The following is a 115,343-nucleotide window of genomic DNA, read 5'->3' as shown; positions in this document are numbered from 1 at the left end:
GCACCTCATCAAACGTCACACCCTGAGAGGAGAGGATCTGCATCATCAGGTTATGTGGCCCGTCGAAATCTGCCTGCGGGAAACTGTCAGTGCCCAGTCCGTCCTGATTAGTGATCATCACCAGCTTAAATCCGGCTTTCTGCAAATTAAGCAGAACCGGAATAACATCCGCCTCAAAAGCCAGTTTGTCGAAACGGTCGACCTGATAATCACTTGGCGGCTCGGAAATGATCGTGCCGTCACGATCGATAAAGAGGGTCTTCTGGCTCATTCTTGCTCCGCTTTAAGGGCGTCAATGACGCGCTGGCTCTCTTCCCGCGTGCCCACGGTGATGCGTAAACAGCCGCTCAGGGAAGGTTGTTTGTTTTGGTCTCGTAAGATAATGCCCTGATCCCACAAAGATTTAAATACAGCGCTGGACGCGGTAAATCGCGCCAGGATGTAATTGGTTTCAGAGTCGAACACCTGCTCAACGCAGGGGATATCTTTCAGGGCGTTCACCAGATATTGACGCTCCACGAGGATTTGCGCCACGCGTTCGCGCATGGCATTGATGCCTTGAGGCGTCAGTGCCTGTGCAGCAATATCTGCCACCGGTGTGGAAAGAGGATACGGCGCAATAACCTTCATCAGCAGGTCGATTACCTCTTTATTAGCAAGCGTAAAGCCGCAGCGTAAACCCGCCAGCGCGAAGGCTTTTGACAGGGTGCGTAACACGACCAGATGCGGATACTCTTCCAGCCAGCCACTCAGCGTGGCCTGCGGGCAAAATTCGATATAGGCTTCATCGGCGACAACCAACGCTTTGCCGCGGGTCATTTCCAGCAGGGTACGGACATCCTGAGGGTTGATGATCTGCCCGGTCGGGTTATTAGGGCTGCAAACAAAAACGACTTTCACGCCGTCGAGATTGTCGGCAATTGCAGGCAAATCAAGCTGCCAGTCGTCGAGTGACAGAACGTTGCGGCACGCTACGCCAAAGGTTTCCGCGCTGACGCTGTACATGCCGTAAGTCGGTTGGCAATACAGCACAGCGTCTTTGCCCGGCTCGCAGAACGCGCGGATCAGCAGTTCAATCCCTTCGTCAGCACCACGACTCACCAGCACCTGCTCAGGTTTTACGCCAGCGTACTGGGCATAATTTTCGATAACCGCTTTTGGCTGGCACTCTGGGTAGCGGTTCAGCGTCTGCTGTGAAAGGTCGAACGTTACCGCCGTTGGGAATTCATTGGCGTTGAGCCATACATCGCCGTTACCGCCCAGGCGGCGAGCAGATTGATAAGGTGTCAGTCTGCGAACGTTGTCACGGGCTAATTCTTCAATGCTCATGCTTGCTCCTTCAGGGCTGCAACACGCAGCGTCACGGCGTTTTTGTGGGCAGTGAGGCGTTCGGCTGCCGCCAGCGTTTCAATGGTAGAGGCAAGCGCCGCAAACCCTTCTCGGGACAGCTCTTGCACGGTCATACGCTTCTGGAAATCAGCCAGCCCAAGGCTTGAACAGGTAGATGTGTAGCCGTAAGTCGGCAGCACATGGTTAGTGCCCGAGGCGTAATCCCCTGCGGACTCGGGCGACCAGTCGCCGAGAAACACAGAGCCGGCGCTGGTGATGCTGTCTACCAGGTCGCGAGCGTTGCGGGTCTGAATAATGAGGTGTTCCGGACCGTACTGGTTAGAAATGGCAATACATTGCTCCAGATCTTTCGCCACGATCAGGCGGCTGGCCGACAATGCCTGGCGCGCCGTTTCGGCACGGGGCAGGTCAGCAAGCTGGCGTTCAACGGCCTCGCCGACGCGCGTGGCCATAGAGGCATCCGGCGTCAGCAAAATCACCTGAGAATCGGGGCCGTGTTCCGCCTGTGACAGCAAGTCGGAGGCGACGAAATCAGGCGTTGCGCCACTGTCTGCAATCACTAACACTTCCGACGGACCCGCTGGCATATCGATGGCTGCGCCGTCTAAACGCTGGCTGACCTGGCGTTTCGCTTCAGTCACGAACGCGTTACCCGGTCCAAAAATCTTACCGACTTTCGGCACTGACTCTGTGCCAAACGCCAGGGCGGAGATAGCCTGTGCACCACCGACTTTAAACACGTCTTTCACGCCGCACAGTTTGGCCGCATAAAGAATCTCATCAGCAATTGGCGGCGGCGAGCAGAGCACCACTTTTTGACAACCCGCGATCCGCGCAGGCGTAGCCAGCATCAGCACGGTGGAAAACAGCGGCGCTGAGCCGCCCGGGATATACAGCCCGACCGAGGCAATCGGGCGCGTGACCTGCTGGCAACGCACGCCGGGCAGCGTTTCGATATCGACGGTCTGCAGTTTTTGCGCGGTGTGGAAGGTGTCAATATTTTTCACCGCCACCGCCATGGCCTGCTTAATCTCATCGCCGAGGCGTTCACAGGCCGCGTCGATTTCCTGTTCGGTGACCTTAAGCGCACCGACCTCGGTTTTATCAAATTTTGCGCTGTATTCGCGCAGCGCGTCGTCGCCGCGTGCTTTAACGCTATCCATAATCTCTGCGACGGTGCGAGTAATACTTTCTGAGGCAGAAATGGCCGGGCGCATCAGCAGATCGCGCTGCTGCTCGTCATTACAGCTGTTCCAGTCGATGATTGTGTTAAAGCTCATGGCGGTCACTCCATCATCTTCTCAATTGGCAGCACCAGAATGGAGCTTGCACCCAGTGCTTTCAGCTTTTCCATGGTTTCCCAGAACAGCGTTTCGCTGCTCACCATGTGCATCGCTACGCGCTGCTGATCGCCCGCCAGCGGCAGAATGGTTGGGCGTTCCGCACCTGGCAGCAGGGCAATCACTTCGTCCAGGCGCTCGGTCGGTGCATGCATCATGATGTATTTGGATTCGCGTGCCTGAATCACGCCCTGAATACGGGTCAGCAGGCGGTCAATCAGCTGTTGCTTGGCTTCCGGCATCTCGCCATCGCGCTGAATAAGACAGGCTTTTGAGCGGAACATCACTTCGACTTCACGCAGACCGTTAGCTTCGAGCGTCGCGCCGGTAGACACTAAATCGCAAATGGCGTCGGCCAGTCCCGCACGCGGGGCGACTTCAACAGAACCGTTCAACAGACAGGATTTAAACTGCACGCCTTTCTGATCGAGATAGCGTTTCAGCAGGTGAGGATACGAGGTCGCAATACGTTTACCGTTCAGTCCAGCAGGGCCGTCCCAGGCTTCATCGGCAGGCGTCGCCAGCGACAGGCGGCAACCGCCGAAATCCAGACGACGCAGAGTGAAATAACGTGGGTCTTCGCCCTGCGCGCGACGGGTTAGCAACTCTTCTTCCAGCACGTTTTCACCGATAATACCGAGGTCAACGACGCCGTCCATCACCAGGCCCGGGATGTCGTCATCACGTACGCGCAGGATATCAATCGGCATATTTTCAGCCAGAGCGATGAGACGCTGAGTGTGCAGGTTGATTTTAATCCCGCAACGCGCCAGCAATTCGCGTGAATCGTCGCTCAGGCGGCCTGATTTTTGAATAGCTATGCGTAAACGTGTGTTGTCTAACATTCTGTTGTCCTCGTTATCTTGTTTTAATCTGTCTGAATACGATCCAAAAAAAAGCCCCCGGAAGATGATCTTCCGGGGGCTCTCTCTTGCGTTCTCGCACCACTGGAAGATCTGAACGTCTTCCAGCACACATCGCCTGAAAGACTAGTCAGGATGATGGTGATGATGGTGGTTTTTAAATGGAACGCGTGTCATATAAATTCTCTTTGAATGCTTATGCATCTGATGTCATTTAACGTAAACCACATTCACTGTTCAACGCAAGGGCTTTTTTTAATCATTAATTCATTTCATATTGATGCTATGAATTGTCAGTTCCGCAGCGCTGGCGTAGCCTTAAGTCAGACGCGTGAATGCGAGGAGAAAACGTATGAAAAAGATCGCCATTGTCGGTTTAGGATGGCTGGGCATGCCGTTAGCGATGTCGTTAACGGCAAGAGGCTGGCAAGTGACCGGCAGTAAAACGACGCTGGATGGCGTCGAAGCGGCCCGGATGTCGGGAATCGACAGCGTCGAGCTTCGCCTTGAGCCGGAACTGGTTTGTGACGCCGACGATCTGGATACGCTGATGAATGTCGATGCTCTGGTAATCACGCTTCCGGCTCGTCGCAGCGGTGATGGGGAAGGGTTCTACCTCCAGGCGATGCAGGAAATTGTCGACAGCGCGCTGGCGCATCATATCCCGCGCATTATTTTCACCAGCTCGACGTCGGTCTATGGCGATGTCGAAGGTACCGTCAAGGAAAACACCGAACGTCAACCGGTCACGGCCAGCGGTCGCGTGCTGAAAGAGCTGGAAGACTGGTTGCATAATTTACCGGGTACGCAGGTGGATATTTTACGTCTCGCGGGCCTGGTTGGTCCGGAACGTCATCCGGGACGTTTTTTTGCCGGTAAAACGGCTCCAAACGGCCAGCACGGCGTCAATCTTGTCCATCTTGAAGACGTTATCGGCGCAATTACCTTGCTTTTACAGGCTCCGAAAGGCGGACACATCTATAATATATGTGCGCCATCTCATCCGGCGCGAAGTACGTTTTATCCCGTGATGGCCCGTCAGCTTGGGCTTGAGCCGCCGCAATTTCGCGACGCATCTGGGGAAGGGCAAGGCAAATTGATTGATGGCAATCGTATTTGTCGTGAACTGGGATTTGAATATCAATATCCCGATCCGCTGGTGATGCCAATGGAATAACGCCGCCAGCGGATTCGCTCGCACACCGCAAGGGGGCGAACATGAAACCGCTGCTGGATGTTCTGATTATCCTCGATGCGCTTGAAAAAGAGGGAAGCTTTGCCGCCGCGTCGGCAAAGCTCTTCAAAACGCCCTCGGCCCTCAGTTATACCGTCCATAAACTCGAAAGCGATCTCAATATCCAATTGCTCGATCGCACGGGTCACCGCGCCCGCTTCACGCGAACCGGACAAATGTTGCTAGAGAAAGGGCGCGAAGTCCTTCACACCGTACGGGAGCTCGAAAAGCAGGCCGTGAAGCTGCACCAGGGCTGGGAAAATGAGCTGGTGATTGGGGTTGATGACACCTTTCCCTTCTCGTTACTCACGCCGTTAATTGAGGCTTTTTATCAGCGTCATAGCGTTACCCGACTTAAATTTATCAACGGCGTGCTGGGCGGTTCCTGGGAAGCGTTAACCCAGGGGCGGGCGGATATTATCGTCGGCGCGCTGCATGAGCCGCCGCAGTCGAGCGAATTTGGTTTTGCGCGCCTGGGCGTCCTTGAGCAAGTTTTCGTTGTGGCAACGCATCATCCGCTAGCCGGGGAACCTGAGCCCATCTCGCGTCGGGTGATCAAAGGCTGCAGGGCGATTGTTGTCGGGGACAGTTCGTTACCCGAATGCGCTGTTTCGTCGCAACTGCTCGACGATCAGGAGGCGATAACCGTATTTGATTTTAAAACCAAGCTGGAACTGCAAATTAGCGGGCTGGGTTGCGGATATTTGCCGCGTTATCTGGCGCAGCGGTTTATTGAAACCGGCGCGCTGGTTGAGAAACAAGTCATGGCGCAAAATCACAGCGAATCGGTCTGGGTAGGCTGGAATGAGCAAACCGCAGGCCTCGCCAGCGCGTGGTGGCGGGATGAGATTTTAGCAAATAGTGCTATCGCTGCCGTTTACACTTCGCCCGAGGGCGGGATATCAAGTGCTTAGTGAAAAGAAAAGTCCAATCAGCATATGAATCTATTGCCTTTTATCCCAAAGATGGGGCAAAATGCGCCGCTGCAAAAAATTAGAATAATCGACGATATAAAAGGCGTCGGTTATTTTTTTTTGCATGTATCAAAACGCCATTTAAAACCAAGAGGCCGGGCTTCGTACCGGATAGATACTTACAAAAACCGACAGTTGTTGTCGCTGAGGAATTCAGAAAATGGGGCAATCATTTGCTTACGCGCTGGCTCTCACCGTAATGGGGAATAACCATGTCGCTTAACGCTACTCCACAAACCTCTCGCGTGGAATTACGTAAGACACTTACGTTGATTCCGGTTGTCATGATGGGCCTTGCCTATATGCAGCCGATGACGCTGTTCGATACGTTTGGTATCGTCTCAGGCCTCACAGACGGTCACGTTGCAACGGCATATGCCTTTGCGCTGGTCGCTATTCTCTTTACGGCGTTGAGCTACGGTAAACTGGTTCGCCGTTTCCCGTCCGCTGGCTCTGCGTACACCTATGCTCAGAAATCCATTAGCCCGGCTGTTGGCTTTATGGTGGGCTGGTCATCTCTGCTGGACTATCTGTTCATGCCGATGATCAACATTCTGCTGGCAAAAATTTACTTCGAAGCGCTGGTGCCTTCTGTGCCATCGTGGCTCTTTGTTGTCGCGCTGGTGGCCTTTATGACCATCTCAAACCTGCGCAGCATTAAGACCGTCGCCAACTTCAATACGCTGATCGTTATCCTGCAGATGGGTATCGTGGCGGTTATCGTCGGTCTGATTGTCTACGGTGTCGCGCACGGTGAAGGTGCCGGTACGCTGACCAGCACCCGTCCATTCTGGTCTGAAGGTGCGCACGTTGTGCCGATGATTACCGGTGCAACCATTCTGTGCTTCTCGTTCCTGGGCTTTGACGGGATCTCTTCTCTGTCTGAAGAGACCAAAGACGCTGAGCGCGTGATTCCTCGTGCAATCCTTTTGACCGCGCTTTTGGGTGGCATGGTCTTCATCGGCGCGTCTTACTTCCTGCAGCTGTACTTCCCGGATATCTCTCGCTTTAAAGATCCGGATGCATCACAGCCAGAAATTATGCTCTACGTTGCCGGTAAAACCTTCCAGTGGGGCGTGCTGATCTTCTCAAGCGTCACCGTGCTGGCATCCGGTATGGCTGCTCACGCAGGCGTTTCGCGTCTGATGTACGTGATGGGTCGCGACGGTGTGTTCCCAACGCGCTTCTTCGGTTATATTCATCCGAAATGGCGTACCCCAGCGTGGAACGTGCTGCTGGTCGGTGCGATCGCGTTGTTGGCGATTAAATTCGACCTGGTAACAGCAACGGCGCTGATTAACTTCGGTGCGCTGGTGGCGTTCACCTTTGTTAACCTCTCCGTAATCTCGCAGTTCTGGATCCGTGAGAAGCGCAACAAAACGCTGAAAGACCACTTTAACTACCTGGTCTTGCCGCTGTGTGGCGCAATGACCGTTGGCGCGCTGTGGATTAACCTCGAAGAAAGCTCAATGATTCTGGGTCTCATCTGGGGTGGTATCGGTCTGGTTTACCTGGCGTGCGTGACGAAAAGCTTCCGCAACCCGGTGCCACAGTACGAAGATATCGCGCAGTAATGAGCATTTGCTGAAAAAAAACCGGAGATAATGTCTCCGGTTTTTTTATGCCTGAAAGCCGTTCAGTTTGCCAATATCCCTCAAGCAGATGGGCACCCTTAAACGATTTCTTGCGCGTACTGATACAGCGCTTTCAACAGATTCTGTTTCTCCGCATCGCCTTCATACTGCGTAAAGAGCATTTCCAGTTCTTGCGCATAACGTTGTAAATACTCCGGCGTAAAGACGTTGCGGCGATGCTGTAACCAGCGCTCTTGCTCACTCTCGTCCAGCGTACCGGGGAAGTTGCGCGCCCGGTAGTTAAACATCAGCTTCTCAATACGCTTATCCGCGAACGTGATGTCCAGGGCTGGTAAATTGCGCGGATCGGTTTGCAGGACGATATTCATCGCGGCTCTGTCAGCATCGCTGAAAAAGCCGTTGTAGAGCTGCGCATCAACATTATCAGACGGAACAAACGGTTCAGCTTCGGCAAAAATCGCCACCACTTTATCGCGAACCTGTGGGTTATCGCGCAGGACTTTGAGATTATCCAGACACTGCTGGCGGTTAATCCCCAGCCGCTCTGCATCTTCCGGACGCAACGTATTCGCCTGTGCCAGCACGGGACATTTATTGATATGCACCAGCTTAACCGGAACCGCCGCGTCAACACCCAGCTCACTTTTAGGGGTGTATAAACGCTCGCGAAGGGCATCGCTGTCCAGCTCAAGCAGCGGCGTAATGTCACCGGCCAGATCGACCATAATCACCGCGTTACGGTTATCAGGATGCCACGCCAGCGGAGCGACCCAGCTCGTATTCCCGCGCCAGGCACCGAACATACCGGAAATATGCACAAGTGGCTTCATCTGCGGGACGTCAATGAGCGTCATCAGTTTCTGTTTATTACGGTGACTCAGCAGATACTCAAACAGTTTGGGTTGCGCACTTTTGACGCGCTTTGCCATCTCGATGGTGGCGTAAACGTCCGCCATGGCGTCATGCGCATTGCTGTGTTCGATCCCGTTGGCGCGGGTCAAATGTTCTAAACGGAAGCTTGGTAGCCCGTCTTCATTTTCTGGCCAGTTGATTCCTTCCGGGCGCAGCGCATAACACGCGCGCATCACGTCCAGTAAATCCCAGCGTGAATTACGGTTTTGCCAGCTCCAGGCATAGGGATCGTAGAAATTGCGATACAGGACGTTGCGCGTGACTTCATCATCGAAGCGAATATTGTTATAGCCCACCACACAGGTATTCGGCACGGTAAACAGTGCGTGAATGCGGCGGGCAAATTCCGCTTCATTTACGCCTTTCTCACGTGCTTCCTGCGGGGTAATTCCTGTGACCATCACGGCACCAGGCTGCGGCAGGTAATCATCGGCAGGTTTGCAGTAAAAAACCTCCGGTTCACCAATGATTGTGAAATCAGCGTCAGTGCGGATCGCCGCGAACTGCGAAGGTCGGTCCAGCGATGGGCTGGTACCAAAGGTTTCGTAATCGTGGAAGAGAAAAGTGGGAAGCGCGGCGGAATCTGACACCAGTAATACCATCCTGTTAAAAAGTTGCTTCGCTATGGTAAACCATCAGGGTCATCAGACAGAACAAAAAGCACGTTTATCTCGAAGATTTGCGAGCATGCTTCCACTCCAAACATTGCTGTCCGTCACATTTTTTTGCAATTTAATCAGGTAACGGCATGAGATTTTCCGTAAAAAGGGCAACGATTTTTAATGACTGAGGATATATCGTTGAAACGCCGTCTGTTTATTGCTCTTTCTTTACTCGCTTCGAGTGTTACCTCTGCCCTGGCGGCCAATCCGTTGGATTTTTCACCGCAGCCGCCTGCTATACAGGCTGGCTCATGGGTGCTGATGGACTATACCACGGGTCAAATTTTAACGGCGGGCAACGAACATCAACAGCGTAATCCGGCCAGCCTCACCAAGTTAATGACCGGATATGTTGTCGATCGTGCTATCGACAGCCATCGCATTACGCCTGACGATATGGTTACCGTCGGCCGCGATGCGTGGGCGAAGGGCAATCCGGTATTTGACGGCTCATCATTGATGTTCCTGAAAGCAGGTGAGCGCGTTTCGGTTCGCGACCTGAGCCGAGGGTTAATTGTTGATTCGGGTAATGATGCCTGCGTGGCGTTGGCGGACTATGTAGCGGGTGGACAGCCACAATTCGTCAATATGATGAACGAATATGTTCAAAAACTGGGTTTGCGTGACACCCATTTTGAAACGGTACACGGCCTGGATGCACCAGGGCAACACAGCTCCGCCTATGATCTGGCGGTGCTTTCGCGGGCGATTATCCACGGCGAGCCGGATTTTTATCATATGTACAGTGAAAAGAGTCTGACCTGGAATGGCGTCACGCAGCAAAACCGTAATGGGTTGCTATGGGATAAGAACCTCAAGGTCGACGGACTCAAAACCGGGCACACATCTGGTGCCGGATTTAACCTGATTGCCTCGGCTGTCGATGGTCAGCGCCGGTTGATTGCGGTGATTATGGGTGGGGAGAGTCCGAAAGGGCGTGAGGATCAGGCGCGCAAACTGCTGCATTGGGGCCAGCAAAACTTCGATACCGTGCAAATCTTGCACAATGGCAAAAAAGTGGGCACTGAGCGCATCTGGTACGGCGATAAAGAACACATCTCCCTTGGTACGAACCAGGATTTCTGGCTGGCTCTACCAAAAGCGGAAGTCGCCAACATTAAAGCCAAATACGTACTCGATAAAAAAGAGCTTGAAGCCCCCATTGCTGCGCATCAGCGCGTAGGGGAAATTGAGCTTTACGATCGCGATAAAATTGTGGCGCACTGGCCATTAGTCACGCTGGAAAGCGTCGGTAAGGGTGGGGTGTTTTCACGTCTGAGTGATTATCTGCACCATAAAGCCTGACGGATAATTAACACGGTAACGAGCAGACTGGCACTCCTGCGAGTCTGCTCGCATAATCAACACGTCATATTTGCTGGACATAAAGAATCTGCTTTATAGTGTATAAATACACAGTAATAAACGGAGGCAGTATGGACTACAGCATCAAGCAGCAACAGAAGCGTAAGATTGCCGGTTTTCATATGGTAGGGCCGTGGGAGCAAACCGTTAAGCAAGGTTTTGAGCAACTCATGATGTGGGTGGATGGACATCATATTCAGCCGCTTGAATGGGTCGCTGTCTATTATGATAATCCAGACGAAGTCCCGGCGGAGAAGCTGCGTTGCGATACGGCTGTCACCGTTCCTGATGATTTTGCCATCCCGGCAAACAGCGAAGGCGTTATCCTTACCGAAGTAGCTGCAGGTGATTATGCGATTGCCATAGCACGCGTTGAAAACCATGATTTCGCCACACCCTGGCATAGCTTCTTTAACAGCCTGCTCGAAGACAATCATTATCAAATCGCCCCTAAACCCTGCTTTGAACGCTATCTCAATGATGGCAATGCCGATGGTTACTGGGATATCGAGATGTATGTTCCCGTTCAAAACAAAGCCGGGTAATAATGCTAATTCCTAAGCTTTGTAGGGTTTTTCTGCCGGGCGTGATACGTCTGGCAGAAAACACAGTACAATTGTGATTTGCCGTGTATCTGGAGAGCGGGTGTGCGCCCCGACAAATCATTAACGCCTTTTGAAATCCGACTGTATCGGAATTACCGCGCCGTGCATGGTTGCCGCATCGCGCTGGCTTTCATCCTCACCTTTTTACTGGTGCGTTTGCTGGATATCCCTGAGGGAACCTGGCCTTTGATCACGCTGGTGGTCATCATGGGGCCGATATCTTTTTGGGGAAATGTGGTCCCACGCGCCTTTGAGCGAATCGGCGGCACGATTTTTGGCTCCGCATTAGGGTTGATTGCATTAAAGCTTGAGCTGATTTCGTTGCCCGTGATGTTGCTCTGGTGTGCGGGGGCGATGTTTCTTTGCGGCTGGCTGGCGCTGGGCAAAAAACCGTATCAGGCTCTGCTGATTGGAATTACGCTCGCTGTCGTTGTCGGTGCACCGGCTGGAGACATGGCAACGGCCCTGTGGCGAGGAGGGGATGTGATTCTCGGCTCGCTGTTAGCGATGCTCTTTACAGGGATTTGGCCTCAACGCGCATTTCTACACTGGCGCATTCAGATGGCCAACTATGTGACCGCGTTCAATCGTGTCTATCAGGCGGGTTTTTCACCCAACCTTGTGGAACGTCCACGGCTCGAAAAGCATCTGCAAAAAATCCTCAATGATGTCGTCAAAATGCGTGGGCTCATTGTTCCTGCCAGTAAAGAGACGCACATCCAGAAAGCCATTTTTGAAGCGATTCAAACCGTCAGTCGCAATCTGGTATGCATGCTGGAACTGCAAATAAACGCGCACTGGGCGTCTCGTGCCAGTCACTTTGTCCTTCTGAATGCGAACACGCTGAAAGAGACTCAGCAGATGACCCAGCAAACGCTGCTCACCATCGCTCACGCACTTTACGAGGGGAATCCGCAGCCTATTCTTGCTAACAGCGAGCGGTTGAACGAAATCGTTGCTGAGCTCAAGCAGTTGATCAATGAGCATCAGGGTGACAATGTGTCAGAAACGCCCATCCACGGCTATGTGTGGTTGAGCATGGAGATGGCGAGACAATTAGAGTTGCTGTCGCATCTCATCTGCCGGGCGTTGCGCAAATAAAAAGCAGGCGTCTGCGGATGTGACGCCTGCTGCTACGATTCAGCAGCATTTGAGGTTATGATAGGGCAAACGATATACTCATTGTCATTCGCAACGGCTGTCAGTAAGGTTAACGGTACAGTGGTTGCTTAAACGAATCCGAATCTCACATTATCAGGGGTATCAAAATGGAAACTACCAAGCCTTCGTTCCAGGATGTTCTGGAATTCGTCCGCCTGTTCCGTCGCAAAAACAAACTGCAGCGTGAAATTCAGGACGTTGAGAAGAAGATCCGTGACAACCAGAAACGTGTTCTGCTGCTTGATAACCTGAGCGACTACATCAAGCCGGGTATGAGCGTAGAAGCCATTCAGGGCATCATCGCCAGCATGAAGACCGATTATGAAGATCGCGTTGACGACTACATCATCAAAAATGCTGAGCTGTCCAAAGAGCGCCGCGACATCTCTAAAAAGCTGAAAGTCATCGGCGAAATCAAAAGCAGCGAAGCGAAAAGCGAGTAATAGCTGCTAAGAAAGACTACGCCTCTCTGCGAAAGCAGGGAGGCTTTTTTTTGAGTGATTGCCTGACGCTAAAAAGCAAAAAGCCCGCTCGAAAGCAGGCTTTTTTAAATTTGGCTCCTCTGACTGGACTCGAACCAGTGACATACGGATTAACAGTCCGCCGTTCTACCGACTGAACTACAGAGGAATCGGTTAGGAGGCTTATCTTAGCGGCGAAAAAAGTTTTGTCAAACCTGATCTTACGTTGTTTTGCTTAACTGGTGAATCTGTCGACAGTTTGTCACTTTTGCCCACAGTTTTTTGTTGAAAATACTTTGCAGGATTAGCATTTCTCAATCATCATTTGAAATGTAGTTTCAACTTTCTCTCTTTAAGGTCCATTTTGAACGTCACTGCCGCTCTACGTCAGGCCGTCATGCGTACGCCCTGGTATGCCAAACGCAAAAGTTACCGTGTTCTGTTCTGGCGTGAAATCACCCCTCTTGCTGTGCCTATCTTTCTGGAAAATACCTGCGTTCTGTTGATGGGCGTGTTGAGCACATTCCTGGTGAGCTGGCTGGGCAAAGAGGCGATGGCAGGCGTGGGTCTGGCCGACAGCTTCAATATGGTCGTCATCTCTTTCTTCGCGGCGATTGATCTGGGGACAACCGTCGTGGTCGCGTTTAGCCTGGGCAAGCTTGATCCCAAACGCGCGCGCGAAGCGGCGCGGCAGTCGCTGATGATCATGACGATTTTTTCTATCATTCTCGCGGCAGTGATCCACTATTTTGGCAAAGAGATTATCGACATTGTCGCCGGGGAGGCGACAAGCGACGTTAAAGCTCTGGCGCTCACTTATCTCGAAATGACGGTGTTGAGTTATCCGGCAGCAGCCATCGCGCTTATCGGCAGCGGTGCGCTGCGCGGTGCGGGTAATACCAAGATCCCGCTGCTCATTAACGGCGGGATGAATATCCTGAACATTATCATCAGCAGCATTCTTATCTACGGGGCTTTCTCGTGGGAAGGACTTGGGTTTGTTGGGGCCGGTTTAGGGTTGACGATCTCCCGTTACATCGGTGCTATCGCGATTATTGTGGTGCTGATGGTGGGCTTTAATCCCGCGCTGCGCATTTCGCTGAAAAGCTATTTCCGCCCGTTCAATTTCGCCATTATCTGGGAAGTCATGGGGATCGGTGTTCCGGCGAGTATCGAATCGGTGCTGTTTAACGGCGGGAAACTGCTCACTCAAATGTTTGTTGCCGGGATGGGGACTGACGTCATCGCCGGTAACTTTATTGCTTTCTCAATTGCCTCGCTGATTAACTTGCCGGGCAATGCGTTGGGGTCCGCTTCCACGATTATTACGGGTAAACGACTGGGCAAGGGACAAATTGCGCAGGCGGAGCGCCAGCTGCGCCATGTGTTTTGGCTCTCAACGATTGGCCTGTCGCTCATCGCGTGGGGGACGGCGCCGTTTGCCGGGCTTTTGGCCTCGTTTTATACCCGGGAAGACGATGTCAAAGAGGTGGTGAAAATTCTCATTTGGCTGAACGCGGCGTTTATGCCGATCTGGGCCGCCTCCTGGGTGCTACCTGCCGGGTTAAAAGGCGCGCGCGACGCACGCTTTGCGATGTGGGTCTCGATGCTGGGAATGTGGGGATGCCGCGTAGTGGCGGGCTATACGCTGGGAATTATGCTCGGCATGGGCGTTGTCGGCGTCTGGCTGGGGATGTTCCTTGATTGGGCGGTTCGTGGGGTTCTGTTCTACTGGCGGATGGTGAGCGGGCGATGGCTATGGAAATACCCGCGAAAAAAGGCGGAATCTGAGCATAAAAAACTGCCAGAAAGTCTTTCAAATGCGCAAAGTGGAGAATAAATCGGCAAACGAACTTTTTTGCGCATTCAGTCTTTGACAATGAAGGGGCACGTCGATAATATGCGCCCCGTTCACACGATTCCTCTGTAGTTCAGTCGGTAGAACGGCGGACTGTTAATCCGTATGTCACTGGTTCGAGTCCAGTCAGAGGAGCCAAATTAGAAAAGCCTGCTTAAGGAAACTTAAGCAGGCTTTTTGCTTTTCTGCGCAAGGCAAATGTGAAACGTTTTGACCGGAAAGAGGGGGCGACGCCCCCATCATGCCTATCGGCTCACGCGAATCGGTGCCGTCGCTTCAAACAGCCACGGGCGCGCGTCGCTCTCAACCAGAGGCGACAGAATGTCTCTCACCTGCTGGTGATAACTGTCCAGCCACTGTTTCTCCTGCTCGCTCAGCAAGTTCAGCTCAACCTGACTCAAATCTATGGGGATCAGCGTGAGCGAAGCAAATTTGCAGAAACCGGGCATGCTTTCCACAATTTCAACCTGGTTTTCAATGCGAATACCATGGCTGTCCGCCTGATAATAGCCCGGCTCAATGGTGATGATGCTGCCAGCCAGCAGCGGCCACGGATTCACTTTTTTCGCAATACGCTGCGGGTTTTCGTGGATCAATAACTGATGTCCCACGCCATGCCCGGTACCGTGATCGTAATCAAGCCCCAACTCCCACAGCGGACGACGCGCAAACGCGTCCAACTGATGCCCCTGCGTCCCCGACGGGAACTGCAGCGTAATGAGCGACAAAAAGCCTTTAAGCACGGCGGTGTAATGCAGACGCTGCTGTGCATCGAGCTTGCTGTAGGCCAGCGTGCGCGTCGCATCGGTGGTGCCGTTGTGATATTGCCCGCCTGAATCATTCAGATAAAAATGCGTGCTGACGATCGGTTTGTTGGTCGCGTCGCTTGAGTGGTAATGGCACATTGCCGCGTTGCTGGCAGACGCCGAAATTGTGGCAAAACTCTGCTCGATAAAATAGGGCTGCTGCTGACGGAAGGCCAGCTGTTGTGCCTGCGCTTCCAGCTCTGTCAGCGGATGACCCGCGGCTTCACGCTGCGGGACCTCGCGGGACAACCAGGCGAGGAAATTAACCCAGGCTGCGCCATCGAACTGATGACATTCGCGATAGCCTGCCAGTTCAACCGCGTTTTTTTGCGCCTTCATCATGGTGATTGGATCAGCTTGCCAGAGAATTTCACCCTGCGGCTCAATGGCAAAGCGCAATGCGACAGGTGCGGAATCAGCATCCACCCAGACGCGTTTGCCTTCGGAAATCTGCTGGCAGCGACGGACAAAATCGTCCTGGGCTGAAACCACGACCGATTCCAGTGCAGATGCGGGGAGATCGCGAATCTTTTCGCCATCAACAAACCATTCGACTGTGCCTTCGCGGCTCAGCAGGGCGAACGAGAGCGGCACCGGGCTGGTCGGAATATCAGAACCGCGCACGTTCAGCAGCCAGGCAATATTGTCCGGCAGGGTGATCGCCACGTAATCGGCCTCTTTTGCCGCCAGCAGTTGAGCAATGCGCTGGCGTTTCGCCACGCTGCTTTCACCGCTAATGTCTTCCGGCATCTCGCGAATCAGACCCGCGGGCGCAGCAGGGCGGTCAGTCCAGATCGTGTCGAAAGGTGACTCCGTTAGCGGAACGAATTCGCACTGCGTAGCGCAAAGTTGCTGATATTCCGTTTGGGTCATGAGCATTGGGTCAAACGCGATGCGGGTGCCGGCGTCAAGGTTTTCCGCCAGCCACTCGGCCAGCGGTTCGTTATGCAGATGGTGAATTTCAATATCATCCAGATTGACCTGAACGCGAGCCTGGACCTGATAGCGACCGTCCACAAAAAGCAGCGCGCGATCGTGTAGCACCAACGCCTGCCCGGCGGAGCCATCAAACCCGGTAAGCCAGGCCAGTTTTTCATCGGATGATGCGCAGTATTCGCTTTGCCACGCATCGGCGCGAGGCACAATCATGCCCGCGAATTGATTGTCATGAAGCCAGTGGCGAAGCGCCGACAGCGGTGATGTAGTGTTCATCGTTTTCCTTATTATTAGCGGAACGGCGGCTCGTTGAAGGTTCGCAACTTACGGGAATGCAGCTTGTCACCCTCCGCACGCAGTAAATCGATCGCGCGAATACCAATTTGCAAATGCTCGGAAATCGCCCCTTCGTAGAAGCGGTTGGCCTGTCCTGGTAGCTTGATCTCGCCGTGCAGCGGTTTATCGGAAACGCACAGCAGCGTGCCGTAAGGCACACGGAAGCGATAGCCCTGGGCGGCGATGGTGGCGCTTTCCATATCGATTGCCACCGCGCGGCTCAGATTAAAGCGCAGCGCCGATGCCGAATAACGTAACTCCCAGTTGCGGTCGTCAGTGGTGACGACGGTACCGGTGCGTAGACGCTGTTTAACCTCTTCACCTGGCATACCGCTGACTTCTTTGGTTGCGTCGTACAACGCGCGCTGCACTTCTGCGATGCTTGGGATCGGAATATCGGGCGGCAGAACCGCATCAAGAACGTGATCGTCACGCAGGTAAGCGTGAGCCAGCACGTAATCGCCAATCAGCTGGCTTTCGCGCAGACCGCCGCAGTGGCCAATCATCAGCCACACGTCCGGGCGCAGGACCGCGAGGTGGTCACAGATGGTTTTAGCATTCGACGGGCCGACGCCAATGTTGATGAGCGTAATGCCCTGGCCATCGGCGGTAATCAAATGCCAGGCGGGCATCTGGTGTTTTTTCCAGGCCAGGTCGGAGACGGCCATTTCCGGCGTTTCAGTTTCGGCGGTGATCCAGATCCCCCCCGCGCACGAGAGCGCCACGTAAGGGCTATCGGGATCGAGGATCTGGCTGCAACCCCAGCGCACGAACTCATCCACGTAGCGGGTGTAGTTGGTGAACAGCACGAACGGCTGGAAATGTTCGGCTGGCGTCCCGGTGTAGTGACGCAGACGCGCCAGCGAGAAGTCGACGCGGCGGGCATCGAAATGCGACAGCGGCGAAAATTCAGCAGGATGATAAATCCCATCGGCGGTTTCATCGCCAATCTGCGACAGCTCGGTGGTGGGGAAATGGCGGGTTAAGCCTGCGCTCATGGAGCGATCCAGCGTCAGTGCGGAGCCATCAATCACGTAGGGATAGGGAATTTCGTGCAATGACGGTTCAACGGCGATGTGCGCGCCATAATCCTGATACAGCAGCGTCAACTGTTCTTCAAGGTAAGGGCGAAACAGCGCGGGGCGGGTGATGGTGGTGGAGTAACAGCCTGAGTGGGTAAAACGGGCGTAGGCACGGGTTTTAGGCGTTGTGGTGGTGCCCCCGTCCCAGGTCACAGAAAGAGAGGGATAAACAAAAAGGCCATCTAATCGGGCCTTTTCATCAGGCAGTTTTCCGTTTTCAAGATACTCGCTAATGGCGCTGCGCAGGGCGCTGACAGATTGCTCATACAGCGCGTCCAGTTTTTCCAGTGCCTGAGCCGGTGTCAGGCTGGAGCCCTTATTATTCATGTCTGTCTCCTTGTTCCACATAAGTGCGACGTCACTCGATAGTATGTCACACGTATGTGAAAAAAAAGTCAGGACATCAGGCGCGTGCGTCTTTCATGAACAGCGCCGTCGCGGCGGAAATCAGGCAGCCCGCCAACAGATAAATCGCCACGCTATGCCAGTTGCCGCCCGAGAAGGTCACTAACGCGGCGGCGATAAACGGTGTAAATCCGCCACCGACGACGCTGGCCACCTGATAGCCGACGCCCGCACCACTGTAGCGATAGCGGGCACCAAACATTTCCGTGAACATGGGCTGCTGGACGCACACCACCATGTCATGGGCGATATTCGCCAGCATGATGGCGAAAAACACAATCCAGAACAGCGACTGCGCTTCCAGCGCCATAAAGAACGGCCAGGCGCTGAGCGTTCCGATCAGTGCACCGGTAATGTAGACGCGCCGACGACCAAAGCGATCGGCAAGCCACGCAAAGCACGGAATGGTCAGACAGCTAATGGCCCCGACCAGCAGGCCAATATTCAGAAAAAGTTCACGCGGCAAACCGAGGTTTTGCGTCGAATAATTCAGCGCGAACGCGGTGACGATATACATCGTTAACAGCTCGCACAGACGCAGCCCGATGATCTTCAGGAATGCGCCGGGATGCTGAAACAGCGCTTCCATCACCGGCAGACGTTTTTTGACGACCGGTTTTTCGCGCTGCTGTTTTTCGAATTCCGCCGACTCTTCCATGCCGTTGCGCACCCACAGCGCGCCCAGCACCAGTACGATGCTAAACAGGAACGGAATACGCCAGCCCCAGCTCAGGAACTGCTCATCAGTGGTGAGCTGGCTGATTAATGACACCAGCCCGGTTGAGAGCAGCAAGCCCACGCCGTAACCGACCTGCACGCCGCTGCTGTAGAACGCTTTTTTGTGTTTTGGCGCGCTTTCAACGGACAGCAGCGCGGCGCCGCCCCATTCTCCGCCAACGGCAAAGCCCTGGATTGCTCGCAGCGTCACCAGCAGGACGGGCGCCCACCAGCCTATCGTGGCGAAAGAGGGCAAAATACCAATCAATGCAGTGGCTATGCCCATCATCCAGACGGTGAGCATCAGCATTCTTTTACGGCCCAGTTTGTCGCCAAAATGCCCGAAGATAATGCCGCCCAGCGGCCGGAACAGGAATCCCACGCCAAAGGTCGCGAACGCGGCGAGCGTCCCCATGGCGGGGCTAATCTGCGGGAAAAACTCGCGATTAAAGACCAGTGCGGCGGTAATGCCGTAGAGCAAAAAATCATACCAGTCGACGACGGCTCCGGCGAAGCTACCAAAAGCCGCGCGACGGGCGCGGGTGAGCGATGGTGTCTCCTCGCCTGGGCGATCGGAGATGAGGGTGGAATCCATGTTAAGTCCTGTCTGTACCGATTTTTTTATTATTAGTATGGGAAAAGATTACTCACATTCGCGTCACCAATCATAGGCAACGCTTATGAGACTACCCCGACAGGGGCCGGGAGAAAATGATTTTATCGTCTCATTGCCGAAAAAATGAGACGAAATCGTAATGAATTCGCGTTGGTTTCCGGTTCGCAGGCAAAGGATGGTTTACAGTATTGAATATCGTCGTGCGATATTGCTGAGGGATTAACGATGCGACAACTTCGAATTGCTTTTGTATTCATGGCTGTGTTTATGACGTTTTCACTGCGCGCTGAGCCTGGGGTGTACGGCGAACAGCGTATCAGCCGCTGGTGGAACGAATGGACCACCGATGTTTCGCAGACGTGGAGCGAACCGCAGCACTACGATCTGTATGTCCCCTTTTTGAGCTGGCATGCGCGTTTTATGTATGACAAAGAAAAAACCGACAATTACAACGAAATGCCGTCGGGCGGGGGTTTTGGTATTTCTCGCTACGATGAAGAGGGCGACTGGAGTTCGCTTTACGCCATGATGTTTAAGGACTCGCATAACGAATGGCAGCCCATCATCGGCTATGGCTGGGAAAATGGCTGGTATCTGGATAATGCGCGGGATTTCCGGCTGGGACTGGGCGTGACCGCAGGGATCACGGCACGCAAAGATTTTGCTAACTATGTGCCGTTACCCATCGTTTTACCGCTATTTTCTGCCGGCTATAAGAACCTGAACGTCCAGTTCACTTATATTCCGGGCACCTACAATAACGGCAACGTATTATTTGCCTGGCTGCGCTACGGCTTTTAACCCCGGGCATCTAAATCGTAATCACTTTTTTGATCAATGAGTGCGATAGCGCCAGCATTGAGATCAGCACCGAGGCGATGAACGTCAGCGCCATCAGGATGAATTTCGTCGACAGTGACGTCACGGGAATAAGCGCAGTGAGAAGGTGAAAAACCGAATAGTGAAGAATATACACCCCGGTCATTGTCTTGCTGATGGTGGCTAAAATAGCCTCTTTAAACTCAACGTTGCGGCGAAAGCGCACGCCGTTGGCGGCGATAACCAGCGCTACAATCAGAAAATAGATTTGCGAGCCCGTCAGAATAAACGCATTGCGGTCGGCCTTGAACAGGGCAAAAAAGAAATGCTGCTCGTAAAACCAGGTGAACAGATAAATTAGCGGGATTGCCCCGAGCGCTATTTTGACCACCCTGTCTTTGCTGATCCAGGCGGCAATCAGCGGGTCAAAAAACAGCTGACCGGTCAGGTAAAACAGCAGCCAGGTCCACAAACGATATTGCGGCGCGAGCGAAAGCAGGTGTTTTTCGGGATATAACGCTGCCAGCAAATCGTAGCCGTAGGCAAAAAGCAGCAGCGAAAATATTCCCCAGCAAAACAGTCTGCGGCGCTGGCTTAACCATTCGATAACCGGATGGAAGGTGTAAATCACAATAAAGGTAAAGACAAACCACGGCTGGATTAAATAGCCGCGCTGATAAGGTTCCCACAGATAATAAACCGTCATCCAGAACAGAAAGACGATCACGATGCTTTGGATTTTACCGACTTGCCAGCGCGCACCGTGCCGCGATTGTGCGTCGAGATAGCCCGCTATTACAAAAAACAGCGGTGTGGCGATGGTCGAGATAAACGTCAGAAACCCCAGAATCCAGTGGTAATCGTAGTCGTAACGGTCCCAGGTGTTATAGAGGGTAAAAAACGTCACCGCCGTCATGCATCCCAGCGTTTTAAGAATATTCAGTCCGGTTGAATTCATGGTGCTTCTGTCCCTGGCGGTCGATGGAAACAGGCATAAATAACCGGAAGCACCAGAAGCGTCAAGATGGTCGCGAATCCCAGGCCAAACATAATCACCACCGCCATGCTCTGGAAGAACACATCACGCAGGAGCGGAGCCAGTCCTAACACGGTGGTAAATGCGGTCAGCAGAATAGGGCGCAAACGCGACGTAGCGGCATAGACAATCGCCTCGTGCTGCGGTTTTTGCTGCTTCTGCTGTTCAATTTCTTCGACCAACACAATGCCGTTACGGATAAGCATGCCGCTGAGGCTCAATAACCCGATCAACGCCATAAAACCGAACGGAATGCCGGTCAGCAAAAAGCCTGGCGTCACGCCGATGAGCGCCAGCGGCACCGTCAGCCAGATGGCAACGGCGTTTTTCACCGAGCTAAACATCAGGATGGTGATGATAAACATCACCAGATACCCAATCGGCAGCGTTGAGAAGACCCCTTGCTGCGCCTCGCTGGAACTTTCTGCGTCACCACCCCATTCGATGCTGTAGCCGTGCGGCAGCGCCAGGGCATCTATCTGCGGTTTAACCCGCGCCAAAATATCGCCCGAGGTTTGCTGGCTAAGCGGCGACGGGTCGGTCTGAACCGTCAGCACGCGGCTGCGGTCGCGGCGCAGGATCAACGGATCTTCCCACTCCAGCGTAAAGCCGCTCACCACGTTACTTATCGGAATGTACTGCTGACGGTTTTGACTCCACACCAGCACGTTATTGAGATGATTAGCATCCTGACGTTCGTTTTCTGGCGGACGGACGACGACGGGCAGCAGATCCGAGCCTTCGCGGTATAACCCTACCCGACTCCCGGAGAAATTCATCTCCAGCGCATTATCAATATCTTGCTTATCGACGCCCAGTTCCCGACCCAATGCTGGCGAATACTGCGGACGAATCACTTTGCTGCGGTTCTGCCAGTCGTTTCGCACGCTGTCGGTGGCCGGATCGCGACTGAGAATATCGTCAACCTGACTGGCGATCTGCCGCAGCCTGTCCGGCTCGGGTCCCTTGATTCGCACCTCAATGGCGCTGTCACCGGACGGGCCGAACATCACGCGTTTGGTGCTGGCGTTAACCTGGGGATAGTGGCGGGCAAAGTAGTCATCGACGTGGCGGGTAAGCGCCGGAATATTACGCTGGTCGTCCATGCGCACCATAATTTGCGCGTAATTGCTGTACTGGCGCTGGCCGCTGTAGGTCAAAATAAAGCGCATGCTTCCCTGGCCGATAGTCGACACCGTCGTCACCACGCCATCCTGGCCGTTAATCGCTTTTTCGATGTCGCCGGTCATTTTCTCAGTCTGGCTGATATCCGTTCCGTAAGGTAACCACAGGTCGACGAAGAAAATAGGCGTGTTCGATGAGGGGAAGAAGTTTTGCCGCACCGAGCCAAAACCCCAGACCGCCGCGACCAGCAGTGCAACCATCAACGTCAGCGTCACCGCTTTGCGCTCCAGCAGGGCGTTCAGCATCTGCTGATAAATTTGGTAAAACCGCGCGTTATAAGGATCGGTTTGCGCGGGCGTTTCCACTGTTTTTTGCCCTTTGAACAGCCACCATTTGATCATCACCGGCGTAATCGTCAGCGCCGAGAACCAGCTCAGCATCAGCGAAATCAGTAAAACCTGGAACAGCGATTTGCAGTATTCCCCGGTCGAATCCTGAGAAAGCCCGATGGGCGCAAACGCCAGAATAGCGATCACCGTTGCGCCTAAGAGCGGTAGCGCCGAGCGGCGAATCACGTAATTGACGGCGGTCATCAGGGTTGAGCCCTGCTGTCGGGCGATCAACACCCCTTCGACAATCACAATCGCATTATCGACCAGCATGCTCAGGGCGATAATCAGCGCCCCCAGAGAAATGCGCTGCAGCTCGATCCCCCAGAGATACATAATGAGCAGCGTGCCTAACACGTTAAGCGCGAGGGAAAGCGCGATAATAATCCCACTGCGGACGCCCATAAAAATCAGCAGAACGCCGATAACAATCGCCAGCGCCATCAGGAAGTTGATGATAAATCCGTTAACCGAATGCCCCACTTCCGCAGCCTGATCGTAAAACAGATCGATATTGATGCCCGCCGGTTTTTCTGCCGACATTTGCTGCAGCTTGGCCTCTAACGCACGCCCCACATCAATCACATTGACGCCGGGAATAAATGACACGCCCATGGTCACGGCCTGCTGGCCATTGGCGTGATAGATACTGGAAGGCGACTCCGTCAGCCCGCGTGATAGCGTCGCAATATCACGCAGACGCGTCGCGGCCCCCGTACCGTATGGGGTGATAATCAAATCGCCCAGCTCATCGATGTTTTCAAATTCGCCGGTCGGATGCAGGCGAATTGACTCGCTGCCAGAGGCGATCTCACCGGCGTTAGACACCACGTTCACCCGGCTGAGGATCGCGGAAAGCTGCGTAAGCGTAATGCCGCGCGCGGCCATTTTGGGTAGCGAGATATCGACATTGATCTGCTGCGGTATCGCGCCCCCTATGGCGACTTTGCCAACGCCGGGGATCAATACTAGCTCGCGCCGCAGCTGCTCGGCATAGCGGGCCAGCTCTGCGTTAGTAAATTCATCGCCGGAAAGGGCAAAGAAGAAACCAAACACATCGCCAAAATCATCATTCACAAACGGCGTCACGACGCCTGGCGGAAACTGGCGCGAAGCGTCACCCACGCGACGGCGCAGCTCATCCCAGATTTGCGGCAGTTCGCTGGAGTGATAGCGCGACGCGATATTGACGGTTATTTGCGATAAGCCATTTGATGAAATCGAACTCACGTTATCGAGCGAGGGAAGCTGCTGTAACGCGTTTTCCAGGGGCAGGGTGACCTCTTCTTCGACTTGCTGAGCGGAGGCACCGGGATAGTGAGTAATGACCACCGCCGTTTTAATGGTGAAAGCAGGGTCTTCAAGACGACCAATGTTCAGCAGCGCAAAAATACCGCCGACGCCCAGCAGCAGAATAGTCAGCCAGACGCGAATGGGATTGTCGATAAACTGGCGGGAGATATCCATTACAGACCTCGCTCACGCGTCCAGATGCGAACGGGCTGTTTAGCGTGCAATTCCCCCACACCCGCAGCCACCACGCGCTCTCCCGCTTTGAGGCCTTCGGTAACAATGACGCCCTGGGCGGTGACTTGCCCAACGCTCACTTTGCGATCCTCCAACTGGAGTTTGTCGCCGTCGCCTTGCACAACCCAGACATGTGGCTCATTACGCGGGCTGTTATCCGGGTTAAACACCGCTTCGACTGGGACGACCAGGGCATTTTGCCCCGCGCCTGCCGGGAGATTGGCCAGATTGATGGTGACTGTTCCGCTGACGCCGCCCACGACCGGGAAATCATCCGGGCGCGGCAGGGTTAAAATAACCTGCCAGGTCAGCGTATTGCTGTCGCTACTGCCGGTGTGTTCTTTGTAGACTGCGCTGAATTCGCGATCCGGCATCGAGTTAATCTTCACCACGGGGCGGTAGTTGGCATTACGAATATCCAGGGTTTTGAACAGGTTTTCTGGAATGCTAAACACCACATCCAGCAAATCGGTACGCGTCAGCGTCAGAATCGGCTGACCGGCGCTGACAACCTGATGATTACGGACGTGAACGCTGGCCGCAACGCCACCAAACGGGGCTACCAGCGTCATCTGATTCAACTCTTCTTGCGCGATTTTCAGCGCCGCATTGGCGGAGTCGCGGGTGGCGCGCTGAACGTCCATTTCCGCTTTCGAAATGGCCTGACGGCCAGCCAGCGTCTGGAAGCGATCGAATTGCCGCTGCGCAAGCGTGGCGGAAGTCTGGTGATCTTTGACGCGCTGCAGGACTTCTCGCGTATTGAGTTGGGCCAACGGCTGACCCTGTTTTACGCTGGTTCCCTGACGGATATCGAGCGTTTCAATCTGGCCGCCGCGCTTGAATGAGAGGTCGGTAGCGTCGCCAGACTCAATTCGCGCCGGGAAGACGCGCTGCTGCGCCTGACCTGCTGCCGTTACCACGGCGACTTTCACCATGCGTGGCTGGGGCGCCGTTTCCTGAGTTTTGGGATCGCAGGCCGTTGTCAGTAATATAAGGACGGGTAGAAGAGAAATGTAACGATTCACGATATTCCCCTAATAAATATAAAATTTCTTTATTCCGTACATTTAGCAATGACGTTTCTATTCTGCGAGCGCGGACACCACCAGATAAGTCAATAGACCCACGGCGGAACTGGTGACGATGGCAAGGACAATAAAGAAAAACAGGCGAATCAAACTATATCCAAACATTTCTTCTCCCTTATCTTTATACGTAAGCGAGTTAATGATGACAATTTGAAGTCTGCGTGGAGGGCTGAGTTAGCCGTAATGCCTGCTAATGATAATAGTCGCAGAAATAATAAAAGGTTAAACATATCTTAATGTTGGGAGTAACGCGGATATGCGCAGCGAGAGGGATGAATCAAGGTATATTTTATTAAACTAATATTTTTCAGATGGTTATGAGTAACTTTATCATATTCAATCTGCTGTGCTACGGTTAATACCATCCCCTTCAGCGTTTAGTGTTTGGTTGTAGAGCTAATTTCCTGCGTTTCATTATGTGTAATGTCATTTATGACTACTCGTATGGGTTATAAAAGGATGCTCGCTATGTACAGAAATATTCTGGTTCCTGTCGATGTCTACGAAATCGGGCTGGCGGATAAAGCCGTGGCTCACGCTCAATTCCTCGCGCAAAGTGCTTCAGCAGATATCCATCTTCTTCACGTTATTCCAAAGTTCTCGCCAGAATTGACGCGCGGGTTTATTTCGGATGCGCGAAAAATGGATGACTATATGATTAATAATTCAAAAGAAAAGCTTGCGGCGTTCGCCAAAAAAATCAATTTTCCTGAGGATCGCATTCATCTTCATGTCCGCGGCGGGAATGTCCGCGACGAAGTCACCCAGTTAGCCGACGATCTCGCGGCGGACGTGATCATTATCGGTTCACGCAATCCCAATATTCAGACGCATTTATTGGGGTCAGACGCGGCGAACATTGTTCGTTACGCGCACGTTCCGGTTTTTGTCGTGCGGTAACGGCGTCAATGGAAAAGCGTGCTTTTGAGTTCAGGACGTGAGGACGGATCGATGAAGACAGAAAAACCGGAACAACCCTTTTACCGACTTTCCGTGGAAGAGACGCTGGCAACGACAGCCAGTACCGCGGAGGGGATCTGCCGTGCAGAGTCCACGGCAAGGCTTCAGCAGTATGGCGAAAACGCGCTGCCGCAAAAGCCGGGCAAACCTGCATGGTTGCGATTTTTAGCCCATTTCAACGATGTGCTGATCTACGTATTACTCGCGGCGGCGGTATTGACGGCGGTGATGGGACACTGGGTGGATACGCTGGTCATCCTGGGCGTGGCAGTGATCAACTCGCTGATTGGCTATATTCAGGAAAGTAACGCTGAAAAATCGCTGCAAAGTATCCGCAATATGCTCTCCAGCGAAGCCGTGGTGGTGCGTCAGGGCAATCATGAAACCATCCCGACAACGGCGCTGGTGCCTGGCGACATCGTTGTGATCCGCGCAGGCGATCGCATACCGGCTGACCTCAGAATTATTGAAGCGCACAATCTCCGGGTGGAAGAGGCGATTCTCACCGGCGAGTCAACGGTCGTTGAAAAAATAACGGACCGGCTTGAAGGTGAACTCCCGCTGGGGGACCGTACTAACCTGTTGTTTTCGGGGACCACGGTCAGTTCCGGCGGCGGGCAGGGCGTTGTTATTGCCACGGGGGGTGATACTGAATTAGGCCATATCAACCAGATGATGTCGGATATTGAGCAACAGCGAACGCCGCTGCTGATACAGATGGATAAGCTCGGGAAAGCCATTTTCATTATCATTCTGGTCATGATGGCTGCGCTGTTTGTCTTTAGCGTCCTGTTCAGGGATATGCCCGTTTCCGAGCTCATGCTTTCGCTCATTAGCCTTGCGGTGGCCTCGGTTCCGGAAGGGTTGCCGGCAATCATTTCGATTATTCTGTCGCTTGGCGTGCAAACGATGGCCCGGCAGAAGGCCATTATTCGCAAATTGCCAACCGTCGAAACGCTGGGCGCGATGACCGTGATCTGCTCGGATAAAACCGGCACGCTGACGATGAACGAGATGACGGTCAAAGCGGTGATCACCGCCGACACGATTTATCGTGTTGAGGGTGATAGCTACGAACCGATCGGGAACGTCCATCCCATCAATGATCCCACGCCCGTTACCGTCGCCCCCGGCTCGCTGCTGGAGCGCTATCTGCGCACGATTGACCTGTGTAACGACAGTCAGCTGATGAAAGACGATCAGGGCTTCTGGAAGATTACTGGCGGGCCAACGGAGGGGGCATTAAAAGTCCTTGCGGCGAAAATCCCGTTACCTTCGGTTGAGACGCAGCTGCGCAGCAAGATCCCGTTTGATTCACAGTACAAATATATGTCGACCCTTCACCGCATTGGGGATGAAGAGTTGATTTTGATTACCGGTGCCCCGGATGTGCTGTTCAGGCTGTGTCAGCACCAGCAGACTGAAGCGGGCCTTGAGCCGCTCGACCAATCTTACTGGGAAGCGAAAATCGAAGAGTATGCGCGCGAAGGGCTGCGCATGGTCGCGGCAGCCTGGAAGCCCGCGAGTCTTGAGCAAACGGAGCTGACGCATGATGATTTGCAGCATGGCGTGATTTTGCTTGGGGTTGCCGGAATGATGGACCCACCGCGTCCTGAGGCCATTACGGCGATCGGCGACTGTCTGCAGGCGGGTATTCGCGTCAAAATGATTACTGGCGATCACCCGCAAACGGCGATGAGCATTGGCAAAATGCTGGGTATCGGCAATACCGACAATGCCATTACCGGGCGCGAGCTTGAAGTGATGGACGATCGCCAGTTGAGCGACGCCGCGCAGAAATTTGATATTTTTGCGCGTACCAGCCCGGAGGATAAATTCCGCCTGGTACAGGCGCTGCAAAGCAAGAAAGAGGTGGTCGGGATGACCGGCGATGGCGTGAATGATGCGCCCGCCCTGAAACAGGCTGACGTCGGGATTGCCATGGGCATCAAAGGGACGGAGGTGACCAAAGAAGCGGCGGACATGGTTCTGACCGATGATAATTTTGCCACCATCGCCAGCGCGGTAAGGGAAGGGCGTCGGGTTTACGATAACCTGAAAAAAACCATTCTCTTTATCATGCCCACCAACCTGGCGCAGGGGCTGTTAATTATTATTGCCCTGCTGGCAGGCAACCTGATTCCGCTGACGCCAGTGCTGATCCTGTGGATGAACATGGCGACCTCCGCCACGCTCTCCTTTGGGCTGGCATTTGAAGCGGGTGAGAAGAACATCATGAATCGGCCGCCGCGCGACCCCAAACTGCACGTGATGGATGGGTTTGCCATCTGGCGCGTGGTGTTTGTCGGTTCCATGATCGCGGTGAGCGCTTTCGTGCTTGAAGCCTGGCTACAGCCGCGCGGATATTCGCCGGAGTTTATCCGAACCGTGCTGCTGCAAACCCTGGTGACCGCGCAATGGTTCTACATGCTTAACTGCCGCGTGTCCGACGGATTCTCTCTGAGCAAAGGGCTGCTGGCGAACCGGGGGATTTGGATCGTGACGGCGGTACTGCTGGTGCTGCAACTGCTGATTATCTATGCGCCGTTTATGCAGATGCTGTTCGGTACCGAGTCCCTACCGTTCCGCTATTGGGTCATCACCTTCATTATCGGCTTTGTGATGTTCCTGATTGTGGAAGTTGAGAAACCGTTAACCCGCAGGTGGCGCACGGAGGCACCGCGCTAATCCAGTTCCGGAAAAGCAAAAAGCCCGCTTAAGTTTCCTTAAGCGGGCTTTTCTAATTTGGCTCCTCTGACTGGACTCGAACCAGTGACATACGGATTAACAGTCCGCCGTTCTACCGACTGAACTACAGAGGAATCGTGTGAACGGGGCGCATATTATCGACCTCGCAGACGCTTGTCAAAGGCTGGATCGCCTTCTGATCATCGTTTGCTGACAAAATCAGCAAAGTGCCGCTTTTTATCACGGATTGCACAATTCTGGTGCAGATGTACCCCTTATGGGGCAGATCATAAACCGCTGTTTCAGTAATAAAACCCGCTGCCGTGATTAGATTTCCTTATTTTCAGCCGCTTAGCGAACTAATCAGACCTCTCTTAAAAACTGGCATCCATATTGCAAAACCCAATCAACAACAAGCGCCAGTACCGGCACTGCATTTTAACAGGGGGCAAAATGAACTTTAGACGACTGAAATACTTCGTAAAAATCGTCGATATCGGTAGCCTGACCCAGGCCGCGGAAGTGTTGCATATCGCGCAGCCTGCGCTGAGCCAGCAGGTGGCCACTCTGGAAGGTGAACTGGACCAGCAGCTTTTAATCCGCACCAAGCGTGGCGTCACGCCAACCGAAGCGGGCAAAATTCTCTATACCCATGCGCGTACGATTTTGCGTCAGTGTGAGCAAGCCCAGCTTGCGGTCTGCAACGTTGGACACACGCTGAGCGGCCAGGTTTCTATCGGTCTGGCACCGGGCACCGCTGCCTCCTCTATTACCATGCCGCTGCTTCAGGCTGTGCGCGCCGAGCTGCCAGACGTGCTGGTTTATCTGCATGAAAACAGCGGTTCGGTACTGAATGATAAATTACTCAACGGCCAGCTGGATATGGCAGTGCTTTATGACCGTTCACCGATTGCGGGGATCACCAGTCAGCCGCTGCTGAAAGAAGACCTTTATCTTGTTGGCACGCGCGACTGCCCGGGTCAAAGCATCGACCTGACGGCCGTGGCGGAGATGAATCTGTTCTTACCGCGAGATTACAGTGCCGTTCGCGTGCGCGTGGATGAAGCGTTTTCTCTGCGTCGCCTGACGGCAAAAATCATCGGTGAGATCGACTCTATCTCTACCCTGACCGCCGCGATTGCCAGCGGAATGGGTGTGACGGTCCTGCCTGAATCTGCGGCACGCTCTCTGTGCAGCGCGGCGAATGGCTGGATGGCGCGGATCACCACACCATCAATGAGCCTGCCGTTGTCCTTGAATATGTCTGCGCGCGGTTCGTTGACGCCTCAGGCACAAGCCGTGAAAGAAATTCTGATGTCGCTGGTAAGCCGTCCGTCGCTGGAGAATCGCGAACTGCAGCTCGTGAGCTGATATTCCATAATGGAATAAGATGCTGGTTTTTATTATTTGTTCTGCAGGTCTGATGACTCTAACAATAGAGCGATATCAGATGCGCCGGGGTGAATCGTGAATTTCCAGCAACTTAAAATTATCCGTGAGGCGGCCAGGCGGGATTTCAACCTGACCGAAGTCGCCAACATGCTTTATACCTCTCAGTCGGGCGTCAGCCGCCATATTCGCGAGCTGGAAGAAGAGCTGGGCATTGAGATTTTTATCCGTCGTGGTAAACGTCTGTTGGGCATGACTGAGCCAGGTAAGGCGCTCCTGACCATCGCAGAGCGCATTCTTAACGAAGCCAGCAACGTACGACGGCTGGCGGACCTCTTTACCAATGATGCGTCAGGCGTGCTGACCATCGCAACAACGCATACCCAGGCGCGCTACAGTCTGCCGCCGGTGATCAAGGTTTTCCGCGAACTCTTCCCGGAAGTGCGTCTTGAGCTGATTCAGGGCACGCCGCAGGAGATTGAAGTGCTGCTGCAAAATGGCGGGGCGGATATCGGTATCGCCAGCGAACGCCTGAGTAACGACCCGCTGCTGGTGGCCTTTCCGTGGTTCCGCTGGCATCACAGCCTGCTTTTGCCCTCAGACCACCCCTTAAATCAGGTTTCCCCTTTGACGCTCGACGCGATCGGCAAATGGCCGCTCATCACCTATCGACAGGGGATTACCGGGCGTTCGCGTATCGACGAGGCATTCAACCGGAAGGGGATAACCCCGGATGTGGTGCTGAGTGCGCAGGATTCGGACGTCATCAAAACCTATGTTGAACTGGGGCTGGGGATTGGTATTGTCGCGGAACAGTCGGGCGGAGAACATGAATCTAGCGACCTGGTGCGGCTCGATACCCGGCATTTATTTGACGCCAATACCGTCTGGCTGGGACTGAAGCGCGGGCAGCTGCAACGCAACTACGTCTGGCGCTTCATCGAGTTATGTAATGCGGGGCTGTCGGTTGATGAAATTAAACGGCAGGTGATGGAATCGGAAGACGTGGCGATTGATTATCAGATTTAATCGTCGGTCATGGGGTAAACCAAGGTAAGTCGCAATTTAATCGGCCTCGACGATGAATACGCCGCAAAATGAGTCATGTTTCAGCATCCATCTGAGGACACCTCCATGATGACGCGTTATCATGACTCTCTTCGTGAGGCTGGGGCCGGTGTATCCGCTCGCAAGCTCTTAATTAGGCGTTAACCCCTGGGGCCACTTATGACCAATGAAATTCCACTTAAATATTTTGACATCGCGGATGAGTATTCCAAGGAAACCGCTGCGCCGGTGAGCGAATCAGAGCGCGAACCGCTGGCGCACTATTTCCAGCTGCTGATCACCCGTTTGATGAATAACGAAGAGATCAGTGAAACTGCCCAGCAGGAGATGGCCAGTGAAGCGGGCATCAAAGATGAACGTATCGATGAGATAGCGACGTTCCTGAACCAGTGGGGCAATGAATAGCTTGCGTTAAGACCCGGTGAAAAGGACACGTACTGTAACGTGTCCTTTTCGCGTATTGGCGTCATGAAAGCTCTAAAAGCAAAAAGCCTGCTTAAGTTTCCTTAAGCAGGCTTTTCTAATTTGGCTCCTCTGACTGGACTCGAACCAGTGACATACGGATTAACAGTCCGCCGTTCTACCGACTGAACTACAGAGGAATCGTGTGAACGAGGCGCATGTTAATGGCCTCGCTATTTTGTGTCAACACTAAATTCAACATGCTGATTCAACTGATTAATTAAGACTCAACCTGTGCTTTTAGTGAACTTGTGGAGATGCGTTACCGTCATAGCCTGCATTTTCACGCAAACGCTGCATCGGATCTTGCTGGTAGAAATGGCAGAAACGCTGCCATAACGCCGGAAAACGCGGGGCAAAAAGCTCGGGTGCGCTGAAGAAATATTCTGACAACACGGCGAAGCATTCCGCGGGATCGGTCGCGGCGTAGGCATCAATGCTGGCCGCGCTTTCGCCTACCAGATCGATTTCATCCTGAACATTATTCATCGCCGCGTGCAGATCGTGTTCCCAGCCTGCGACTTCACGCAACGGGATAAACGGCACGCCGCTGGCGCGATCGCCATTGCGGGTATCCAGTTTATGAGCCACTTCATGAACGATAAGATTGAAACCGGAGGCGTCAAACGAATCCTGAATATCAAGCCAGTTAAGGATAATCGGTCCTTGCTGCCAGCTCTGTCCGGACTGAACCACGCGCTGATTGTGAACCAGTCCAATATCGTCTTCCCACTCATCATCGACCACGAACGGTGCCGGATAAATCAACACTTCGTGGAAGCCGTCCAGCCATTCAATGCCCAACTCCAGTACGGGTAAACAGAACAACAGGGCGATACGCGCGCTTTTTAGTTCGTCCAGCTCGAATCCCTGAAGAGGGACGAGACGTTTTTGCTGCAAGAAGCGATCGGCTAATTGAACCAATCTGCTCTGCTCATCCGCTGAAAGGCTGGCAAGGACAGGAATTGCCAACGCTTCATCCCACGGTAATGGCGCGCCAGGTGCGGTTTCGTTCGATTTCCAGGGCCACTTAATCATCGCTTCGCTCGCAAACTCGTCACATGAATAAAATTGCAGGGTTAGGATCTCTTAACATGCCAAACATCGGAATAAATGTCACGCAAGACACTATCACCTTGCTGGGATATATAGATAGTAGAATGGCAACTATGTCGTTAATTTTGTGAGCGAAATCGTAGCCAGGAAACTCGACTGAAACATTATCCTGTTCCACACCGTGTCATTTGTTCACATCAGTCTTTGAACTGTATTTCCCCGCATGCAGGATGCTAAAGGGGCTAGCAGAGTGACTATAAAGGATTTTGCTTCCGTGCCATTTTAATAACGCCAATGATATAGAAGCAATTTCGCCCCCGCTTTGGATCATATCTATTCACCGTCATCACTCTGCCTGCGAGCGACTTACCGCTGCTTCAATTCCCTGCTAAGACTATTTTAATTCTGTCAAAAAATAAGTATCATTGTAGTTCCAAAAAAAAACAATTAAACAGTAGATAAATTCGGTAAATCATGAAGTTGGATTTGCCACGTTGATTTTTGATGAACAAAAATTTCTCGGGAAGACGGAAATGGCGCGTAAAAACATAGCGATCGCAGGAGGAGGGTTCTTTGGTCTGTATTTGGCGGAGCAAATGGCCTTAAAAGGTTGCCACGTCACCGTTTATGAAAAAAGTCCACAGCTGATGTCGCGCGCTTCTTATGTCAACCAGGCACGAGTGCACAATGGCTATCATTACCCAAGAAGTATCCTCACCGCGCTTCGTTCTAGACTCTCTTTCCCTCGTTTTGTTGAAGAATTCAGCGACTGTATAGATGACGAATTTTCAAAATATTACCTCGTTGCGGGTTCGCTAAGTAAAGTCACAGGTGAGCAATTCCGTCGATTTTGTCAGCGTATTGGAGCTGAGTGCGAAGATGCACCTGCCTCAGTAAAACGACTGGTTAATCCCGCGATGATCGACGCGGTTTTTACCACCCGCGAGTACGCCTTCGATGCTCATAAGTTGCGTGACATTATCCTTCAACGGCTCGACGCTGCTGGGGTAAGTATAATAACTGATGCGGTCGTTGAAAATGTGCGCAAATACGGAGAGGGTCTTGAGGTCAGCACAACAATTTCAGGACAGCAGGAAAGCAGCTATGTTGACCATCTTTTTAACTGTACCTACTCGCGCATAAACTATTTATTAAAGGGTTCAGAAATAGAATTGATCCCTTTGCGTCATGAAATGACTGAAATGTGTCTGGTAGATGTCCCTGATGAGTTTAAAAAAATGGGACTAACACTGATGTGCGGCCCCTTCTTTTCAGTGATGCCTTTCCCATCGGCGCAGTTACACTCATTTAGTCATGTGCGATATACACCTCATTATCAATGGAACGATAGCGCCAGCCAACCCTATGAAGATGCGCATTTCAAATATGACCATAATCTTCGTCAGTCTGCATGGGGCCATATGATTCGCGATGCGCAACGCTATGTTCCGGGTTTGAGTGAATGCCAGTACCAGCGTTCAATCTGGGAAGTGAAAACTATCCTGCCGCGTAGTGACAGTGATGATTCACGTCCGATCCTTTTCCGCGCTAACCATGGTTTGAAAGGGCTACACTGTGTCATGGGTGGAAAGATTGACAATATTTACGATGCGCTACAAGAAATTGAGCGCGTTATTGAGTTGAGCGAGTAATGAAAAGCGAATCATTTGTTTCTGTAGTTATTGTCATTCCGACCCATTTGAATGACATTTACGTGGCCTTAGATGATGTGGCATCACTGCTAGAAAAACATTACAGCGATTACGAGTTAGTCGTCATCGCGCCGGGTTTAGATAGCACGAATGCCGAAGCGGAAGATCGCGTGCTTAAAAACATCCCCTGCGTGAGAATCATCCATCTTTCAACCCCTGTTTTTCATGATGTAGCACTTGCTGCTGGTCTGGAAAATGCGATCGGTGATTTTGTTGTGTTATGGAACCCGCTATCGGATCCAGCCGATGTTGTGCCGCAAAGTGTTAATCAGTGTCGCGACGGTACTGATGTTGTTGTGGGGGTATCGAATCATGTTCGTTCACTGCGATATCGCGCCATCCGTCGACTGATGAATATCGTATTACGTGCCATCGACTATGAAATTCCTTCCAATTCAACTAATTTGCGGTGCTTGAGCCGTCGCGCAGTCAACGCGGTAACAAGGATCGGTCGCTTCCATCATCAATTCTATCTTCGCATACATAAGACGGGATACCCGGCGGGAGTGTTGCAGTACACCCCAATTAAAGATGCTGAGGGGGGTGGCATCGTAAGGTCTTTACGCCGATTAATGCGCCTAGTGGTCTTTAATTCTTCTAGACCGTTACGTTGGATGTCCGTATTAGGTTTCATTGGCAGCATTTCTGGTTTTCTATTTGCCAGTTACAGCGTGTTGCTACACTTGTTCAGTGGGCTTGTCGTTGAGGGCTGGACCACCACCATATTATTTATGTCATCATTATTTATTATCCAATTTGTGATGATGGCGTTCTTTGGTGAATATCTAGGTCGTTTACTTGATGAAAGCAGTGCTCAAGCGGAATATGCCGTAGTGTACGAACGCACAAGTGAAGTTATGGTTAATGCAGATCGGGTAAACGTAACGAATACATCTATTTCGCCAGAGCTGAACCTTGTACAAACAGGTCGCGATGGTTTTTCTGCTTCAAGTGCGAGGGACTAATGGACGCTTTAATTGGATATTCCGGCTTTGTAGGCTCTACCCTGCTGAAACAACGCCATTTTGACTCTCTTTATCGTTCAACGAATATTGATGAGATCGTTGGCAAATCATTCGATACGGTCGTTTGTGCTGGCGCCCCAGCGCAAAAATGGCTGGCGAATAAAGATCCTGTCGATGATTTACAAAAAATAGAAGCCCTCATTGAAAAATTAAAAACGGTTTCTTGTCATCAATTTATTCTGATCAGCACCGTGGATGTGTTTCAGAATCCGGTTAACGTAGATGAAAACAGTGAAATTCAAACCGAAGGCTTACATGCTTATGGCTTGCATCGCTATTATTTAGAAAAATTTGTCACCGAACATTTTCCCAACGCATTAATCGTGCGCTTACCGGGGTTAGTTGGCCCTGGCTTAAAGAAAAATATTATTTATGATTTTTTGCATGATAATAATATTTCTCAAATCGAGAGCCGCGGGATTTTCCAATTTTATCCTATGATAAATCTATGGTTCGATATCAATATTGCACTGCAAAATCGATTGTCTCTTGTACATTTGACCGCAGCGCCTTTGAGTGTTGCAGAGGTGGCCGAGCTTGGATTTGGATTTGAGTTCAGTAATCATGTCCAGCAAATGCCAGGTCATTATCAAGTCAAAAGCTGCTATAGCTCTTTATTTACTGGCAACGAAGATTATCAGTATAACAAGCGAGAGTCATTGATGGCGATCCGTTCTTATGCACAATCTGAACAAGGCAATAAAGTACAATGAGAATTTCTCTTTCAGGCATGGCCTGGAATAAAGACGAAGATATTGCTGTCGCCAAACTTTTGCGTACATGGCAAGTTGATGCGATAGACATCGTTCCGGGTAAATATTTTCCCGATCCGCTACACGTTGATACCGATGAGATTGCTAGAGTAAGTCAATTCTGGCAACAGCGGGATATTTCCCTGGTGGGTATGCAATCATTACTGTTCGGTACTCAGGGACTGAATCTCTTTGCAGACCACTCGGTGCAACAAAAAATGCTGGATCATCTAGAAGCAGTCAGCCGCATCGCTGCGGGATTAGGTATTCCTGTTTTAGTTTTTGGTTCACCAAGAAACCGCGATCGCCAGGGTTTGAGTGATGAAAAAGCGAATGACATCGCAATAAGTTTCTTCCGCCGCTTGGGCGATATTGCAAAACGAGAAGGTGTGAGCTTTTGCCTTGAGCCTAATCCGACATGCTACGGCGCTAATTTTATGACCAACAGTGCTGAGGCCGCTTCTACAGTACGTATGGTCGATCATCCGGCAATCAAAATGCAATTAGATACCGGAGCAATTGCGATTAACCAGGAAGATATCTGGGAAATTCTTGAGCGCGATGCTGACATTATTGGGCATATACATCTCAGTGAACCTGATCTCGTCCCGTTGGGTCGAAGCGAGGTCAATCATCCTGAGATATCCCGAGCTTTGCATAGCACTCTTTCCCATAAGATCTCTACCATTGAAATGCTTGAAACAAAACAAGAACCCTCTTTGACGACCATCGAAGAGGCGCTGGCCTTCACGATTCGCCATTATCGTCAATCTGCAGGAGTCGTTGCATGAAATGGCTCATTTTAATATTAGGCATTGCATCGAATGCGTCGGCGAGTGTTTTAATCAAAATGGCCATGACGCCTCCAAGAAAATTACCGAGTCTTGCTGAACCGCTGGCAATGTTTTCCAATTGGCCACTATGGTTGGGTATTTTTCTCTATGGGATGGCGTTTCTGTTATACGCAGCTGCTTTAGCGTTCCTTCCTCTGAACGTTGCGCATCCGATTCTTACCTCAGGAGCGATTGCCTGCGTTGCGTTGCTCTCGGTGATTCTTTTTCGAGAGCCTATGTATTGGTCAACTATTGCCGGAATTTTGATGGTAATAGGTGGCGTCGCATTGATTACCCTTAAAGTTAAATAAGTTGAAACCGAAATGACTGAAATGATACCTCAAACTCTCCAGACCAAATGGGAAGTTCCAGCATACGAACGCCAATTATGGTTGGGAAAATCACAAAATTACTGTGTAGTAATTCCAGTTATCAACGAAGGAGATCGTATTCGCCATTTATTGACTAAAATGGCCGCGATCAATGTTTCATCTTATGCCGATATTATTATTGTGGATGGTGGAAGTACGGACGGCTCCCTGGAAACAGAGTTTTTGAAGGAACTCGAAGTCCGTGGACTTATTTTAAAGACAGCGCCAGGGAAACTGAGTGCGCAATTACGTTGTGCATATGCATTTGCTCTTGAGCAAGGTTATAAAGGGATAGTGACAATTGATGGCAATGATAAAGACGATCCAGAAGCCATCCCTCGTTTTATAGAGGCACTTGAGGAAGGTGTGGATTTTGTGCAGGCATCACGGTTCTTGCCTGGCGGCGTGCAGGAGAACACGCCAAAATCGCGTGATTTTGCGATTAGATATATTCATGCTCCTTGCCTAAGTCTTTTTTCTGGCTTTAAATGGACGGATACTACACAGGGATTCCGGGCATATAGTAGTAAAATGCTTCTTTCTCCAGAGATAGCACCTTTCAGAAATGTGTTTATGAGCTATGAGTTATTAGCTTATTTGTCTTACCGGGCACCAAAACTTAATTTCCGCTGTGTAGAGTTACCCACTGTTCGTCGTTATCCTGTTGGTGAAGTGCCAACTAAAATTAGTAGCGTTAAAGGTAACCTATCCGTATTAATGGTACTATTTAAAGCTTGCCTCGGTTTTTATAATGTTGAGAGAAATGCATGATTGAGCTAAATAAAAAAAACTATTTAGTTCTTATTGTCATTGGGATGATTTTGTTAGCCATCAGAAATCCTGTTCCCATCATGCATCCCTCTATCTATGCTGAAGATGGAGTTTGGGTCGCTAATGCTTTAAGTCATGGCTGGGTTAATGCATTCATTCATGCCAGAGACGACTACTTTGTGTTTTTTAACATTTTCTTCCTTTTTGTATCCACCACAATAAGTAATATAGTGAGTGGAAATCCACTGTTGTTCCTTCCACAATCGATCGCTCTTGTTTCATATCTTTTTTATACTGTTATATCGACAATGGCTTATGCTGTTGTTTTAAGAATCTCTAACGTAGCTTATGCTATTTTAGCGTATTTACTTATTCTTTATGTGCCTTTAGGATTATCACAAAATGAGACGATAGGGCATTTACTCCAGATTGGCTTTTATATGCCAATGATGGCGCTTTGCTTGATTTTATACCGAGAATATATCGATAGTAAGTTCCATAAAACATTTATCGATCTGTTGATATTTCTCGCGGCAGCAACCAATCCAGTTGTGTTCCCAATTGTCGGTTTATTTTATCTTGCTAAGTTTGCTGTCTCCACGGATAAAATTAAACTGGTCAAGGATTTGCTTCCTCTCGCATTATCAATGTTTGTGCTAGCTTTAATCATCTTGCCAAGACTTAATGGTTCAGGTGGGGTAGATAATCACGCTTATAATCCCGATAATATAGTTGAATTAGTGACAGCACGTTTGCTACTTTATCCATTTGTATTCCCGTGGTATGAGAAGTTAAACGATCTAGTATCAATTTTTTTATCTATAGTCTATTTTGCGTTTTGTTTGTTTGTTATCTTAAAAACTGAAGACAGGAATGCCAGGAAATTCCTGCTAGCAATGCTGATGACGTTGGTGATTAATATAGCTGCAACGGTAGTAGGAAGGGTTGGATTAACTGATTTTCTAAATGATTATACAGGAACCTTCCCTGATCGCTATTTTGTTGGGTCTAACATACTGGCGTTAATGCTGTTTGTCGCGTGCTTATCACAGTGCACTTTTTCTAGATTAAGCCATCGGGTTGCCACGGTTGTCGGTGTGTGTTTGCTGTTTGTATATATATGGAATATAAGCTCGATCCTGGAAAGAAAAGAGTTTGTCAAACGAACTGCAGTAAATGAATATTTTTCTCGTGAGCTTTGCAAAGCTCAAAAAATCCCAGGGGAGAGTTCTGTCATTCAAATAAAACCTAAAGGGTGGCAGATGACAGTTCCCGCGAACTTCGTTGCTGATATTGTTTGCCGCTAGTAGACGCCTACCGCTAAAATAAAGCGGTAGGCATTATCAGTCCTGACCTTATCTATGGATCTGAATTTATATTGCTCATTTCATTTTGAATTTTTAACGAATTTATTGGAGATGACATCAATAAAAATGTCATCTCTTAATACGCAGTATTCAACTTAATCCCAGGTTAACGCTGAGAGCATCCGGCACACTGCTTGTTCTGAATCTGCTGGAAGAAGTCGTTGCCTTTATCATCGACAAGAATAAAGGCCGGGAAGTTCTCGACTTCGATTTTCCAGATCGCTTCCATTCCCAGTTCCGGGTACGCCACACATTCCAGATTTTTTATGCTGTTTTGCGCCAGCACCGCTGCTGGGCCGCCGATACTGCCGAGATAGAACCCGCCGTGGGTGTTACAAGCATCGGTTACCTGCTGGCTGCGGTTGCCTTTTGCGAGCATCACCATACTGGCACCGTGCGATTGCAGTAAATCCACATACGAGTCCATACGACCTGCCGTGGTGGGGCCTAATGAACCGGATGCATAACCTTCAGGCGTTTTCGCCGGGCCCGCGTAATAAATCGGATGATCTTTTACGTACTGCGGCAGTTCTTCGCCGTTATCGAGAAGCTCTTTGAGCTTCGCATGGGCCATGTCGCGCGCCACGATGATGGTGCCGTTCAGCGACAGTCGGGTGGAAACCGGATATGCAGAAAGCTGCGCCAGAATCTCCTCCATCGAACTGTTCAGATTGATGCTGACAACGTCGCCTTCACCTTGCTCACGCAGCGATTCAGGAATGTATTGCGCCGGATTGTGCTCCAGTTTTTCTATCCAGATCCCGTCACGGTTGATTTTGGCTTTGATGTTGCGGTCAGCCGAGCAGGAGACGCCCATGCCGACAGGGCAGGAGGCTCCGTGGCGCGGGAGTCGAATCACGCGAATATCATGGGCAAAGTATTTACCGCCGAACTGCGCACCTAAGCCGAGATTCTGCGCTTCTTGTAATAGTGCCTGTTCGAGCTGAACGTCACGGAACGCCTGACCGTGCTCATTCCCCTCCGTTGGCAACCCATCGTAGTAACGGGTCGACGCCAGTTTGACGGTTTTCAGCGTACTTTCTGCTGACGTACCGCCAATGACAAACGCGATGTGATACGGCGGGCACGCTGCGGTCCCCAGTGAGCGCATTTTTTCCACGAGATAATTTTTCAATTTCGCAGGGGTAATGAGCGCTTTGGTTTCCTGGTACAGATAGGTTTTGTTGGCGGAGCCGCCGCCTTTTGCCATACACAGGAACTTATACTCATCGCCATCGACGCTATACAGGTCGATTTGCGCCGGTAAGTTGGTCCCGGTATTCACCTCTTTGTACATATCCAGCGCAGCATTTTGCGAGTATCGCAGATTGTCTTCGATATAGGTGTTGTACACGCCCTGACTTAACGCGGCGTCGTCACCGCCGCCGGTCCACACGCGTTGGCCTTTTTTGCCCATGATGATGGCCGTACCCGTGTCCTGGCAGGTCGGTAACACGCCTTTTGCTGCGATTTCCGAATTACGCAGGAACTGAAGCGCGACGTATTTATCGTTCTCGCTGGCGTCGGGATCGCGAAGAATGGCCGCCACCTGTTTCTGGTGCGAGGGTCGCAGCATAAAGGCCGCGTCGTGGAAAGCCTGCTGCGCGAGCAGCGTCAGGGCTTCGGGGTCGACTTTTAGAATTTCCTGGCCCGCAAATTCTGCCACGGAGATATGATCTTTGGTCAGCAGATAATAGTCGGTGTCGTCGTGATCGAGCGGGAAAGGGTTCTGATAATAAAAGGGTTTGTTCGACATAACGTGTTGCTCCACAAAAATTAAACCGCCGGAGGTTGAGCCCGGCGGTCAGGAATCAGAACATCATGGACATCCACGGATACCCAATCAGCAGCAGTGCGGCCAGGAAAATCGCGCCGAAGAGGGTGCCGAGACGCCAGTAATCTTTGGTTGGCAGGTAGCCGCTACCGTAATAAATCGGGCTTGGGCCGGTGCCGTAGGGGGTAATAATCCCCATAATGCCAAGCGATGTGACCATCAGCAGGACGAACACCTCCATATTGATGCCCGGAATTGTGGCGGCGATGGTGAGCATGGCCGGTAACAGCGCAGTGGTATGCGCGGTGGTGCTCGCAAACAGGTAGTGCAGCAGATAGAACGCCAGCAGCAGCACGATGGTTGCGGTGCCTGGAGAGATGCCGCTCATCAGCATGCCGCCCTCTTTACCCAGCCAGCTAATAAATCCGGTGGAGGACAAACCGTCGGCCAGCGCAACCAGGGTGGCAAACCACACGAAAGTGTTCCACGCGGCTTTGTTGCCAGTGATATCGTTCCACTCCAGCACGCCCGTCCACAGCATCAGGCCTACGATTAACAGCGCTGCCATGGCGGGTTCGATCCACGCGGTCGCGAAAATCCACATCATCAATGCGCAGCACACAAAGACCAGCAGCAGGATTTCATTGCGCGACAGTTTGCCCAGTTTCTCCAGTTCACGGCTTGCCCAAAGCGGTACTTCATCGTTCACTTTCACTTCCGGCGGATAGAACCAGTACGCCAGCAGCGGCATCACCAGAATCAGCAGCACGCCCACCGGCAGGAAGGCGATAAACCAGGTGCCCCAGGAGATATCAATACCCACAATGCTTTTTACCAGCGCCAGTGCCAGCAGGTTGGGTGCAAGCGCAGACAGGAACATTGAGCTGGTAATACACGCCGCCGTAATCGCGACCCACATCAGATAGGAGCCGATTTTACGAGCGCTGGGATCGTTAGGTTTTGAGCCGTACAGCGGCGGCAGGTTGGCGATAATCGGGTAGATCGTGCCACCGCTTCGCGCGGTGTTGGACGGCGTAAAGGGTGCCAGAAGCAGGTCCGCGAAGGTGATGGCGTACCCAAGCGTCAGGCTGCGGCGACCCAGATATTTCACCAGGATCAGTGCCAGACGGCGGCCAAAGCGCGTTTTGTCATACCCTGCCGCGAACATAAAGGCACCGAAAATCAGCCAGACGGTAGAGTTACCAAAGCCGCTGACCGCCCATTTAAACGAGGCTCCTGCCAGCTTAAACGACGGTTCGGCCAGCTGTTCCGGGCTGAACAGCACCCACTGACTGCACAGACCGATGGCGATGACGCCGGTCAGGCCAATCACTGCGCCCGGCAGCGGTTCGAAAATCAAACCGACGATCACCCCTACAAAAATGGCGAAGTAGTGCCAGGCATAAGGCGGAAGCCCATCGGGCACCGGTACAAATAACAGCAGAATGGCCACAATAATGGGCAGCGCCATCATGAAAAGACGGCGTGCCTGGCCATCCTTTGGTTTGCTCGCCGCCAGGGGCGTTACAGCAGTTTTATCATTCATAGTTTGCGTCTTAAGTTGTCAGGAATACGGTTTGTCAGAAATAAGCACGAGGTCTTTTTTAAGTTTTTTTGCTTTCTTTAGTTATTTAAGGCCCGGTTTTCTTATTTCTAAAATAACAATCCAACGCAAAATGGAATGCGGTGAATTAAAAAAGAGTGATATTTATATATTGCGCTTTTAAAGGTGGATTCTATTGATCGGGATCATGAAACGGGAGTTGTGGTTGTATTTTTAGGCATTAATTAATAACCCCATTGAGTTATGTGGATATAGCGTTCAAATTAAGGTTATTTTTCTTAATATATGTATTTAAAAAACGATCAGTTTGACTATCTTATTGAATTTTATGGCTTTTTATTTGTTTGTGACTTTCGCGTTAAGTAACGGAAGAGTTAACTGCTTTAATTTGAATGTAAACAATCAACATTAAACTCACTAACACCAATGTATTATTTATGTTATCGAAGGGATTAAATAGTTTATTAACTAACGTAATAACTTTAGTAACTAAAAATAGCGTTATATTAATATCATGACATCGGCAAAAAAATTAACCATAACCGGACCGATAAAGAATTCTTGAATTTCATTTTTAAAGTTTGGAGTTTCTATTATGAGCACTAACGAACGCATTCTAAGCCCGTTCACATTACCGAATGGCACCGAGTTAAAAAACCGTTTGTTAATGGCCCCAATGACCACCTGCACGGGGTATTACGACGGGACGGTCACCAGCGAGCTGGTTGAATACTATCGCGCGCGTTCAGGTAGCATCGGGACCATCATCGTTGAATGCTGCTTTGTGGATGATTTAGGGCTGGCTTTCCCCGGCGCAATCGGCATTGATAATGACGAGAAAATCGCCGGTCTGGCAAAAATTGCCGATGCGATTAAGTCGAAAGGTTCCAGAGCGTTGCTGCAGATCTATCATGGCGGCCGTATGGTTGACCCGAAGCTGATTGGCGGGCGCACGCCTGTGGGGCCCAGCGCCGTTGCCGCGCCGCGTGAGGGGGCCGCCACGCCAGTCGCATTGAGCGGTGAAGACGTCTGTGCGATGGTCGGCAAGTTTGGTGACGCCGTTCGTCGCGCTATTCAGGCGGGCTTTGATGGCGTTGAAATTCATGGCGCAAACACGTATTTAATCCAGCAGTTCTACTCCCCGAACTCCAACCAGCGCGATGATGAGTGGGGCGGCAGTCGCGACAACCGCGCCAAATTCCCGCTGGCGGTACTGGACATCACCCACAAAATGGTGCGCCAGTACGCGGATGACGCCTTCATCATTGGCTACCGCTTCTCTCCGGAAGAGATGGAAGTGCCGGGCATCCGCTTCGACGACACGATGTACCTGCTGGAAAAACTGGCGGCGCGTGGGGTGGATTATCTGCACTTTTCAGTCGGCGCGACGCTGCGCCCGTCGATTGTCGATACCCAGGATCCGACGCCACTTATCGAAAAATATTGCGCCATGCGTTCAGACACGCTCGCGCAAATCCCTGTCATGGGCGTAGGCGGCGTGGTCAATGCCGCTGATGTGAACGAGGCAATTGATCACGGCTACGACCTGATCGCGGTGGGACGCGCGACGATCGCCTATCCGGACTGGACCGATCGCATTGGTCAGGGTGAAACGCTTGAACTGTTTATGGACAGCACCAGGCGAGAAGCGCTGCACATTCCGGAGCCGCTGTGGCGTTTCTCGCTGGTGGAAGCGATGATCCGCGACATGAGCATGGGCGAGTCAAAATTCAAGCCCGGCACGTTTATCGAAACGGTCCAGGATGACGCCAGCGAGCTGGTGGTCAGCGTCAGCCTCGAAACCGATCGTATCAGTGACATTGCGCTGGCATCCGGTCCCGACCACGACGTAGAGTTTGTGACCAGTTTTGAGGAGATCCGCAGCCGTATTCTCGACGCAAATACCCCTCATGTTGACGCCATTACAGGCGCGACCAGCCAGAGCGAAGCGGTGAAAAAAGCCGTCTCGAAAGCGATGGTGAAATCCTCCAAAGCTCTGGCGGCAGAAGAGGGCGTTGATCCTAACGCAGCGAAATGTGTTGATGTTGTGGTGGTGGGCAGCGGTGGTGCAGGGCTGGCGGCGGCGATTCAGGCTTATGACGACGGGGCGAGCGTGCTGATTGTCGAGAAAATGCCGAGCATTGGCGGGAACACCATTAAAGCGTCTGCGGGGATGAATGCCGCGGAAACCCGCTTCCAGCAGGTCAAAGGGATTCAGGACAGCAAAGAACTGTTTTATCAGGAATCCCTGAAAGGTGGGCAGAACAGGAACAACCCGGAACTGCTGCGCTGCTTTGTGGAAAACGCGCCAGAGGCTATCGAATGGCTGGCAACGCGCGGCATTATGCTCAATGACATCACCACGACCGGCGGGATGAGCATCGATCGTACGCACCGTCCAAAAGATGGTTCTGCGGTGGGCGGTTATCTGGTAAGCGGTCTGGTGCGCAACGTCAATAAACGGCATATCGACGTGATGCTGGACACTTCTGTGAGCGATATCATTGTCGAAAACGGGGAAGTGACGGGCGTGCGCCTGACCACGGAAGAGAAAGAAACCGTCACCGTCACCACCAAAAGCGTGATCGTAGCGACCGGCGGGTTTAGCGCCAACAGCCAGATGGTGGTGAGATATCGCCCGGATCTGGACGGTTTTGTGACCACGAACCACAAAGGCGCGACGGGCGGCGGGATTGCATTGCTGGAACGTATTGGCGCCGGGACCGTGGATATGGGTGAAATTCAAATTCACCCAACCGTTGAGCAGAACACCTCATATTTGATTTCTGAATCCATTCGCGGCGGTGGCGCGATTCTCGTGAGTCAGCAGGGGAACCGTTTCTTCAACGAGATGGAGACCCGCGACAAAGTGTCGGCTCACATTATCGCGCTGCCTGAGAAATACGCGTACATCGTTTTTGATGAGCACGTTCGGGCAAAAAACAAAGCTGCCGATGAATACATCGCCAAAGGCCTGGTGACCAGCGCCAGCTCGCCGAAAGCGCTGGCGGAGGCGTTGGGTATGGATCACCACGCGTTCCTGGCGACGCTTGAACGCTATAACGGGTTTGTTGAAAAGCAGCACGATGATGATTTCGGTCGCACCACTGCGCTGCGTGCGCCGATCAACGAAGGGCCATTCCACGCGATCCGCATCGCCCCCGGTGTGCATCACACCATGGGCGGCGTGACTGTCAATCCGCAAACCTGTGTTCTGGATAGCGCCGATAACGTCATTCCTGGTGCATATGCAGCGGGTGAAGTGGTCGGTGGTATTCACGGCGGGAATCGAATTGGCGGTAACGCGGTGGCAGATATCATTATTTTTGGTACGCTTGCCGGACATCAGGCGGCAATGCGTTCGAAAAAGCCTGGCTGAGCCGTTTTGGTTGACCGGAACGCGGTGTTCCGGTCATTTCCCCGACAGCGTTTGCCTGTCAGAGCTACCGTCAGGAGCCACTCCCATGCCAGATGACGACCGCGTCTACAGTTATTCCGCCGTGCTGATGGGCTCTCCCATTCTCCTCAAACTCTTCTCGCACAACGAAGCGCTTGCCGCGCAGGTTTTTCGCTTAATCAAACAGTACGAAGATTTACTGACCGTGAACCGCGCGCGCTCCCAGGTGATGGATATAAATCTCGCCGCTGGGAAGCACCCCGTCGCCGTTAGCCGTCCGGTGTTTGAATTGATTCGCTGTGCAAAAGCGGCCAGTTTGCTGGAAAACAGCGCATTTAATCTGGCCATTGGTCCGCTGGTTAAGCGCTGGAAAATTGGTTTTCAGGGCGACAGCGTCCCGCCTGCCGATGAAATCAATACGCTGCTGGCGTTAACCGATCCGATGGAAGTCGTGCTGGATGAGGCGGCATGCAGCGTGTTTCTTACTCGATCGGGAATGGAGATCGACCTGGGCGCGATCGCTAAAGGCTATATCGCTGACCGGGTAAGGGATTTCCTGCGCAAACAGGGCGAAACGCTGGGGTTAATCAATCTGGGTGGGAACATCCAGACGCTTGGCTCGCCTGAAGGGGGCTGGACGGTCGGGGTTAAAAAACCGTTCGGCGCTGCGGACGCGCTAATCGGTTCGCTGCAAATTGAAAACAAATCGGTGGTGACATCGGGAACCTATGAACGCTATTTCGAACGCGACGGCACGCGTTATCACCACATTTTAAACCCGCGCACCGGTTATCCGCTGGGCAATGAACTCGACAGCGTGACCGTCATCTCGACGGACTCAATCGACGGCGATCTCTGGACCACACTCCTTTACGGATTGGGCGTTGAGAAAGGCTGTGCCGCGCTGCGTGCGCGGCCAGACATTGAAGCGATTTTCGTGACCAAAGCAAGCGAAATTGTATTCTCGTCCATGCGTCACTTTCGTTTTACGCTGCTCGACAACCGCTATCGCCTTACTGGCAATACTGTCTGAGTAGCCCGATTTGTTCCGGCTGGAGCCGGTATCGATACACCGGACGACCGGTAGCCCCGTAATGAATGCTGGTAAATAGAATTGTAATCTGTGCCAGCCAAATCAGGTATTTACGACATGAAACGCGTGAAATACTGACCGCGTTCGCCAGATCATCGGTGGAAAACTCCGTGTCGGGATGCCCGTCAATCCACTGACAAATCGTGCGCAGCGTCTGCGGGGTTAAGCCCTTCGGCAGGCGTTTGCTGTCTGCCAGCTCCGGCGCGCCACCGTGCAGCAGACGATCAACGTCTGCCTGTTCATAATATTGATGTGACCCCATCAGATGTTTCTTTTCCTTCCAGCCGTTAAGCGCCTCTTCAAAACGCGGAAACTGGAACGGCTTAATCAGGTAGTCCACCACGCCATAGTGCATAGAGGTCTGAATGGTGGTGGCATCGGAGGCCGATGAAATCATGATCACATCGATGGCGCGGCCTGAAGCACGGATAATCGGCAGCAAATCCAGACCATTATCCTGCTGCATATAGACATCCAGCAGCACCAGATCGACAGCCTGAGCGGGGTTGCTAATGATGGCCTGGGCCTGACTGAGCGTGGAGGCGACGCCGCAGCAGCTAAAACCCTCAACACGATTCACATACAGTCGGTTAAGGTCAGCCACCATGGCATCATCATCGACAATTAAGACATTTATCACGCGATTTTCCTCTCGCTATCCCAGGGGATCTGAACAAAAAATTGAGTAAACACGCCAGGCTCCGATTCCACGACGATTTCGCCGCCGAGTTTCTCGAGCTGCTGGCGGGCAAGAAATAATCCCACACCTCGGTTTTCGCCTTTTGTCGAAAAACCTTTAGTAAAAATGTGCGCCAGACGCGACGGGTCAATACCGGGACCGTCATCGCTAATCTCACAGCTGAGCCAGCCGTTTTGATAATGCAGCATCAGGCTGATTTCGCCTTCGGGCTGGTCTGTCATCGCGTCGAGTGCGTTTTCGATAAGGTTACCGAGCACCGTGATCAGCACCGTCACGTGTTCAGTATTTGGGGTATCCGGCACCTGACACTCTTCCGCCAGCGTCAGGCTAATACCCGCTTCCTTGGCGCGATTTATTTTCCCCAGCAGGAAACCGGCAATCACTGGCGATTTGATTTTGTTTTGAATGGTGCCAATATCCGTCTGATAATTTTGCGCCGTCTGGATAATGTACTCTTCGAGCTTGTCGTAGCGCTTCATGTGCAGGAGCCCCAGGATCACATGCAGCTTATTCATAAACTCATGGGAGTGGGTCCGCAGCGCATCCACGTAACTCACCATCCCATCCATTCGCTGCATCAATTCCCGGATCTCGGTTTTGTCACGAAACGTACTGATTGCGCCAATCACTGCGTTCTGGCTTTTGACAGGAAAGGTGTTGCAGAGCAGCAGCCGGCCGTTACAGTCAATCTCCTGATCCTGCAATGCCTTACCCGTCTGCGATACCCTGCGCAGCGAGGCGAGCATCGGAACGTGATGGGGCATTTCCGCGCTGTGGGTTGGCAGAAGCAGAATCTGGCGGGCGGTGTGGTTAATCATTGTCACGCGACCCTGACTATCAATAGCAATCACGCCTTCCTTCAGGGATTGCAGCATCGCCTGGCGTTGTTCAAACAGAGCGGAAATTTCGTAAGGTTCAAGGCCAAACAGAATGCGTTTCAGTAAATGTACCAGGCCCCAGGTTCCCAGAGTACCCATCAACGCACTGAATAATACCGTCCAGATAACGCCCCAACGGCTGCGGCTGATCTCTTCATCCACCTTATTGAGCGATATGCCAATCGCCACCACCCCGATTTGCCGGTGCTGGTCATCATAAACCGGCGTGAAAACGCGCAGGGCTTCTGCCAGCACACCGTGGTTAACCGACACATTTTCATTTCCGGCGAGCGCAGGTTTAAGATCCTCACCGATAAAATTCTTTCCGATCAGGTGCTTATCAGGATGAGAATACCGCACACCCTGCATATTGGTGACCACGGCGAAAAGCAGATCGTTGCGTCGAGTGATAGCTTCTGCGACAGGCTGAATCTGACTTTTCTGTGCGGATAACAGCAGGCCACGTTTGACGTCGGGACTGTCGGCCAGCGTTCTGGCGATGGCAAGCGCGGTGTCTTTCACGCCGTCTCGCGTCGCCTTGGTGATCTGCATAAAGTAGAGGGCAAAGATGACCAGCAACACCGATCCAATCACACTGCTGACCATCAGTGTGACCAGCGTGTTGAGTTTCATTGGGCGCTTGCGCGTCATGACTAAAGGCTGCACATCGCTCATCCGCACTCCATGGCTAATTATTAAGGGGTAATTATCGCTGATGACGGCGCTTTCTTAAAGTCATGTAAAAGCTTACAAATACATACCTTTTCGTGACCCCCCTCGCAGGTGACCTATATAAAACACTTTATAGTGTAAGGGAATTCATACAAGGAGGCAGTTTATGAGCGTTAAGCTGAACGGTTTAGTCAAGGAAAGACGTCACGCGGATACGGCGGATATCGACAGGTTGTCGACCCTGGACATGCTGAATGTGATTCATCAGGATGATAAAAAAATAACCGAATCCATCACACCCTTTTTACCCGTCATTGCCCACGTGGTCGACAACGCGGCCGCAACCCTGAGTCACGGCGGCCGGCTGGTGATGGTTGGAGCAGGAGCGTCTGGCCGTGCGGCGGTCCAGGCTGCCTTAGAATTTGCCCCAGGCAAACATCCTGTCATAGCGCTTGAGGCCGCAGACGGCGCGGCAAATTATGACCGTGGTGTAGCCGACTTACAGGCGATTAATTTTGGTGAGCACGATATGATGCTGGCGCTGACGGTTAGTGGTAAAACGCCGTGGGTCTGGGGGGCAATGCGACATGCCTGGTCGCTGAGATCGCCTGTTGCCATTATTACCCGCGACGAGCAGAGTGAAGCGGCGCAGCTGGCGAGCTGGGTGATTGCTCCGCAAACGGGCGCAGATGTGGTAGCCGGTTTTCATACCGTCAAAGCCGCGATGGCGCAAAAATTGATCCTGAATATGATTTCAACCGGATTAGCGGTCCGTTCAGGGCGCGTTTACAGCAATATGCGTGTGGATCTCGAGGCCAAAAATACCCGGTGGGCCGAGAGACAAATCGCGATTGTGATGGAGGCGGGCGGATGTTCGCGTACCGTGGCGAAAGCGGCGCTGGAAAGTTGTAATCAGCATTGCAAAACAGCCGTATTGATGGTCATGACCGGTTTGGATGCCTGGCAAGCACGCGATTTGCTTGAGCAGAATAACGGTTTTATCCGCGTTGCATTACAGGAAGCGCCGTAATTGAAAGGTACGGCTAATAAAAAAGGCCGCAGCTGCGGCCATTGATATTTATGGAGATTAGAACTGATATACAATGCCTACCGCGGTGATGTCATCGGTACTGATGCCATTCGCCTGATAGAACATGTCGTCTTCATCCAGCAGGTTAATTTTATAATCTGCATAAATAGACATATTTTTATTGAAATAATAGCTTGCGCCCACATCCGCATATTTAACGAGATCTTTTTCACTGCCAAAAGCGGTATTCAGATCCTGTCCTTTAGAAATCAGGATAGACACTGCCGGGCGCAGACCAGAATCAAACTGGTACTGTGCGGTGCCTTCAAAGTTTTTGGTTTTGTTCGCGACGGCGGAGTTTTTATTGCCATACGGCGTCATATTACGGGTCTGAGAATACATCGCCGCCAGATAAATATTGTTGGCGTCATATTTAATACCCGCCGTCCAGGCTTCTGCTTGTTCACCGCCCGCCGCCGTGGTGGAATTTACCTGATCGGTGGTACGGTCAGACGAGGCGAACGCTGCACCGGCGCTAAAGCCCATGCCAATATCGTAGGTTGAAGAAATACCGAAACCGTCACCATTTTCATGACGAATATCGCGACCGTTGTCGTTATTTGTGCCTTCGTTACCATTGCCCGCGCTTTCGTTATTACCCTGATACTGCAATGCGAAGTTCAGACCTTCCACCAGACCGTACAGGTCCGTGCTGCGGTATGTCGCCACGCCGTTGGCGCGGTTGGTCATAAAGTTATCCGCTTTACTATAGGTGTCGCCGCCGAATTCTGGCAGCATATCTGTCCAGCCCTCAACATCGTACAGAACGCCGTAGTTACGGCCGTAATCGAATGAACCATAATCACCAAACTTCAGGCCCGCAAACGCGAGACGCGTCCACGACTGGTTGGTTGCGCTCTCGGTATTATTGGCCTGCAGGTTGTACTCCCACTGGCCGTAACCCGTCAGCAGTTCATTGATTTGCGTTTCGCCTTTGAAGCCCAGACGTGCATAAGACTGATCGCCATCCGCGCCAATATCATCAGAGAAGTAATGAAGACCATCCACTTTGCCGTAAAGATCTAATTTATTGCCATTTTTGTTATAAATTTCTGCTGCGTTCGCGGCACCTGCGGCCAGTAAAACAGGCACCATAATAGCCAATACTTTTCTTTTCATTATATATTCCTTTTTAACATCACTCATGTGAATAAACGTAATCACCCTCCGCAATTACATCGGCGATACTATTCGAATCATGAAATTAAGTTTCAATAATATATGTAATTAAATGATGTTATTTAATTCTAAATGTTGCTGAGGGCTGGGTTATTTCTTGGGTGAATTTTACAGAGGCTAATATATTAAATTTTGATGTTTTTATTATTGGTGCTTTTAAATGATCAATGAATTTCCATACATAAATTCTGAAATACAAGGCTAGAGATGAGTCAAATTAAATTGATTTGTCGTAAATCGCTGGGTAAATCTGGCGTGTTAGTGCGGCAGAAAATTGCTATGGTGGACGCATTAATGAAGGAGGGATCATGGCGCTTACCCACTGGCAGCACCGCTTCGAAAACTGGCTTTCAGAAAATCATGACACGGATGATACCGCGCATGACATTTCGCATTTTCGCCGCGTGTGGATGACGGCGCAGCGAATGATGACAGGGCAGCTCATCGACCCGCTGGTGATTCTTACGGCATGTTATTTCCACGATATTGTCAGCCTGCCTAAAAATCACCCTGAGCGCGGGCAATCCTCGCGGCTTGCGGCGCGCAAAACCAGCCAAATTCTGCACGACGCTTTCCCCGATTTTCCCGAGGAGAGTATCCCTGCCGTCCAGCACGCGATCGAAGCGCACAGCTTTAACGCGGGCATTGCGCCGCAAACCCTGGAGGCGAAAATTGTCCAGGATGCCGACAGGTTAGAGGCCCTCGGTGCGATCGGGTTGGCTCGCGTCTTTGCGGTTTCAGGGGCGCTGGGCGTTGCCCTGTTTGATGCCGATGATCCCTTTGCTGAATCGCGCGAACTGAATGATAAAACCTTTGCGCTCGACCATTTCCAGACCAAGCTGTTGCGTCTGCCGGATACCATGCAAACCGAAATGGGCCGAGAGCTTGCGCGTCATAACGCCGATTTCCTGGTGCATTTCATGGCGAAACTGAGCGCTGAATTGCAGGGCGATTGTCTTGGCATCGATTCACAGGTATTGAGCCGATTCCAGCGCAGTCTGTCACGCTGAACTATGGTAATCTGTTCCCAGTCTTTTTCGTCCGGTTGAAGGTATGCAGGAAAAACTATCAGTGACTGAGCCCGCACTATTGCTGGCAGAGAAATCAACGGCAACGGTGCAGGATTTACTGTGCAAGCTGCTGACCATCTATGACGCCAAAACGCTGGTCAACCAACTGAATGCGCAAGGCGAGAGCCACTGGAGTCCGGCGATCCTCAAGCGGCTGGTTTCGAGCGAGCGGGCAGGCCATCGACTGAGCGAGGGGGAATTTGCTCTCCTGCAAAATCTGCTTCCACGCCCACCGGCTATTCATCCTAATTATGCGTTCCGCTTTGTCGATCTGTTTGCGGGCATCGGTGGCATACGTCATGGTTTTGAGGCGATTGGCGGGCAGTGCGTCTTCACCAGCGAATGGAACAAACACGCGGTGCGCACCTATAAAGCAAACTGGTACTGCGATCCCAACACCCATCAGTTCAATGAAGATATCCGCGATGTCACGCTAAGCCATAAAAGCGGCGTCACGGATGCTGAAGCGGCTGACCATATCCGACGCACCATTCCGGCGCATGATGTCCTGCTGGCGGGCTTTCCGTGTCAGCCGTTTTCACTGGCGGGTGTGTCCAAAAAGAACGCCCTCGGACGTGCCCATGGGTTTGCCTGCGATACGCAAGGCACACTGTTTTTTGACGTGGTGCGCATTATTGACGCACGCCGTCCGTCTGTTTTTGTGCTCGAAAACGTCAAAAATCTCAAGAGTCACGACGGCGGGAAAACCTTCCGCATTATCATGCAAACGCTTGATGAACTCGGCTACGACGTGGCCGATGCCCAGGATATGGGTGCGAACGATCCCAAAATTATCGATGGCAAACATTTCTTGCCTCAGCATCGCGAGCGGATTGTGTTGGTCGGGTTTCGCCGTGATTTAAACCTGAAAGGTGATTTTACCCTGCGGGATATTCCCTCGCTTTTTCCGGCGCATCGACCGTCCGTGGCGGAGCTCCTGGAACCGGCATTTGATGCCAAATTCATCCTGACCCCAGTGCTGTGGAAATATCTCTATCGCTATGCCAAAAAGCATCAGGCGAAGGGCAACGGCTTTGGTTTTGGGATGGTTGACCCGCTCAATCCAAACAGCGTCACCCGCACGTTGTCGGCGCGCTATTACAAAGACGGCGCTGAGATCCTCATTGACCGGGGCTGGGATAAAGCCCTTGGCGAGATCAATTTTGACGATCCGCAGAACCAACGCCATCGCCCGCGTCGGCTGACGCCGCGTGAATGCGCGCGCCTGATGGGATTTGAATCGCCCCAGGGGTACAGCTTCCGTATTCCGGTTTCTGATACCCAGGCCTATCGGCAGTTTGGTAATTCCGTGGTCGTCCCGGCGTTTGCAGCGGTGGCAAAACTGCTGGAATCACGCATTAAACAGGCTGTCAAATTGCGCCAGGGTGAGGCCGTCAATGACGGATGTGCACAGTAAGGCGACGCGCAGCAAAAACATGCGTGCTATCGGCACGCGTGATACGGCGATTGAAAAACGGCTTTCAGGCCTGCTAACGCAAGCGGGTTTTGAGTTTCGCGTTCAGGATGCCGCGCTGGCGGGGCGGCCTGATTTTGTGCTGGATCGCTATCAGTGCATCATCTTCACCCACGGCTGTTTCTGGCATCATCACGACTGTCATCTGTTCAAAGTGCCTGCCACGCGCACTGAATTCTGGCTGGCAAAAATCGGTAAAAACGTCGAGCGTGACAGGCGCGATGTCGCCACGTTGACGGCGAGCGGATGGCGAGTGCTGATTGTCTGGGAGTGCGCGTTGCGCGGCAGGTTAAAGCTTGATGACGCTGCGCTGACGGAGCGTCTGGAAGAGTGGATCTGCGGCGGCGGTCAGGCCGCGCAGATCGATACGTCAGGAATTCATCTGCTTACGGTTTTTCCACCTCACAGGGTGTAATAATGGGTTTAGCCGGGATAAGGTATTTCCCGAGCGTGACCAGCACCACCGCCATGATAATGACACCCAGCGCTAACCACTCGACCGACGACAGCGTCTCGCCTGCAAACGTTGTCCCTAACAGCACGGCCACCACCGGGTTTACGTATGCGTAGCTGGTGGCGACGGCAGGACTGACGTTACGGATCAGGAACATATAAGAGTTAATGGCGATAATCGAGCCGAAAATGGCCAGATAACCCACCGCCAGGAAACCAGAAAGACCCGGCATGGCCGTGAGTTTTTCACCTGTGATCGTTGATGCAACTAACAGCACGATTCCCGCTGCCAGCATCTCAATAGCGCCCGCCATCATCCCGGACGGTAATTCGATGCGCGACCCCAGGACGGAACCAAACGCCCAGCTCAGGGAACCCATCAGGATCAACAGCGCTCCCCACGGATTGCCGCTCAGGTTGCCGCCGCTGTTAAGCAAAATAATTCCCGCCAGGCCAATACCAATGCCCATCCATTCCAGTTTGCGGGTGCGAATGCCGAACAGACGGCTAAAGCACAGCGTAAACAGGGGAACCGTCGCGACCACCACCGCCGCAATGCCTGACGGCACGTTCTGATGCTCTGCCACCGTAACAAAACCATTGCCGACAGCGAGCAGAAGCAGGCCGATCAGCGCCGCGTTTATCATCGGACGCAGCGGGGGTAATCGATGACCACGGAGCAGTAAGAAGGCCAGCAGCAACACGCCAGCCGATAAAAAGCGGATGCCCGCCATCATTAGCGGGGGCCAGCTTTCCACACCGACGCGAATGACAAAATAGGTGGAACCCCAAATGATATAGAGCGAAAAAAGTGCTCCAATAAGCGGTAATAGTTGCCTGAAACGCATAGTCCCTCACGGCGAATTAAAAAGGTCGCTCATAGTAAACGTCAAAACTATCGTGCTGGCGAGTGCTTTAGTTGTATCAATGATGTGAATTATTTGTTGACTTAAGGCATGGGTTTCGAGGTTCTGATTTTTACTCCATACTATTCACTTAATTATCAAAATAAGAAGGATCAGATTTTGGCAGGAAGTAGCTTATTAACATTATTGGATGATATTGCCACGTTGCTGGACGACATATCGCTGATGGGGAAACTGGCCGCGAAAAAGACGGCCGGTGTATTGGGTGACGACCTATCGCTTAACGCACAGCAAGTGTCTGGCGTTCGCGCCAACCGTGAGCTGCCCGTGGTGTGGAGCGTGGCAAAAGGTTCACTTCTCAATAAGGTGATTCTGGTGCCGCTGGCGCTGCTGATCAGCGCGTTTATTCCGTGGGCCATCACGCCGCTGTTAATGATAGGCGGTGCGTTCCTCTGTTATGAGGGCGTTGAGAAGGTGCTGCACTCTTTTGCCTCACGTAAGGATGAGGAGACACCGCAGGCTCGCCAGCAGCGCCTGGAGGCGCTCGCCGCGAAGGACCCGCTCGCCTTTGAACGCGATAAGGTCAAAGGCGCAATTCGTACCGATTTTATTCTGTCGGCAGAAATCGTCGCCATCACGCTGGGGATTGTTTCAGAAGCCCCGCTGCTGAATCAGGTGCTGGTGCTCTCCGGTATCGCGATCGCCGTAACGATTGGCGTTTATGGCCTTGTCGGGGTGATCGTTAAGCTCGATGACATGGGCTACTGGCTGGTGGATAAATCCAATAGTCTGGCAAGAATCATCGGTAAAGGATTGCTGGTGCTGGCGCCATGGCTAATGAAAAGCTTGTCGGTGATCGGCACGCTGGCGATGTTCCTGGTGGGCGGTGGGATTGTGGTGCATGGTATTGCACCGCTGCACCACGCCATTGAACATTTTGCGCAAGGACAGGGGAGTGTGATGTCTGCCATTTTACCGACGATCGTGAACCTGGTGATTGGCTTTATTATTGGTGTCATCGTCATCGCGGGCGTGAAAGGTATCGCAAAACTGCGCGGTGTTTCGCACTAATTGTTCTTTGCGCGCTATGGAAAAAGGGCCATTCCTCGTCTAGATTGAAACAGTTTCACCCTGATACTGGAGGCGGTTATGGTCTTTGTGGTCAGTGATGAAGTTAAGCCTAAAAACGGTGGCCCACGTATGATTGTCACGGGATATTCCAGTGGCATGGTGGAATGCCGGTGGCATGACGGTTTTGGCATCAAGCGAGAAGCTTTTCGTGAAGAGGAGCTACTGCCGGGTGACAAACCGCAGCGACGCGAGACGGCTTAATCACGTAAAGCCCGGCATGTCCGGGCTTTTTGTTGGCTATCGCTTCAGGCGACACTTGTCTTAATGTATCGAACCGTCGGGCTTAGGTATGATGCGTAGAGTAAAGATGTGATCAGGGAGTTTGTGTGCAGCGCGAGACCTTTGTCATCAAGAAAAATCTGCTGGAACGGTTACGTCACCACCCCGGTCAAATTGTTAACGCGTGTTTTCTGGTCGTCCTCATTTTTTCCACCATTCTGACATGGCGAGAAGTCGTTGTGCTGGAAGAGGCTTATATTTCAAGCCAGCAAAATCATCTGCAAAATGTAGCCAACACGCTGGACCGGCAGCTCCAGTACAGTGTCAATAAACTGCTCTTTTTCCGTCAGAGCATGGGTGATGCGTTGCAAACGCCGCTTGGTTTTCGCGTATTACAAGATGCGGTCCAGAATTTTAACACTCTGCGTGCAAAACCCTTCTGGCAGCTGGAAGTTGAGCAGCGGCGTGCGCTGCCGATAAACGGCGTGTCTGATGGCATGGTTACGCAAACAACACTTCTGGCGCGCGATGATAAGCGGATCGGCAGAGAACTCTCTGCTGCACTGGAGGTGGGCTATTTACTGCGCCTCGCCGTCTCGCACGCCAACAATAAAGAAAAGGGCGTCACATACGTCTCGCGTGCGGGATTTTTTGTTTCGACGCTGCCCGCCGCGCTTAACACGTCCATCATATCCCGTTACTACGATCTGGTGACGCGCCCCTGGTTCACCCAACAGACTGACCGCGGCAATCGAGCACGTGCGGTGCGCTGGTTTATGGCTCCCTTTATCGCGGGACAAAATGAACGCCTCATCACCGCCAGCGTGCCGGTGTATCAGGACAACTACTGGTATGGCGTGCTGGCGATGGATTTCACGCTGCCAACCATGACCCAGCTGCTGATGGACGCCGTTGATCAGCACAAAGACGGTGAATACCAGCTGTATGACAACCGCCTCAATCTGATTGCGACCTCTGAAGAAAACACCGAACGCGTCACGCAGTTTGATGCGCAAGAACTCGCTCAAATCGCGCATGCGGTGGAGAGCGATACTCAGGGAGGGCTGCGGTTGAGCACGCAGTTCATCAGTTGGGAGCGGCTGGAGCACTTTGATGGGCTGGTGCTGCGTGTTCACTCCCTCAAAGAGGGCGTTCGGGGCGATTTTGGTAGTATCAGTATTGCCCTGGCATCGCTGTGGGCGCTCTTTACCGCGACGCTGTTGATTTCGTGGCTGGTGATCCGTCGGATGGTAAGCAACATGTATACGCTGCAAAATTCATTGCAGTGGCAGGCCTGGCACGATCCGCTCACCCGGCTCAACAACCGCCGTGCGCTCTTTGATCGGGCAAAGGCTCTGGCCGAGGAGTGCCGTCAGCAGCAGCTGCCGTTCTCGGTCATTCAGCTCGATCTCGACCATTTCAAAAGCATTAACGATCGATTTGGTCATCAGGCGGGGGACAAAGTGCTGGCCCACACGGCCCGGCTGATTAAGCACGCGTTGCGAAATAGCGATGTGGCAGGGCGAGTGGGCGGTGAGGAGTTCTGCGTTGTGCTGCCGGGCGCGACAGCGGAGCAGGCGGCTGGTGTGGCGGAACGTATTCGGGTCTCCATTCATCGAAAAGAGATCCTGGTGAAGAAGAGCACCACGGGGCGGGTTAGCGCTTCGCTTGGCGTCAGCAGCACGGAAGAGAACGCCAGTTTTGATTTTGAGCAATTGCAGTCCATTGCCGATGCGCGTCTCTATCTGGCGAAACAGCAGGGGAGAAATCAGGTGGTGTGTCGCGGTCCGGATAAAAAATGATCCAGCCCTTCTCGCCAGCCCTCAGGCCCTGCCTGTTGAGTGTGATACACCCGCTCCGGGATATCCTCCTGGAGCCGGATACCGAGTCGATTGATGCTTTTCACAACTACGGCGTAATCGACGTTATCAAGCAGCGGGGCGTCGTTTGGACCGTCGCCAAGGCCAATGGTGGTCGGCACAAAACCCTCGCGCTTACGGTACTCATCAATTAACCAGTTCACCGCCTGATCTTTCCCGCCGCGCGCGTCGAGAATGTGCCAGAACCGTGCGCCCTGGATGAATTTAAATCCCATCTGAGCCAGCTCAGCCTCAAACTTTGTCATCTGTTCGTCGCTATCGCGCCAGATTAGGGTCACCGACGCCTCATGCAGTCGCGCCAGGGATGACCTTTCGCGATTAAGCCCGGTCCACTCGCCGATAACCCGTTCATCAACATCATCAAACGTCGTGAATTTATAGCCGTCGCGCTCGCGCAGCGGGTTAATCACAGCGCAAATGTCGCTGTGCGGCGTGCCATTGATCAGCCGTGGCGCATCGGGATGGTCATCCCAACGCACATCCAACTGAATCACCGCGCCGTTCTCGGCAATAAACGGCAAGCCCTCCAGCCCCAAATCCTGCTGGATCTCAAGCGTTTCAGCGGCCGTTTTGCTGCTGCACAAAATGACCGGAATCTGATGGTCTTGCAGCTTATCCAGCCACGGAGAGGCGGGACGCCAGTCGTAGGTATGGATATCCAGCAGGGTTCCATCCAGATCGGTAAAGACTAAAAGCGTCTCCTTGAGTAAAGACATGGCATCTCCTGATTAACCGTTGTTTCAGAACGGACCTAAGATAAATCCTAAAGCTAATCGTGCGTTTTTGTTCCCGATAATGGAAACGATCCCAACAACCCTTGTGCTGGCAGGCGTTGGGGATTTATAACCAAAACTGAGGGTTATAGATGAATGTATTTATGATCGGAATATATCCTTGTCATGCAAAATAATTGGGGATAAGGTAAATCCCACATCAGATTTCCTGGTGTAACGAATTTACAAGTGCTTCTTGCATAAGCAAGTTCATCCCGGTCATCCCCATGACCGGGATTTTTTTCGCCTCAGCGATTCACTTCCGTCACGCTAAAATCATGGATATCTAACTCAAACGCCTCTGCCAGTTCGCGGTAGGTGTGGTAGTCATGCCCGTTGACGACCACACGTGTGGGGTCATCTTCCGTGCGCCGCACTTCGCTTTCACTGATCTCATTGATGGCGGCCAGCAGGGCATCGACATCCACGTTCACTTCTCGCTTGGCGGTCTCGCTGTACTCTTTCGCGGTTTTCATCACGCATACCTCATTTCACCGGATTCAGCGTTAAGTATAGACTGCCCACAAAAGCGGCAATCATTCAGGCAGGCGCTGCCAGTTGTTGCGAATTGTTCTACACTGGCTCAAAACCACAGGAGGATTTTATGAAGGTCAACGATCGGGTAACCGTAAAGACAGACGGTGGACCGCGCCGTCCGGGCGTAGTGCTGGCAGTAGAACAATTTAGTGAAGGCGTGATGTACCTGGTGTCACTGGAAGATTATCCGCTGGGGATCTGGTTCTTTAACGAGATGGGGCATTCCGACGGGATCTTTGTCGAACTCGCTGAGTAGCGGCGTGTCGGGTGAGATACTGCTTACCCGACTCACTTCATCGAACGAAAAATCTCTGGCGAGGCCAGAGATTGATGGGGTGCAGAGGAGAATAAAATGATTAACGCATGTTCACGAAAATGCCATTTGTCACATTATCCGTCAGACGAACAACATGATAGATAACTTGTTTATTATGCGTTTTAATTTTCCTTTTAATATTTCCCTTATGTGAGGAAACGGTTTTTGCTTTGATATTCATCTGGTCGGAAATCTGAATTGTCCCTTGCCCCGCCATCCACATTCGCAACATACTCGATTCAGTACGGCTTAATGATAACGTGGGTAAGTTAAATTCTCCTACACTCTTCGCTTCTTTATTTAAATAATCACCCAAAATGTCATCCAGTGACTCGGGTTTAATCGACTTCGAACTGATCAATAAGTTTTTACGCACTAACAAATATTCATCGAAATGGATATTCGCAATTGCCATAAAAACAATAAACAGGGTTTTAGGATGCTGATTAATGATTTGCTTAATGTGCTGACTGTTGGCTGGATCGTGAATGAAACAGTCCTCATTAATAAACACCACGCCTGGCTTGTAAGCTTCACAAGCGGCTGCAAGTTCGTCAACATCATGTACATCATTGACGTCTCGTTTTTTGACCCCTCTACTTGCAAGATACCCGGTTAGCCCTAGCCGGGTGTAACTGCATAAATCCATAATGATCGTTGACATGGCATACCCTCACTCAATGCGTAACGATAATTCACCATCTGCCTGAGAGCTCAAAACAGCCATACGGGATGGATAAAAAAGGTATTAAACCTGTGAGCAATACAAAGACTTTCAGGCGAACTCACTATCCCGTAAAGTTACGTATAATTTGCCAGGAATCATCTTAAAGTAAAGTAAATATTAAGTATTGTGAAGGGCATAAAAACAAATAAACCGCACCAGATATATCCTGGTAGATGTTTTTCAGCTTTTATTTTAGGAATATCCTCAGAGAGACAATATAAACATCAGGGGTTAATATTTCGGGGTAGCTCACGAACAATATCGGATAAGAGGTTGAATATTTCGCTAAATAAATGCTCGCAGAAAGGTGCAATCAGCGGCATTAATAGTCCCATCAAGATCAAACCGACCGTCAGGGTGATGGGGAAGCCGATGACAAATACGGAGAGCTGCGGTGCCATTCGGTTCAGCAAGCCCAGAGACAGGTTCACGGTCAGCAGGAGGGTGATGACCGGCAGCGCCAGCATCAGTCCATTAATGAAAATCAGCCCTGCGGCACGGGTCAGTGCCAGAAACGCGTTGCTGTTCACCGGATTGCCGCCGATGGGCAAGGTATGGAACGTGTCCACCAGCATCGAAATCAGCCACAGGTGACCATTGAATGTCAGGAACAGCAGCATAGCCAGCATATCAATCACGCGGGCCAGCACGGGCATATTGAGGTGGCTGCCAGGGTCAAAGAAGGTGGCGAATGATAACCCCATCTGCAGGCCGATAAGTTCACCCGCGGTACGAATCGCCGCAAAGGCGAGCTGCATGGTGAAACCAATCGCCACGCCGATCAGCACCTGCTGAAGCGCAAGCCAGACTGCTTGCGGAGAGAAAATAGGGATATTCACCGGTGGCAACGTCGGCGCAATCACGAACGTAATCAACATTCCCAGGCCAATTTTGACCCGTTTAGGAATCGATTTTTCGCTCAGTATGGGCGCCGTCATGATCAACGCCATTACACGCAGTAGTGGCCAAAAATAGAGGCCAAGCCACTCCATGAATTGATCGCTGGTGAAATGTAGCATTCAGATAATCAGCCGATAATGTACGGCAGATTGGTAAACAGGTTGCGCATGTAATCGAGCAACAGATTGAGCATCCACGGTCCGGCAACAATTATGGTCACGAACACAGCGATGATTTTAGGAATGAACGACAGCGTCATTTCGTTAATCTGAGTAGCGGCTTGCAAAATACTGATCACAAGACCGGTAACCAGGGCCACTAACAGCAAGGGCGCGGCAACGGAAATGGCGACTTTCATCGCTTCCGTGCCCATCATCATGACCGATTCGGGTGTCATTGCGCGCTCCTCAACTGTAGAAACTTTGCGCCAGCGACCCGACAAGCAATTGCCAGCCGTCTACCAGTACGAAAAGCATAATCTTAAAGGGCAGGGCAATGGTGGCAGGGGGCACCATCATCATACCTAACGCCATCAGCACGCTGGCGATCACCAGGTCGATAATCAGGAACGGGATAAAGATCGTAAAACCAATCTGGAAGGCCGTTTTCAGCTCACTGGTGACGTAGGCCGGCAGCAAAATGCGCATTGGCACAGCTTCGGGCCCCTGAATCGGTCCCTCGTTAGCCAGACGAGCAAACAGCGCGAGATCCGCTTCACGCGTCTGACGCAGCATAAATTCACGCAGCGGCTGCGCGCCTTTTTCCAGCGCCACCTGCATGGAAATTTTATCTTCACTGAACGGCTGATAAGCGTCGGCATAAATTTTATCGATGACCGGCGACATAATAAAGAAAGTGAGGAACAGCGCTAAACCGAGCAACACCTGGTTAGGCGGTGCGGACGGTGTACCCAGCGCGTTTCGCAGTAAACCAAAGACGATAATGATGCGCGTAAAACTGGTCATCATCAGCAAAACAGCCGGGATAAACGTCAGAGAGGTGATAAAGACCAGCGTCTGCACCGGCAAAGACCAGCTTTGTCCTCCTCCAGCCATCGGAGTGGAAATCAGGCCTGGCAATTGCGCATAGACGGCGGGAGCAAACAGGGCGAGGCCTGCAAGCGTAAGGGACAACAAACGGCGCATCACGATCTCCCGGAACGCTTAAGCAAACTCTTTAACACGGACTGAAAATCCGCTGGATTCTCTGCGGTATCCTCGCCCGCAACGGGCGCAGGAGGCAGTTTATGAAGCACATTGATGTGTGATGCGGTGACGCCAAGTACCAGGCGCGCATCTTCAACGTCGACAATAATCACGCGCTCGCGTGGGCCCAGCGAGGTGCTGGCACTCACTTTCAAACCGCGCGTGTTGGCGGTTTTACCCGCCAGACCAAAGCGTTTCGCGAGCCACGCCATAATCAAAATAAAGGCAATAATACCCAACAGCGCACCGCTTACCTGAAGCAGCGGTGAGCCTGGAACCGCAGAGGGCTGCGAGACAATTGCCTGGGTTTTCATACTTAACGGCTCAGACGACGCATACGTTCGGAAGGGGTGATGATGTCAGTGATACGAACACCGTATTTATCAGCCACAACCACAACTTCGCCCTGAGCAATCAAATAGCCGTTGATCAGGATGTCCAGCGGTTCACCCGCCAGGCCATCAAGTGCGACAACGGAGCCCTGCGTCAGGCGCAGCAACTCTTTGATGGTCATACGCGTACGACCCAGCTCAACAGTCAGCTTGACCGGGATATCCATAATCAGATCGATATCCTGCAGGGTACCGCTCACGTCACCGCCGCCTAACTGCTGGAACACCGCATCCGCAGCGCTTTTGCTCGCGGGTGCCTGTTGCTCGTTCAATGCATCAGCCCACAGATCGTCCAGCGCTCCGCCGTTTGCATCGGACGGATTGTTCATATCACTCATTTGGGCTGTTCCTCATTCAGCGAATTCAATATCGGATTGATCAAGTGCTCAACACGTAGCGCGTATTGACCGTTTACGGTGCCGTACTGGCTGGTCAATACAGGTACGTCATCCACATGGGCAATAATACGGTCAGGTTTTTCTATCGGCAGAACATCGCCCGGTTGTAATTTCAGTATCTGAGATAACCGTAGCGGAATATCCGCAAAGCTTGCCACCAGTTCCAGCTGCGAGTGCTGAACCTGACGGACCAGATTCTCACGCCAGTTCTGATCTTCGTTGCGGGAGTTTTCCAGCGGCGGGTTAACCAGCACTTCACGCAGAGGTTCGATCATGCTGAACGGCAGACAAATATTAAATTCGCCGGTCAGGTTACCGATCTCAACGTGGAAAGGTGTGTTCACCACGATGTCATTCGGTGACGTCGTGATGTTGGTGAATTTTACCTGCATCTCGGAACGCACATACTCCACTTCCAGCGGGTTGATCGCTTTCCATGCGTCGCTGTACGACTCAAGCGCCAGCTTCAGCATGCGGTTGATCACGCGCTGTTCAGTATGCGTAAATTCGCGTCCTTCCACCTTCGTCGGGAAGCGACCGTCGCCACCAAACAAGTTATCGACCGCGATAAACACCAGGCTCGGAGAAAACACGAACAGGCCAGTGCCACGCAGCGGTTTCAGATGGATCAGGTTAAGGTTAGTTGGCACCGGCAGGTTGCGGGCAAACTCATGATACGGCTGAATGCGGATCGCACCGACGGTAATGTCCGGGCTACGACGCAGCAGGTTGAACAGGCCCATACGGAACTGTCGTGCAAAACGTTCGTTGATGATCTCCAGCGCCTGAAGGCGCTCGCGCACCACGCGACGCTGGGTATTGGGATCGTAGGGACGAATTTCAGGCTCGCCGCCCAGACCCGGTTTTGGATCATCGCTCTTCTCGCTGTCGCCGTTAAGCAGCGCATCGATTTCCGCTTGAGAAAGAATACTATCGCCCATGTCTCTACCGCAGGATAAAAGCTGTGTACAGAACGTCAGTGACTTCCTGCTTAGGTTGACCGGTTACCAGTGGCGGTGCCAGCGTTTGCTTGATGGCCTCGACCAGCTTCTGCTTACCGTCATCAGTTGACAGCCCAGTGGCGTCCTGACGAGAGAACAGCAGCAGCAGGCGGCTACGGACTTCGGGTAAATAGTCACTCAGACGAGTGCGCGTTGCTTCGTCTTTCAAACGCAATGTAATGCCGATATAAAGCACGCGATCCGCGTCACCGAGGTTAACGGTAAACGTATCCATTGGGAAAAAGACCGGGGCCGGAGGCGGTGGGGGTTCTGCTTTAGCAGTGGCTGACGGCGCTTGCTGCGACCGCCAGTAACTATAGCCAGCAGTGGCGCATGCGGCGAGCGTAATCAACACCAGCAGCGGGATCCAAATGGAACGCTTGCCTTTTTTGGTGATTGCGGAGTCAGTCATCGGTTACGTGCTTCCTGTTTCGGTACAGCTAATAGAGTGATTATCCCGTGTTCTGCTTTGGTCAAAGCGTGGAACAAACGAAGATAATCACGTTACCTCTGGCGTTTAGGCAAAGATGTCTACCGCGCCATTTCCGCGAGCTGCAGACTGTAATGCCGCAGGCGTGATCAGCAATTCATCATTTTCATCGCCCATTTCGCCCTGTTGGCCGGAACGAGAAGCATGCTGTTGCTGCTGGAAAGACGACTGCTGCTGGTTCGCAGAGCTGTCACTGCTGATGGTGCTTTGCGATAACTGAATGCCGTTTTCTGCAAGCTGCGTGCGCAGCATTGGGAGTGCCGCTTCCAGTGCAGAGCGCACGTGACCGTTGGCAGAAATCATCTGCAATTGAGCCTGGTTATCATCCATTTTAATAGAGATTTGAACTTGACCCAAATCTTCAGGATGTAAACGCAGCTCTGCGCTCTGCTGTCCCTGCTTAGTGAACAGCGTCACGTGTTGGCTGATCGCCTGTTGCCACTCATGCGTGCCCAGCGGCTGGCTCAGTAATGGCGCGGAGGCGACATTCGTGGCGGCCGGGGGCGTTGTGACGTTTGCCATGATCGGTGCGAGAGATGCAGAAGGTGACGCGGACGAGAACGCACTTGCGGCTTCATGCTTTTCAACCGCGGCGGCGGCAACCGGCGTCAACTGCGCGCTGGCGAGCAGCTTGCTGTCCACATCAGTGGTCTGCGCTTTGGTTTTGCCGAGGGTAGACCCATCATCATTCAGTGCCGCCTGACGGCCAACGCCTGGCTGTGAGAGTGCCGCCTGCGTGGTGACCGCGTTCACGTCGTTAGCTGGCGTAGCCCGCGCCGTCGCGGTTTGCTGATGCGGAAGCATCGCCATTAACGCGCTTAACCCGGCCAAATCTTCTTCGCTCAGATCGCTTTTGCTGTCTTCTTTTTGTGCGTCAGCCACAAGCGTTTTCAACGCATCGCTGTGCGTCGCAGGCAACAGGCCGGAAACCAGACTCTGGAGAGTCGTTTCTGCCGTGGCTGCTTGCGCCGCTTCGTCGGTTTTGAACAGATCCTGACGCGCCAGCAGAGAGGCGAGTTTGCTCGGGATGGCGCTATCGCCGTCCTGTAATAAGGCCGCTTTCGACAGTTTGCCGCCAGCCGCTTTAAGATCGGCCAACGTCAACGGCGCGTCTTTTCCCTGACCTGCGGCGTCGGTTAATGCACCTGCCAGCAGAGAGAGAAAATCTTGCGCGCCATCCGCGCCTTTACCCGTCTGCGTACCGCCAGGCAGGTCGCTGTCGGTCATCAGCAGTTGTTGCAGTGTGATCATTCAGATTTCCTCATTGATGCGCGCTGGGCAAACTCATCCATTTTTTTCTGATCAAGCCGGTTCTCGGCAAGCAGTGTCGCAGCGCTCTGTCGGTCCTGTAACGTTGTCCAGGCCTGAAGCCGCTGCTTCTTCTCACGCCAGAAATCAAGCGCCTTTTCCACTTTTTGGTTCCACTGGGTAAGCTGTTGGCGATGCTGTTCAATCGCTTTTTCCAGCGTCAGAATAAACTGTTGATAGTTAATCCAGCGCTGACTGCCAATGCCCTGTGTCATATCGGTATTCAGGTTGGTACGGTATTCGTGCTGATAATCGATCAGCATCGATAACTGTTCTTCGGCCTGCTGACAGCCCCGCCGCATCGCACCAAGTTGTAATGCGGCATCGTCCACTTCTTTTTCAGCCAGATCTTTCAGCGTAGCTAATGCGCCATGTTGCGCCATAATCTCCGCCCTCCACCTTTATTACACCTGCGGGAAAATAAGCTCTAACGCTTGCGTTGAGTCTTCCCAGTCGGCACGTTCAAAAATACCTTGTTGCAAGAAAGCTTCCAGCTGCGGCCAAACGGCAATGGCCTTGTCGAGCATCGGATCGCTGCCTTTGGCATACGCGCCCACGCTCACCAGGTCTCGGTTACGCTGGAAACTTGAAAGGAGTTGTTTAAAGTTACGCACGCGGGCGTAGTGCTTTTCAGAGATAAGCGAGGTCATGGCACGGCTGATTGAGGCTTCAATATCAATCGCCGGATAGTGACCGGCTTCCGCGAGTCGACGCGACAGCACAATGTGGCCGTCAAGTATCGCGCGCGCGGAGTCAGCAATCGGGTCCTGCTGGTCATCGCCTTCGGTCAGTACCGTATAAAACGCGGTTACGGAACCGCCACCGGTAATCCCGTTACCCGCACGCTCAACCAGCGCCGGAAGTTTGGCAAAGACTGACGGCGGATAGCCTTTGGTCGCCGGTGGTTCACCGATGGCGAGCGCAATTTCACGCTGAGCCATCGCATAACGCGTCAGGGAATCCATAATCAGCAGCACGTGTTGACCGCGGTCGCGAAAATCTTCTGCAATGCGTGTGGCGTACGCCGCGCCCTGCATACGCAGCAGCGGAGAAACGTCCGCTGGCGCGGCGATCACCACGGAGCGTGCGCGGCCTTCCGCACCGAGAATGTTCTCGATAAAGTCTTTAACTTCACGACCACGTTCGCCAATCAGGCCCACGACGATCACGTCCGCCTGGGTGTAACGCGCCATCATGCCGAGAAGGACGGATTTACCGACACCCGACCCGGCAAACAGACCCATACGCTGCCCACGACCCACGGTCAGCAGGGCGTTGATCGGACGGACGCCCGTATCAAGCACATGTTCGATTGCTGTACGTTGCAGCGGGTTAACGGGCTGGGTGATCAGCGCGCCGGTTTCGGTGGTATCAGGGGAGGGCAGGCCATCAAGCGGTTTGCCTGCGCCATCCAGTACACGGCCTAACAGCGCCGGACCGAGTGGCAATTGCTTGCCGCTGTGCAGCCCGTCACCGGAATTATTTTTGGCGTAAACGCGCGCGCCGGGCAAAATGCCTTCGACTTCTTCCAGCGGCATCAAAAACAGGCGTTGGCCGTTAAAGCCAACGACTTCACTTTCGACTTCTTGCGTGTCGTTACCATCCTGACGCTCAATCACGCAGGTTGCACCGAGCGGGAGCTGCAAGCCTGTGGCTTCCAGCACCAGGCCGGTTGCGCGGGTCAGACGACCATAACGACGCACGGAAGGCAGCTGCGCCATTTTCGTTTCGAAGTTATCGAGCGTGTTCAACCAACGCGTGAGTCGGGCTGTCATCAGATCACTCCCGGTGCAGCCAGACGGCAAAGTTCCTGCCAGCGCGTCGCCACGCTCGCATCCAGATCGCCTTCATCAGCGGAGACTTTACAACCGCCATGATGCAACGCCGGATCGCCACGCAGACGCCAGCCGTGCAGGCTAAGCGTGGCGCCAAGCATCTCTTCGACGCGCTGTAAATCGTCGGGATGAACGCGCAGCTGAGGTTTACCGCTGAATAACGGTTCCTGCTGGAGTAATCCCTGAATCTGTTTGATCAGCGACGAATTGTCTACCGGAGGCGTATGACCAATCACCTGACGCGCAGCTTCCAGCGCCATTTGCATCAGACGCGAGGCAATGACGCTATCCAGCGCGTCCAGGGTATTTTGAAATTCACTGACTAATTGCTGCATGCGGGCGTTGATCGGCGCTTGCTGCTGACGCGACTGCTCCAGACCTTGTTCAAGGCCTTTTGCCAGGCCTTCCTGATAACCTTGCTCGTGTCCTTTCTGGCGGCCTTCATTCATACCTGAGGTGTAACCCTGCTCATGCGCTTGCATTTGCAGTTGTGCCAGCATCTGAACGCGCTGCTCTTCTTCCGTCAGCTCCGGTTGTTCTTCAGCGTCACTGTCTTCGTCGCTCAGAGCGACCATCGCAGGCATAAATTCTGTGACAGGAGGCGCAAGGTCGTCTGGCGTCCAGCGCTTCCACGGCAGCTCATTAGACATATGCGTCGTCTCCGCCGCCAATCACCATCTCGCCGGTCTCTGCCAGACGACGAACAATAAGCAGGATCGCTTTCTGTTCGTTTTCCACCTGAGACAGACGAACCGGGCCACGGTTGGCAAGGTCGTCGCGCAGGATATCCGCCGCACGCTGAGACATGTTGCGCAGGAATTTCTCGCGCAACGGCTGCTCGGCGCCTTTGAGTGCGATAAGCAGGGATTCGGAGTCCACTTCCTGAAGCAGGCGCTGGACGCTGCGATCGTCGACTTCGACCAGGTTTTCGAACAGGAACATCTCGTCGATAATTTTCTGCGCCAGCTCGCCGTCGAATTCGCGAACAGCGGACATAACCGCCTCTTCCTGCTGCGTTTTCATCAGGTTGATAATTTCTGCCGCCGTTCTCACGCCGCCCATTTTGCTGCGCTTGAGGTTTTGACCATCGAGCAGGCTGTTGAGCACTTCGGTCAGCTCCGCCAGCGCCGCTGGCTGGACACCGCCGAAGGTGGCGATACGCAGCATCACATCGTGACGCAGACGTTCGTCGAACAGCGCCAGAATATCGGCCGCCTGCGCACGTTTGAGGTGCACAAGGATGGTGGCGATGATCTGCGGGTGCTCGTCGCGAATAAGGTCGGCGGCACTCTGCGGTTCCATAAAGTTAAGCGTTTCGATACCGCTGGCGGTATCGCGCGTTTCGAGAATATCCTCCAGCAGGCTGGAAGCACGCTCTTCGCCCAGGGCTTTCACCAGAACCGTACGCAGGTATTCGTTGGCATTGACGTTAAGCGCTGCAAACTGCTCAGCTTCACGCTCAAACTCGGCCAGCACGTCGGTCAACTGTGAATTCGAAATCTGACGCACGTTAGCCATGGCCTGGCTCAGCGTCTGGACTTCGCGGTCGGAGAGGTGTTTAAACACCTCTGCCGCACGATCTTCACCGATGGTCATCAGCAGGATGACGCTTTTATCTGTTCCTGAAAGCGTAGTATTACTCATGGTCGTTACTCATCCACTGGCGGATGACCAGCGCGACGACGCGCGGATCGTTGTCTGACATTTCGCGAATGCGCTGGCTCATCACCTCAGCGCCCAGGCGCTGATTCACACGGCGTTGCTGCGTCTGTTCGTCTTTACTCAGGCGAACTTCCACGGCTTCTTCTATATCCTGACGCGCATTCATCATTTCTTGCGCGGCTTTGGCTTCCTCAGCGCGACGGGTGAGCTGCGGACGAATCGCTTTACGCCACAGCAGCCATGCCACAATCAGAACCAACAGCCAGCGGCCAGCGGACATCATCTGTTCGATAAACGACTGCTGTTGCCAGAACGGCAGTTCACCACCGGTCTCGTCAGTCGCAGTGAACGGCGAGTTCACGACGTTAAGTGAGTCACCGCGTTTTTCGGTAAAGCCCATCGCCTCGCGGGTCAGGTCTTCAATCTGTTTCATCTGATCGGTGGTCAGCGGCAGAGGCTTACCGTCCGGGAGCGTTTTATAGTTCACGACGACCGCTACCGACAGGCGCTGGACATCGCCAACGTTCATCTTGGTGTGGCGAATCGTACGGTCAACTTCGTAGTTAGTCGTTTCGTTACGGCTGCTATTGCGTGGGCCCGCGTTGGCTGCCGTCGACGTAGTCTGCTGTTGCTGATTATTCTGCTGACCGTTTTGTTGTCCGTTCTGCTGGTTAGCAGGCGGTGTCGAGATCGGTGCGTTGTTGGCCGGCGCAGGCTGATTAGAGAGTGCGCCCGGCACGCCGCCAGGATTCTGGCCGCCAATCTGTTCGGTGGTGTTCAACTGACGTGAACGCATCACGGCCTGAGCGGCATCGCCGTTCGGGCTGTACTGCTCTTCCGTCTGCTCTTTATTGTCAAAGTTGATTTGCGCGGTAACCTGCGCATGAATGTTGCCGCTGCCCACGATAGGGCCAAGGATCGCTTCGATGCGGCGCTGAATGCGGCCTTCAACATCGTTGGCATATTTCAGCTGCGCGTCGTTGAGGTCGCGACTGCTGGTGTTGGATTGCGTCAGCAGATGACCGCTCTGGTCGACGACGGTCACGTTGCCTGTTGGTAAACCGGCAACGGCGCTGGAGACCAGGTGGGTCACCGCGCTGATTTGCCCTTCATCCAACGCGCGGCCCGGTTCGAGAGTAACGGTCACCGATGCGGATGGATTCTTCTGCTCGCGCACGAAGAGAGACGGTTTTGGCATCGCCAAATGGACGCGAGCGGTTTTAACCGGACCCAGCGTTTCAATGGTGCGCGCCAGTTCACCTTCCAGCGCACGCTGGTAGTTGATCTGCTCGCTAAACTGGCTGATACCGAACTTTTCCTGATCCAGCAGTTCAAACCCGACCGCACCGCCTTTCGGCAGGCCTTGCTGGGCAAGACGTAAACGCAGTTCGTGAACTTTATCGGCTGGGACTTCAATCGCGCCGCCGTTATCAGCGAAACGATAAGGAATATTCAATTGGGTTAGCTGCGTGACGATAGCCCCGCCATCCTGATCGGACACGTTGCTATACAAGGTGCGGTAGTCGGGGCTTTTCGCCCACAAGACCATCGCAACGAGAATCGCAATAGCCGCGGCACCAGCCACGATCAATGGGATTTTAGGGTTCGCACGCAGGCGGTTCATCCACTCGAGCGATTTATTTTGCGATGCCGTTGCTGCTGTTGCAGTCATAGCGCACCTCGCGGCTCAATGTGGATTACGTTATTTGTGTAAAGAAACAAAATGACTCCCGGGTCGGCAAACACGACAAAAGGCCCATATTTATGGCCCCGCCATTATTTGATGAATTGAGATTTTCTATGCGTCAAATAACCCGTTTTTTTAACGCTATTTAGCGGCATTATCTCATTGACAAGGTGCTAGTCTTGCCGCTGATAAAAAACCATCCAGGGGAGAGTCATGGCAATACAGGGCATTGAAGGGGTGATCAGTCAGTTGCAGGCAACGGCGATGACGGCCCGTAATACGAGCGTGGCGGACACACAGCCGGAAATCAGCTTTGCAGGACAACTTCACGCCGCGCTCGATCGCATCAGCGATACGCAAAACGCTGCGCGTACGCAGGCGGAGAAGTTCACTCTCGGCGAACCTGGCGTGGCGTTGAACGACGTGATGACCGATTTGCAGAAATCGTCTGTCTCTTTACAGATGGGCATTCAGGTACGAAATAAGCTGGTCACGGCGTATCAAGAAATGATGTCGATGCAGGTGTAGGTCAGTTAACCTACTGAAAAAATCACTTAGTAGGACATGATCTCACGGCGTGGGGCATGGGTGGGGAAACTCGGATCATTTCTTGTGCAAGATGATCCCTTGTTCTTGATTGCTTTCGGCCATCCATGAACTGTATATGCGGTAAATCCTCAGAACGTCAGAGCGCCCCATTTGCTTAGCGGTGAACGTTAGGCTTGCTCCAGCCGTTAATCAACAGCATGCCTGGCGAGATTTACTTTGCGATAGCAAATCCGGCGCGCCGCATTGTCGTTTCCCATCTCCTATTTATTACTTCTCTTATTCATCAACATTTACGGTGTAGCCACACTATTTCCTGTTGCTATCTGTAGGTAGAACACGAAAGTGCATGGATGTATGTCACTTCTGCCAAACTGCCTTAGCTTTACCGCCACGAGTATAAAAAAAAGCTAAAAGCAGACTGTGTTTCTCCGGAAAAGCTGCGACGCTACCGTCTATGTTTTAGGACACACTTAAATAGCGTCGCATTGCCTTACGATTAAGGATTATCGAATATGACAGGTAATCCTCTTTTCAAAACCGGATGGCTCATATAGGTATCCCATATCAGCCTACTGCGATAGTTTTCAATCATCAATATTGTAATACCTTTAGTGAGGCCCGAGTTTTTCGGACAGTAGAATATCGACGCTGTCGACGTGTTATAGGCCTCAGAGAATCCATAACTTGTCCAGAGAGAGGGGGTGTTATACCACGCTCTGACCGACGCCATAACTTTGTCCGGCGTGAATGGCAGACTGCCCAGCGGTCCGCTTGGCGTTACAGTACCATCTGTATAATGCACATTATTTGCATTACTCCATCCCGATGGAGGCGCGCCATAAACACCATAGCCGGATGGGCCATTGCACGCTGTTAACCCCCAATTCAAATTATCCAGTGATGGAAGAATGTCATGATAATCCAGACAGAATTGATAATTTGCCTCGGTAGCGTTCACTGAGTTTTGCCACCAATCTATACCGTTTCTGTCTTTACATTTACGGAAATCAATCCATGCATGGGAAAATTGATAGGCAAATAGAGCACCATCGAACACATAAATAACATCAGTATTATTTTTATAGTTTCCATGCTGAAAGCCCAGATTATAAAACAACGATGCTCCTTCTTTGGGAGCAAAGGTTGTTGAACCTAGCGCCATAGGATACATACAAAATTGTTCAGCATAGCCACCCCAATTAGAAGGACTTAAGTCACCATTAGGTGCGATTGACATAGTGAAATAACCATCAGGGCTCACTGCGCTTTGCCAGTTAACACGATCGAATATTTGCTGGGCAAGTGCCCCACATTCACCACCAAAATATTGCCCAGCTGTTAAAATTCCGTTGAGGGCTAACATTGTATCAACGGTAGAAACATTGCTTCCCTCCGTATCTAATGTATCCATGTCGATAAAGTGGTAAAAGAAACCATTAACTTGCGGGACTGTATTCAACAGACTTACTAAAGATAGCTGACAACGTTGCTGTGCTAAATCGAAGTCAATCCATCCACGTTCGGCTGCAATGACGAATGACGAAAGGCCAAACCCCGTATTCGCAATGGTTGCTCGTCTCGAATTTGTCGTATCAGAAATAAGACCATATCCGCTAGCGCCCGGGGTCAAATTAGCCTCACGCCAGAAATATTCAAAGCAGCTCCTGGATTCCAGTTCAAGAATCTCCTCATCATCAAGGGGAGCATGTTGATTTCTTGCGGTTTGCCATACAGAGAATTCATAAATGCTGGGGCCACTCTGGTCTATCACATCGTTGATAATGAGTTTTATTGATTCACCCTTGGTTAGATAGGGTAATGAAATGGGGACTGATATATCATTACCATTAAATATTTCAACCCAACCATGTTCTTCACTGAAAACTTCCAGAGAGAAATTTGAAATGCGGCTAATGGTTTCTTGGCTCGTTAAATACTCAGAAATTAAAACTAAGTCAAATGTTGTTTCTCTAATAAAGTTAAACGTCAGTTCAATGGGTAACGGTGGATTAGCGTTTGCAGCCCATCGGGTTGTCTGGTTGCCGTCAATAGCGAATAATGGACCATACTGATCTTCTTTATCATACCAGACATCAGTGGCTGATGCGGACGATCCTTTTGCTAAGTTAATAGGTATATTAACGGGAAGAAGTGTTTCATTAGCATTCAACGCAAAGAGTGTATATATACTTGAATTGTTATCATCAAATACTGAATTAATTGTTAAACGTATTTTAGTTGCCCGTATCGGAGTATCAAGATATCCAATATAATAAGCTGCTGGAGAAGAGGAGGTAATAACTGGCTGCCACGCATCGTCGATATAAGCATCAATAACGAACTGATTAATTCTCGTTTCATATTGCCTGAACCCAATTCTTGTAAGTGTTTGAACACTTCCCAAATCAACTTCAACGATAACCGGTGTTATGCTTGAGGCCCACCGAGTTGCTTCATTACCATCAACCATAAATTGCGGCCCATACTCTTTTATATCATTGTTCCATACATTATTGGCAGTGGCATGTTTCATCAGGGCTTTATCAGGATAGTTTTTGGGCTGAGGAAGCTCTTCAAATTCCATTGCCAAAACAATGCCTAAATCATCTGAAGGACCTTCCAGCAACGAGAAAACCATCAAGCCATCAATAATGGTATACGTTAACGAAGAGGAGGGGTTATTAAGCCAGTAGCATCTAACCGGCAATACCTGAGGTGCATCTATCCTGATTTGATCATCCTGGCTTCTTTCGGTTAGCGTCACATAAAGGATGTTGTTTTTATCCACTGTACAAAAACATCCCGGCTGATATGAGACATCAAGGGTGCCGGCTCGAGTTTGATAAACGGCTTGTCCCCATTTAGATAACCATTTTCCTATTTGATCAAGCCTGTCAACACAGGGTTGAGGAATAATGCCGTCTGCAGTTGGCCCGGTATTAAGTAAAAAATTTCCACCTTTGCTGGCACAATCAAGTAGTTCATTCAGCAAAGTTTGCGTAGATTTCCAGTTTTGATCGTTACTGTTATACCCCCAACTATTATTAATAGTCATACATGTTTCCCACAAACCAGTACTTGTCCCGGCAGGGATGCTCTTTTCTGGCGTTGCGTAATCCCCATATCCATTTCCGATACGGTCGTTTATAATAATGTCAGGAGAAAGACAATGAAGATATTTAGCAATCCCTTGGGAAACTTCGTCATTTATAAAGGCAGCCCATGCACCATCAAACCATATTAATACCGGATCGAATATTTCAATAAGTTCTTTCAGATGTTCTTTCATTTCTGACAGATAACGTGTTACATCATCTGGATTAATATTTTCAGGATCAAGAGAATTAGCATTTTCTATTGCTACTTCCCATTTGTTGCCCCAGTCAAGCAACGAATAGTAACAACAAAATTTTATTCCTTTAGAATGACATGCAGAAGCAAACGGCTTTAAAACAGACCGATGAGCGCTGGCTGTATTAACCACATCATAGGGTGCGAAATCTTTCACATTAGTATTAAACATGGCAAAGCCGTCATGATGCTTTGTTGTTATGGTAACGTATTTTTGCCCAGCGCCAAGGATAATATCCGACCAGTAATCAGGATCGTAATTTTTTGGATCGAATGGAATGCATGCTTGCTGTATATATTCATCTTTGGGGATTTTTTCCGTATTCATTACCCATTCGCCCCTGGCTAGCACAGAATACGCTCCCCAATGTATCATGTGTCCAAATTTAGATTCTGTAAACCAACTCATTCTCCTGAGTTTTTCTTCATTTGCTTCAGTATTTGAGTATTGACAAAAAACGAACCAATTGAGGCATCCATTAAACCCAGAAGGGAAGTTAAAATAAACATCTTGTTCAGACTCTGTGTTGAAATCTATGGTATTTGAGTAATTGTCTATAAAATAATTTTCTACACCCACCTTCGTTGCGGTAATCCTCCATAATGGGTCGTTAGATATACTTCCGATGGAGATATCTATTTTTTGATTATCTGAGGTTGTGGATGCATATATCATACACGTAGAATTACGGCCTAAGGGAATTTTTGTTCTGAATTTCAGCCATGCTCCAACGGGTAATTTTACGACTGACTGTTGTGATGGGTTTAGGGGAACTCCATCATAATCTGTTGTGCTATAATTATCGACATCGATAATTTCAGGTACTACGTTACTTTCAATATAATTTTGGAAATATAAAATATCGTTTGACATTTTCCACCTCGTAATTATAGAAATGTGACCCGTCCAGTTTAGACGTGAACATCATGAAGTGTTCTCGCAGTCAAGATTACGCATAATCAAAGATTTCCCCTGAATTAACACTATGATTTTTAAAAGAATATATAAACAGCACCATCAAGATAAGCTGAGCGAAGAAAATATTCATCTGTGATGAGTCGAATCTATATCACTTTGAAGGGTTTTATTGCGCATACTGATTGATTAGGTAAGTGAATCGACAGAAACTTTCACTAATAGTCTAGGGCTGACAGGCAAAGCGAATGCGGGTGTGTTGATCCCAGACCGCGTTCGTTGCCATCGGCTTTCGAAGTGATGGCTTCACCACTTTTTGGCAATGACTTCCTGAATGATCCCGGTTTTTAGCTACTCTTCAGCATACCTCTTTTTACGGCGGCGGGTTTCGTCCTCCTATGATGTCGATGCAGGTGTAGTCCTTGCCATTCATTCAGCATCTTGCGCTGGCGGCTTTAACGCTTTAATGCCACAATATTTTTTTCTTCGCAGGCAGGAAAGATGATGAAAAAAATAGTGATGGTTGGCGCGCTGATGGCGTTGACCGGGTGTGTGCAGGTCGATAATTATCAGGATGTGGTTAAACATCCGGTCCCTGCACATCTGGCGGGCTATTGGCAGTCGAAAGGGCCGCAAAGCAAAATGGTGAGTCCGCAGGCGATCGCAACGCTTGTGGTGACAAAAGAGGGCGACACGCTGGATTGCCGTCAGTGGCAGCGGGTTGTCGCTGTGCCAGGTAAAATCATGCTGCGCTCAGATGATTTCTATAACGTCACGCGCAAACTGGATGTCTATCAGCTGGACCGCGAAGGCAATACCCTGGAATATGATGGTATGGAATTACAACGCGTCGACCGCCCAACGGTGGAATGTGCGCAATACCTGACTAAAAACCCGCTCGAAAGCACCTTGCCATAAATTGTGTGCCGGGTGGCAACACTGCCTTACCCGGCAAACACACTTTCCTCCGTTACAGCACATCCTCCATGACCCAAATACTCACGCTCCCGCCGTTACAGGTAAACGTGCCTTCGCCATCTGCGGCGGTGGTGACCGTCTCTTCACGATTGCCGAGAAAATCACGCCAGCTCTTGTTGCCGTAATTCTCGCCCAGACAGATCGCTTTTTCGCCCTCGTCACCGTTCGACAGCACCACCACACAGCCCGGTTCTTCGTCCGTACCGCTGCGGCTGAACGCAATACAGTTTGGATGATCAAAATAGAGCGTTTGCACCCCATGGGCAAAACGTTGACGGGCGAGAATCAGCTCGTGCAGCTGTTCGATAATCGGCATTTCAATAGGGTAAGTTTCGCCGTCACCGCCGGTGTCTTCATAGTTTGCGCCAAAGAGATCGGGATAAAACACGCTGGGCACACCGTTTTCGCGCAGCAGGATTAACGCGTAGGCGAGGGGTTTAAACCAGGATTCTACCGGGGCCTCTAACGCCTGAAGGGGTTGGGTGTCATGGTTCGCCACCAGCGTCACCGCGTGGAACGGATCGGCTTCCACCAGCGTACCGGTGAAAATCTGGCTCATGTCATAGTCACGTCCCTGACGAGACGCTTCATGAAATTTCATTTGCAGCGGGGCGTCGAACAGCATGGTTTTGCCTTCAACTTGCTCAATGTACTGCTGCAATTTGTCGACTTCATGGGACCAGTATTCGGCCACGATAAACAGCGGGTTTGGCGCGACTTCCTGGACGTGTTCGATCCACTCTTTGTAGAACCAGGCGGGGATATGTTTGACTGCATCGAGTCGAAAACCGTCGCACTGGGTCTGTTCCATGACCCAACGTGCCCAGTATTTGATCTCTTCCGTCACGGCATGATTGCGAAAATCGATATTTTCGCCCATCAAATAGTCGAAATTCCCCATCTCGTTATCGACCTGATCGTTCCAGCCTTCGCCGGTGTAATCATTGACGATCTTGAAGATGCTGTCCTCGTTCGGGTTTTCGATATGATCAATGCCGCTAAAGCATTTGAAATCCCAGACAAACTGAGAATATTGTCCACCGCGGACAGGGAAGGTGTAGCGGGTCCAGGCTTCGCATTCGATGATTTCTTCATCGATCTGGGTGCGGTCCTGCTCATTGACGCGCTGCACACGGATGGGCTCTTTTTCATCCGCACCCATTTTGTGGTTCACCACCACGTCCAGCAGCACCGCAATGTCATTACTTTTTAACGCCGCGATGGCTTCAAGCAATTGGGCCTTATCACCATATTTGGTGGCAATAGAGCCTTTTTGATCAAATTCACCGAGGTCGAATAAATCGTACGAGTCGTAGCCAACAGAATAACCACCCGATGCACCTTTATAGGCGGGGGGCAGCCAAATCATGTTGATGCCGATTTCGTTAAGATTGGGAGCCAGGGCCGTCACTTCCGGCCACAATTCACCGCCGGTGGGGTAGTACCAGTGAAAACATTGTAATAGCGTGGGATTTTTCATCTTCCGTGCTCCAGAGGCCGTTATCGGCGAATCTCTGGAGTATGGATGATAAACCGCTAATGTGGATTACTGATTGATCTCTCCGGGAAACAAAACGTTACCGGAAAGCCTTCCGTAGGTAATATTCACATTTTTCTGCTTGCCGGTCTGAGCCATCAGACCGTGCAGTTCATCCATCCGCTCCTGCAGCAGAATTTTTAGCGTCATTTCATTCTGCAGCACATTGTTCAGCATCACCATCGCCTGTTCCTGTATATGCTTACTGTCAGGCGGGAAAGGGGTAACGCTGATCTTTTCTACCAGCGAAACGTAGGCGACCTCCTGTTCAATAAGCTCATCCCATTTCCCGGATTGAGCAAGGCTCAGCATGGTATTACTCAGTGCAGAAAGTGCATGCCACTTTTTTAGGGATAAGCTGGAGTCTTTCATCAAAATTGATCCTGCGTGGGAGGAAAACCTGGATTGATTTGCTTCCAGGCGTCGGAAATATTAAGCAGCAGTGCTTCAACTTCAACGATAGCCTCAACGTCGTTACGCAGGTTAGCGTGCAACAAACGGCGTACCATATAGTCGTAAAGTGCTGATAGATTATGGGGAAGCGTGCCCCCAACATCCATGTTCAGCCCAGCTTTAAGTCCATTGTCGATAATATTGATGGCTTTCGAGAGCGCTTCGCCTTTAGCAGGGATATCACCCTGCTCAAGGAACAGGCGCGCTCGAACAAGCGCGCTATGGACACCGTCGAATAGCATGACAACCAACTGGTGCGGGCTGGCACTTAAGACGGCAGATTCAACACCTACCTTCTGATAGGCCTGTACACCAGATTTGCTATACATAGAGGTTCCTTTCTTATTTACGACTTCGTGCTGAACTGTTGAGTCAGATAGCTGGCGGTACCATTAAATTTGGTGACCAGTGCATCTAAATCACTAAATTGTTTTTTGTAACGCGCCATCGTGGCATCGATGGTGAGTTCCATCGCTTCATAACGCTTGCCGATGGATTTCAGTGTCGCGTTGATACCATCTTTCGCATTTTGAATAACCCCTTCTTTGCCGACGGAGGTGCTGAGCATATCGGTCAGTTTGTTATTCATTTGGGTCGCGAAACCGGTCGTTTTGCCGTCACCAACAAAGTAAGCCTGCACGCCAGCTGGGTTATCTGCTAACACCTGGGTCAGCTTCTTGTCATCAATTTTCAAATTCCCAACTGCGCCGTCAGCGCCTTTGATAGGATCCTGGGTGATGCCCAACTGCGCCATAATGGCATACGATCCACTCTGGACATTGGTCAATAAAGAGCGCAGATCGGACTGTACTCCCCTGATAGTGCTGTCACCCATCAATACGCCGTTGCTGGAAGACTGGGCGGTAGCACCCGTCGCAGGCGGTTCGTATTTGGTCAGAGAAGCAATGGTTGACTGTAATGAGTTATAGGCTGTAACCCAGTCGGTAATGGCTTTTTTATTATCCGTGGTGGAACGCGTTACTGAAAGCGTTTCATCTGCTGTGCTCTGTGCTTTCAGGGTTAAGGTCACCCCTGGCATCGCGTCGTTGATCACGTTGCTCTGGCGGACAATGTCGATACCGTTAACGTTCACAACGGCATTTTGCGATTTGACCTGCTCGTTCAGGGCTGCACTGCCAATCACGTCGTTCAGCGCGTCATCGCCCGTCACTGATACGGTCATATCCGAATCAGTACCGGTGGTTTTTGAGGACAGCATCAAGCGATAATCACCGGTATCGGATTTGATTACGCTTGCGGTCACGCCGCCGTTGGCTGCGTTAATCGCTTTCGCAATGCCATTCAGCGATGTATCACCGTCTGCCAGTTTCACCGTCATCGGTTTGCTGTCAGCGCCAGCCTGGGTGATGGTAATTGTACGGGTGTTATCCGCTGTCGTGCCGCCCAGCTGTTTCGTATTGCTATCAATGGTGCCTGGCGCTGTCGTCAGAACCTGGCCTTTAGCAATCTTGCTGACGTTAACCGTAAACTCGCCAACGTTAGCATTTGTTGAGGTAGTGGCAGCGAACGCGGTATTGGTGCTGGTAACCGTCGTTGAGTTCCAGGTATCAGTGTTAGCCAGCTTAGCCGCAGCGGTTTGCAGATTGGTCAGGGCGCTTTGCAATTTACCGTAACCCGTAATCTGCGCATCGTATTTGGTTTTCTGCGTAGCAATGGCCGTTAATTTTGTCTCTTCAGCAGCCTGTAACTTATCGTACAGGTCTGACAGCCCAGGCAAACCGACGCCGAGGTTACTGATAGTCGCCATACATTGTTCCTTGTCAATGGTAGTTTCAGACTTATATCGGCCATACACCGGAAAAGTTTACGGTAAGCTCAAAAAAATAAATCGTGGAATTACCCCCTCAAACGGAGGCTTATAGAAGCATAACGCTCGCCTCGACAGTTCAAATCCAGGATCGACCCTTAATAAAGCGCGCAATGCGGATGCACGGGAGGCGAGATTTTGAACGCGTAAAAGGAATGCTTAAAGCGTGGATGAAAAAACAATTCTTTTAAAAACAGTGAATTAAAAAATTCCTTCGATATTTTCTAAAGTCTTTTTCAGACCCGTCGATAACCTTGTTGACGGTGAGAGACGCCGTGAGTGTTAGACACCGACCCTAAAAATCAATTTGAAGGAATTTAATCATGGCAGTTATCAATACTAACCTGTTGTCCCTGACTACTCAGAACAACCTGAACAAATCTCAGTCTTCCCTGGGTACCGCTATCGAGCGTCTGTCTTCTGGTCTGCGTATCAACAGCTCTAAAGATGATGCTGCTGGCCAGGCGATTGCTAACCGTATGAACTCCCAGATTAAAGGGATGACTCAGGCAGCACGTAACGCAAACGACGGTATCTCTCTGGTTCAGACTGCTGAAGGCAACCTGAACGAAATCAACACCAACTTACAGCGTATCCGTGAACTGTCTGTACAGGCAGCAAACGACACCAACGGTTCAACTGACCTGGATTCAATCAACACTGAAATCACTCAGCGTCTGTCTGAAATCGACCGTATCGCGGGTGGTGCTAACTTCAACGGCAAAAGCCTGCTGAACGGTGCGGTATCTACCGCTCTGAGCATTCAGGTTGGTGCTGGTGTTTCTACTAACGACACCATCTCTATCGACAGCACTGCGCTGATCAACGCAACTTCCGGTACTCTGAGCTCCACTCTGAGCACCAAAATTGCTGATAACTCTACTGCACAGGCTGTTATCTCTGCTGCTGACGAAGCTATCGGTAAAATCGACGAAGCTCGTTCAAACATGGGTGCGATTCAGAACCGTTTCGAATCTACCATCAACAACCTGAACAACTCTATCACTAACCTGTCTGCTGCTCAGTCCCGTATCCAGGACGCTGACTACGCTACCGAAGTTTCTAACATGTCTCGCGCGCAGATCCTGCAGCAGGCTGGTACTTCTGTACTGTCTCAGGCAAACCAGGTTCCTCAGGCGATGCTGTCCCTGCTGCGTTAATTTCGCAGAATATTCAGAAAAGGTTGCTGGAAACAGCAGCCTTTTTTTTGCCTCTCTTTCCTTAATTACGTCAGCCTCCTCGTTTTCTAATATCGAAAATAAGCCCTTCATTTAGGTTTTGTTCCCCCCATTATGGTTGCCGCTCTGGTGATAACCTTTCAGCATCTGCAGTATTGGCTAAAAATCGTGTCACCACAGGTTACGTAAAATATGACTAATTACGCTCGTACCCGAGCTTTGCATCAATTTTATCGGGATGTCTTTACCCGTACGATCTCTTTGCCTGATGCCGATGCTCTTCCCGCGCATCTTGTGGTCGAAATCCTGAACTATGCCAATGCTGATTTTGACTCGCTCGAAGCGAAACTCTGGGATGCGGAAACCGATTTAGACACGGAAAACGATCGCGCATTAAAGCTGATGATGAGTTCAGTTGCACTCGCTAACGGTGCATTTGATGGTCGCTCTGACGGACCGCTGGCAGCCGAAAAAGTCGCGCTGATCACCCGTCAGGTCGTAGAGGCCATGCAGCTCTCGGACAACGTCAATTATCTGGTGGCGTCTATTCAACTGCTGTTCCGCGTCAATGAAATCGACTCGGTGCTGTTCCTTATCTCTAACAATCTTTCAACGCTCAGCGAAACGCCAGATGTCCTTAAAATCCTGCTGCTCATCTGTCTGATGGAAGAGGATTACAACCAGGCGCATGTAGTGATTCAGCAGTTAACGTCGAACGCCGATCTGATTGGCGAAGATCGCATGACGCTGGTGATGGTGGTGTGCTGCATCTATAAGCTGGGCGGTTATCCCGATTCGTTTATTGATTTCCGACCGCTGGCGGAACCCGCGCCAGAACTGGATGCATCCCGTTACGAATGGCTGATCGCGCCGGAAGATAACGGCAAAACGACCGTGCTGGTGGCGTGCGATAAAGGCTATTACTACGAACACGCTATCGCGCTGCTGCTCTCCCTCTATGAAACCAACGGCACCGCGCTGAACGTCCATTTCCACATTTATAACTGCGACGCAGAAATGATTTCGCATTTGAAGTCGCTTGGCGAAAAACTGCCAGGGCTGTCGATCTCACTCAGTAGCGAATATTTTGCCGCGCTCAAAGCGGTCAATGTCCATTACGCCTGCCGCCGCTTTGTCTTCCTGAGCCATGCGATCGAGAAAATCACCGGGCCGGTGATGGTGCTGGACGCCGATTGCCTGGTGAGAAAACCGTGGGATGAGGTGAAAACGCGCTACCAGGATAACGAACTGATCTTCTCGCATCATCAGGGGTTGCCGCTGTGGGAACAGATCCCGGCCGGATTCGTCTATACCCGCGGCGGTGAAATCTCGCAAAAGTATTTTGCGGCGGTGGGGCATTTCATCGACGTTAACCTGGCGAGTGACAAAGCCGAATGGTTCCTCGATCAAATCGCGCTCTCTTTTGCGGTTGATATCTTATCCCCGGTTGAGCAGATGGCCATTGGTCGCGAACCGACGGAAGAACTTATTGATATCAGGCATTCCGACGCGGCGTTTAGCTGGGTGGTGACCACCAAGAAAAACGCTGCTGGTCCTTATCAGGACTATAAACGCCAGCTGAATAGCAAATATCTGCCAGAGGCCTGAGCCGCGGCAAAGACAGTTTCATTCTTTATTTTGGATACGTTATCGTGACACGCGTTTACTCTGCCTCTCGTCATACGCCAGTTGCTTTTCATGCGGCGGCCTCGCTTTATCTCGCTGATGCGGTTATTCCCGCAGAGGCGCGTATTCTGGAGCTGGGATGCGGGCAGGGTGAATCCTTGATTGCCAACGCGCTGGCCTGGCCCGCAAGCGTGGCGATTGGCGTCGATATTCATGAAGACGACATCGCTCGCGGTCAACAGCAGATCGCGCAGTATGCGCTGGCGAACATTGAGCTGCATCATGCCGGGCTTGCCGATCTGCTGGCCTCCGATTTGGGTGAATTTGATTACATCATCCTGCGCGGGCTGTTTTCTCTGATGGGAGGCGACGAGCGCACAGCGCTGCTGGCCTGGTGCCAGACGCACCTTTCCGCACAGGGCATGATGGCGATTCACTGGCAGGTACTGCCGGGCGCGCACGATGCGAAAACGCTGCAGGACTCGCTCAGCTTCCACGCCAGCGGCGCAGAGGGTATCGACGCTCAGCTGGATTCCGCGCGCGGGATGCTCAGCTATCTGGCGATGACGCTGCCCGAAGGCGGCCTGAAAAATCAGGTCACTGACGCAGAGCAAAGCAGCGATCTGACGCTCGCGTTCCGCTATCTCGGCAATATCAATCAGGCCGATTATTTCACCGATTTCCATCAGCAAATCACCGATGCGGGCTTTAGCTATATTGGCGATGCCGTTCCTCAATCTGAAGTGGCGAACACGTTCGGCATCCAGACAGGGCAGATGCATGCCCTGATTAGCGGCGGCAGCTCACGTGAGAAAAGCCAGCAGTATCTTGATTTTGCCGTCAACCGCCGCGAACGTTTTAGCCTGCTCTCGCATGCTGGAGCGCACGACGCTGCGACTACGCCAGACCTGAAATCGGTTGAGCATTTGCACTGGGCAGGCTGCTTTAAGCGTCAGATCAACCACTTTGGCGTAGCGGCGAACGGACATATCGGGCTGGATGGCACACCGCTGAAAACGGAAAACAAAACCACGCTACAAATCCTGGATGTCCTGACGGAAGTCTGGCCGTTGAGTTTGAGCTTCGAGCAGCTGCTTTTCCACTGTCGCTTCCCGGAAGATACGGCCAGCGACACCCGCGCTGAGCTGGTCGCCTCGCTGCAGGATCTGCTGGGGAACACCATCAATGGCCTCATGATCAGCGCCGTTCCTTCGCCTTATAACGACGCCATTGACACCGTTTTGCGGCCCATTGTGCCCGTGACGGAAGAGGCGTTTGCAGAGCAGGATTTCATCACTCTCGGTAATTACTGGGGGCAAACCGTAACGCTTAGCCGCGAAGAGTGGGTCTTTGCCACGGATGAGATAAAAAACAGCGATGAATCAAGCTGGCTGCTGTTTTGCGCGCTGCGTGACAAAGGCCTGCTGACCGGTTCGACCGCTGCGTGGCGTGCCGGTTTCCAGCGATTTATGAAGTCCGACAATGTGGCAATCATTAAGCAGGTTTATACCGCACTGCTGATCTTCAGCTGTGAACGTAAATACGGTGGTTTCCCGCTCAAAATAGATCTCAAGCCGATATCGGTCGAAGACAATCAACAGTACGACAGCGTGTACGATGAAGTTAACGCGCTTATCAGGCAAGGGCGTAATAAAGAGGGGCGTGAACGGCTGGAGAGTTTGCTCGAAGCCGATCCGGACAACGTTCATCTGCTGCGCTGTCAGGCGCGGTCAAGCCTGCTAATGGGCGCGTGGAAATCGTCGCTACAGCTGAGTAGCCGTCTGCTGGGCCAGTTTTCCATGCACTGGGATAGCTATTTCGATCTGGCAACTGCGCTGTTTAAAACCAACGATCTTCTGCAGGCTCGCCAGTTACTGCGGGCATTACTGCGCATTAACGATAAAAATGCCAACTGCTGGAACCTGCTCGCGTGTATCTACCACGAACGTCGGGAAATGGCGGTCGCTGAGAAATGTGCCCGGCAGGCCATTCGTCTGCGGGCAGACGTGCCGTATTTCCTGAGCATCATAGGCATCATCCTCAGCGATAACCAAAAAATGGCTGATGCGCGCTATTTCCTGCAAAAAGCACTGACGTTGAAAAGTTATGATTTTGATACCTTTACCAGCCTGCTGTTTGTGTTGACGCATGATGCCAGCGTAACGCCCGCCGAGCTGTTTGCTGCCCATCAGGATTATGGCCGTCAGCTGAATGAATGGTGTGCTGCACAGCAGGTGAACATCCGCTATTTCGGCAATAAAGACCCCAACCGTAAGCTGCGTGTCGGGTTCGTCTCGGGTGACCTGCGCATTCATCCGGTCAGCAATTTCTTCCTGCCATTCTGGGATAACCTGAACCGCGATCGGTTTGATGTCATTGCTTACCACACCATCGATAAAAGTGATGCGGTCAGAGACCATTACGATCAAACCGCTACCCTGAGCCGCCTGGTGACTGAACTTAGCGCCGCCGAAGTGGCGAAGCAAATCGCCGAGGATCAGATTGATATTCTGATTGACCTGTCTGGCCACACCACGGGCACCCGTCTGCCGGTGTTTGGTTTTAAACCTGCGCCCATTCAGATGACCTGGATTGGTTATCCCGGCACCACCGGTCTTGAGCAGATGGATTACCGTATCACCACGCCAGGGCTTGGCAAACCGGGTGAAATGGACGATCAGTACACGGAAAAATTGCTCTACATGCCGCTGCGCAGTTTCTTTGCACCCAGTGAGCTTAGCCCTGACGTCAACCCGCTACCGGCGTTGAGCAATGGCTATTTCACCTATGGCAGCTTCAACCGTTCCAAAAAACTCAACAATGAGGTTTTCGCCGTGTGGGCGCAAATCATGGCGCGTAATCCGACGGCCAAATTGCTCATTGGCTTTATGGACGACGACGAAATGATTGCCCGCTATCGCAAAAAACTGTGTGCGCTCGGGGTGCTGGATTCACAGCTGATTTTCCGTAAAACGACCGGGCTTGAAAATTATCTGCGTATGCACCACGAGGTGGATATTTTGCTCGACTCCTTCCCTTACACCGGTGGCACGACCACAAGCCATGCCGTCTGGATGGGGGTGCCCACGCTGAGCATTGCGGGCGGAACAACGTCTTCCCGACAGGGCGTGGAAATCATGCATATCTACGGCCTACAAAAGTTTGTCGCCACCAGCCAGCAGGATTACGTCGAGAAAGCCGTCGCGTGGCAAAGCAACCTCGAAGAACTCAACGGCTGGCGACAGAGAATGCGCCAGCAAATGCCGCTCAAGCAGGATGGATTTGACGTCGCAGCACCGCTGGAAAAGGCGCTGCGTCAGGCGTGGCAGATATATTGTGCCGGGCAACCAGCGCAAAGTTTTACGGTAGAAGAGTAGGGCGGTTCGCGGCGGCGTCATTGCGCTCGCGAAGGCAAACACAGTTTTATTTTGAAGGTGCGCTATGAAGAATAATGTTTACGTCACCAGCCCGCTGCTTCCGCCGCTGGAGGAATTTATTCCTTACCTGGAGCAAATCTGGGACAACAAGTTTTTAACCAACGGCGGTCAGTTCCACCAGCAGCTGGAGAAAGCGCTGGCGGACTATCTTGGCGTTGAACATTTGTGTCTGTTTTCCAACGGCACGTTGGCGTTGCTGACGGCATTACAGGCGCTGCGCATTACCGGAGAAGTGATCACCACGCCGTATTCGTTTGTGGCGACCTCCCATTCATTGCTGTGGAACGGTCTCACGCCTGTCTTCGCGGATATTGATCCGGTCACCTGCAATATCGATCCGGCGAAGCTTGAACAGCTGATCACGCCTGCCACCTCGGCGATCCTGCCCGTGCACTGCTACGGAATTCCGTGCGATGTCGACGGCATCCAGAAGATTGCCGATGCCTGGGGTTTGAAGGTGATTTACGATGCGGCCCACGCGTTCGGCGTGAAAAAAGATGGCCAGAGCGTACTGAACTGCGGCGATCTGTCGATTCTGAGCTTCCACGCCACGAAGGTGTTCAACACCTTTGAAGGCGGGGCGATTATCTGTCCGGACGCCAGAATGAAGCAACGCATCGACTATCTGAAAAACTTTGGCTTTGCCGACGAGACGACCGTCGTTGCGCCGGGCATTAACGCCAAAATGAACGAAGTTCAGGCCGCGTTTGGCCTGGTGCAGCTGCAACACATTGACGGTGCGTTAGCGGCCCGTGCGGACATTTATGCGCGCTACTGCGAACTGCTCAGCGATATCGATGGGATTGAGGTCTTTCGTGCGCCGGACAACGTGGAGTGGAATCACGCCTATTTCCCGGTCATCGTCAACGATGCGTACCCGATCGGCCGCGACCAGCTCTATGACGTGCTAAAAGAGGTGAATATTTACTCCCGCCGTTATTTCTACCCGCTGATCAGCTCGTTCTCGATGTATCGCCATCTGCCCTCAGCCAGCCCGCAAAATCTGCCGGTGGCCGAGGGTATTTCGCAGAAGATTCTTTGTCTGCCGATTTACCCTGATTTGACGCAGGACGATCAGGATCGTGTGGTGGCGATGATTCGCCAGTACAGCGCGACCGCCGCGAATCAACCGCTGGTGCGCCATGCAGATGGAGAAGTGGCATGAAACTGGGTATTTATGGCGCAGGCGGCCTGGGACGCGAAGTCTTAATGCTGGCACAGCAGCTGAATCAATCCTCACGCTGGGAAGAGATCTTTTTTATTGATGATGTGACGGACGAAAATGTGGTCTCCGGCGTGCCGGTTCACCGCTTTGCGCTGCTGGATCATCCCTGCACGGAAGTGGTGATCGCCATTGGCGAGCCCGCCGCGCGGCAGAAACTGGCTGAGAAAGTGTTGGCGAAAACCAGCCTGGCGACGTTAATCCATCCCTCTGTTTTTATTCCGTCGGGAACGCACATTGGTGCGGGCGCGATTATCTGCGACCACGCCTTTATTTCCTGCGACGTTTTTATTGCAGAAAACACCCTGATTCAGCCGCACGCGAGTGTGGGTCATGATACGCACGTTGGCGTGCACAGCGTGGTGTCCAGCAACGTGACGCTGGCCGGGCACTGCGTGGTCGGCAAGCGCGTCTTTATCGGAATGAATTCTGCCATTAAAGAAAAAACCACCCTCGGTGATGACGTCATCATTGGCATGGGCAGCGCCGTGTTCAGCGATATTGCCGATGAGTCTGTCGCGCTGGGTAATCCGGCGCGCGTGATGCGCAAAAACGATCAAAAGAAAGTATTTAAGTAACTGTTTTATCTGGAGCTATTTCACATGACTAACTTAGTAAAATACAACGCGATTTTCGTCGAAACCTTTGAAGTGTCAGAAGATATTCTGCCTACCTATAAATATCAGGATACGCCGTCGTGGGATTCCGTGGGCCATATGAGCATGATTGCCGCGCTGGAAGAGACCTTCGACATCATGCTGGACACCGAAGACATTATTGATTTCTCCTCCTGGGAAAAAGGGAAAGAGATCCTTAATAAATATGATGTTGAAGTTGCCTGATTAACGGAGAGGTAAACATGTTACTGGCCGGGAAAACTGCCGTTATTACTGGATGCCTGCAGGGAATTGGTCAGGCAACGCTCGTGGCCTTCGCCCGCCAGGGTGCGAACCTGTTTGCCTGCGTTCAGCAGGAAGATGAGGCCTTTTTGGCCTTCATCCGCGACCTGAGTGAAGAACACGGCGTGTCTATCACGCCTGTTAGCTTTGATTTGCTGGATGATGCCTCAATCAAAAACGCGGCGATGACCATTCAAAAAGCCAAGCAGCCGATTGATATCCTCGTGAATGTGGCGGGAATCACGCTTGATGCGCTGTTCCCGATGGTCACGCTGGCTCAGATGCAAAAAACCTTCACCATCAATTTCTTCTCGCAGATGGTCTTTACCCAGTATATGACGCGTTTAATGCTACGTAATAAGCGCGGCAGTATCATCAATATCGCCAGTATTTCTGGCCTGGACGGCAACGTCGGTCAGTTATCGTACTCAGCGTCGAAAGCGGCGATGGTGGCGGCGACCAAAACGCTCTCTGCAGAACTTGCGCCACAGGGGATACGCGTGAATGCGGTGGCACCCGGCGTGATTAAGACCGCGATGACGGAGAATTTACCGGAATCCGTGGTCGCTAAAAAAATGGCGGCAGCGGCGATTTCACGCCCTGGTCTTGCCGAAGAGGTGGCAAACACACTTTGCTGGTTAGCGTCTGATGCGGCGAGCTACGTCACCGGACAGGTTATCCGCGTTGACGGCGGCATTGGTCATTAAGGAGCATCGTATGCTGTTAAAAGATAAAAATGTGATTATCACCGGCTGCAAGCGCGGTATTGGTCGGGCGATGGTTGAAGCATTCGCGGCGAATGGCGCCAATGTTTATGCCCACGCCCGCAGCGCTGACGATGCGTTTTTAGCCGACATGGCTGAGATTGCTGCACGTCACGACGTCGAAATTTGGCCGCTCTGTTTTGATTTGACCGACACGGCCGCGATGAAGCTGGCGGTCAAACAGCTGATGAGCGACAAGCGTCCGCTGCATGGCCTGGTCAATAACGCAGGTATCACGCTGAATGCGCTGTTCCAGATGACCACCGAGCAGGCGTTACGCCAGCAGTTTGAAGTCAACTTCTTCGCGCTGTTCAATTTTACTCAGTCGGTCTCAAAACTGATGACCCGCCAGAAGCAGGGCAGTATCGTCAATATCGCCTCAACGGCCGCGCAGGATGGTAATGCTGGTAAATCCGCATACGGCGCATCAAAAGCGGCGGTGATTGCCTTAACAGAGTCGATTGCCACAGAGCTGGGTGAAACCGGGATCCGCGCGAACTGCATCGCGCCGGGCATTACCGATACCGATATGCTGGACACCTTGCCAGCGGCCATTATCGAAGCCACGCGCAATCAGACGGATCTCCGCCGTCTGGGTAATCCGTCTAACATCGCCGATGCGGCGGTCTTTTTGGTCTCCGATTTGGCCAGCTACATTACCGGTCAGACAATTCGCGTCGACGGGGGATTACGATGAAATCGCTCGCTGAACTGCAGCTGGCCGCCCGCCAGATCCGCCGCTCGATCGTTGATGTCGCGTTCCATGCGCCCGTTGACGGCGTACATCTTGGCTCGGCGCTGTCGATGGTCGATATCGCCACCGTTCTGTATGGATCGGTGATGCGTTATCAGCCAGAGAATATGGCCGCTCAGGAACGCGATCGTTTTTTATTAAGTAAAGGGCATGCCGCGCTGGCACTCTATACGACATTGCACCATTACGGCGTGCTCAGCGATGAACAGCTGGCGACCTTCGACCAGAGCGGATCGCAATTTCCGGCGTTAACGCCGATGAATCCCGCGCTGGGGATTGATTTCGCGGGCGGTTCGCTTGGGCTTGGCGTCGGTTTTGCCAGCGGTATCGCCTGGCATCAGCGTCTCAAGCAACAGCCGTGGCACAGCTATGTGGTGTTGGGCGATGGCGAATGTAATGAAGGATCTATCTGGGAGAGCGCACTTTTTGCTGCGCATCACGGATTAGATAATCTGACGGCTATCGTTGACGTCAACGGATATCAGTCGGATATCGCCTGCGAGCAAACCCTAAAAATGAATTTCCCCGCGCTGTGGCAAGCCTGCGGCTGGCACGTCGAAGTGTGCGACGGGCACGATATTCAGGCGCTGCGACAGGCCTTTGCTGCACCTTCCCACAACAAACCAAAAGCGGTTATCGCCACTACCGTGAAAGGGAAGGGGATCTCCTTTATGGAAAATAACAACGCGTTTCACCGCGCGAAACTGTCAGCGGCGCAGCACGGCGCTGCGCTGGAGGAGCTGGTATGAAAATTTCCGTTTCTCCCGCTGACGTCCGCGCCTGGTCGATGATGGGCACGCGCGGCACCTTTGGCGTGACGCTGCTAAACCTCGCCCAGCAGAATCCGAATATTATTGGGCTGACGGCGGACCTGGGTATTACGTCGGGCATGGAGCGTTTTAGCCACACGTTCCCCGAACGCTATATCAACGTGGGGATTGCTGAGCAAAATCTGATGGGTGTGGCCGCGGGGATTGCGTCTCAGGGAAGCATTCCCTTTGCGACGACATTTGCGAATTTTGCCGCGCTGCGAGCCTGCGAACAAATGCGCCATTACATGGGGTATTTGCAGGGCAACATTAAGGTCGTCGGGCTGGCGTCGGGTTTTGCGATGGGCATGTTTGGCACCACGCACTACGGAATCGAAGATATCGCCACGCTGCGGTCGATTCCGAATTTAACCATTCTTTCTCCTGCTGATGCGACCGCGACCGCGCTGCTGACTCTCGCAGCGGCGGAGCATCACGGTCCCGTTTATCTGCGCCTCACGGGCGGTATGCGCACGCCGATTGTCTATCGTGACGCCGTTGAGTTCACACCCGGCAAAGCGAACGTGCTTCGGGAGGGGACGGACGTTGCGCTGGTCGCGACCGGCAGCATGGTGTCGGCATCGCTGAAGGTAGCAGACCTGCTGGCCGAGCGCGGGATCAGCTGCAGCGTGGTGGATATGTTTACCATCAAACCGCTGGATACCGACGCGCTGAAAAAACAGCTGGGCTGCAAACTGATGGTCAGTGTCGAAGAACATAGCGTGATCGCCGGGCTGGGCAGTGCTGTCGCCGAATTTTTGGTGACTCAGCCAACCACGCCGCGCCTGTTAACCATTGGTATTCCGCAGGGTTACGGCCCGGCTGGCGAATACGCGTGGATGCTGGAGCAAAGCGGACTGACCGCAGCGCAGATCGCGGGTGCGATTCTGGAGACCGGGCTATGACACCCTTCTGGCACCTTGAACAGTACGGCGATGCGGTGGCGGTTATCAGCGATGATGAAACACAGCTGACCTATCGCCAGCTGGCGCACGCGGTCAACACGCTTGCAGAACAGTTAACCGCCCGCGCGCTGGTTTTTTGTCTGTGCGATAACAGTCCCGGCGCGCTGGTGGGCTATCTGGCCTGTCTGAACGCTCGAGCCGTGCCGCTGATGCTGGACAAAAATATCGCCCCGGAACTGCTGCAACAGCTAATGGCTATCTATCGCCCTGGTTTCGTCTGGAAACAGGATGACGCCGACGCGGGTAGCTATCAGCTGCACGATTTACATCAGCCCGCGCCGGAGATGGACGATACGCTGGCACTGCTGATTGCCACGTCAGGTTCGACGGGCAGCCCGAAACTGGTGCGCCAGAGTTATCAAAACCTGCTCAGTAACACCCACAGTATCGTTGATTATCTCGCTATCGATAGCCACGAGCGCGCGCTCGCCTGGCTGCCGATGAACTACGTGTACGGCCTGTCGATTATCAATACCCATCTGGCGCAAGGGGCCACGCTGCTGTTGACCAACAGCGGGCCGGTTCAACCGACGTTCTGGCGTTTTTTGAAACAGCATGCGGCCACATCGTTATCCGGCGTGCCTTACAGCTGGGAAATTCTCAAAAAATTGCGCTTTACCCGCATGGATCTCCCGTCGCTAAAAACGCTGACTCAGGCGGGGGGAAAATTACGCCCGGAACTGCAAAGTGAGCTGGCGACGTGGGCAGCGGAAAAAGGATTACGCTTTTTCGTCATGTATGGCGCAGCGGAAGCCACCTCGCGGATGGGTTTTTTGCCCCCGGCGCTATCGGTGAATAATCCCGGCGTGATGGGAAGGGCGATCCCCGGTGGCCGATTTGCGCTCGAAGATGAGACCGGGACTGAAATCACCGCAGCGGGACAGCGCGGTGAGCTGATTTATTACGGTGAGAATGTGACGCTCGGTTACGCGACCTGCCGTGAAGACCTGGTCAAAGGTGACGAGCGCCAGGGGCGTCTGGCTACCGGCGATCTGGCAAGCGTTGATGAGAAGGGGTTGTACACCATCGTCGGGCGAAAGACGCGTTTTCTGAAAGTGTTCGGCAACCGCGTCGGGCTGGATGAGCTTGAGCATCTGGTTCTGAATGCCTTCCCGGCGACGGAGTGCGTGGTGGTTGGGCGTGACGACAACGTTCAGGTGTTTATCACCGATGCCGCTCAGACTGAAGCGGTCAAAAGCTATCTTGCACAAACCTGCCAGCTTCACCATTCTGCCTTTACGGTGAAAGGGATCGACGCGATTCCTAAAAATCCGGCAGGTAAGACGCTGTACCGAGAGCTGGAGGCGTTCTGTGATTGAGTTTGATGCGTGGCTGGAACACGGGCCCTACGCGTTTGAGCGCCAGGAAAAGCGTGAGCATCTGCTGCAACGACTGCGCAAACTGACGGAACATCATCAGGAGCACTGCGAGCCGTACCGCAACATTTTGCAGGGGCTGGGCTGCGATGTGTCGCAACTTCAACAGCCTGAAGATATCCCGTTTTTGCCCGTGTCGCTGTTTAAAACGTTGACGCTTAAAAGCGTGCCGGATGAAGAGGTAGTGAAAACCATGACCTCTTCAGGGACGACAGGGCAGGCGGTGTCGCGTATTTTTCTCGATAAGATGACGGCGGCGCGACAGCAGAAAACACTGGTGCGAATTGTCAGCCATTTCACTGGCGCCGGGCGTTTGCCCATGCTCATTCTCGATACGCCGGCGGTGATGAAAGATCGCAATATGTTCTCTGCGCGCGGCGCGGGGATCCTCGGATTTTCGATGTTCGGCTCCGACCGGTGCTGGGCGTTAACGGATACCATGGCGCTGGATATCGACGGCATCACCGCGTTTCTGGAACGTCATCAGGGTAAACCTATTCTGCTGTTTGGTTTTACCTTTATGGTCTGGCAGCATTTTTATCAGGCGCTTAAGGAAAGCGGCGTTAAGCTGGATTTAGCGAACGGGATCCTTATCCACGGCGGTGGCTGGAAAAAGCTTCAGTCGCAGGCGGTTTCCGCCAGCGCGTTTGCCGATGCGTTGCACAGCGTGTGCGGCCTGACGAAAGTGTATGATTATTACGGCATGGTGGAACAAACCGGCTGCATCTATATGCAGTGTGAGCACGGCCATCTACACGCCAGTATTTTCTCGGATGTTATCGTGCGCGATCCATTGGATCTTTCACCCTGCCCGCACGGTAAGCCAGGTATTATCCAGGTGCTCTCGACGCTCCCGGAATCTTATCCTGGGCATTCATTGTTGACGGAAGATGAAGGGGTTGTGCTGGGCGAGGATGATTGTCCGTGCGGCAGAGCCGGAAAGTATTTTCGTATTATCGGTCGACTTAAAAATGCAGAAATAAGAGGATGCAGTGATACCTATGCCGCCGATTTTTAAAACGTTGCGTTATCGGGTAGGCAACGAACAGGTGCTGGAGCAGATGCGCGATGTTCAGCCGCGTATTCCATTTGACCCGGACGTGATCGCGTTTTTGCAATCCTTTTCAAAAATTTTGCTTACGGAACCGCAGGCACGCCCGCACAGCGATGTTATTTCCCTGGCATTCTGGTGTCGGAAAGCGGCGCTGGAACAAATGAAAAAAGCGCACGCCTATAATGAATTATTGCTGGGCAGAGGTATTACGTTCCATATTGCGCCATCCAATGTTGCCGTCAATTTTGCTTACTCTTTGTTTGCTGGATTACTAACCGGAAATACCAACGTCGTGCGGCTGCCCTCGAAACCTTTTGTTCAGGTGGATATTATTTGCCAGGCGCTTAACCAGGCGCTTGAACATCATGTTGCGATACGTGAATTGATTTGTCTGGTGCAATATGGGCATGAGCCAGAAATTAATCACGCACTCTCTGCGATGTGTCAGGCTCGTATGATTTGGGGGGGCGATAAAACCATCGCATTAATTCGTCAGTCACCCATGTCCGCACGTGCAGTCGATATTGCTTTTGCCGATCGCTATTCCATTGCCGTTATTCAGGCCGATGCTTATCTCGCCGCCGACAATAAACAGCGTATTGCGCAAAACTTTTATAACGACACATTATTAACCGACCAACAGGCTTGTACCTCCCCAAAATTGGTAGTGTGGTTGGGTGAGCAAAAAGCCGAGGCCCGCGTCCTATTTTGGACTGAGTTTGAGGCTTGCTTGCGCGACAAACCTGTGCCAGAAGCGGTTTCCGTGGTGAAAACATTGGCTGATTATTGTGAGCGCGCGGCGCGTAGCCCTGAATTAAAATATATTCCGTCAGAAACGCGGCATATTTTCCGGGTCGAAGCGGAAAAAGTGACTCAGGACATGCTGGAAAATCATCATGGCAGCGGCCTTTTTTATGAGTGGCTACTCGATGATATTAGTGAAATGGCGCCCGTGTGCGGTGAAAAATGCCAAACTGTCGCAACGTTGGGTTTAACAGAAAATAACATTAAGCAGTTTATTCAAAACGTGGCTCCAAAAGGCGTTGATCGAATAGTTGCAGTGGGTCAAACCATGGAATTTACACTGCACTGGGATGGCTATGATTTGTTAAAAACATTAACCCGGACAATCACTTTGTCGCCCGGCTATTAGTCGGGCAGTCTCCTTTTTTGCATTACCCTTCAAATAACCCCTCATTTCACCCACTATTCACCCGATTAAAACCCCTCCAGAATCGGATAATCATGCCGATAACTCAATTAACGCAGGGCTGTTTATCGTGAATACACTCTATACCGCTGATGGTGTAATGGATAAACACTCGCTGTGGCAGCGTTATGTCCCGCTGGTGCGTCACGAAGCATTGCGCCTCCAGGTGCGATTGCCAGCGAGTGTTGAATTGGACGACCTGCTACAGGCGGGCGGTATTGGTCTACTGAATGCAGTGGATCGATATGACGCTCTGCAAGGAACGGCATTTACGACTTACGCAGTACAGCGTATTCGTGGTGCGATGCTGGACGAACTGCGTAGCCGTGACTGGGTACCGCGAAGTGTTCGCCGCAATGCACGCGAAGTGGCACATGCTATAGGGCAACTGGAACAAGAGCTGGGACGAAACGCGACAGAAACTGAAGTGGCGGAGCGTCTTGGTATCGCGGTTCAGGATTATCGTCAGATGTTGCTTGATACCAATAACAGCCAACTCTTTTCCTATGATGAGTGGCGTGAAGAGCATGGCGATAGTGTTGAACTGGTGACTGATGAGAATCAGCACGAAAACCCGTTACACCAATTATTGGAAGGTAATTTACGCCAACGCGTAATGGATGCTATTGAAGCATTGCCTGAGCGTGAGCAATTGGTGTTAACCCTCTATTACCAGGAAGAGCTGAATCTTAAGGAGATCGGCGCGGTTCTGGAAGTGGGGGAGTCCAGGGTGAGCCAGTTGCACAGCCAGGCCATTAAACGCTTACGTACCAAGCTGGGTAAGTTATAGGCGAGTCAATTCGCCCGAAAAATGCCGCACAACGTATTGACAACCAGGAGTTATCATGACGGTGCAGCAATCTAAAAGACGGCCTTTAAGCCGCTACCTAAAAGACTTTAAACACAGCCAGACTCATTGTGCTCACTGCAATAAGCTGCTTGACCGTATTACGCTGGTTCGTCGTGGCGAAATCGTGAATAAAATTGCGATCTCCCGTCTCGACACCCTGATGGATGAAGCCGCGTGGCGTGAAGAGCAGCAGGAGTGGGTCGCTTTGTGTCGTTTTTGTGGCGATCTGCATTGCAAAGAGCAGAGCGACTTTTTCGATATTATCGGCTTTAAACAATTCCTCTTTGAACAAACCGAGATGAGCCACGGGACCGTGCGCGAATACGTCGTGCGTCTGCGTCGTCTGGGGCAACATCTGACGGTACAAAATATCTCCCGCGACTTACTGAAAACCGGTTATATGGATGAAAATCTTGAACCGTGGTTGCCTGCAACCAGCACCAATAACTATCGCATCGCGCTGCGTAAATACGCGCAATATAAAGCGCATGTGCCGGGTGCGGTTACGCAGAAAGTCTACGCCGAAGCGACTTCTGATATATATTAAAATTGAATAAGATGTAGCGGACTCGCCTTTGACGCCAAAGGCGAAAGCCTTACACTACTCAAAAAACCACTATATCGGGGTAATTATGAAATTAGCACTTCTGGGTCGTCAGGCGCTGATGGGCGTAATGGCTGTGGCGCTGGTCGCGGGAATGAGCGTGAAAACGTTCGCGGCTGAAGGATTACTGAATAAAGTCAAAGAGCGCGGCACGCTGCTGGTTGGGCTGGAAGGAACGTATCCACCGTTCAGTTTCCAGGGTGACGATGGCAAACTGACCGGCTTTGAAGTTGAGTTTGCCGAAGAGCTGGCGAAACATCTGGGGGTGAAAGCGTCGCTGAAACCGACCAAATGGGACGGCATGTTGGCTTCACTGGATTCCAAACGTATTGATGTGGTGATTAACCAGGTCACCATTTCCGATGAACGTAAAAAGAAATATGATTTCTCAACGCCGTATACCGTGTCAGGTATTCAGGCGCTGGTGAAGAAAGGTAACGAAGGCACGATCAAAACCGCTGCAGACCTCAAAGGTAAAAAAGTGGGTGTCGGTCTTGGGACCAACTACGAAGAGTGGCTGCGTCAGAATGTTCAGGGTGTTGATATCCGCACCTATGATGATGACCCGACTAAATATCAGGATCTGCGCGTGGGCCGTATCGATGCGATCCTGGTCGACCGCCTGGCTGCGCTGGATCTGGTGAAGAAAACCAAAGATACGCTGGCCGTCGCCGGTGAGCCGTTCTCTCGTCAGGAGTCTGGCGTTGCAGTCCGTAAAGACAACGACGATCTGGTCAAAGCGATCGACGGTGCTATTGCCGATATGCAAAAAGACGGGACGTTAAAAGCGCTGTCTGAGAAATGGTTCGGTGCTGACGTCACTAAATAAGTCTTAAATGACAAAAAAAGGCGCTTTTAAAAGCGCCTTTTTTATTTCTGGCGTTCTAGCGTGCATAATAAAAAATAATAAACAAAAACAGAGTTACCGGAGGTTCCATGTCACTGCAAAATTTAACGCGCTTTCCGCGCCTGGAGTTCATTGGCGCACCGACGCCGCTAGAATATTTACCGCGGTTTTCGGATTATTTAGGGCGCGATATCTTTATTAAACGTGACGACGTGACCCCTATGGCCATGGGGGGAAACAAACTGCGTAAGCTGGAGTTTTTGGCGGCAGATGCGCTGCGCGAAGGGGCGGATACCCTGATCACCGCGGGTGCGATTCAGTCTAACCACGTTCGTCAGACGGCGGCCGTGGCCGCAAAGCTTGGGCTGAACTGCGTAGCACTGCTGGAAAACCCGATTGGTACGCGTGCGGAAAACTATCTCAGCAACGGAAATCGCCTGCTGCTGGATCTGTTCAACGCGCAGATTGAAATGTGTGATGCATTAACCCATCCCACTGAACAGCTCGACGCGCTGGCGACGCGCGTCGAAGCGCAGGGCTTTCGGCCTTATGTGATTCCGGTGGGTGGCTCGAATGCGCTTGGTGCGCTGGGTTACGTTGAAAGCGCGCTGGAAATTGCGCAGCAGTGTGAAGGCGCAGTGAGCTTGTCCTCCGTGGTCGTGGCATCGGGCAGTGCTGGAACGCACGCAGGCCTGGCGGTCGGGCTTGAGCAACTGATGCCGGACGTCGAACTCATTGGCGTGACCGTTTCGCGCAGCGTGGCGGATCAAAAGCCAAAAGTTTTCGCTTTGCAGCAGGCGGTCGCGCAGCAGCTGGAAGTTCCGGCGCAGGCTGAGATTGTGCTGTGGGATGACTATTATGCGCCAGGCTACGGCACGCCGAATGATGAAGGGGTGGAAGCGATAAAATTGCTGGCACGTTTGGAAGGGATCTTGCTTGATCCGGTTTACACGGGTAAGGCGATGGCGGGACTTATCGACGGTATTACTCAGAAGCGCTTTAAGGATGAAGGCCCAATTCTGTTTGTGCATACGGGCGGAGCGCCTGCGTTATTTGCCTATCATCCTCACGTCTAATTGCAGGTAGAAAAACGATAATGCAAGAAAGTATTCAGCTGGTTATTGATTCGCTACCGTACCTGCTCAAGGGCGCTGTGTTTACGTTACAGCTCAGTCTGGGTGGGATGTTCTTCGGTTTAGTGCTGGGCTTTATTCTGGCGCTGATGCGTATGTCGCCGATTCTGCCGGTGCGTTGGCTGGCGCGCTTTTACATCTCTGTATTTCGCGGTACGCCGCTCATCGCCCAGCTGTTTATGATTTATTACGGTCTGCCGCAGTTTGGTATTGAACTGGATCCTATTCCGGCGGCGATGATTGGTCTGTCGCTGAACACGGCGGCGTATACCTCTGAGACGCTACGTGCAGCGATTTCATCCATTGATAAAGGTCAGTGGGAAGCGGCGGCCAGTATCGGTATGACACCGTGGCAAACGCTGCGTCGCGCCATTTTGCCCCAGGCCGCGCGCGTGGCGCTCCCGCCGCTAAGCAACAGTTTTATCAGTCTGGTTAAAGACACCTCGCTCGCGGCAACGATTCAGGTGCCGGAGTTGTTCCGTCAGGCGCAGCTGATTACGTCGCGCACGCTGGAAGTTTTCACCATGTATCTGGCCGCATCACTGATTTACTGGGTGATGGCAACCGTGCTGTCCGCGCTGCAAAACTATTTTGAAAATCAGCTTAATCGTCAGGAGCGAGATCCGAAATGAGTGCAATTGACGTCAAAAACCTGACAAAAAAATTCCACGGGCAAACTGTTCTTCACGGTATTGATCTCGAGGTACAGGAGGGCGAAGTGGTGGCAATTATCGGGCCGAGTGGTTCCGGTAAAACCACGCTGCTGCGCAGTATTAATTTGCTGGAACACCCGGAGGGGGGAACCGTTCGCGTGGGTGATATCACCATTGATACCGCGAAGTCCCTCGGTCAGCAAAAAACGCTGATTCGCCATCTGCGCCAGCATGTCGGTTTTGTGTTCCAGAGTTTTAACCTGTTCCCTCATCGCACGGTTATCGAGAATATTATCGAAGGGCCGGTCATCGTTAAGGGGGAACCCAAAGACGAGGCTATTCAACGCGCCCGCGAACTGCTGGCCAAAGTCGGGCTCTCCGGGAAGGAGACCAGCTATCCGCGTCGTCTGTCGGGCGGGCAGCAGCAGCGCGTCGCGATTGCGCGTGCGCTAGCGATGCGCCCCGATGTTATTTTGTTTGACGAACCAACCTCGGCGCTCGATCCCGAGCTGGTGGGCGAAGTGCTTAACACCATTCGCCAACTCGCGCAGGAGAAGCGGACGCTGGTGATTGTCACGCATGAGATGAGCTTTGCCAGAGATGTCGCGGACAGAGCAATCTTCATGGATCAGGGGCGCATTGTGGAGCAGGGGCCAGCAAAAGAATTGTTTGCCAATCCTCAACAACCTCGTACGCGTCAATTCCTCGAGAAATTCCTGACGAAATAGCCCTCTTTGATTAATTTGCTCCAGAAAGCCAATCTGGAGCAAAATATTCCCTAATTATCCTAATCTGTAGATGTTTTTATTCTACTTCTGCGTATTAAGCACAGCTAAAATGCAACTAGTTCTCAATTGGGACGATTTTTTATACATATAAATAAGTTTTATGTGTTAGGTTATATTCACCATAATAATGATTAGTTTTTTCAGGGGTTTTATTCGGTAAGTATGAGGGATACAGACTTTTTTACATGGCGACGGAATTGCTTCCTGCGATTCCAGGATATGGGCTCTGCGGATGAAGTGTATGAAGAGCTTCAACAACAAACCCAGGCACTTGAATTCGATTATTACTCACTCTGTGTCAGGCATCCGGTTCCCTTTACGCGTCCTAAAATATCCGTTCGTTCAAGCTATCCGGCTGAATGGATGTCGCAATATCAGTCAGAAAATTATTTCGCTATTGATCCGGTATTAAAGCGTGAGAATTTCATGCAGGGGCATCTTCCCTGGACTGACGCGTTATTTGCGGATGCGCAGGCGTTATGGGATGGTGCGCGCGACCATGGTCTGCGTAAGGGCATTACGCAATGTTTGATGTTGCCTAATCATGCGCTGGGTTTTCTCTCCGTTTCTCGCACCAGTCAGTTTGGTAAAATGATGGACAGCGAAGAAATAGAATTGCGCCTGCAAATGTTGGTGCAAATGGCACTGACCACATTGCTGCGATTTGAGGATGAAATGGTGATGCCACCTGAGATGAAATTCAGCAAGCGTGAAAAGGAGATTCTGAAGTGGACGGCGGAGGGAAAAACGTCGGCTGAAATCGCAATTATTCTTTCGATCTCAGAAAATACGGTCAATTTCCATCAGAAGAATATGCAGAAGAAATTTAACGCACCGAATAAAACGCAGATTGCGTGTTATGCGGCGGCGACCGGTTTCATCTGACAACACCCTTGTTCTGCGTGCCAGACACGAAGACGGCTGAATGCTTTGCGTTCAGCCGTCTCTTTTTTACTGACGGTAAGCCTGTTTAATTTGCTTAACTGTGCCAGCAAATACGTCAGCCTGGTTTTGATCTTCCATCTGCGCGATTTGTCTTTCCATCTTAATGATCACACGGCCCGCATCGGCCTGGCCCATTGCCTGAAGCATAAGAGTTAACAGTGCTTTCAGACAGGATACTTCCTGCGCCAGTTCTTGGTTGTTTTCCGCGGTGGCGAATTCAGGTGTGCTCATGGATATTCCTCATTACAAAACTGCGCTGGAGCGCGACGATGAAAGTTAAGGCGGCGGAGTATACCATAAGCCAGAGGAAAAAAAGCAGTGGTTGTTTTTTGAACACTTATTGTTTTGTTTATTCGGGTAAACCCGAGTTAAGTATAATTGCTGTTATGTTTTAATATCCCTTAATTGTTTAGGCTTCGTTTGGCTGCTGTTAATTGTTGTTACAAAAATATATCTTCTGTTTTTTGCGTTTTTACGGTGTTTGTTTTTTGTAACTTTTTGAATGCTGGCGCTTAAAAAGGGCGAAGAAAGCTACTTAGACTGGGTTTTTCTTTCCACTTGCTGTACAGACTAATTTCCAAAAAAAGTGAACGGAATCGTACCGTACCTTTTTAACGTTTTAAACTTGGGATGAAAACCGTTAATATAAACGCATTAGCAGTCAGTCGCGATATCCCTATTTCTGGAGACATTTCCTTTGATCAACGTCCTTCTTGTTGATGACCACGAACTCGTGCGCGCAGGGATACGTCGCATACTTGAAGATATAAAGGGTATTAAAGTGGCCGGTGAGGCCTGCTGCGGTGAAGATGCCGTGAAGTGGTGCCGTACCCATTCTGCCGATGTGGTGTTGATGGACATGAATATGCCCGGCATCGGTGGGCTTGAAGCCACGCGCAAAATCGCCCGCGCCTTCGTTGATACTAAAGTCATCATGCTGACCGTTCATACTGAAAACCCGTTGCCCGCGAAAGTGATGCAGGCTGGCGCTGCCGGTTATCTCACTAAAGGCGCTGCGCCACAGGAAGTGGTGAATGCCATTCGTTCCGTGTATGCCGGGCAGCGCTATATCGCCTCGGATATCGCTCAACAGATGGCATTGAGTCAGATAGAGCCGGAAAAAACGGGTTCACCGTTTGCCAGTTTGTCTGAGCGCGAATTGCAGATTATGCTGATGATCACTAAAGGCCAAAAGGTGAATGAGATTTCGGAGCAACTGAATCTCAGCCCCAAAACGGTGAACAGCTACCGCTATCGTATGTTCAGTAAACTGAACATTCATGGCGATGTCGAACTCACTCACCTGGCTATTCGTCATGGTCTGTGTAATACAGAGACCCTAACCAGTCAGTGAGTGATGTGTTCGATTCTAAATCTTTCCTGAAAACCGTGACCAGCCAGCCAGGCGTATACCGTATGTACGACGCTGGCGAGACGGTTATCTACGTCGGCAAGGCGAAGGACCTCAAAAAGCGCCTTTCCAGTTATTTTCGCAGTAACCTTGCCTCTCGTAAGACTGAAGCGCTGGTGGCGCAAATTCAGCAGATCGATGTCACCGTCACCCATACGGAGACAGAAGCGCTGCTGCTTGAGCACAACTACATCAAACTGTATCAGCCGCGCTACAACGTCTTATTGCGTGACGACAAGTCATATCCTTTTATCTTCCTGAGCGGCGACACCCATCCGCGCCTGGCGATGCACCGTGGTGCTAAGCATGCGAAAGGGGAGTATTTTGGTCCCTTCCCAAACGGCTATGCGGTGCGTGAAACGCTGGCGTTACTGCAAAAAATTTTCCCGGTTCGTCAGTGCGAAAATAGCGTTTATCGCAACCGCTCCCGGCCGTGTCTACAATACCAGATTGGACGTTGTCTGGGCCCGTGTGTGGCAGGTTTGGTCAGCGAAGATGAATACGCGCAGCAGGTTGAATACGTGCGCTTATTCCTGGCCGGGAAGGACGATCAGGTCCTGACGCAGCTGATTGAACGCATGGAAAAGGCCAGCCAGTCGCTGGCGTTTGAAGAGGCCGCGCGCATTCGCGATCAAATTCAGGCTGTGCGTCGGGTGACGGAAAAACAGTTCGTTTCCAATAATGGCGACGATCTGGATGTTATTGGTGTCTCTTTCGATGCCGGGCTGGCCTGCGTCCATGTTCTGTTTATACGCCAGGGCAAGGTTCTTGGTAGCCGCAGCTATTTCCCAAAAGTGCCCGCTGGCACAGAGTTGGGCGAAGTGGTGGAAACCTTTGTTGGCCAGTTTTATTTGCAGGGCAGTCAGATGCGTACGTTGCCGTCAGAAATTCTGCTCGACTTTGCTCTCAATGATAAAACGTTGCTTGCAGATTCGCTCTCTGAGCTGGCAGGACGGCGGGTCAACGTCCAGACCAAACCGCGCGGCGACCGTGCGCGCTATCTGAAGCTCGCTCGGACCAATGCGGCGACCGCGCTGACCACCAAACTTTCTCAACAATCGACCATTCATCAGCGCCTACTCGCCCTGGCGACCTTGTTAAAATTGCCAGAAGTGAAGCGGATGGAGTGCTTCGACATCAGCCATACCATGGGTGAGCAAACTGTCGCCTCTTGCGTGGTGTTTGACGCTAACGGCCCGCTGCGCGCGGAGTACCGCCGCTATAATATTACGGGTATCACGCCCGGTGATGACTATGCTGCGATGAATCAGGTGCTGCGTCGCCGTTACGGAAAAGCGATTGAAGAGAGCAAAATCCCTGATGTCATCATTATTGATGGCGGGAAAGGGCAGTTGGGTCAGGCGAAACAGGTTTTTGCCGAGTTGGACGTGCCGTGGGATAAACATCATCCGCTGATGCTGGGTGTGGCGAAAGGAACTGACCGTAAGGCTGGCCTGGAAACGCTGTTCTTTGAGCCTGAAGGTGAGGGCTTCAACCTGCCGCCAGATTCTCCCGCTTTGCATGTGATCCAGCATATCCGCGATGAGTCGCACGATCACGCTATCGGTGGACATCGGAAAAAACGGGCGAAAGTGAAAAATACCAGCACGCTTGAAACGATCGAAGGCGTTGGGCCAAAACGTCGACAAATGTTGTTGAAATACATGGGGGGATTGCAAGGACTACTCAACGCGAGCGTGGAGGAAATTGCAAAAGTGCCGGGTATTTCGCAAGGGCTGGCAGAAAAGATCTACTACTCGTTGAAACATTGAGGGCTCTGTAGCAACATAGAGCTAAATTTACTGACAACAGACAGTTACCGTCACTATGCGATTTAATATCCCTACGTTACTTACGCTTTTTCGCGTCGTACTTATCCCCTTCTTTGTTCTGGCATTTTACCTGCCGTTCACCTGGGCACCTTTCGCATGTGCATTCATTTTTCTTATCGCCGCGGTGACGGACTGGTTTGATGGTTATCTGGCGCGTCGCTGGAATCAGAGCACGCGTTTTGGGGCGTTTCTTGATCCTGTTGCGGATAAAGTGATGGTCGCCATTGCGATGGTGCTGGTCGCCGAGCATTACCACACATGGTGGGTGACGCTCCCAGCCGCTACCATGATTGGTCGCGAAATTATTATCTCTGCACTGCGTGAGTGGATGGCTGAGCTGGGTAAACGCAGCAGCGTCGCGGTTTCCTGGATTGGTAAAGTCAAAACAACAGCCCAGATGGCGTCGCTGGTGTGGATGCTGTGGCGTCCAAATGCGTGGGTAGAGTGGGCTGGGATTGGCTTGCTGTGGGTTGCTGCCGTGTTGACGTTATGGTCTATGCTGCAATATCTGAACGCTTCACGCGGCGATTTGCTTGAACAGTGATCGTTTCGACGCAAATTTCAGCAAACGATCCTGGGATGCAAAAATTAACGTTGACTCAAACCGTCATATAAGTAGAATGCAACGCATCGAACGGCGGTACGCTTAGCCAGTCGGTAGTGAAATCAAGTGATTAGCATAATGACTTGATGATTGCGGGAATAGCTCAGTTGGTAGAGCACGACCTTGCCAAGGTCGGGGTCGCGAGTTCGAGTCTCGTTTCCCGCTCCAAATTATAGGCATCGGCAATAGCGGGTGCTGAGTAAAAAGATTTTAAGGCGCGTTAGCAAAGCGGTTATGTAGCGGATTGCAAATCCGTCTAGTCCGGTTCGACTCCGGAACGCGCCTCCAATTTCTTCCCGAGCCCGGATGGTGGAATCGGTAGACACAAGGGATTTAAAATCCCTCGGCCATAGGCTGTACGAGTTCAAGTCTCGTTCCGGGTACCATGGGAAAAAGAATAAAATCAATGATAAGCAGTGTCGTTAAACCACCGAAAGGTGGTTTTTTTGTGTCTGAAAATAGTGTTATCTCACTTCCTTCCTAATATTACCGCTTCTTTTTTACCGCCAGTGACCGACACAATTTTTATTTTCCTGTCGTAACGAGCCGTGTGCGAAATCGTTTTGTGACCTGATATCTGCTGTTTATCCCGGAGGCTACCCGCTCCTCAGTCAGCCTGGCGTAGGTTGGACATCGTGTTATCCACGCAGGGATGTTAATTAACGCTTTGCGAGGTAATTTATTGCCGCTTCGTATGCTAACGCTTCGTCAACTGAAGAGCTCGTCTCGTAAATATAGACATACTTGCGGGTAAGGTGCTGAATGAGCATTTTGGGCGTTATGTGGTCTGCTACACCTGCCTGGATAATGTCAAAAACAGCACTGCCTATGACCCTGTCTACATCGTTTGTGGCAAATTCGTTGGATGAGAAGCTCAACATGTCGCCTTTCCCGCGTTGTTAATAGATACCTTTAAGCATATACGCCTTGCATCATTCGTGTACCGTTCAGCCGTAGTTTTTAGGCCGTGGCGATGATTATTTGATGGGTTGTGACATTGATCGCTGCACCGCAGTAGTTCGTCTAACATGGCGCTTCAAAGGCCAGGTTCAAGCTGATAAGTATGAACAAAATGAAAACGTTGCTGGTGTATTGACCGTGAGTGATGGTCTTAGGATCGTGACCTCATAAGAGGTAAAAAACATGTCGATTATGTGTGCGATACCCTTCTCTTGATAGGCTTTCAATCCGGCAAATTACCTCGCCGGATGTGACGGAGGGTAAAGAATACTTTGCTTATTATCACTGTCCGTGCCTTAATGGTCTGCTAAGTTCGATGCACAGGCGAACGTAAACATTTTATCGGGCAGTCCTCATTACCAGGTGCTATCGCTGATACCCCTCCTTCTGAGTCCATACGTTTATTATTATACGTTTATTATCTCACTCATCATGCGTAACAGGAGTAAATATGTCCTCAAGAATTAGAGGCCTGGTAAAGTGGTATAAAGAAGACAAAGGTTTTGGTTTCATCTCTCCTCTTGATGGAGGCAAAGATATCTCTGTTCATGTTTCGAATCTTCAGGGGGATAATTTTAAAACCCTGTTTGAAGGACAGAAGGTCGAATACACTATTTACAAAAGTAATAAAGGTCCCGCTGCTTCTAACGTCATACTTTGTGAAAAATAAAGATGCGTCGCTCTGCGATGTGGAGAATGCCTGAGCAGGCATAGCTGTAAGATGATTGAAGGCCGAATGTTTTAAACTGAGGCCAGCATCGTTACCGATGTGCTGACCACGATGATGAAGCGCAGGCCTTTCGGATGAACAGTCTACACGCTGACGTTAACTGGCGGTACAAACAGTAACGAGCGCCAATGATTAGACGGCCTACAGCAGCATCATTTTTGGTATTCCCTAAACTATTGCTAAATATGGGGCGTTAGTTGTAACGCTCATCATATCTGCAATAATTTTTTGCAGTCATTTTGATGACTTGAACAAGGTGCTGCAAAACGGGCAGACCAATTGGGAACCTTTTTGAACGCGACTAAAACTATGTTCTGAGTCTTTAGAACAGTTTGGGCATGGGCATTTAACTAAGTAATTACGACGGGTTTGTGAATTTTTACGTCCAGACATAGGCATCTCCTGATATAAGGGACGACAACGATACACGTTTAATATACTAATTACTTGTGTTTTTTTACTTTAAATTGGGGAATGGCCGTAATTATGGAACACAAGTTTTTTTTCGGGGAGATCTACAGGTCTGGTCTGTAATGTGGCTCAAATATATTTAAGCGAAAAGGAGACATCTTTTTAATCAGAATCTCGTATCCGCATTTTGATGACGAAGTCCTCACGTCTCTTTGAACCGTCAAATCTTAAGTTCACAACGCCGTCGTTTACAGTCTACCGTTAATCTTCTGGTTATCTTTCAGAACTTCAATCGCAGTTTGCATTGCAATTTTGTTGTCCCTGCCTGTAAGTTTTTTCTGTGTAACCTGCAAGTATTCAAGAATCGTGCGGGCATTGATGGGGCGGCCTGTTTTACCAACTTCGAGTACTGCATTACCGAGGATGATTTTTACTGGCGGAAGCTGGGCTGGGTACCAATCGAGGGTGTCTTCTGATTTCATAACAAATTTCTCTGGGAAGGGCAGTGTACCATAAATTGAGTGAGCCTGCGCGTTGACGGCATCGTCCGTTTTGTACTATTGCCCATTCAAAAAATTCGCCATAATGAATTTTGTTGAACATAGCCTTCTGATATTCATTTAAAAAATAAGGTTTCAATGGCAAAAACCGAGGTGGCTACTCTCGAAGCAATAAGCTGTGTTATGAAACCACCCCAGGCTGGTCTTTGTGTCTAAATTCCAGTGAATTACACGCCGCCTAAATACGCTTTTCGCACCTCCTGATTACCTAAAAGTTCCTCACCGCTACCGCTTAGACGGATTTGTCCGTTGACCATCACATATCCGCGATCGGAAAGCTTGAGCGCGTGATGTGCATTTTGCTCCACCAAAAAAATTGTCATCCCATTACGCGCCAGCTCGCGCAGCGTCTGGAAAATTTGTTTTACCACGATCGGCGCAAGGCCAAGACTTGGCTCATCAAGCAGCAGGAGTTTTGGACGACTCATCAACGCCCGCGCAATCGCCAGCATTTGCTGCTCTCCCCCGGACATGGTCATCGCGCGCTGTTTACGCCGCTCTTTCAGCCGCGGGAACAAATCAAACATCGTTTGCAGATCGTGCGCGGCATGTTGGTTACCCACAGGAATGGTCCCCATCAGCAAATTTTCTTCAACGGTCATATCCGGGAAAATACGTCGACCTTCCGGAGCCTGCGCGATACCGCCTGACGCCACGTAATGCGTTGATTGATGGCTGATATCCTCGCCGCAAAACAGGATCTGACCTTTTCGAATGCGTGGCTGGCCGAAAATGGACATCAATAGCGTCGATTTTCCCGCGCCGTTAGCCCCAATCAGCGCCACGGTTTCGCCTTGATTCACCTGCAAAGACACCTGCTTTAATGCCTGAATCACGCCATAAAATACATCCACGTCCTTAAACTCCAGCATCGTCTCGCTCATACGCTGACCTCGCTTTCATCGGTGCCCAGATACGCGGCGATAACCTTCTCATCATGCTGGATTTCATGCGGTTTACCCTGCGCAATCACATCGCCATGGTCGAGAACAATAATGTGATCCGAAATTTCCATCACCATTCCCATATCATGTTCAATCAGCAAGACCGTGATTTTATGATGGTCGCGCAAAAAACGAATGATTTTACTCAGCGCACGCGTTTCGACGGGGTTTAACCCAGCGGCGGGTTCATCCAGACACAGCATCTCTGGCCCCGTACACATTGCGCGCGCAATTTCGAGACGCCGCTGCTGACCGTAGGACATCTCACCCGCCAGGCGATTAGCACAATCCACCAGATCCACTACCTCTAGCCAGTAAAATGCCCGATCCAACGCGTCGCTCTCCGCGCGGCGGTACGCGGGGGTATTCAGCACGCCGGCAATCAGGTTACGGTTAACGCGCATGTGCTGCGCGACCAGCAGGTTTTCCACCACAGACATTTCCCGAAAAAGGCGGATATTCTGGAATGTGCGAGCCAGTCCTGCGCGGTTGACCAGATGCGTCCCGCCAAACATTTTGTAGAAAATACGCCCCCCAAGCTGCGCCGGATTGATCCAGTCTCCGGGCTGAAATTTTTGCCCAAGAACCTGAATCACGTTGGTGGTTTTGCTGAGCGTATTGAACAGAATCGTGCCGCCAGAGGCTTTGTAGAAACCGGTCAGACAGTTAAACACCGTGGTTTTTCCGGCACCATTTGGGCCGATTAAAGCGGTTATTGAGCCGCGCTGGACGTCCAGATTCACATCGTTTAGCGCTTTTATACCGCCAAAATGCATCATCAAATGTTCAACGTTTAATATCGTCCCGTTCATGGCGCGACTCCTTTGCGAACTGCAAATCCGCTGCGGTTAATGCGAATCAGACCGCGAGGCCGCCAGATCATCATCACGACCATCAGCATGCCGAATAACAGCACGCGGTATTCCGCAAAGCTGCGCAACAGCTCTGGCGTGACGGTGAGTACGAATGCGGCTAACACCACGCCGACAGTCGATCCCATTCCGCCTAAAACGACGATGGCGAGGATCAGCGCGGACTCAAAAAACGTAAACGACGTAGGGTTAACAAATCCCTGATAGGTCGCAAAGAACACACCAGCAATGCCTGCCGTCGACGCCCCAAGAGTAAATGCCGAGAGCTTGACCAGCACATGATTTAGCCCCATCGAACGACAGGCGATTTCGTCCTCACGCAACGCTTCCCACGCGCGTCCAATCGGCATACGCGTCAGGCGGTGTTTGACGTAGAGCACCAGCAAAACGACCAGCAGGAGGACGACATAGATGAAAATAAACTTCAGGTTGGGGTTGTAGGTCAGATGGAAAAACTCGTGGAACGGCACGCCGCCTTCTTTGGCTCGTCGTCCAAACTCAAGGCCGAAAAAGGTGGGAGGTGGGGCCGAAACACCGTTTGGTCCGCCGGTAAAGGTCAGCCAGTTGTTGAGGATCAGACGGATAATTTCCCCGAATCCGAGGGTCACAATCGCCAGATAATCGCCGTGCATACGCAGAACCGGAAACCCCAGTAAAGCGCCGGCTGCGGCAGCCATTAGCGCCGCCAGCGGCAACATCGTCCAGAATCCCAGGCCCAGGTATTGATAGCCCAGCGCTAAACCGTAAGCACCAATAGCGTAAAAGGCGACATATCCCAGGTCCAGCAAGCCCGCCAGGCCGACAACGATATTCAGCCCCAGCCCCAACAGGACATAAATCAGCCCGAGGATCGCGACCGTCAGTACATATTTTGTGGCGATAAACGGGAAACAAACTGCCAGCGTCAGCACCAGCGGGATAATCCAGCGCATCCGGCTTTTATACTCTGGTGGCCGGACGTAAACCCCCGAGTTATCGGTGTCGAAACGGGATAATAACCGTGTCCCCATAGCCGTCATCAAAAACGCGCTCAGTAAAAAGCGCCCCGTCACCACGGTGGCAACGATCCACGCCAGCCGTCGCCCTTCAAAGTTGAAACTGTAGCCATCCAGCACCACGCCGACGATGGGGCCAAAAATGATTAATGCGATCATGCCGGCAAAGATGGCATCCAGAACGCAGCGTTTGAGCGAAAAACCGTCGTGCACATCAGTTTGCGATGTCATATTTGACTCCCTCATACTTTGGCGACAACCGGGCGGCCAAGCAGTCCTTGAGGACGGAAAATGAGGATCACCACCAGTAATCCAAACGAGAACACATCTTTGTAATCAGAATTCACCATCCCCGAAAATTGTGCTTCGGCGATCCCGAGAATCAACCCGCCCAGCATCGCCCCCGGCAGTGACCCAATCCCACCAAGAACCGCAGCCGTAAAGGCTTTGATGCCGATAACAAACCCGACGTAAAAATCAAAGGTGCCGTAGTTCATGGTAATCAACACACCCGCAAGGCCAGCCATGGCTGCACCAATCACGAACACCAGCGAAATTATCCGGTCCGTATTTATGCCTAAAATCGACGCCATTTTGCGGTCCTGCTGAACGGCGCGGCACATGCGTCCTAATCGGGTATTGCTGATTATCCAGGTGAGCAGCAGCATGCCTGCGAATGAGGCAATCAGAATAAACACTTTGGTATAGGTGACCTGGACAAACCCCTCGCCAAGGTGAAAACGGAACACGCCATCCAGCATTGTTGGCACGCCTTGCTGACGCGGCCCCTGGCTGATTTGCGCATAGTTTTGCAGGATTAATGACATCCCGATGGCCGAGATCAGCGGAGCCAGACGCGTTGAGTTGCGCAGCGGTTTATAAGCGATGCGTTCAATCGTCCAGCCATAGACGCCCGTCACGATAATGGTGAACACCAGCGTGCCGAGGATTAATAACGGAAATGACTCCAGGCCAAACCAGGCGAGCAACGCCAGGCCGATGGCGCTGAGATAGGCGGAAATCATATACACTTCGCCGTGAGCGAAATTTATCATCCCGATAATGCCGTATACCATCGTATAGCCGATGGCAATGAGTCCGTATACGGAACCTAGCGTTAAGCCGTTGATCAACTGCTGAAGAAAGAATGTGCTCATCACCGCGCGCTCGTGTTATGGGCTGCACGACACATGCGTGCAGCCTGATGGTTATATCGCGTCGATAAAAAGCTATCGACGTTGAGCGTGACGCCGTTCCGTTACGGCACTTCGGTATATTTCCCTTTGTCATCCCACTGATACACGACGTAGTCGGAGACTTTCAGGTCACCCTTGTCATCCCAGGATTTTTTGCCCATCACCGTTTCAACCGGATTGGCCTTCAGCCAGGCGCTGGCCTTGGCAGAATCCGTACCGCCAGTCGCTTTAAAGGCTGCGGCGATGGCTTGAACAGAGGCGTAGGAATAAAGGGTGTAACCTTCGGGTTCAAACTTACTGGTGCGGAATTTCTCGATGACGGCTTTGCCGTCGGGGATCAAACGGGGATCTTTGCCAAAGGTCATGTAAATACCGTTGGTGTATTTCGGCCCACCTGCCGCGGTCACCATCTCTTCGTTGACGATACAGTCGCCGGAGAAGAATTTGGCCTGCACGCCTTGCTCACGCATCTGACGCACCAGCGGACCGGCTTCCGGGTGACAGCCACCGAAGAACACCACATCCGGTTTTTGCGCGCCGATTTTCGTGACCAGCGCGTTGAAGTCTTTCTCACCGCGCGACAAGCCTTCGTACATCACGTCATTCACGCCACGTTTTGCCAGCGCGGCTTTCGTCGCATCCGCCAGTCCCTGACCGTAGGTGTCTTTATCGTGAATGATCACCACCCGTTTGGCCTTCAGCTTATCAATAATAAAATCGCTGGCGACTTTCCCTTGCTGATCGTCACGTCCGCACATGCGGAACATATCGCTCATGCCGCGTTCGGTGATTAACGGGTTGGTAGAGCCTGGAGTGATTGCCAGGACGCCTGCGTCGTTGTACACCTCGGAGGCGGGCATCGTCGACGATGAGCAAAAATGCCCGACAACCGCTTTGACTTTGTCCTGATCAACCAGACGGTTAGCGACGGAGACGGCCTGTTTAGGCTCGCAGGCATCATCACCCTGAACCAGCTTAATCTTTTCGCCGTTGATCCCACCGGCGGCATTGATATCTTCGGCGGCCTGAGTCGCTCCATGCCAGTACTGATCGCCATAGGTCGCGTTTGGCCCGGTGAACGGCCCCGCGACGCCAATGACGATATCCGCCTGGGCGGAAAATGCCGTGACCAGACAACCTGCTACTACAAGAGAAAGGGGACTTCTGAGTAATTTCAGCGACATTATTATGTTCCTTAGCAAAGAGGTTTTTGCACCACGGTCCAAACCTGAAGGCAGATGGCGCAGTCAATCCAAAAACAAAAGCGAGAACAAAATGCACGAAACAAACGCGAGCCTGACAATATCCTGCTGATACGGCGAGATTTCCTGTCACCCTTTACGGGCAGGAACATTAAGCAAAATGGTTGCCAGAGTGGATAACCCGTTGCGGGGTTTTGACTTATTTCAGTATAGAGCGCCGTTTTATGCGCTCTGGCAGCATCAACTGAAATTACAGCGGGGATCACATCTCATTAACAATAATGCCCGCCACGTGTGCAACGGTCACGATTCAAGCTATTTTGCACCAGGAAAGCCCATGGGGATGGTGTTGTTATCGTTGTTTGAACACGCTGCGCCGCACGCCTGACGCTGGCGTTGAGAAGTCCCTGGGCATTGTGTGATAAAATCGTTTTCTTTTTTTATCAGGAGTATCTGCAATGACTGAAGGCCCATTAACTGAAAACGAACTGGAGTGGCTGGAAGAGACGTTGA

Annotated in this window: 107 protein-coding genes, 7 tRNA genes, 1 pseudogene and 1 other annotated feature (1 of these 116 running past the window's edge); of the genes and pseudogenes, 63 read left to right on the top strand and 52 right to left on the bottom strand. The window is 51.7% G+C overall.

Translation table 11 applies throughout. The features are described from left to right. The 5 genes from hisB to hisL form a co-directional block, all read right to left on the bottom strand. On the bottom strand, positions 1 to 271 hold the beginning of the coding sequence (gene hisB / locus I6L74_RS00565) for a bifunctional histidinol-phosphatase/imidazoleglycerol-phosphate dehydratase HisB (protein ID WP_059179569.1). 797 nt of this gene lie to the left of the window's left edge; the window shows 271 of its 1,068 coding nt (coding positions 1–271); it begins with the start codon at positions 269 to 271; its stop codon lies off the left edge, out of view. Next, complete coding sequence (hisC, locus tag I6L74_RS00560) at positions 268 to 1,329, bottom strand: histidinol-phosphate transaminase (RefSeq protein ID WP_059179570.1); 1,062 nt, start codon at positions 1,327 to 1,329, stop codon at positions 268 to 270. Before hisC ends, hisB begins: the two co-directional genes overlap by 4 nt. Beyond that, entirely contained in the window at positions 1,326 to 2,630 is a 1,305-nt protein-coding gene (gene hisD / locus I6L74_RS00555) for a histidinol dehydrogenase (RefSeq protein WP_059179571.1), read from the bottom strand. The genes hisC and hisD overlap by 4 nt, the downstream gene beginning before the upstream one ends. 5 nt (positions 2,631 to 2,635) lie before the next feature. Continuing rightward, the gene (gene hisG, locus I6L74_RS00550; protein ID WP_059179572.1) at positions 2,636 to 3,535 is read right to left on the bottom strand and encodes an ATP phosphoribosyltransferase; all 900 of its coding nucleotides are present in this window, start codon (positions 3,533 to 3,535) and stop codon (positions 2,636 to 2,638) included. A 45-nt stretch (positions 3,536 to 3,580) separates the two neighbouring features. Next, positions 3,581 to 3,704, bottom strand: a sequence feature (His leader region). Continuing rightward, a complete protein-coding gene (hisL, locus tag I6L74_RS00545) occupies positions 3,680 to 3,730 on the bottom strand; it encodes a his operon leader peptide (RefSeq protein ID WP_099516347.1) in 51 nt (16 codons plus the stop codon). It overlaps the preceding feature by 25 nt. Positions 3,731 to 3,905: 175 nt before the next feature. On the opposite strand from hisL, the gene I6L74_RS00540 reads away from it, so the two are divergent. The 4 genes from I6L74_RS00540 (at position 3,906) to I6L74_RS00525 (ending at position 7,335) form a co-directional block, all read left to right on the top strand. After that, positions 3,906 to 4,730: an SDR family oxidoreductase gene (locus I6L74_RS00540; RefSeq protein WP_059179573.1), complete on the top strand. Its 825-nt coding sequence runs from the start codon at positions 3,906 to 3,908 to the stop codon at positions 4,728 to 4,730. 41 nt (positions 4,731 to 4,771) lie between these two features. Then, positions 4,772 to 5,701 carry a LysR substrate-binding domain-containing protein gene (locus tag I6L74_RS00535; protein ID WP_059179574.1) on the top strand — a complete coding sequence of 310 codons (930 nt, stop codon included), beginning with the start codon at positions 4,772 to 4,774 and terminating at the stop codon, positions 5,699 to 5,701. A gap of 220 nt (positions 5,702 to 5,921) precedes the next feature. Beyond that, positions 5,922 to 5,984 carry a membrane protein YoeI gene (yoeI, locus tag I6L74_RS21605; RefSeq protein WP_096335045.1) on the top strand — a complete coding sequence of 21 codons (63 nt, stop codon included), beginning with the start codon at positions 5,922 to 5,924 and terminating at the stop codon, positions 5,982 to 5,984. After that, on the top strand, positions 5,974 to 7,335 hold the full coding sequence (locus tag I6L74_RS00525; RefSeq protein ID WP_015959628.1) for an APC family permease: 1,362 nt from the start codon (positions 5,974 to 5,976) through the stop codon (positions 7,333 to 7,335). Before yoeI ends, I6L74_RS00525 begins: the two co-directional genes overlap by 11 nt. A 98-nt stretch (positions 7,336 to 7,433) precedes the next feature. On the opposite strand, the gene sbcB is transcribed toward I6L74_RS00525, so the two are convergent. Further along, the gene (gene sbcB / locus I6L74_RS00520) at positions 7,434 to 8,858 is read right to left on the bottom strand and encodes an exodeoxyribonuclease I (protein ID WP_059179803.1); all 1,425 of its coding nucleotides are present in this window, start codon (positions 8,856 to 8,858) and stop codon (positions 7,434 to 7,436) included. 210 nt (positions 8,859 to 9,068) lie between these two features. Here sbcB and dacD point away from each other — a divergent pair, with 210 nt between their 5' ends. From dacD to I6L74_RS00500, 4 genes are all read left to right on the top strand, one after another. Continuing rightward, positions 9,069 to 10,235 (top strand): serine-type D-Ala-D-Ala carboxypeptidase DacD, encoded by a 1,167-nt coding sequence (gene dacD, locus I6L74_RS00515; RefSeq protein WP_059179575.1) that lies wholly within the window; start codon positions 9,069 to 9,071, stop codon positions 10,233 to 10,235. Between the two features lie 131 nt (positions 10,236 to 10,366). Further along, entirely contained in the window at positions 10,367 to 10,840 is a 474-nt protein-coding gene (sbmC, locus tag I6L74_RS00510) for a DNA gyrase inhibitor SbmC (RefSeq protein ID WP_059179576.1), read from the top strand. A 102-nt stretch (positions 10,841 to 10,942) separates the two neighbouring features. Then, entirely contained in the window at positions 10,943 to 12,001 is a 1,059-nt protein-coding gene (locus I6L74_RS00505) for an FUSC family protein (protein WP_059179577.1), read from the top strand. Between the two features lie 167 nt (positions 12,002 to 12,168). Beyond that, on the top strand, positions 12,169 to 12,504 hold the full coding sequence (locus tag I6L74_RS00500; protein WP_015959577.1) for a DUF496 family protein: 336 nt from the start codon (positions 12,169 to 12,171) through the stop codon (positions 12,502 to 12,504). Between the two features lie 111 nt (positions 12,505 to 12,615). On the opposite strand, the gene I6L74_RS00495 is transcribed toward I6L74_RS00500, so the two are convergent. After that, positions 12,616 to 12,691 (bottom strand) — tRNA-Asn (locus I6L74_RS00495). 21 nt (positions 12,692 to 12,712) lie between these two features. Here I6L74_RS00495 and I6L74_RS21685 point away from each other — a divergent pair. From I6L74_RS21685 to I6L74_RS00485, 3 genes and pseudogenes are all read left to right on the top strand, one after another. Continuing rightward, positions 12,713 to 12,811 (top strand): annotated as a pseudogene (locus I6L74_RS21685) (hypothetical protein); the annotation flags it as partial. 36 nt (positions 12,812 to 12,847) lie between these two features. After that, the gene (locus tag I6L74_RS00490) at positions 12,848 to 14,362 is read left to right on the top strand and encodes an EmmdR/YeeO family multidrug/toxin efflux MATE transporter (RefSeq protein WP_174521010.1); all 1,515 of its coding nucleotides are present in this window, start codon (positions 12,848 to 12,850) and stop codon (positions 14,360 to 14,362) included. An 80-nt stretch (positions 14,363 to 14,442) separates the two neighbouring features. Next, a tRNA-Asn gene (locus I6L74_RS00485) sits at positions 14,443 to 14,518 on the top strand. 107 nt (positions 14,519 to 14,625) lie between these two features. Here the strand turns inward: I6L74_RS00485 and I6L74_RS00480 are convergent. The 3 genes from I6L74_RS00480 to shiA form a co-directional block, all read right to left on the bottom strand. Next, on the bottom strand, positions 14,626 to 16,398 hold the full coding sequence (locus I6L74_RS00480; protein WP_059179579.1) for an aminopeptidase P family protein: 1,773 nt from the start codon (positions 16,396 to 16,398) through the stop codon (positions 14,626 to 14,628). Between the two features lie 14 nt (positions 16,399 to 16,412). Beyond that, entirely contained in the window at positions 16,413 to 17,867 is a 1,455-nt protein-coding gene (locus tag I6L74_RS00475) for an AMP nucleosidase (protein WP_059179580.1), read from the bottom strand. A gap of 76 nt (positions 17,868 to 17,943) precedes the next feature. After that, a complete protein-coding gene (gene shiA, locus I6L74_RS00470; protein ID WP_059179581.1) occupies positions 17,944 to 19,257 on the bottom strand; it encodes a shikimate transporter in 1,314 nt (437 codons plus the stop codon). Positions 19,258 to 19,503: 246 nt separating this feature from the next. On the opposite strand from shiA, the gene pagP reads away from it, so the two are divergent. After that, on the top strand, positions 19,504 to 20,079 hold the full coding sequence (gene pagP / locus I6L74_RS00465) for a lipid IV(A) palmitoyltransferase PagP (protein ID WP_059179582.1): 576 nt from the start codon (positions 19,504 to 19,506) through the stop codon (positions 20,077 to 20,079). A 10-nt stretch (positions 20,080 to 20,089) separates the two neighbouring features. Here the strand turns inward: pagP and I6L74_RS00460 are convergent, their stop codons facing one another. The 3 genes from I6L74_RS00460 to I6L74_RS00450 are packed head-to-tail and all read right to left on the bottom strand — an operon-like array spanning position 20,090 to position 25,199. Then, on the bottom strand, positions 20,090 to 21,055 hold the full coding sequence (locus I6L74_RS00460) for an acyltransferase (RefSeq protein WP_059179583.1): 966 nt from the start codon (positions 21,053 to 21,055) through the stop codon (positions 20,090 to 20,092). After that, positions 21,052 to 24,114: an efflux RND transporter permease subunit gene (locus I6L74_RS00455; protein WP_059179584.1), complete on the bottom strand. Its 3,063-nt coding sequence runs from the start codon at positions 24,112 to 24,114 to the stop codon at positions 21,052 to 21,054. The genes I6L74_RS00460 and I6L74_RS00455 overlap by 4 nt, the downstream gene beginning before the upstream one ends. Then, positions 24,114 to 25,199, bottom strand: a complete 1,086-nt coding sequence (locus I6L74_RS00450; RefSeq protein ID WP_072241899.1) for an efflux RND transporter periplasmic adaptor subunit — start codon at positions 25,197 to 25,199, stop codon at positions 24,114 to 24,116. Before I6L74_RS00450 ends, I6L74_RS00455 begins: the two co-directional genes overlap by 1 nt. A 531-nt stretch (positions 25,200 to 25,730) precedes the next feature. On the opposite strand from I6L74_RS00450, the gene I6L74_RS00445 reads away from it, so the two are divergent. Both I6L74_RS00445 and I6L74_RS00440 read left to right on the top strand, forming a co-directional pair. Then, positions 25,731 to 26,162 carry a universal stress protein gene (locus I6L74_RS00445; protein WP_059179586.1) on the top strand — a complete coding sequence of 144 codons (432 nt, stop codon included), beginning with the start codon at positions 25,731 to 25,733 and terminating at the stop codon, positions 26,160 to 26,162. Positions 26,163 to 26,213: 51 nt separating this feature from the next. After that, entirely contained in the window at positions 26,214 to 28,910 is a 2,697-nt protein-coding gene (locus I6L74_RS00440; RefSeq protein ID WP_059179587.1) for a cation-transporting P-type ATPase, read from the top strand. Positions 28,911 to 28,968: 58 nt separating this feature from the next. Here the strand turns inward: I6L74_RS00440 and I6L74_RS00435 are convergent. Further along, a tRNA-Asn gene (locus tag I6L74_RS00435) sits at positions 28,969 to 29,044 on the bottom strand. Positions 29,045 to 29,363: 319 nt separating this feature from the next. Here I6L74_RS00435 and nac point away from each other — a divergent pair. From nac to I6L74_RS00420, 3 genes are all read left to right on the top strand, one after another. Next, complete coding sequence (gene nac / locus I6L74_RS00430) at positions 29,364 to 30,281, top strand: nitrogen assimilation transcriptional regulator NAC (protein ID WP_059179588.1); 918 nt, start codon at positions 29,364 to 29,366, stop codon at positions 30,279 to 30,281. A gap of 96 nt (positions 30,282 to 30,377) precedes the next feature. Further along, positions 30,378 to 31,328, top strand: a complete 951-nt coding sequence (gene cbl / locus I6L74_RS00425) for an HTH-type transcriptional regulator Cbl (protein ID WP_059179589.1) — start codon at positions 30,378 to 30,380, stop codon at positions 31,326 to 31,328. Positions 31,329 to 31,526: 198 nt separating this feature from the next. After that, positions 31,527 to 31,772 (top strand): DUF2543 family protein, encoded by a 246-nt coding sequence (locus tag I6L74_RS00420; RefSeq protein WP_059179590.1) that lies wholly within the window; start codon positions 31,527 to 31,529, stop codon positions 31,770 to 31,772. Between the two features lie 121 nt (positions 31,773 to 31,893). On the opposite strand, the gene I6L74_RS00415 is transcribed toward I6L74_RS00420, so the two are convergent. Together I6L74_RS00415 and mtfA are read right to left on the bottom strand one after the other, a co-directional pair. After that, a tRNA-Asn gene (locus I6L74_RS00415) sits at positions 31,894 to 31,969 on the bottom strand. A 100-nt stretch (positions 31,970 to 32,069) separates the two neighbouring features. Next, on the bottom strand, positions 32,070 to 32,867 hold the full coding sequence (gene mtfA, locus I6L74_RS00410) for a DgsA anti-repressor MtfA (RefSeq protein WP_059179591.1): 798 nt from the start codon (positions 32,865 to 32,867) through the stop codon (positions 32,070 to 32,072). 551 nt (positions 32,868 to 33,418) lie between these two features. Between mtfA and I6L74_RS00405 the strand changes: the two genes are divergently transcribed. Genes I6L74_RS00405 through I6L74_RS00375 form a run of 7 tightly spaced genes read left to right on the top strand, consistent with a single transcriptional unit; the run spans position 33,419 to position 39,656 of the window. Further along, on the top strand, positions 33,419 to 34,537 hold the full coding sequence (locus I6L74_RS00405; protein WP_059179592.1) for an FAD-dependent oxidoreductase: 1,119 nt from the start codon (positions 33,419 to 33,421) through the stop codon (positions 34,535 to 34,537). After that, complete coding sequence (locus I6L74_RS00400) at positions 34,537 to 35,562, top strand: hypothetical protein (RefSeq protein WP_059179593.1); 1,026 nt, start codon at positions 34,537 to 34,539, stop codon at positions 35,560 to 35,562. The genes I6L74_RS00405 and I6L74_RS00400 overlap by 1 nt, the downstream gene beginning before the upstream one ends. Then, a complete protein-coding gene (locus I6L74_RS00395; RefSeq protein WP_059179594.1) occupies positions 35,562 to 36,335 on the top strand; it encodes an NAD-dependent epimerase/dehydratase family protein in 774 nt (257 codons plus the stop codon). Before I6L74_RS00400 ends, I6L74_RS00395 begins: the two co-directional genes overlap by 1 nt. Next, the gene (locus I6L74_RS00390) at positions 36,332 to 37,165 is read left to right on the top strand and encodes a sugar phosphate isomerase/epimerase family protein (protein WP_059179595.1); all 834 of its coding nucleotides are present in this window, start codon (positions 36,332 to 36,334) and stop codon (positions 37,163 to 37,165) included. Before I6L74_RS00395 ends, I6L74_RS00390 begins: the two co-directional genes overlap by 4 nt. Next, positions 37,162 to 37,518 (top strand): EamA family transporter, encoded by a 357-nt coding sequence (locus I6L74_RS00385; protein WP_059179596.1) that lies wholly within the window; start codon positions 37,162 to 37,164, stop codon positions 37,516 to 37,518. Before I6L74_RS00390 ends, I6L74_RS00385 begins: the two co-directional genes overlap by 4 nt. Before the next feature lie 12 nt (positions 37,519 to 37,530). After that, positions 37,531 to 38,349, top strand: a complete 819-nt coding sequence (locus I6L74_RS00380; RefSeq protein WP_059179597.1) for a glycosyltransferase family 2 protein — start codon at positions 37,531 to 37,533, stop codon at positions 38,347 to 38,349. After that, positions 38,346 to 39,656 carry a hypothetical protein gene (locus I6L74_RS00375; RefSeq protein ID WP_059179598.1) on the top strand — a complete coding sequence of 437 codons (1,311 nt, stop codon included), beginning with the start codon at positions 38,346 to 38,348 and terminating at the stop codon, positions 39,654 to 39,656. The genes I6L74_RS00380 and I6L74_RS00375 overlap by 4 nt, the downstream gene beginning before the upstream one ends. Before the next feature lie 166 nt (positions 39,657 to 39,822). Here the strand turns inward: I6L74_RS00375 and fumA are convergent, their stop codons facing one another. Continuing rightward, positions 39,823 to 41,472, bottom strand: coding sequence for a class I fumarate hydratase FumA (gene fumA / locus I6L74_RS00370; protein WP_059179599.1), 1,650 nt, complete (start codon positions 41,470 to 41,472; stop codon positions 39,823 to 39,825). Between the two features lie 55 nt (positions 41,473 to 41,527). Then, complete coding sequence (locus I6L74_RS00365; RefSeq protein ID WP_072241900.1) at positions 41,528 to 43,036, bottom strand: anion permease; 1,509 nt, start codon at positions 43,034 to 43,036, stop codon at positions 41,528 to 41,530. Positions 43,037 to 43,649: 613 nt separating this feature from the next. On the opposite strand from I6L74_RS00365, the gene I6L74_RS00360 reads away from it, so the two are divergent. After that, positions 43,650 to 46,433 (top strand): flavocytochrome c, encoded by a 2,784-nt coding sequence (locus tag I6L74_RS00360; RefSeq protein ID WP_059179600.1) that lies wholly within the window; start codon positions 43,650 to 43,652, stop codon positions 46,431 to 46,433. Between the two features lie 85 nt (positions 46,434 to 46,518). Next, the gene (locus I6L74_RS00355) at positions 46,519 to 47,484 is read left to right on the top strand and encodes an FAD:protein FMN transferase (protein ID WP_059179601.1); all 966 of its coding nucleotides are present in this window, start codon (positions 46,519 to 46,521) and stop codon (positions 47,482 to 47,484) included. Here I6L74_RS00355 and dcuR read toward each other — a convergent pair. Beyond that, positions 47,465 to 48,184: a two-component system response regulator DcuR gene (gene dcuR, locus I6L74_RS00350; protein ID WP_059179602.1), complete on the bottom strand. Its 720-nt coding sequence runs from the start codon at positions 48,182 to 48,184 to the stop codon at positions 47,465 to 47,467. The two genes, I6L74_RS00355 and dcuR, sit on opposite strands and share 20 nt — an antisense overlap. Further along, positions 48,181 to 49,797, bottom strand: a complete 1,617-nt coding sequence (locus tag I6L74_RS00345) for a sensor histidine kinase (protein ID WP_059179603.1) — start codon at positions 49,795 to 49,797, stop codon at positions 48,181 to 48,183. Before I6L74_RS00345 ends, dcuR begins: the two co-directional genes overlap by 4 nt. Positions 49,798 to 49,960: 163 nt before the next feature. Between I6L74_RS00345 and I6L74_RS00340 the strand changes: the two genes are divergently transcribed. Beyond that, positions 49,961 to 50,824, top strand: coding sequence for an N-acetylmuramic acid 6-phosphate etherase (locus I6L74_RS00340; protein ID WP_059179604.1), 864 nt, complete (start codon positions 49,961 to 49,963; stop codon positions 50,822 to 50,824). Between the two features lie 57 nt (positions 50,825 to 50,881). Here the strand turns inward: I6L74_RS00340 and ompC are convergent, their stop codons facing one another. Further along, on the bottom strand, positions 50,882 to 52,003 hold the full coding sequence (gene ompC / locus I6L74_RS00335; protein WP_059179605.1) for a porin OmpC: 1,122 nt from the start codon (positions 52,001 to 52,003) through the stop codon (positions 50,882 to 50,884). Between the two features lie 368 nt (positions 52,004 to 52,371). On the opposite strand from ompC, the gene I6L74_RS00330 reads away from it, so the two are divergent. Genes I6L74_RS00330 through I6L74_RS00320 form a run of 3 tightly spaced genes read left to right on the top strand, consistent with a single transcriptional unit; the run spans position 52,372 to position 55,022 of the window. Further along, positions 52,372 to 53,073 (top strand): phosphohydrolase, encoded by a 702-nt coding sequence (locus tag I6L74_RS00330; protein WP_059179606.1) that lies wholly within the window; start codon positions 52,372 to 52,374, stop codon positions 53,071 to 53,073. 43 nt (positions 53,074 to 53,116) lie between these two features. Continuing rightward, positions 53,117 to 54,550, top strand: a complete 1,434-nt coding sequence (locus I6L74_RS00325) for a DNA cytosine methyltransferase (protein ID WP_165770418.1) — start codon at positions 53,117 to 53,119, stop codon at positions 54,548 to 54,550. Then, positions 54,531 to 55,022: a very short patch repair endonuclease gene (locus I6L74_RS00320; RefSeq protein ID WP_059179608.1), complete on the top strand. Its 492-nt coding sequence runs from the start codon at positions 54,531 to 54,533 to the stop codon at positions 55,020 to 55,022. The genes I6L74_RS00325 and I6L74_RS00320 overlap by 20 nt, the downstream gene beginning before the upstream one ends. Here the strand turns inward: I6L74_RS00320 and yedA are convergent. Further along, positions 54,994 to 55,908, bottom strand: coding sequence for a drug/metabolite exporter YedA (yedA, locus tag I6L74_RS00315; protein WP_059179609.1), 915 nt, complete (start codon positions 55,906 to 55,908; stop codon positions 54,994 to 54,996). The genes I6L74_RS00320 and yedA overlap by 29 nt on opposite strands. A gap of 177 nt (positions 55,909 to 56,085) precedes the next feature. Between yedA and I6L74_RS00310 the strand changes: the two genes are divergently transcribed. The 3 genes from I6L74_RS00310 (at position 56,086) to dgcQ (ending at position 59,078) form a co-directional block, all read left to right on the top strand. Next, entirely contained in the window at positions 56,086 to 56,997 is a 912-nt protein-coding gene (locus I6L74_RS00310) for a DUF808 domain-containing protein (protein ID WP_059179805.1), read from the top strand. Positions 56,998 to 57,075: 78 nt separating this feature from the next. Continuing rightward, positions 57,076 to 57,258 (top strand): YodC family protein, encoded by a 183-nt coding sequence (locus I6L74_RS00305; RefSeq protein WP_059179610.1) that lies wholly within the window; start codon positions 57,076 to 57,078, stop codon positions 57,256 to 57,258. Positions 57,259 to 57,383: 125 nt separating this feature from the next. Further along, entirely contained in the window at positions 57,384 to 59,078 is a 1,695-nt protein-coding gene (dgcQ, locus tag I6L74_RS00300) for a cellulose biosynthesis regulator diguanylate cyclase DgcQ (RefSeq protein ID WP_059179611.1), read from the top strand. On the opposite strand, the gene I6L74_RS00295 is transcribed toward dgcQ, so the two are convergent. Together I6L74_RS00295 and yodD are read right to left on the bottom strand one after the other, a co-directional pair. Beyond that, positions 59,045 to 59,872, bottom strand: a complete 828-nt coding sequence (locus tag I6L74_RS00295; protein ID WP_059179612.1) for a mannosyl-3-phosphoglycerate phosphatase-related protein — start codon at positions 59,870 to 59,872, stop codon at positions 59,045 to 59,047. The two genes, dgcQ and I6L74_RS00295, sit on opposite strands and share 34 nt — an antisense overlap. 305 nt (positions 59,873 to 60,177) lie before the next feature. Then, on the bottom strand, positions 60,178 to 60,405 hold the full coding sequence (gene yodD / locus I6L74_RS00290; protein WP_015959546.1) for a YodD family peroxide/acid resistance protein: 228 nt from the start codon (positions 60,403 to 60,405) through the stop codon (positions 60,178 to 60,180). A 128-nt stretch (positions 60,406 to 60,533) separates the two neighbouring features. On the opposite strand from yodD, the gene dsrB reads away from it, so the two are divergent. After that, complete coding sequence (dsrB, locus tag I6L74_RS00285) at positions 60,534 to 60,722, top strand: protein DsrB (protein ID WP_015959545.1); 189 nt, start codon at positions 60,534 to 60,536, stop codon at positions 60,720 to 60,722. A gap of 100 nt (positions 60,723 to 60,822) precedes the next feature. Here the strand turns inward: dsrB and rcsA are convergent, their stop codons facing one another. From rcsA to fliF, 14 genes are all read right to left on the bottom strand, one after another. Further along, complete coding sequence (gene rcsA / locus I6L74_RS00280) at positions 60,823 to 61,446, bottom strand: transcriptional regulator RcsA (protein ID WP_015959544.1); 624 nt, start codon at positions 61,444 to 61,446, stop codon at positions 60,823 to 60,825. Positions 61,447 to 61,733: 287 nt separating this feature from the next. Then, complete coding sequence (gene fliR / locus I6L74_RS00275; protein WP_059179613.1) at positions 61,734 to 62,528, bottom strand: flagellar biosynthetic protein FliR; 795 nt, start codon at positions 62,526 to 62,528, stop codon at positions 61,734 to 61,736. 8 nt (positions 62,529 to 62,536) lie between these two features. Further along, positions 62,537 to 62,806 carry a flagellar biosynthesis protein FliQ gene (gene fliQ / locus I6L74_RS00270; RefSeq protein ID WP_015959542.1) on the bottom strand — a complete coding sequence of 90 codons (270 nt, stop codon included), beginning with the start codon at positions 62,804 to 62,806 and terminating at the stop codon, positions 62,537 to 62,539. 10 nt (positions 62,807 to 62,816) lie between these two features. Further along, positions 62,817 to 63,554 carry a flagellar type III secretion system pore protein FliP gene (gene fliP / locus I6L74_RS00265; protein ID WP_059179614.1) on the bottom strand — a complete coding sequence of 246 codons (738 nt, stop codon included), beginning with the start codon at positions 63,552 to 63,554 and terminating at the stop codon, positions 62,817 to 62,819. Further along, positions 63,554 to 63,928, bottom strand: coding sequence for a flagellar biosynthetic protein FliO (gene fliO / locus I6L74_RS00260; RefSeq protein WP_059179615.1), 375 nt, complete (start codon positions 63,926 to 63,928; stop codon positions 63,554 to 63,556). The genes fliP and fliO overlap by 1 nt, the downstream gene beginning before the upstream one ends. A 2-nt stretch (positions 63,929 to 63,930) precedes the next feature. Further along, positions 63,931 to 64,344, bottom strand: coding sequence for a flagellar motor switch protein FliN (gene fliN, locus I6L74_RS00255; protein ID WP_059179616.1), 414 nt, complete (start codon positions 64,342 to 64,344; stop codon positions 63,931 to 63,933). Then, positions 64,341 to 65,345: a flagellar motor switch protein FliM gene (gene fliM / locus I6L74_RS00250; RefSeq protein ID WP_059179617.1), complete on the bottom strand. Its 1,005-nt coding sequence runs from the start codon at positions 65,343 to 65,345 to the stop codon at positions 64,341 to 64,343. Before fliM ends, fliN begins: the two co-directional genes overlap by 4 nt. A gap of 4 nt (positions 65,346 to 65,349) precedes the next feature. Then, complete coding sequence (fliL, locus tag I6L74_RS00245; protein ID WP_015959537.1) at positions 65,350 to 65,817, bottom strand: flagellar basal body-associated protein FliL; 468 nt, start codon at positions 65,815 to 65,817, stop codon at positions 65,350 to 65,352. A gap of 105 nt (positions 65,818 to 65,922) precedes the next feature. Next, positions 65,923 to 67,146, bottom strand: coding sequence for a flagellar hook length control protein FliK (gene fliK, locus I6L74_RS00240; RefSeq protein WP_059179618.1), 1,224 nt, complete (start codon positions 67,144 to 67,146; stop codon positions 65,923 to 65,925). Next, a complete protein-coding gene (fliJ, locus tag I6L74_RS00235) occupies positions 67,143 to 67,586 on the bottom strand; it encodes a flagellar export protein FliJ (RefSeq protein ID WP_059179619.1) in 444 nt (147 codons plus the stop codon). The genes fliK and fliJ overlap by 4 nt, the downstream gene beginning before the upstream one ends. 21 nt (positions 67,587 to 67,607) lie before the next feature. Then, positions 67,608 to 68,978: a flagellar protein export ATPase FliI gene (gene fliI, locus I6L74_RS00230; protein WP_059179620.1), complete on the bottom strand. Its 1,371-nt coding sequence runs from the start codon at positions 68,976 to 68,978 to the stop codon at positions 67,608 to 67,610. Continuing rightward, positions 68,978 to 69,688, bottom strand: a complete 711-nt coding sequence (gene fliH / locus I6L74_RS00225; protein WP_059179621.1) for a flagellar assembly protein FliH — start codon at positions 69,686 to 69,688, stop codon at positions 68,978 to 68,980. The genes fliI and fliH overlap by 1 nt, the downstream gene beginning before the upstream one ends. Continuing rightward, on the bottom strand, positions 69,681 to 70,682 hold the full coding sequence (gene fliG, locus I6L74_RS00220) for a flagellar motor switch protein FliG (RefSeq protein WP_059179622.1): 1,002 nt from the start codon (positions 70,680 to 70,682) through the stop codon (positions 69,681 to 69,683). The genes fliH and fliG overlap by 8 nt, the downstream gene beginning before the upstream one ends. Beyond that, positions 70,675 to 72,372, bottom strand: a complete 1,698-nt coding sequence (gene fliF / locus I6L74_RS00215; protein WP_059179623.1) for a flagellar basal-body MS-ring/collar protein FliF — start codon at positions 72,370 to 72,372, stop codon at positions 70,675 to 70,677. Before fliF ends, fliG begins: the two co-directional genes overlap by 8 nt. A gap of 228 nt (positions 72,373 to 72,600) precedes the next feature. Between fliF and fliE the strand changes: the two genes are divergently transcribed. Next, a complete protein-coding gene (fliE, locus tag I6L74_RS00210; protein ID WP_015959530.1) occupies positions 72,601 to 72,915 on the top strand; it encodes a flagellar hook-basal body complex protein FliE in 315 nt (104 codons plus the stop codon). A gap of 517 nt (positions 72,916 to 73,432) precedes the next feature. On the opposite strand, the gene I6L74_RS00205 is transcribed toward fliE, so the two are convergent. After that, positions 73,433 to 77,161, bottom strand: a complete 3,729-nt coding sequence (locus I6L74_RS00205) for an alpha-L-fucosidase (protein WP_082691939.1) — start codon at positions 77,159 to 77,161, stop codon at positions 73,433 to 73,435. A gap of 546 nt (positions 77,162 to 77,707) precedes the next feature. Between I6L74_RS00205 and yedD the strand changes: the two genes are divergently transcribed. Further along, positions 77,708 to 78,121 carry a lipoprotein YedD gene (yedD, locus tag I6L74_RS00200; RefSeq protein WP_059179625.1) on the top strand — a complete coding sequence of 138 codons (414 nt, stop codon included), beginning with the start codon at positions 77,708 to 77,710 and terminating at the stop codon, positions 78,119 to 78,121. A gap of 52 nt (positions 78,122 to 78,173) precedes the next feature. Here the strand turns inward: yedD and amyA are convergent, their stop codons facing one another. The 4 genes from amyA to fliD form a co-directional block, all read right to left on the bottom strand. Next, complete coding sequence (amyA, locus tag I6L74_RS00195; protein ID WP_059179626.1) at positions 78,174 to 79,661, bottom strand: alpha-amylase; 1,488 nt, start codon at positions 79,659 to 79,661, stop codon at positions 78,174 to 78,176. Between the two features lie 66 nt (positions 79,662 to 79,727). Further along, entirely contained in the window at positions 79,728 to 80,090 is a 363-nt protein-coding gene (gene fliT / locus I6L74_RS00190; RefSeq protein WP_059179627.1) for a flagella biosynthesis regulatory protein FliT, read from the bottom strand. Further along, the gene (gene fliS / locus I6L74_RS00185) at positions 80,090 to 80,500 is read right to left on the bottom strand and encodes a flagellar export chaperone FliS (protein WP_015959526.1); all 411 of its coding nucleotides are present in this window, start codon (positions 80,498 to 80,500) and stop codon (positions 80,090 to 80,092) included. Before fliS ends, fliT begins: the two co-directional genes overlap by 1 nt. A gap of 17 nt (positions 80,501 to 80,517) precedes the next feature. Further along, on the bottom strand, positions 80,518 to 81,939 hold the full coding sequence (gene fliD / locus I6L74_RS00180; RefSeq protein WP_059179628.1) for a flagellar filament capping protein FliD: 1,422 nt from the start codon (positions 81,937 to 81,939) through the stop codon (positions 80,518 to 80,520). Between the two features lie 383 nt (positions 81,940 to 82,322). Between fliD and I6L74_RS00175 the strand changes: the two genes are divergently transcribed. From I6L74_RS00175 to sdiA, 20 genes are all read left to right on the top strand, one after another. Next, positions 82,323 to 83,159 (top strand): flagellin N-terminal helical domain-containing protein, encoded by an 837-nt coding sequence (locus I6L74_RS00175; RefSeq protein WP_059179629.1) that lies wholly within the window; start codon positions 82,323 to 82,325, stop codon positions 83,157 to 83,159. A 210-nt stretch (positions 83,160 to 83,369) separates the two neighbouring features. Next, on the top strand, positions 83,370 to 84,785 hold the full coding sequence (locus I6L74_RS00170) for a hypothetical protein (protein WP_059179630.1): 1,416 nt from the start codon (positions 83,370 to 83,372) through the stop codon (positions 84,783 to 84,785). Positions 84,786 to 84,829: 44 nt separating this feature from the next. Continuing rightward, positions 84,830 to 88,180, top strand: a complete 3,351-nt coding sequence (locus tag I6L74_RS00165; protein ID WP_059179631.1) for an O-linked N-acetylglucosamine transferase family protein — start codon at positions 84,830 to 84,832, stop codon at positions 88,178 to 88,180. Positions 88,181 to 88,244: 64 nt separating this feature from the next. Further along, positions 88,245 to 89,405, top strand: a complete 1,161-nt coding sequence (locus I6L74_RS00160) for a DegT/DnrJ/EryC1/StrS family aminotransferase (RefSeq protein ID WP_059179632.1) — start codon at positions 88,245 to 88,247, stop codon at positions 89,403 to 89,405. Beyond that, complete coding sequence (locus tag I6L74_RS00155) at positions 89,402 to 90,040, top strand: acetyltransferase (RefSeq protein WP_059179633.1); 639 nt, start codon at positions 89,402 to 89,404, stop codon at positions 90,038 to 90,040. Before I6L74_RS00160 ends, I6L74_RS00155 begins: the two co-directional genes overlap by 4 nt. A 24-nt stretch (positions 90,041 to 90,064) precedes the next feature. Continuing rightward, positions 90,065 to 90,304: a hypothetical protein gene (locus I6L74_RS00150; RefSeq protein ID WP_059179634.1), complete on the top strand. Its 240-nt coding sequence runs from the start codon at positions 90,065 to 90,067 to the stop codon at positions 90,302 to 90,304. A 17-nt stretch (positions 90,305 to 90,321) separates the two neighbouring features. Further along, positions 90,322 to 91,068: an SDR family NAD(P)-dependent oxidoreductase gene (locus I6L74_RS00145; protein ID WP_059179635.1), complete on the top strand. Its 747-nt coding sequence runs from the start codon at positions 90,322 to 90,324 to the stop codon at positions 91,066 to 91,068. A 10-nt stretch (positions 91,069 to 91,078) separates the two neighbouring features. Further along, positions 91,079 to 91,822 (top strand): SDR family NAD(P)-dependent oxidoreductase, encoded by a 744-nt coding sequence (locus I6L74_RS00140; RefSeq protein ID WP_059179636.1) that lies wholly within the window; start codon positions 91,079 to 91,081, stop codon positions 91,820 to 91,822. Next, on the top strand, positions 91,819 to 92,628 hold the full coding sequence (locus I6L74_RS00135) for a transketolase (RefSeq protein ID WP_059179637.1): 810 nt from the start codon (positions 91,819 to 91,821) through the stop codon (positions 92,626 to 92,628). Before I6L74_RS00140 ends, I6L74_RS00135 begins: the two co-directional genes overlap by 4 nt. Further along, positions 92,625 to 93,593 (top strand): transketolase family protein, encoded by a 969-nt coding sequence (locus I6L74_RS00130; RefSeq protein ID WP_059179638.1) that lies wholly within the window; start codon positions 92,625 to 92,627, stop codon positions 93,591 to 93,593. The genes I6L74_RS00135 and I6L74_RS00130 overlap by 4 nt, the downstream gene beginning before the upstream one ends. Continuing rightward, positions 93,590 to 94,972 (top strand): AMP-binding protein, encoded by a 1,383-nt coding sequence (locus tag I6L74_RS00125; protein ID WP_059179639.1) that lies wholly within the window; start codon positions 93,590 to 93,592, stop codon positions 94,970 to 94,972. The genes I6L74_RS00130 and I6L74_RS00125 overlap by 4 nt, the downstream gene beginning before the upstream one ends. Then, complete coding sequence (locus tag I6L74_RS00120; protein ID WP_082691941.1) at positions 94,965 to 96,047, top strand: LuxE/PaaK family acyltransferase; 1,083 nt, start codon at positions 94,965 to 94,967, stop codon at positions 96,045 to 96,047. The genes I6L74_RS00125 and I6L74_RS00120 overlap by 8 nt, the downstream gene beginning before the upstream one ends. Further along, positions 96,031 to 97,236, top strand: coding sequence for an acyl-CoA reductase (locus tag I6L74_RS00115; RefSeq protein WP_059179640.1), 1,206 nt, complete (start codon positions 96,031 to 96,033; stop codon positions 97,234 to 97,236). Before I6L74_RS00120 ends, I6L74_RS00115 begins: the two co-directional genes overlap by 17 nt. A 127-nt stretch (positions 97,237 to 97,363) precedes the next feature. Beyond that, positions 97,364 to 98,083, top strand: coding sequence for an RNA polymerase sigma factor FliA (locus I6L74_RS00110; protein WP_015959511.1), 720 nt, complete (start codon positions 97,364 to 97,366; stop codon positions 98,081 to 98,083). Between the two features lie 55 nt (positions 98,084 to 98,138). Continuing rightward, entirely contained in the window at positions 98,139 to 98,690 is a 552-nt protein-coding gene (fliZ, locus tag I6L74_RS00105) for a flagella biosynthesis regulatory protein FliZ (RefSeq protein ID WP_059179641.1), read from the top strand. 85 nt (positions 98,691 to 98,775) lie between these two features. Continuing rightward, positions 98,776 to 99,576 (top strand): cystine ABC transporter substrate-binding protein, encoded by an 801-nt coding sequence (gene tcyJ, locus I6L74_RS00100; protein WP_059179642.1) that lies wholly within the window; start codon positions 98,776 to 98,778, stop codon positions 99,574 to 99,576. 107 nt (positions 99,577 to 99,683) lie between these two features. Next, on the top strand, positions 99,684 to 100,670 hold the full coding sequence (gene dcyD / locus I6L74_RS00095; protein ID WP_059179643.1) for a D-cysteine desulfhydrase: 987 nt from the start codon (positions 99,684 to 99,686) through the stop codon (positions 100,668 to 100,670). Between the two features lie 20 nt (positions 100,671 to 100,690). Then, positions 100,691 to 101,359 carry a cystine ABC transporter permease gene (gene tcyL / locus I6L74_RS00090; protein WP_059179644.1) on the top strand — a complete coding sequence of 223 codons (669 nt, stop codon included), beginning with the start codon at positions 100,691 to 100,693 and terminating at the stop codon, positions 101,357 to 101,359. Then, positions 101,356 to 102,108, top strand: coding sequence for an L-cystine ABC transporter ATP-binding protein TcyN (gene tcyN / locus I6L74_RS00085; protein WP_059179645.1), 753 nt, complete (start codon positions 101,356 to 101,358; stop codon positions 102,106 to 102,108). The genes tcyL and tcyN overlap by 4 nt, the downstream gene beginning before the upstream one ends. A 222-nt stretch (positions 102,109 to 102,330) precedes the next feature. Then, on the top strand, positions 102,331 to 103,053 hold the full coding sequence (sdiA, locus tag I6L74_RS00080; protein WP_059179646.1) for a quorum-sensing transcriptional regulator SdiA: 723 nt from the start codon (positions 102,331 to 102,333) through the stop codon (positions 103,051 to 103,053). A 66-nt stretch (positions 103,054 to 103,119) separates the two neighbouring features. Here sdiA and I6L74_RS00075 read toward each other — a convergent pair whose 3' ends face one another. Both I6L74_RS00075 and I6L74_RS21680 read right to left on the bottom strand, forming a co-directional pair. Then, on the bottom strand, positions 103,120 to 103,344 hold the full coding sequence (locus tag I6L74_RS00075) for a DUF2594 family protein (protein ID WP_059179647.1): 225 nt from the start codon (positions 103,342 to 103,344) through the stop codon (positions 103,120 to 103,122). Then, positions 103,331 to 103,411, bottom strand: coding sequence for a hypothetical protein (locus I6L74_RS21680; RefSeq protein ID WP_419181542.1), 81 nt, complete (start codon positions 103,409 to 103,411; stop codon positions 103,331 to 103,333). The genes I6L74_RS00075 and I6L74_RS21680 overlap by 14 nt, the downstream gene beginning before the upstream one ends. 399 nt (positions 103,412 to 103,810) lie before the next feature. Here I6L74_RS21680 and uvrY point away from each other — a divergent pair, with 399 nt between their 5' ends. The 7 genes from uvrY to I6L74_RS00040 all read left to right on the top strand — a co-directional run bounded on the left by uvrY (position 103,811) and on the right by I6L74_RS00040 (position 108,590). Next, positions 103,811 to 104,467, top strand: a complete 657-nt coding sequence (uvrY, locus tag I6L74_RS00070; RefSeq protein ID WP_059179648.1) for a UvrY/SirA/GacA family response regulator transcription factor — start codon at positions 103,811 to 103,813, stop codon at positions 104,465 to 104,467. After that, positions 104,464 to 106,296, top strand: coding sequence for an excinuclease ABC subunit UvrC (gene uvrC, locus I6L74_RS00065; protein WP_059179649.1), 1,833 nt, complete (start codon positions 104,464 to 104,466; stop codon positions 106,294 to 106,296). Before uvrY ends, uvrC begins: the two co-directional genes overlap by 4 nt. Positions 106,297 to 106,351: 55 nt before the next feature. Then, positions 106,352 to 106,900: a CDP-diacylglycerol--glycerol-3-phosphate 3-phosphatidyltransferase gene (gene pgsA, locus I6L74_RS00060; protein WP_015959501.1), complete on the top strand. Its 549-nt coding sequence runs from the start codon at positions 106,352 to 106,354 to the stop codon at positions 106,898 to 106,900. 152 nt (positions 106,901 to 107,052) lie between these two features. Further along, a tRNA-Gly gene (locus I6L74_RS00055) sits at positions 107,053 to 107,128 on the top strand. Between the two features lie 46 nt (positions 107,129 to 107,174). Then, positions 107,175 to 107,248, top strand: a tRNA-Cys gene (locus tag I6L74_RS00050). A 12-nt stretch (positions 107,249 to 107,260) separates the two neighbouring features. Then, positions 107,261 to 107,346, top strand: a tRNA-Leu gene (locus tag I6L74_RS00045). Between the two features lie 1,025 nt (positions 107,347 to 108,371). Then, on the top strand, positions 108,372 to 108,590 hold the full coding sequence (locus I6L74_RS00040) for a cold-shock protein (RefSeq protein WP_059179651.1): 219 nt from the start codon (positions 108,372 to 108,374) through the stop codon (positions 108,588 to 108,590). A gap of 294 nt (positions 108,591 to 108,884) precedes the next feature. Here I6L74_RS00040 and I6L74_RS00035 read toward each other — a convergent pair whose 3' ends face one another. The 7 genes from I6L74_RS00035 to I6L74_RS00005 all read right to left on the bottom strand — a co-directional run bounded on the left by I6L74_RS00035 (position 108,885) and on the right by I6L74_RS00005 (position 114,812). Continuing rightward, positions 108,885 to 109,043, bottom strand: coding sequence for a YnfU family zinc-binding protein (locus I6L74_RS00035; RefSeq protein WP_216979987.1), 159 nt, complete (start codon positions 109,041 to 109,043; stop codon positions 108,885 to 108,887). A 266-nt stretch (positions 109,044 to 109,309) separates the two neighbouring features. Continuing rightward, positions 109,310 to 109,543 carry a YnaE/YdfK family cold shock protein gene (locus I6L74_RS00030; RefSeq protein WP_059179652.1) on the bottom strand — a complete coding sequence of 78 codons (234 nt, stop codon included), beginning with the start codon at positions 109,541 to 109,543 and terminating at the stop codon, positions 109,310 to 109,312. Between the two features lie 245 nt (positions 109,544 to 109,788). Beyond that, positions 109,789 to 110,505, bottom strand: coding sequence for an ABC transporter ATP-binding protein (locus I6L74_RS00025; protein ID WP_059179653.1), 717 nt, complete (start codon positions 110,503 to 110,505; stop codon positions 109,789 to 109,791). After that, positions 110,502 to 111,377, bottom strand: a complete 876-nt coding sequence (locus I6L74_RS00020) for an ATP-binding cassette domain-containing protein (RefSeq protein WP_059179654.1) — start codon at positions 111,375 to 111,377, stop codon at positions 110,502 to 110,504. Before I6L74_RS00020 ends, I6L74_RS00025 begins: the two co-directional genes overlap by 4 nt. Then, positions 111,374 to 112,663 carry a high-affinity branched-chain amino acid ABC transporter permease LivM gene (livM, locus tag I6L74_RS00015; RefSeq protein WP_059179655.1) on the bottom strand — a complete coding sequence of 430 codons (1,290 nt, stop codon included), beginning with the start codon at positions 112,661 to 112,663 and terminating at the stop codon, positions 111,374 to 111,376. Before livM ends, I6L74_RS00020 begins: the two co-directional genes overlap by 4 nt. 11 nt (positions 112,664 to 112,674) lie before the next feature. Beyond that, on the bottom strand, positions 112,675 to 113,589 hold the full coding sequence (locus tag I6L74_RS00010; protein WP_059179656.1) for an ABC transporter permease subunit: 915 nt from the start codon (positions 113,587 to 113,589) through the stop codon (positions 112,675 to 112,677). 101 nt (positions 113,590 to 113,690) lie between these two features. Next, complete coding sequence (locus I6L74_RS00005) at positions 113,691 to 114,812, bottom strand: branched-chain amino acid ABC transporter substrate-binding protein (RefSeq protein ID WP_059179657.1); 1,122 nt, start codon at positions 114,810 to 114,812, stop codon at positions 113,691 to 113,693. Positions 114,813 to 115,343: the final 531 nt, after the last annotated feature.

Source organism: Lelliottia amnigena (genome assembly GCF_019047465.1).
Lineage (GTDB): Bacteria > Pseudomonadota > Gammaproteobacteria > Enterobacterales > Enterobacteriaceae > Enterobacter > Enterobacter amnigenus.
Note: the sequence above shows the minus strand (reverse complement) of the source record. Positions and strands in the feature narration are given on the sequence as shown.

Excerpts from the sequence above, each read along its gene's own strand:
- hisC (WP_059179570.1), bottom strand. The coding sequence starts at position 1,329 with ATGAGCATTGAAGAATTAGCCCGTGACAACGTTCGCAGACTGACACCT.
- hisD (WP_059179571.1), bottom strand. The coding sequence starts at position 2,630 with ATGAGCTTTAACACAATCATCGACTGGAACAGCTGTAATGACGAGCAG.
- hisG (WP_059179572.1), bottom strand. The coding sequence starts at position 3,535 with ATGTTAGACAACACACGTTTACGCATAGCTATTCAAAAATCAGGCCGC.
- I6L74_RS00540 (WP_059179573.1), top strand. The coding sequence starts at position 3,906 with ATGAAAAAGATCGCCATTGTCGGTTTAGGATGGCTGGGCATGCCGTTA.
- I6L74_RS00535 (WP_059179574.1), top strand. The coding sequence starts at position 4,772 with ATGAAACCGCTGCTGGATGTTCTGATTATCCTCGATGCGCTTGAAAAA.
- I6L74_RS00525 (WP_015959628.1), top strand. The coding sequence starts at position 5,974 with ATGTCGCTTAACGCTACTCCACAAACCTCTCGCGTGGAATTACGTAAG.
- sbmC (WP_059179576.1), top strand. The coding sequence starts at position 10,367 with ATGGACTACAGCATCAAGCAGCAACAGAAGCGTAAGATTGCCGGTTTT.
- I6L74_RS00500 (WP_015959577.1), top strand. The coding sequence starts at position 12,169 with ATGGAAACTACCAAGCCTTCGTTCCAGGATGTTCTGGAATTCGTCCGC.
- I6L74_RS00480 (WP_059179579.1), bottom strand. The coding sequence starts at position 16,398 with ATGAACACTACATCACCGCTGTCGGCGCTTCGCCACTGGCTTCATGAC.
- I6L74_RS00475 (WP_059179580.1), bottom strand. The coding sequence starts at position 17,867 with ATGAATAATAAGGGCTCCAGCCTGACACCGGCTCAGGCACTGGAAAAA.
- shiA (WP_059179581.1), bottom strand. The coding sequence starts at position 19,257 with ATGGATTCCACCCTCATCTCCGATCGCCCAGGCGAGGAGACACCATCG.
- pagP (WP_059179582.1), top strand. The coding sequence starts at position 19,504 with ATGCGACAACTTCGAATTGCTTTTGTATTCATGGCTGTGTTTATGACG.
- I6L74_RS00460 (WP_059179583.1), bottom strand. The coding sequence starts at position 21,055 with ATGAATTCAACCGGACTGAATATTCTTAAAACGCTGGGATGCATGACG.
- I6L74_RS00455 (WP_059179584.1), bottom strand. The coding sequence starts at position 24,114 with ATGGATATCTCCCGCCAGTTTATCGACAATCCCATTCGCGTCTGGCTG.
- I6L74_RS00445 (WP_059179586.1), top strand. The coding sequence starts at position 25,731 with ATGTACAGAAATATTCTGGTTCCTGTCGATGTCTACGAAATCGGGCTG.
- I6L74_RS00440 (WP_059179587.1), top strand. The coding sequence starts at position 26,214 with ATGAAGACAGAAAAACCGGAACAACCCTTTTACCGACTTTCCGTGGAA.
- nac (WP_059179588.1), top strand. The coding sequence starts at position 29,364 with ATGAACTTTAGACGACTGAAATACTTCGTAAAAATCGTCGATATCGGT.
- I6L74_RS00420 (WP_059179590.1), top strand. The coding sequence starts at position 31,527 with ATGACCAATGAAATTCCACTTAAATATTTTGACATCGCGGATGAGTAT.
- mtfA (WP_059179591.1), bottom strand. The coding sequence starts at position 32,867 with ATGATTAAGTGGCCCTGGAAATCGAACGAAACCGCACCTGGCGCGCCA.
- I6L74_RS00405 (WP_059179592.1), top strand. The coding sequence starts at position 33,419 with ATGGCGCGTAAAAACATAGCGATCGCAGGAGGAGGGTTCTTTGGTCTG.
- I6L74_RS00400 (WP_059179593.1), top strand. The coding sequence starts at position 34,537 with ATGAAAAGCGAATCATTTGTTTCTGTAGTTATTGTCATTCCGACCCAT.
- I6L74_RS00395 (WP_059179594.1), top strand. The coding sequence starts at position 35,562 with ATGGACGCTTTAATTGGATATTCCGGCTTTGTAGGCTCTACCCTGCTG.
- I6L74_RS00390 (WP_059179595.1), top strand. The coding sequence starts at position 36,332 with ATGAGAATTTCTCTTTCAGGCATGGCCTGGAATAAAGACGAAGATATT.
- I6L74_RS00385 (WP_059179596.1), top strand. The coding sequence starts at position 37,162 with ATGAAATGGCTCATTTTAATATTAGGCATTGCATCGAATGCGTCGGCG.
- I6L74_RS00380 (WP_059179597.1), top strand. The coding sequence starts at position 37,531 with ATGACTGAAATGATACCTCAAACTCTCCAGACCAAATGGGAAGTTCCA.
- I6L74_RS00375 (WP_059179598.1), top strand. The coding sequence starts at position 38,346 with ATGATTGAGCTAAATAAAAAAAACTATTTAGTTCTTATTGTCATTGGG.
- fumA (WP_059179599.1), bottom strand. The coding sequence starts at position 41,472 with ATGTCGAACAAACCCTTTTATTATCAGAACCCTTTCCCGCTCGATCAC.
- I6L74_RS00365 (WP_072241900.1), bottom strand. The coding sequence starts at position 43,036 with ATGAATGATAAAACTGCTGTAACGCCCCTGGCGGCGAGCAAACCAAAG.
- I6L74_RS00360 (WP_059179600.1), top strand. The coding sequence starts at position 43,650 with ATGAGCACTAACGAACGCATTCTAAGCCCGTTCACATTACCGAATGGC.
- I6L74_RS00355 (WP_059179601.1), top strand. The coding sequence starts at position 46,519 with ATGCCAGATGACGACCGCGTCTACAGTTATTCCGCCGTGCTGATGGGC.
- I6L74_RS00345 (WP_059179603.1), bottom strand. The coding sequence starts at position 49,797 with ATGAGCGATGTGCAGCCTTTAGTCATGACGCGCAAGCGCCCAATGAAA.
- I6L74_RS00340 (WP_059179604.1), top strand. The coding sequence starts at position 49,961 with ATGAGCGTTAAGCTGAACGGTTTAGTCAAGGAAAGACGTCACGCGGAT.
- ompC (WP_059179605.1), bottom strand. The coding sequence starts at position 52,003 with ATGAAAAGAAAAGTATTGGCTATTATGGTGCCTGTTTTACTGGCCGCA.
- I6L74_RS00330 (WP_059179606.1), top strand. The coding sequence starts at position 52,372 with ATGGCGCTTACCCACTGGCAGCACCGCTTCGAAAACTGGCTTTCAGAA.
- I6L74_RS00325 (WP_165770418.1), top strand. The coding sequence starts at position 53,117 with ATGCAGGAAAAACTATCAGTGACTGAGCCCGCACTATTGCTGGCAGAG.
- I6L74_RS00320 (WP_059179608.1), top strand. The coding sequence starts at position 54,531 with ATGACGGATGTGCACAGTAAGGCGACGCGCAGCAAAAACATGCGTGCT.
- yedA (WP_059179609.1), bottom strand. The coding sequence starts at position 55,908 with ATGCGTTTCAGGCAACTATTACCGCTTATTGGAGCACTTTTTTCGCTC.
- I6L74_RS00305 (WP_059179610.1), top strand. The coding sequence starts at position 57,076 with ATGGTCTTTGTGGTCAGTGATGAAGTTAAGCCTAAAAACGGTGGCCCA.
- I6L74_RS00295 (WP_059179612.1), bottom strand. The coding sequence starts at position 59,872 with ATGTCTTTACTCAAGGAGACGCTTTTAGTCTTTACCGATCTGGATGGA.
- yodD (WP_015959546.1), bottom strand. The coding sequence starts at position 60,405 with ATGAAAACCGCGAAAGAGTACAGCGAGACCGCCAAGCGAGAAGTGAAC.
- dsrB (WP_015959545.1), top strand. The coding sequence starts at position 60,534 with ATGAAGGTCAACGATCGGGTAACCGTAAAGACAGACGGTGGACCGCGC.
- rcsA (WP_015959544.1), bottom strand. The coding sequence starts at position 61,446 with ATGTCAACGATCATTATGGATTTATGCAGTTACACCCGGCTAGGGCTA.
- fliR (WP_059179613.1), bottom strand. The coding sequence starts at position 62,528 with ATGCTACATTTCACCAGCGATCAATTCATGGAGTGGCTTGGCCTCTAT.
- fliQ (WP_015959542.1), bottom strand. The coding sequence starts at position 62,806 with ATGACACCCGAATCGGTCATGATGATGGGCACGGAAGCGATGAAAGTC.
- fliP (WP_059179614.1), bottom strand. The coding sequence starts at position 63,554 with ATGCGCCGTTTGTTGTCCCTTACGCTTGCAGGCCTCGCCCTGTTTGCT.
- fliO (WP_059179615.1), bottom strand. The coding sequence starts at position 63,928 with ATGAAAACCCAGGCAATTGTCTCGCAGCCCTCTGCGGTTCCAGGCTCA.
- fliN (WP_059179616.1), bottom strand. The coding sequence starts at position 64,344 with ATGAGTGATATGAACAATCCGTCCGATGCAAACGGCGGAGCGCTGGAC.
- fliM (WP_059179617.1), bottom strand. The coding sequence starts at position 65,345 with ATGGGCGATAGTATTCTTTCTCAAGCGGAAATCGATGCGCTGCTTAAC.
- fliL (WP_015959537.1), bottom strand. The coding sequence starts at position 65,817 with ATGACTGACTCCGCAATCACCAAAAAAGGCAAGCGTTCCATTTGGATC.
- fliK (WP_059179618.1), bottom strand. The coding sequence starts at position 67,146 with ATGATCACACTGCAACAACTGCTGATGACCGACAGCGACCTGCCTGGC.
- fliJ (WP_059179619.1), bottom strand. The coding sequence starts at position 67,586 with ATGGCGCAACATGGCGCATTAGCTACGCTGAAAGATCTGGCTGAAAAA.
- fliI (WP_059179620.1), bottom strand. The coding sequence starts at position 68,978 with ATGACAGCCCGACTCACGCGTTGGTTGAACACGCTCGATAACTTCGAA.
- fliH (WP_059179621.1), bottom strand. The coding sequence starts at position 69,688 with ATGTCTAATGAGCTGCCGTGGAAGCGCTGGACGCCAGACGACCTTGCG.
- fliG (WP_059179622.1), bottom strand. The coding sequence starts at position 70,682 with ATGAGTAATACTACGCTTTCAGGAACAGATAAAAGCGTCATCCTGCTG.
- fliF (WP_059179623.1), bottom strand. The coding sequence starts at position 72,372 with ATGACTGCAACAGCAGCAACGGCATCGCAAAATAAATCGCTCGAGTGG.
- fliE (WP_015959530.1), top strand. The coding sequence starts at position 72,601 with ATGGCAATACAGGGCATTGAAGGGGTGATCAGTCAGTTGCAGGCAACG.
- I6L74_RS00205 (WP_082691939.1), bottom strand. The coding sequence starts at position 77,161 with ATGTCAAACGATATTTTATATTTCCAAAATTATATTGAAAGTAACGTA.
- yedD (WP_059179625.1), top strand. The coding sequence starts at position 77,708 with ATGAAAAAAATAGTGATGGTTGGCGCGCTGATGGCGTTGACCGGGTGT.
- amyA (WP_059179626.1), bottom strand. The coding sequence starts at position 79,661 with ATGAAAAATCCCACGCTATTACAATGTTTTCACTGGTACTACCCCACC.
- fliT (WP_059179627.1), bottom strand. The coding sequence starts at position 80,090 with ATGAAAGACTCCAGCTTATCCCTAAAAAAGTGGCATGCACTTTCTGCA.
- fliS (WP_015959526.1), bottom strand. The coding sequence starts at position 80,500 with ATGTATAGCAAATCTGGTGTACAGGCCTATCAGAAGGTAGGTGTTGAA.
- fliD (WP_059179628.1), bottom strand. The coding sequence starts at position 81,939 with ATGGCGACTATCAGTAACCTCGGCGTCGGTTTGCCTGGGCTGTCAGAC.
- I6L74_RS00175 (WP_059179629.1), top strand. The coding sequence starts at position 82,323 with ATGGCAGTTATCAATACTAACCTGTTGTCCCTGACTACTCAGAACAAC.
- I6L74_RS00170 (WP_059179630.1), top strand. The coding sequence starts at position 83,370 with ATGACTAATTACGCTCGTACCCGAGCTTTGCATCAATTTTATCGGGAT.
- I6L74_RS00160 (WP_059179632.1), top strand. The coding sequence starts at position 88,245 with ATGAAGAATAATGTTTACGTCACCAGCCCGCTGCTTCCGCCGCTGGAG.
- I6L74_RS00155 (WP_059179633.1), top strand. The coding sequence starts at position 89,402 with ATGAAACTGGGTATTTATGGCGCAGGCGGCCTGGGACGCGAAGTCTTA.
- I6L74_RS00150 (WP_059179634.1), top strand. The coding sequence starts at position 90,065 with ATGACTAACTTAGTAAAATACAACGCGATTTTCGTCGAAACCTTTGAA.
- I6L74_RS00145 (WP_059179635.1), top strand. The coding sequence starts at position 90,322 with ATGTTACTGGCCGGGAAAACTGCCGTTATTACTGGATGCCTGCAGGGA.
- I6L74_RS00140 (WP_059179636.1), top strand. The coding sequence starts at position 91,079 with ATGCTGTTAAAAGATAAAAATGTGATTATCACCGGCTGCAAGCGCGGT.
- I6L74_RS00135 (WP_059179637.1), top strand. The coding sequence starts at position 91,819 with ATGAAATCGCTCGCTGAACTGCAGCTGGCCGCCCGCCAGATCCGCCGC.
- I6L74_RS00130 (WP_059179638.1), top strand. The coding sequence starts at position 92,625 with ATGAAAATTTCCGTTTCTCCCGCTGACGTCCGCGCCTGGTCGATGATG.
- I6L74_RS00125 (WP_059179639.1), top strand. The coding sequence starts at position 93,590 with ATGACACCCTTCTGGCACCTTGAACAGTACGGCGATGCGGTGGCGGTT.
- I6L74_RS00115 (WP_059179640.1), top strand. The coding sequence starts at position 96,031 with ATGCCGCCGATTTTTAAAACGTTGCGTTATCGGGTAGGCAACGAACAG.
- fliZ (WP_059179641.1), top strand. The coding sequence starts at position 98,139 with ATGACGGTGCAGCAATCTAAAAGACGGCCTTTAAGCCGCTACCTAAAA.
- tcyJ (WP_059179642.1), top strand. The coding sequence starts at position 98,776 with ATGAAATTAGCACTTCTGGGTCGTCAGGCGCTGATGGGCGTAATGGCT.
- dcyD (WP_059179643.1), top strand. The coding sequence starts at position 99,684 with ATGTCACTGCAAAATTTAACGCGCTTTCCGCGCCTGGAGTTCATTGGC.
- tcyL (WP_059179644.1), top strand. The coding sequence starts at position 100,691 with ATGCAAGAAAGTATTCAGCTGGTTATTGATTCGCTACCGTACCTGCTC.
- tcyN (WP_059179645.1), top strand. The coding sequence starts at position 101,356 with ATGAGTGCAATTGACGTCAAAAACCTGACAAAAAAATTCCACGGGCAA.
- sdiA (WP_059179646.1), top strand. The coding sequence starts at position 102,331 with ATGAGGGATACAGACTTTTTTACATGGCGACGGAATTGCTTCCTGCGA.
- I6L74_RS00075 (WP_059179647.1), bottom strand. The coding sequence starts at position 103,344 with ATGAGCACACCTGAATTCGCCACCGCGGAAAACAACCAAGAACTGGCG.
- I6L74_RS21680 (WP_419181542.1), bottom strand. The coding sequence starts at position 103,411 with ATGGTATACTCCGCCGCCTTAACTTTCATCGTCGCGCTCCAGCGCAGT.
- pgsA (WP_015959501.1), top strand. The coding sequence starts at position 106,352 with ATGCGATTTAATATCCCTACGTTACTTACGCTTTTTCGCGTCGTACTT.
- I6L74_RS00040 (WP_059179651.1), top strand. The coding sequence starts at position 108,372 with ATGTCCTCAAGAATTAGAGGCCTGGTAAAGTGGTATAAAGAAGACAAA.
- I6L74_RS00035 (WP_216979987.1), bottom strand. The coding sequence starts at position 109,043 with ATGTCTGGACGTAAAAATTCACAAACCCGTCGTAATTACTTAGTTAAA.
- I6L74_RS00030 (WP_059179652.1), bottom strand. The coding sequence starts at position 109,543 with ATGAAATCAGAAGACACCCTCGATTGGTACCCAGCCCAGCTTCCGCCA.
- I6L74_RS00025 (WP_059179653.1), bottom strand. The coding sequence starts at position 110,505 with ATGAGCGAGACGATGCTGGAGTTTAAGGACGTGGATGTATTTTATGGC.
- I6L74_RS00020 (WP_059179654.1), bottom strand. The coding sequence starts at position 111,377 with ATGAACGGGACGATATTAAACGTTGAACATTTGATGATGCATTTTGGC.
- livM (WP_059179655.1), bottom strand. The coding sequence starts at position 112,663 with ATGACATCGCAAACTGATGTGCACGACGGTTTTTCGCTCAAACGCTGC.
- I6L74_RS00010 (WP_059179656.1), bottom strand. The coding sequence starts at position 113,589 with ATGAGCACATTCTTTCTTCAGCAGTTGATCAACGGCTTAACGCTAGGT.
- I6L74_RS00005 (WP_059179657.1), bottom strand. The coding sequence starts at position 114,812 with ATGTCGCTGAAATTACTCAGAAGTCCCCTTTCTCTTGTAGTAGCAGGT.